Annotated in this window: 86 protein-coding genes, 1 pseudogene and 1 other annotated feature (1 of these 88 cut by a window edge); of the genes and pseudogenes, 53 read left to right on the top strand and 34 right to left on the bottom strand. The window is 65.4% G+C overall.

The window, feature by feature from the left end; all coding sequences use genetic code 11:
• Nucleotides 1–148: 148 nt before the first annotated feature.
• The 3 genes from M3149_RS06720 to M3149_RS06710 all read left to right on the top strand — a co-directional run bounded on the left by M3149_RS06720 (nt 149) and on the right by M3149_RS06710 (nt 3103).
• Nucleotides 149–1147, top strand: coding sequence for an HD-GYP domain-containing protein (locus tag M3149_RS06720; protein ID WP_251708557.1), 999 nt, complete (start codon nt 149–151; stop codon nt 1145–1147).
• A 61-nt stretch (nt 1148–1208) separates the two neighbouring features.
• Nucleotides 1209–2216: a tRNA dihydrouridine(20/20a) synthase DusA gene (gene dusA, locus M3149_RS06715; protein ID WP_251708556.1), complete on the top strand. Its 1008-nt coding sequence runs from the start codon at nt 1209–1211 to the stop codon at nt 2214–2216.
• A complete protein-coding gene (locus M3149_RS06710; protein ID WP_251708555.1) occupies nt 2213–3103 on the top strand; it encodes an alpha/beta fold hydrolase in 891 nt (296 codons plus the stop codon). Before dusA ends, M3149_RS06710 begins: the two co-directional genes overlap by 4 nt.
• A gap of 33 nt (nt 3104–3136) precedes the next feature.
• On the opposite strand, the gene M3149_RS06705 is transcribed toward M3149_RS06710, so the two are convergent.
• Entirely contained in the window at nt 3137–3793 is a 657-nt protein-coding gene (locus tag M3149_RS06705; protein WP_251708554.1) for a GntR family transcriptional regulator, read from the bottom strand.
• A 177-nt stretch (nt 3794–3970) separates the two neighbouring features.
• On the opposite strand from M3149_RS06705, the gene scpA reads away from it, so the two are divergent.
• The 6 genes from scpA to M3149_RS06675 all read left to right on the top strand — a co-directional run bounded on the left by scpA (nt 3971) and on the right by M3149_RS06675 (nt 11972).
• Nucleotides 3971–6127, top strand: a complete 2157-nt coding sequence (scpA, locus tag M3149_RS06700) for a methylmalonyl-CoA mutase (protein WP_251708553.1) — start codon at nt 3971–3973, stop codon at nt 6125–6127.
• 8 nt (nt 6128–6135) lie between these two features.
• Nucleotides 6136–7140, top strand: coding sequence for a methylmalonyl Co-A mutase-associated GTPase MeaB (gene meaB, locus M3149_RS06695; RefSeq protein WP_251708566.1), 1005 nt, complete (start codon nt 6136–6138; stop codon nt 7138–7140).
• A gap of 29 nt (nt 7141–7169) precedes the next feature.
• Nucleotides 7170–8702 (top strand): acyl-CoA carboxylase subunit beta, encoded by a 1533-nt coding sequence (locus M3149_RS06690; RefSeq protein ID WP_251708552.1) that lies wholly within the window; start codon nt 7170–7172, stop codon nt 8700–8702.
• Between the two features lie 20 nt (nt 8703–8722).
• On the top strand, nt 8723–10771 hold the full coding sequence (locus tag M3149_RS06685) for an acetyl-CoA carboxylase biotin carboxylase subunit (RefSeq protein WP_251708551.1): 2049 nt from the start codon (nt 8723–8725) through the stop codon (nt 10769–10771).
• 98 nt (nt 10772–10869) lie between these two features.
• Entirely contained in the window at nt 10870–11478 is a 609-nt protein-coding gene (locus M3149_RS06680; protein WP_251708550.1) for a class I SAM-dependent methyltransferase, read from the top strand.
• A 2-nt stretch (nt 11479–11480) separates the two neighbouring features.
• Nucleotides 11481–11972, top strand: coding sequence for a VOC family protein (locus M3149_RS06675; RefSeq protein ID WP_251708549.1), 492 nt, complete (start codon nt 11481–11483; stop codon nt 11970–11972).
• Nucleotides 11973–11990: 18 nt separating this feature from the next.
• Here M3149_RS06675 and M3149_RS06670 read toward each other — a convergent pair whose 3' ends face one another.
• Nucleotides 11991–12359: a cupin domain-containing protein gene (locus M3149_RS06670; RefSeq protein WP_251708548.1), complete on the bottom strand. Its 369-nt coding sequence runs from the start codon at nt 12357–12359 to the stop codon at nt 11991–11993.
• Nucleotides 12360–12479: 120 nt separating this feature from the next.
• On the opposite strand from M3149_RS06670, the gene M3149_RS06665 reads away from it, so the two are divergent.
• A complete protein-coding gene (locus M3149_RS06665) occupies nt 12480–13994 on the top strand; it encodes a methyl-accepting chemotaxis protein (RefSeq protein WP_251708547.1) in 1515 nt (504 codons plus the stop codon).
• Nucleotides 13995–14022: 28 nt separating this feature from the next.
• Here M3149_RS06665 and M3149_RS06660 read toward each other — a convergent pair whose 3' ends face one another.
• Together M3149_RS06660 and pobA are read right to left on the bottom strand one after the other, a co-directional pair.
• Nucleotides 14023–14907 (bottom strand): CoA transferase, encoded by an 885-nt coding sequence (locus M3149_RS06660; protein WP_251708546.1) that lies wholly within the window; start codon nt 14905–14907, stop codon nt 14023–14025.
• Nucleotides 14908–15018: 111 nt separating this feature from the next.
• Nucleotides 15019–16218, bottom strand: a complete 1200-nt coding sequence (gene pobA / locus M3149_RS06655; protein ID WP_251708545.1) for a 4-hydroxybenzoate 3-monooxygenase — start codon at nt 16216–16218, stop codon at nt 15019–15021.
• Between the two features lie 134 nt (nt 16219–16352).
• Between pobA and M3149_RS06650 the strand changes: the two genes are divergently transcribed.
• From M3149_RS06650 to M3149_RS06640, 3 genes are all read left to right on the top strand, one after another.
• Nucleotides 16353–17129, top strand: a complete 777-nt coding sequence (locus M3149_RS06650; RefSeq protein WP_251708544.1) for an IclR family transcriptional regulator domain-containing protein — start codon at nt 16353–16355, stop codon at nt 17127–17129.
• Nucleotides 17130–17227: 98 nt separating this feature from the next.
• A complete protein-coding gene (locus M3149_RS06645) occupies nt 17228–18550 on the top strand; it encodes a UDP-glucose dehydrogenase family protein (RefSeq protein WP_251708543.1) in 1323 nt (440 codons plus the stop codon).
• 207 nt (nt 18551–18757) lie between these two features.
• Nucleotides 18758–19531, top strand: coding sequence for a DUF1194 domain-containing protein (locus M3149_RS06640; RefSeq protein ID WP_251708542.1), 774 nt, complete (start codon nt 18758–18760; stop codon nt 19529–19531).
• A gap of 72 nt (nt 19532–19603) precedes the next feature.
• Here M3149_RS06640 and M3149_RS06635 read toward each other — a convergent pair whose 3' ends face one another.
• The 7 genes from M3149_RS06635 to M3149_RS06605 all read right to left on the bottom strand — a co-directional run bounded on the left by M3149_RS06635 (nt 19604) and on the right by M3149_RS06605 (nt 27088).
• Nucleotides 19604–20203, bottom strand: a complete 600-nt coding sequence (locus M3149_RS06635; protein ID WP_251708541.1) for a chromate transporter — start codon at nt 20201–20203, stop codon at nt 19604–19606.
• A gap of 3 nt (nt 20204–20206) precedes the next feature.
• On the bottom strand, nt 20207–20785 hold the full coding sequence (locus M3149_RS06630) for a chromate transporter (protein WP_251708540.1): 579 nt from the start codon (nt 20783–20785) through the stop codon (nt 20207–20209).
• 17 nt (nt 20786–20802) lie between these two features.
• The gene (locus M3149_RS06625) at nt 20803–21189 is read right to left on the bottom strand and encodes a response regulator (protein ID WP_251708539.1); all 387 of its coding nucleotides are present in this window, start codon (nt 21187–21189) and stop codon (nt 20803–20805) included.
• Nucleotides 21190–21211: 22 nt separating this feature from the next.
• Nucleotides 21212–22828: a sensor histidine kinase gene (locus tag M3149_RS06620; RefSeq protein WP_251708538.1), complete on the bottom strand. Its 1617-nt coding sequence runs from the start codon at nt 22826–22828 to the stop codon at nt 21212–21214.
• A 134-nt stretch (nt 22829–22962) separates the two neighbouring features.
• Complete coding sequence (gene fabG / locus M3149_RS06615; RefSeq protein ID WP_251708537.1) at nt 22963–23706, bottom strand: 3-oxoacyl-ACP reductase FabG; 744 nt, start codon at nt 23704–23706, stop codon at nt 22963–22965.
• Nucleotides 23707–23733: 27 nt separating this feature from the next.
• Nucleotides 23734–25875, bottom strand: coding sequence for a 3-hydroxyacyl-CoA dehydrogenase NAD-binding domain-containing protein (locus M3149_RS06610; RefSeq protein WP_251708536.1), 2142 nt, complete (start codon nt 25873–25875; stop codon nt 23734–23736).
• Between the two features lie 4 nt (nt 25876–25879).
• The gene (locus tag M3149_RS06605; RefSeq protein WP_251708535.1) at nt 25880–27088 is read right to left on the bottom strand and encodes an acetyl-CoA C-acetyltransferase; all 1209 of its coding nucleotides are present in this window, start codon (nt 27086–27088) and stop codon (nt 25880–25882) included.
• Nucleotides 27089–27189: 101 nt separating this feature from the next.
• Here M3149_RS06605 and M3149_RS06600 point away from each other — a divergent pair, with 101 nt between their 5' ends.
• From M3149_RS06600 to M3149_RS06590, 3 genes are all read left to right on the top strand, one after another.
• A complete protein-coding gene (locus tag M3149_RS06600; protein ID WP_251708534.1) occupies nt 27190–28353 on the top strand; it encodes an acyl-CoA dehydrogenase family protein in 1164 nt (387 codons plus the stop codon).
• A gap of 96 nt (nt 28354–28449) precedes the next feature.
• The gene (locus M3149_RS06595; RefSeq protein WP_251708533.1) at nt 28450–29388 is read left to right on the top strand and encodes a LysR family transcriptional regulator; all 939 of its coding nucleotides are present in this window, start codon (nt 28450–28452) and stop codon (nt 29386–29388) included.
• A gap of 2 nt (nt 29389–29390) precedes the next feature.
• Nucleotides 29391–30386, top strand: coding sequence for a LysR family transcriptional regulator (locus tag M3149_RS06590; protein WP_251708532.1), 996 nt, complete (start codon nt 29391–29393; stop codon nt 30384–30386).
• Nucleotides 30387–30388: 2 nt separating this feature from the next.
• Here M3149_RS06590 and M3149_RS06585 read toward each other — a convergent pair whose 3' ends face one another.
• Complete coding sequence (locus M3149_RS06585) at nt 30389–30784, bottom strand: hypothetical protein (protein ID WP_251708531.1); 396 nt, start codon at nt 30782–30784, stop codon at nt 30389–30391.
• Between the two features lie 173 nt (nt 30785–30957).
• On the opposite strand from M3149_RS06585, the gene M3149_RS06580 reads away from it, so the two are divergent.
• Nucleotides 30958–31899 (top strand): LysR family transcriptional regulator, encoded by a 942-nt coding sequence (locus tag M3149_RS06580; RefSeq protein ID WP_251708530.1) that lies wholly within the window; start codon nt 30958–30960, stop codon nt 31897–31899.
• 3 nt (nt 31900–31902) lie between these two features.
• Here M3149_RS06580 and M3149_RS06575 read toward each other — a convergent pair whose 3' ends face one another.
• The 6 genes from M3149_RS06575 to M3149_RS06550 all read right to left on the bottom strand — a co-directional run bounded on the left by M3149_RS06575 (nt 31903) and on the right by M3149_RS06550 (nt 37208).
• Entirely contained in the window at nt 31903–32310 is a 408-nt protein-coding gene (locus M3149_RS06575) for a hypothetical protein (protein WP_251708529.1), read from the bottom strand.
• A gap of 115 nt (nt 32311–32425) precedes the next feature.
• Nucleotides 32426–33052, bottom strand: a complete 627-nt coding sequence (locus M3149_RS06570) for an ABC transporter ATP-binding protein (RefSeq protein WP_251708528.1) — start codon at nt 33050–33052, stop codon at nt 32426–32428.
• Between the two features lie 20 nt (nt 33053–33072).
• Entirely contained in the window at nt 33073–33807 is a 735-nt protein-coding gene (locus M3149_RS06565; RefSeq protein ID WP_251708527.1) for a general secretion pathway protein GspB, read from the bottom strand.
• 9 nt (nt 33808–33816) lie between these two features.
• Nucleotides 33817–35589, bottom strand: a complete 1773-nt coding sequence (locus tag M3149_RS06560; RefSeq protein WP_251708526.1) for an ExeA family protein — start codon at nt 35587–35589, stop codon at nt 33817–33819.
• Between the two features lie 56 nt (nt 35590–35645).
• Nucleotides 35646–36194, bottom strand: coding sequence for a bactofilin family protein (locus M3149_RS06555; RefSeq protein ID WP_251708525.1), 549 nt, complete (start codon nt 36192–36194; stop codon nt 35646–35648).
• A gap of 105 nt (nt 36195–36299) precedes the next feature.
• Entirely contained in the window at nt 36300–37208 is a 909-nt protein-coding gene (locus M3149_RS06550; RefSeq protein WP_251708524.1) for a crotonase/enoyl-CoA hydratase family protein, read from the bottom strand.
• Between the two features lie 104 nt (nt 37209–37312).
• Between M3149_RS06550 and M3149_RS06545 the strand changes: the two genes are divergently transcribed.
• The 5 genes from M3149_RS06545 to M3149_RS06525 all read left to right on the top strand — a co-directional run bounded on the left by M3149_RS06545 (nt 37313) and on the right by M3149_RS06525 (nt 42600).
• Nucleotides 37313–38869, top strand: a complete 1557-nt coding sequence (locus M3149_RS06545; protein ID WP_251708523.1) for an FAD-dependent monooxygenase — start codon at nt 37313–37315, stop codon at nt 38867–38869.
• Nucleotides 38866–39084: a hypothetical protein gene (locus tag M3149_RS06540; protein WP_251708522.1), complete on the top strand. Its 219-nt coding sequence runs from the start codon at nt 38866–38868 to the stop codon at nt 39082–39084. The genes M3149_RS06545 and M3149_RS06540 overlap by 4 nt, the downstream gene beginning before the upstream one ends.
• Nucleotides 39053–39514: a MarR family winged helix-turn-helix transcriptional regulator gene (locus M3149_RS06535; protein ID WP_251708521.1), complete on the top strand. Its 462-nt coding sequence runs from the start codon at nt 39053–39055 to the stop codon at nt 39512–39514. The genes M3149_RS06540 and M3149_RS06535 overlap by 32 nt, the downstream gene beginning before the upstream one ends.
• Before the next feature lie 40 nt (nt 39515–39554).
• Entirely contained in the window at nt 39555–40145 is a 591-nt protein-coding gene (locus M3149_RS06530; RefSeq protein WP_251708520.1) for a GAF domain-containing protein, read from the top strand.
• Between the two features lie 82 nt (nt 40146–40227).
• The gene (locus M3149_RS06525) at nt 40228–42600 is read left to right on the top strand and encodes a YgiQ family radical SAM protein (protein WP_251708519.1); all 2373 of its coding nucleotides are present in this window, start codon (nt 40228–40230) and stop codon (nt 42598–42600) included.
• Between the two features lie 21 nt (nt 42601–42621).
• Here M3149_RS06525 and M3149_RS06520 read toward each other — a convergent pair whose 3' ends face one another.
• From M3149_RS06520 to M3149_RS06510, 3 genes are all read right to left on the bottom strand, one after another.
• Nucleotides 42622–43299: a DUF1294 domain-containing protein gene (locus M3149_RS06520; protein ID WP_251708518.1), complete on the bottom strand. Its 678-nt coding sequence runs from the start codon at nt 43297–43299 to the stop codon at nt 42622–42624.
• 68 nt (nt 43300–43367) lie between these two features.
• Nucleotides 43368–44027 (bottom strand): electron transport complex subunit RsxB, encoded by a 660-nt coding sequence (rsxB, locus tag M3149_RS06515; protein ID WP_251708517.1) that lies wholly within the window; start codon nt 44025–44027, stop codon nt 43368–43370.
• A gap of 32 nt (nt 44028–44059) precedes the next feature.
• On the bottom strand, nt 44060–45388 hold the full coding sequence (locus M3149_RS06510) for a polyhydroxyalkanoate depolymerase (protein ID WP_251708516.1): 1329 nt from the start codon (nt 45386–45388) through the stop codon (nt 44060–44062).
• Between the two features lie 126 nt (nt 45389–45514).
• Between M3149_RS06510 and ygiD the strand changes: the two genes are divergently transcribed.
• On the top strand, nt 45515–46324 hold the full coding sequence (gene ygiD / locus M3149_RS06505; protein ID WP_251708515.1) for a 4,5-DOPA dioxygenase extradiol: 810 nt from the start codon (nt 45515–45517) through the stop codon (nt 46322–46324).
• Between the two features lie 24 nt (nt 46325–46348).
• Here the strand turns inward: ygiD and M3149_RS06500 are convergent, their stop codons facing one another.
• Together M3149_RS06500 and M3149_RS06495 are read right to left on the bottom strand one after the other, a co-directional pair.
• Nucleotides 46349–46870 (bottom strand): isochorismatase family protein, encoded by a 522-nt coding sequence (locus M3149_RS06500; protein ID WP_251708514.1) that lies wholly within the window; start codon nt 46868–46870, stop codon nt 46349–46351.
• Between the two features lie 63 nt (nt 46871–46933).
• Complete coding sequence (locus tag M3149_RS06495; protein WP_251708513.1) at nt 46934–48130, bottom strand: amino acid aminotransferase; 1197 nt, start codon at nt 48128–48130, stop codon at nt 46934–46936.
• 233 nt (nt 48131–48363) lie between these two features.
• Between M3149_RS06495 and M3149_RS06490 the strand changes: the two genes are divergently transcribed.
• The 19 genes from M3149_RS06490 to M3149_RS06400 all read left to right on the top strand — a co-directional run bounded on the left by M3149_RS06490 (nt 48364) and on the right by M3149_RS06400 (nt 71792).
• Nucleotides 48364–48999, top strand: coding sequence for an XrtA/PEP-CTERM system exopolysaccharide export protein (locus tag M3149_RS06490; RefSeq protein ID WP_251708512.1), 636 nt, complete (start codon nt 48364–48366; stop codon nt 48997–48999).
• Nucleotides 49000–49097: 98 nt separating this feature from the next.
• Nucleotides 49098–50657, top strand: coding sequence for an XrtA system polysaccharide chain length determinant (locus M3149_RS06485; RefSeq protein ID WP_251708511.1), 1560 nt, complete (start codon nt 49098–49100; stop codon nt 50655–50657).
• A gap of 24 nt (nt 50658–50681) precedes the next feature.
• Complete coding sequence (locus M3149_RS06480; RefSeq protein ID WP_251708510.1) at nt 50682–51620, top strand: XrtA-associated tyrosine autokinase; 939 nt, start codon at nt 50682–50684, stop codon at nt 51618–51620.
• 24 nt (nt 51621–51644) lie between these two features.
• Nucleotides 51645–53213, top strand: coding sequence for a TIGR03016 family PEP-CTERM system-associated outer membrane protein (locus M3149_RS06475; RefSeq protein ID WP_251708509.1), 1569 nt, complete (start codon nt 51645–51647; stop codon nt 53211–53213).
• Nucleotides 53214–53216: 3 nt separating this feature from the next.
• Nucleotides 53217–54359, top strand: coding sequence for an XrtA/PEP-CTERM system-associated ATPase (locus M3149_RS06470; protein WP_251708508.1), 1143 nt, complete (start codon nt 53217–53219; stop codon nt 54357–54359).
• Nucleotides 54360–54362: 3 nt separating this feature from the next.
• Nucleotides 54363–55229, top strand: a complete 867-nt coding sequence (locus M3149_RS06465; RefSeq protein WP_251708507.1) for an XrtA system polysaccharide deacetylase — start codon at nt 54363–54365, stop codon at nt 55227–55229.
• Between the two features lie 9 nt (nt 55230–55238).
• On the top strand, nt 55239–56273 hold the full coding sequence (locus tag M3149_RS06460) for a FemAB family XrtA/PEP-CTERM system-associated protein (protein WP_251708506.1): 1035 nt from the start codon (nt 55239–55241) through the stop codon (nt 56271–56273).
• A gap of 11 nt (nt 56274–56284) precedes the next feature.
• Nucleotides 56285–57532 (top strand): TIGR03087 family PEP-CTERM/XrtA system glycosyltransferase, encoded by a 1248-nt coding sequence (locus M3149_RS06455; protein WP_251708505.1) that lies wholly within the window; start codon nt 56285–56287, stop codon nt 57530–57532.
• Nucleotides 57525–59144, top strand: a complete 1620-nt coding sequence (gene xrtA / locus M3149_RS06450; RefSeq protein ID WP_251708504.1) for an exosortase A — start codon at nt 57525–57527, stop codon at nt 59142–59144. Before M3149_RS06455 ends, xrtA begins: the two co-directional genes overlap by 8 nt.
• A gap of 2 nt (nt 59145–59146) precedes the next feature.
• On the top strand, nt 59147–61057 hold the full coding sequence (locus tag M3149_RS06445; RefSeq protein ID WP_251708503.1) for an XrtA/PEP-CTERM system amidotransferase: 1911 nt from the start codon (nt 59147–59149) through the stop codon (nt 61055–61057).
• Nucleotides 61050–62207: a TIGR03088 family PEP-CTERM/XrtA system glycosyltransferase gene (locus M3149_RS06440; RefSeq protein WP_251708502.1), complete on the top strand. Its 1158-nt coding sequence runs from the start codon at nt 61050–61052 to the stop codon at nt 62205–62207. Before M3149_RS06445 ends, M3149_RS06440 begins: the two co-directional genes overlap by 8 nt.
• 12 nt (nt 62208–62219) lie before the next feature.
• A complete protein-coding gene (locus M3149_RS06435) occupies nt 62220–63437 on the top strand; it encodes a TIGR04063 family PEP-CTERM/XrtA system glycosyltransferase (RefSeq protein WP_251708501.1) in 1218 nt (405 codons plus the stop codon).
• A 5-nt stretch (nt 63438–63442) separates the two neighbouring features.
• Nucleotides 63443–64594 carry a non-hydrolyzing UDP-N-acetylglucosamine 2-epimerase gene (gene wecB / locus M3149_RS06430; RefSeq protein WP_251708565.1) on the top strand — a complete coding sequence of 384 codons (1152 nt, stop codon included), beginning with the start codon at nt 63443–63445 and terminating at the stop codon, nt 64592–64594.
• The gene (wecC, locus tag M3149_RS06425; protein WP_251708500.1) at nt 64584–65804 is read left to right on the top strand and encodes a UDP-N-acetyl-D-mannosamine dehydrogenase; all 1221 of its coding nucleotides are present in this window, start codon (nt 64584–64586) and stop codon (nt 65802–65804) included. The genes wecB and wecC overlap by 11 nt, the downstream gene beginning before the upstream one ends.
• A gap of 34 nt (nt 65805–65838) precedes the next feature.
• Nucleotides 65839–67029 (top strand): glycosyltransferase family 4 protein, encoded by a 1191-nt coding sequence (locus tag M3149_RS06420; protein ID WP_251708499.1) that lies wholly within the window; start codon nt 65839–65841, stop codon nt 67027–67029.
• A 172-nt stretch (nt 67030–67201) separates the two neighbouring features.
• Complete coding sequence (locus M3149_RS06415) at nt 67202–68512, top strand: putative O-glycosylation ligase, exosortase A system-associated (protein WP_251708498.1); 1311 nt, start codon at nt 67202–67204, stop codon at nt 68510–68512.
• Nucleotides 68509–69471 carry a polysaccharide deacetylase family protein gene (locus M3149_RS06410; RefSeq protein WP_251708497.1) on the top strand — a complete coding sequence of 321 codons (963 nt, stop codon included), beginning with the start codon at nt 68509–68511 and terminating at the stop codon, nt 69469–69471. Before M3149_RS06415 ends, M3149_RS06410 begins: the two co-directional genes overlap by 4 nt.
• 270 nt (nt 69472–69741) lie before the next feature.
• Nucleotides 69742–70632 carry a glycosyltransferase family 2 protein gene (locus tag M3149_RS06405; RefSeq protein WP_251708496.1) on the top strand — a complete coding sequence of 297 codons (891 nt, stop codon included), beginning with the start codon at nt 69742–69744 and terminating at the stop codon, nt 70630–70632.
• Between the two features lie 230 nt (nt 70633–70862).
• A complete protein-coding gene (locus M3149_RS06400) occupies nt 70863–71792 on the top strand; it encodes a glycosyltransferase family 2 protein (RefSeq protein WP_251708495.1) in 930 nt (309 codons plus the stop codon).
• A 17-nt stretch (nt 71793–71809) separates the two neighbouring features.
• Here the strand turns inward: M3149_RS06400 and M3149_RS23010 are convergent, their stop codons facing one another.
• A complete protein-coding gene (locus M3149_RS23010) occupies nt 71810–71938 on the bottom strand; it encodes a hypothetical protein (RefSeq protein WP_285886604.1) in 129 nt (42 codons plus the stop codon).
• A 73-nt stretch (nt 71939–72011) separates the two neighbouring features.
• Between M3149_RS23010 and M3149_RS06395 the strand changes: the two genes are divergently transcribed.
• Entirely contained in the window at nt 72012–72869 is an 858-nt protein-coding gene (locus M3149_RS06395; protein WP_251708494.1) for an FkbM family methyltransferase, read from the top strand.
• A 171-nt stretch (nt 72870–73040) separates the two neighbouring features.
• On the opposite strand, the pseudogene M3149_RS06390 reads toward M3149_RS06395, so the two are convergent.
• The 4 genes and pseudogenes from M3149_RS06390 to M3149_RS06375 all read right to left on the bottom strand — a co-directional run bounded on the left by M3149_RS06390 (nt 73041) and on the right by M3149_RS06375 (nt 79374).
• A pseudogene (locus tag M3149_RS06390) lies at nt 73041–74301 on the bottom strand (IS3 family transposase).
• Nucleotides 73878–73995, bottom strand: a sequence feature (AL1L pseudoknot). (Overlaps the previous pseudogene by 118 nt.)
• 80 nt (nt 74302–74381) lie before the next feature.
• On the bottom strand, nt 74382–76211 hold the full coding sequence (locus M3149_RS06385) for a hypothetical protein (RefSeq protein WP_251708493.1): 1830 nt from the start codon (nt 76209–76211) through the stop codon (nt 74382–74384).
• A gap of 228 nt (nt 76212–76439) precedes the next feature.
• Complete coding sequence (locus M3149_RS06380; RefSeq protein ID WP_251708492.1) at nt 76440–77429, bottom strand: glycosyltransferase family 2 protein; 990 nt, start codon at nt 77427–77429, stop codon at nt 76440–76442.
• Nucleotides 77430–77907: 478 nt separating this feature from the next.
• Nucleotides 77908–79374 (bottom strand): oligosaccharide flippase family protein, encoded by a 1467-nt coding sequence (locus M3149_RS06375; RefSeq protein ID WP_251708491.1) that lies wholly within the window; start codon nt 79372–79374, stop codon nt 77908–77910.
• Nucleotides 79375–79664: 290 nt separating this feature from the next.
• Here M3149_RS06375 and M3149_RS06370 point away from each other — a divergent pair, with 290 nt between their 5' ends.
• Complete coding sequence (locus tag M3149_RS06370; RefSeq protein ID WP_251708490.1) at nt 79665–80552, top strand: hypothetical protein; 888 nt, start codon at nt 79665–79667, stop codon at nt 80550–80552.
• A gap of 154 nt (nt 80553–80706) precedes the next feature.
• On the opposite strand, the gene M3149_RS06365 is transcribed toward M3149_RS06370, so the two are convergent.
• Nucleotides 80707–83004 carry a hypothetical protein gene (locus M3149_RS06365; RefSeq protein WP_251708489.1) on the bottom strand — a complete coding sequence of 766 codons (2298 nt, stop codon included), beginning with the start codon at nt 83002–83004 and terminating at the stop codon, nt 80707–80709.
• A 531-nt stretch (nt 83005–83535) separates the two neighbouring features.
• Complete coding sequence (locus tag M3149_RS06360; protein WP_251708488.1) at nt 83536–84945, bottom strand: hypothetical protein; 1410 nt, start codon at nt 84943–84945, stop codon at nt 83536–83538.
• 111 nt (nt 84946–85056) lie between these two features.
• Here M3149_RS06360 and M3149_RS06355 point away from each other — a divergent pair, with 111 nt between their 5' ends.
• Entirely contained in the window at nt 85057–86061 is a 1005-nt protein-coding gene (locus M3149_RS06355) for a GNAT family N-acetyltransferase (protein WP_251708487.1), read from the top strand.
• A 109-nt stretch (nt 86062–86170) separates the two neighbouring features.
• On the opposite strand, the gene M3149_RS06350 is transcribed toward M3149_RS06355, so the two are convergent.
• The 4 genes from M3149_RS06350 to M3149_RS06335 form a co-directional block, all read right to left on the bottom strand.
• Complete coding sequence (locus tag M3149_RS06350; protein WP_251708486.1) at nt 86171–86938, bottom strand: PEP-CTERM sorting domain-containing protein; 768 nt, start codon at nt 86936–86938, stop codon at nt 86171–86173.
• 87 nt (nt 86939–87025) lie between these two features.
• A complete protein-coding gene (locus M3149_RS06345) occupies nt 87026–88087 on the bottom strand; it encodes a hydrolase 1, exosortase A system-associated (RefSeq protein ID WP_251708485.1) in 1062 nt (353 codons plus the stop codon).
• Complete coding sequence (locus M3149_RS06340) at nt 88084–88923, bottom strand: hydrolase 2, exosortase A system-associated (RefSeq protein ID WP_251708484.1); 840 nt, start codon at nt 88921–88923, stop codon at nt 88084–88086. The genes M3149_RS06345 and M3149_RS06340 overlap by 4 nt, the downstream gene beginning before the upstream one ends.
• Nucleotides 88920–89180, bottom strand: a complete 261-nt coding sequence (locus M3149_RS06335; RefSeq protein ID WP_251708483.1) for an acyl carrier protein — start codon at nt 89178–89180, stop codon at nt 88920–88922. Before M3149_RS06335 ends, M3149_RS06340 begins: the two co-directional genes overlap by 4 nt.
• Before the next feature lie 78 nt (nt 89181–89258).
• Between M3149_RS06335 and M3149_RS06330 the strand changes: the two genes are divergently transcribed.
• The 8 genes from M3149_RS06330 to M3149_RS06295 form a co-directional block, all read left to right on the top strand.
• The gene (locus tag M3149_RS06330) at nt 89259–90854 is read left to right on the top strand and encodes an acyl-CoA ligase (AMP-forming), exosortase A system-associated (RefSeq protein WP_251708482.1); all 1596 of its coding nucleotides are present in this window, start codon (nt 89259–89261) and stop codon (nt 90852–90854) included.
• Nucleotides 90851–92056, top strand: a complete 1206-nt coding sequence (locus tag M3149_RS06325) for a pyridoxal-dependent decarboxylase, exosortase A system-associated (protein WP_251708481.1) — start codon at nt 90851–90853, stop codon at nt 92054–92056. Before M3149_RS06330 ends, M3149_RS06325 begins: the two co-directional genes overlap by 4 nt.
• 56 nt (nt 92057–92112) lie before the next feature.
• Nucleotides 92113–93993, top strand: a complete 1881-nt coding sequence (locus M3149_RS06320) for a hypothetical protein (RefSeq protein WP_251708480.1) — start codon at nt 92113–92115, stop codon at nt 93991–93993.
• A gap of 124 nt (nt 93994–94117) precedes the next feature.
• The gene (locus M3149_RS06315) at nt 94118–95512 is read left to right on the top strand and encodes a TIGR03013 family XrtA/PEP-CTERM system glycosyltransferase (protein WP_251708479.1); all 1395 of its coding nucleotides are present in this window, start codon (nt 94118–94120) and stop codon (nt 95510–95512) included.
• 28 nt (nt 95513–95540) lie between these two features.
• The gene (gene prsK / locus M3149_RS06310; RefSeq protein WP_251708478.1) at nt 95541–97625 is read left to right on the top strand and encodes an XrtA/PEP-CTERM system histidine kinase PrsK; all 2085 of its coding nucleotides are present in this window, start codon (nt 95541–95543) and stop codon (nt 97623–97625) included.
• Entirely contained in the window at nt 97622–98980 is a 1359-nt protein-coding gene (gene prsR, locus M3149_RS06305; RefSeq protein WP_251708477.1) for a PEP-CTERM-box response regulator transcription factor, read from the top strand. Before prsK ends, prsR begins: the two co-directional genes overlap by 4 nt.
• Nucleotides 98981–99008: 28 nt before the next feature.
• Nucleotides 99009–101786 (top strand): XrtA/PEP-CTERM system TPR-repeat protein PrsT, encoded by a 2778-nt coding sequence (prsT, locus tag M3149_RS06300; protein ID WP_251708476.1) that lies wholly within the window; start codon nt 99009–99011, stop codon nt 101784–101786.
• 148 nt (nt 101787–101934) lie between these two features.
• Nucleotides 101935–102527, top strand: the 5' portion of a protein-coding gene (locus M3149_RS06295) for a hypothetical protein (RefSeq protein ID WP_251708475.1). It continues 25 nt past the right edge of the window; the window shows 593 of its 618 coding nt (coding positions 1–593); the start codon lies at nt 101935–101937; its stop codon lies off the right edge, out of view.

The following is a 102527-nucleotide window of genomic DNA, read 5'->3' as shown; positions in this document are numbered from 1 at the left end:
CATCAGCAAACATCAAAATCTCCCAGAAACTGATCGCTATTGAAATTCAAACTGGGAGTTCTGGGTATCCGTGATCACCCCGAAACATAAGCATTCATGCGGGCGTCAGGGGTTTTGCAGGAGCGACTACACAGCAACGCTGGACCGCATGGTCCGCGGCAACGAATCCCTGCAACGCATTGCCGATGTGAGCGCGCTGGCGACTGCACGTTCGGACGCGGGCGAAACCGAAGCGCTGCCAGCCCCCGAGGCCTGGGGCGATCTGCATGCGGCGCTGGCCACGCTGTTGCATCAAGGGCCGCAGGCGCAGCAGTTCGTGCAGCGGCTGTTGCGCATCCAGGCTGGGGCCGACGCCTTGTGGCAGGAGCAGCCCGACAACAGCCTGCTGGTGCTGATCCAGTTGCTGTTCGATCCGCTTGTCTCCTACAGTGCCACCCACGCCTTGTTGACGGCCGGGCTCTGCGCGCTGGTGGCGCCATCGGCCGGGCTGGACGAAGCGCAGCGCCGATCGGTGGGCCTGGCCGCGCTGACCATGAACATCGGCATGACGCGCGAGCACGACGAGATGGCGCGCCAGCCCGGCCCGCTGACCACACTGCAACGCAAGACGGTGCGAGAGCACCCGCAGCACAGCGTGGCAATGCTGCGCCAACTGGGTGCCAGCGACACCGAATGGCTGCGCCTGGTGGCACAACACCACGAACGCCCCGACGGCACCGGTTACCCCAACGGCGTGCCGGTGGACCGCATCACCCACCGCCTGCTCCAGATGGCCGATGTCTACACCGCCTGCATCAGCCCGCGCAAGAGCCGCGGTGCCCTGCTGTCGCAGCAAGTGGCCCGCGAGCTCTACCTGGGCGCGCGCCGCGGGCCCGACCCGCTGGGCGCGCAGTTCGTCAAATGCATCGGTTTTTTTCCGCCGGGCAGCTACGTGCGCCTGGTGAATGAGGAACTGGGCGTCGTGGTGCGCCGCGGCGCCAAGGCCAACACGCCCAAGGTGTTCGCGCTGGTCGGCAAGCAGGGCCTGCCGCTGGGCGAGCCCGCGCTGCGCGACACCGCCGACCCGGCCTTTGCGGTCAAGGACAGCCTGCCGCCCGGCGTGGTGAAGGTGCTGGTCAACCCGGGCAAATTGATCGCGCGCTGCTGAGCCGGCGGGGCATTGCTGCCCTCAAGCCGGGTGCACGCACCCGGCTGGGATAATTCGCACCATGCCCGAGATCGCACCACCGTCCCCCTGGCGCCTGTCTGTCGCGCCGATGATGGATTGGACGGACCGCCACTGCCGCTACCTGCACCGGCTGCTCACCAAACACACGCTGCTCTACACCGAGATGGTGACGACCGGCGCGCTCATGCACGGCAGCGTGCAGCGCCACCTGCGCTTCAACGCCGAGGAACACCCGGTGGCCCTTCAACTTGGTGGCAGCGAGGCCGACGAACTGGCCCGCGCTGCGAAGCTGGGCGAGCAGTGGGGCTACGACGAGATCAACCTCAACTGCGGTTGCCCGAGCGAGCGCGTGCAGCGCGGTGCGTTCGGCGCCTGCCTGATGGCCGAGCCGCAGACGGTGGCCGATGGCGTGAGGGCGATGAAGGACGCGGTGTCTATCCCGGTGACGGTGAAACACCGCATCGGCATCGACAAGACCGAGAGCTACGGCTTCGTGCGTGACTTCGTGGGCACGGTGGCCGATGCGGGCTGTGAGGTGTTCATCGTGCATGCGCGCAACGCCTGGCTGCAGGGCCTGTCGCCGAAGGAGAACCGCGAAATCCCGCCGCTGCGCTATGAACTCGCGCACCGCCTCAAGCAGGACTTCCCGCACCTGACCATCGCGGTGAACGGCGGCATCACCACCAACGAACAGATCGCCGAGCAACTGCAGCATGTGGACGGTGTGATGCTCGGCCGCGAGGCCTACCACCACCCCTGGCTGCTCACCACCTGGGACGAGGCGTTCTTCGGCGCCGCGCCGAGCGCCGTCACCCGCGAGTGGGTGGAAGAGCAGATGGTGGACTACATGGAGCGCGCCCACGCCGAGGATGGCTGCCCCTGGTATGCAATCGCGCGCCACATGCTCGGTCTGCGCCATGGCCTGCGCGGTGCACGCAAGTGGCGCCAGGTGTGGAGCGACCACCGCTTGAAGCCCTTGCCCCCGCGCGAGGTGTGGCAGATGGCCAGGATGCATGTGAGCGATGAACCCGAGGCACTGACCGCATGACCCTTGCGACACTGCCGTCGGCACTGTCTGTCGATCCGCGCATGATCGAGACATCGGCAGGGCCACTGGCGGTGTTCGCAGCCGGACAGGGGCGTGACCTGCCGCCCCTGGTGCTGCTGCACAGCGTGAATGCCGCCGCATCGGTGGCCGAGGTGGCGCCCCTGTTCGAACATTGGCGCAGCGATCGCGTCGTGGTGGCGTTCGATCTGCCGGGTTACGGGCACAGCGATCGCAGCGATCGCCCGTACACCCCTCGCCTGATGACCGATGCCGTGCACGCGGTGATCGACCAGGTGTGCCGGGACACGGGTGCGGCCGCGGTGGACGTGCTGGCGGTGTCCTTGTCTGCCGAGTTCGCAGCGCGCGCGGCATTGGAGCGGCCCGAGCGCATTCGCCGCCTGGCGCTGGTGAGTCCCACGGGCTTCTCGCGCCGCAAGCGCCGCCATGGCCCGCCGGGCACCACACTGCTGGTGCCGTGGCTGTACGGGCTGCTGCGCCGCCCGGGGTGGGGCGAGGCCGTCTTTCGACAGCTCACGCGGCCCGGCGTCATTCGCTACTTCCTCAAGCGCACCTTCGGCCGGCCGCAGATCGACGAAGCGCTGTGGCGGCAGGCCGTGATCACCACGCGGCAGCCCGGTGCCCACCACGCGCCGTTGTGCTTCGTGTCGGCGGGCCTGTTCAGTGCCGATGTGAACACGCTGTACGAGTCCCTGGCCCAGCCCGTGTGGGTGAGCATGGCCACGCGCGGCGACTTCACCGACTACCCGGGCCGGATCACGGTGGACCAGCGGCCGAACTGGCGTTTCGAGGCGGTGCAGGGTGGTGCGCTGCCGTACTTCGAGGACCTGCCGGCGTTCGTGCAGCGGCTCGACGCCTTCTGGCGCTGAGCGCTCGCGGGTTGCGGTCCCCGCGCCGGGCGATCAGGTCGCGGCTTCCAGGCCGCTGGCGAAGTGTTCCTTCATGCGCTGCACGGTGAGCGCGGGATCGCGCGCGCGCAGCGCGGCCAGGATGGCCCGGTGTTCGGCCAGGGATTCCTCGATGCGCCCCGCCTTGAACAGCGAGTGGTGGCGGTTGAGCTTCATGACCTTGCGCAGGTCGCTCACCATCTGCAGCCGCCAGCGGTTGTCGGCCAGCTCCAGCAGGCGCAGGTGGAAGCGCTCGTTGACCGCGAAGAAGCGGTCGCGCTCGTGGTGCGCGGCCTCCAGCTCGTCGTGCAGGGCGGCGAGCTCGGCGATGGCGGCGTCGCTGCCGTGGGCCGCCACCTCGCCTCCGGCGTCGGATTCGAGCAGCGACAGCAGGTGGTAGACGTCGCGCAGGTCCTTCTCGGACACTTCGGTCACGTAGGCGCCGCGGCGCACCTTCATCGTGACCAGGCCTTCGGCCGCCAGCACCTTCAGTGCCTCGCGCAGGGGAGTGCGGCTGATGCCGTACTCCTCGGCGATCTTGAGCTCGTCGACCCAGCTGCCGGGCTCCAGTTCGCGCCTGAAGATGCGCTGGCGCAGCAACTCGGCCACCTCCTCGTAGAGGGCGCGGGGTGCCAACGAAGGGGCGGCGTGGGCGGGTGTCTGGGTGTCCATGCAGGCGCCGATTCTACCGGGGCATCGAAATTCTGCATCAATAATTATGAATGATGTAAACTCGGCGTGGTTCTGCAGCCGCGTCTGTCGCCGGTGTCGTGGCCTCATCCCTGGCCGAGTCCTTGGCACAGGCCACGGCCGCCTCCGCCCTCCGTGCCCGACCACACACCCCCTGCCATGAGCTCATCTCCCGACGCCTTCGCGCGCGCCACGCTGGCCGACTGGACCCGGGCTGCGGCCAAGTCCGCCCCCGGCGGCCATCTGGACGCGCTGACCTGGACCACGCCCGACGGCATTGCCGTCAAGCCCCTCTACACCGCGGCCGACCTGCAGGGTCTGCACTACACCGACACGCTGCCCGGTTTCGAACCTTTCATCCGCGGCCCGCAAGCCACCATGTACGCGGTGCGGCCCTGGACGATCCGGCAGTACGCGGGTTTCTCCACCGCCGAGGAGTCGAACGCGTTCTATCGCAAGGCGCTGGCCGCAGGCGGGCAGGGCGTGAGCGTGGCCTTCGACCTGGCCACCCACCGCGGTTACGACAGCGACCACCCGCGCGTCACGGGCGATGTCGGCAAGGCCGGTGTCGCCATCGACAGCGTGGAGGACATGAAGATCCTGTTCGACGGCATTCCGCTCGACAAGGTGAGCGTGAGCATGACCATGAACGGCGCGGTGCTGCCGGTGCTGGCGGGCTACGTGGTGGCGGCGGAAGAACAGGGTGTGGCGCAGGACCAGCTCAGCGGAACCATCCAGAACGACATCCTCAAGGAGTTCATGGTCCGCAACACCTACATCTACCCGCCCGAGCCGAGCATGCGGATCATCGGCGACATCATCGAGTACACGGCGCAGCACATGCCCAAGTTCAACTCGATCAGCATCTCGGGCTACCACATGCAGGAGGCCGGGGCCAACCAGGCGCTGGAGCTGGCCTTCACCCTGGCCGACGGCAAGGAATACGTGAAGACCGCGCTGGCCAAGGGGCTGGACGTGGACGCCTTCGCGGGTCGTCTCTCGTTCTTCTGGGCGATCGGCATGAACTTCTACCTGGAGATCGCCAAGATGCGCGCGGCCCGCCTGCTGTGGTGCCGCATCATGAAGGACTTCGGCGCGAAAAACCCCAAGAGCCTGATGCTGCGCACGCACTGCCAGACCTCGGGCTGGAGCCTGACCGAGCAGGACCCGTACAACAACGTGGTGCGCACCACCATCGAGGCCATGGCCGCGGTGTTCGGCGGCACGCAGAGCCTGCACACCAACGCGCTGGACGAAGCCATCGCGCTGCCCACCGAGTTCAGCGCCCGCATCGCGCGCAACACGCAGCTCATCATCCAGGAAGAGACCCACATCACGAACGTGATCGACCCCTGGGCCGGCTCCTACATGATGGAGAAGCTCACCCAGGACATGGCCGACGCCGCCTGGGCCATCATCGAAGAGGTCGATGCCATGGGCGGCATGACCAAGGCGGTGGACAGCGGCTGGGCCAAGCTCAGGATCGAGGCCGCCGCGGCCGAGAAGCAGGCCCGCATCGACTCGGGCAAGGACGTCATCGTCGGCGTCAACAAGTACAAGCTCAAGAACGAAGACGCGGTCGAGATCCTCGACATCGACAACGTGAAGGTGCGCGAGCAACAGATCGTGCGCCTGCAACAGGTGCGCGCCGCGCGCGACGGCGCCGCGGTGCAGGCCGCGCTCGACGCACTCAGCGCGGCGGCCGAAAGCGGGCAGGGCAACCTGCTGGACCTTGCCATCCGCGCCGTGCGACTGCGCGCCACCGTGGGAGAAGTCAGCGATGCCCTCGAAAAAGCCTTCGGCCGCCACCGCGCCGACACCCAGAAAGTGACCGGCGTGTACGCCGCCGCCTACGACAGCGCCGAGGGTTGGGCGCAACTGCAGAAAGAGATCGCCGAGTTCGGCGAGCAGCACGGCCGCCGCCCGCGCGTGATGATCTCCAAGCTCGGCCAGGACGGCCACGACCGCGGCGCCAAGGTGGTGGCCACCGCCTTCGCCGACCTCGGCTTCGACGTCGACATGGGCCCGCTGTTCCAGACGCCCGAGGAATGCGCGCGCCAGGCGATCGAGAACGACGTGCACGCCGTGGGCGTGAGCACGCTGGCTGCGGGCCACAAGACGCTGGTGCCCGCGATCATTGCCGAGCTCAAGAAGCAGGGCGCCGACGACATCATCGTCTTCGTGGGCGGCGTGATCCCGCGCCAGGACTACGACTTCCTGTACGAAGCTGGCGTCAAGGGCATCTACGGCCCGGGCACGCCGATCCCCGCCAGCGCCAAGGACGTGCTGGAGCAGATCAAGAAGGCGCTGGCTTGAGCCTTGGCTTGACACCGCAAGGCCTGTTCGAGGGCATCGTGCAAGGCCAGGGCATGGCGCAGCGCCGCGCCATGGCCAAGGCGATCACGCTGCTCGAATCCACGCGCGCCGACCACCGCGCGCAAGGCGATGCATTGCTCACCGCGCTGCTGCCGCACACGGGCAAGGCGTTTCGTCTGGGCTTGAGCGGCGTGCCCGGCGTGGGCAAGAGCACCTTCATCGAGGCGCTTGGCCTGCATCTCATCGCGCAGGGCCTGCGCGTCGCGGTGCTCACCATCGACCCGTCGAGCACGGTGTCGGGCGGCTCCATCCTGGGCGACAAGACTCGCATGGAGCGGCTGTCCATGGACGAGCGCGCTTTCATCCGCCCCAGCCCGAGCAGCGGCACGCTGGGGGGCGTGGCCGAGAAGACGCGCGAGGCCATGCTGGTGTGCGAGGCCGGGGGCTACGACGTGGTGATCGTCGAGACCGTGGGCGTCGGGCAGAGCGAGACGGCGGTGGCCGGCATGACGGATTGTTTCGCGCTGCTGCAGCTGCCCAACGCCGGTGACGACCTGCAGGCCATCAAGAAGGGCGTGATGGAGATTGCCGACCTCGTGGTGATCAACAAGGCCGACATCGACCCGGACGCCGCGACACGCGCGCGCGCCACCATCACGTCGTCGCTGCGCCTGCTGGGCCAGCACGGCCGGCCCGAGCACGCTGCGCACGACACCGCGCATTGGCATCCCACGGTGCTGCAACTCTCCGCACTCAAGGCCCAGGGCATCGACGGCTTCTGGGCAGAGATCCAACGCTTCCGTGCGCTGCAGACCGCCAATGGCGAGCTCGCCGCGCGCCGCCAACGCCAGGCCAAGGCGTGGATGTGGGAGCGCATCGACGCCGGCCTCAAGCAGCGCTTTCGCGGGCACCCGGCGGTGCGTGCGGCACTCGATGACACCACCCGACAAGTGCTGGCCGGGCAACTGCCCGCCAGCACCGCGGCGCGGCAACTGCTCGCGCTGTTTGATTGAACGGCGACCGATTCCTCCGGAGAAGAACCATGCAAGACATCCTGCAACAGCTCGAAGACAAACGTGCCCGCGCGCGCCTGGGCGGCGGCGAAAAGCGCATCGAGGCGCAGCACGCCAAGGGCAAGCTCAGCGCGCGCGAGCGCCTGGAGGTGCTGCTCGACGAAGGCACCTTTGAAGAATGGGACATGTTCGTCGAACACCGCTGCACCGATTTCGGCATGCAGGACAACAAGATCCCCGGCGACGGCGTGGTCACCGGCTACGGCATGATCAACGGCCGCCTGGTGTTCGTCTTCAGCCAGGACTTCACGGTCTTCGGCGGCGCGCTCTCGGAGGCGCACGCCGAGAAGATCTGCAAGGTGATGGACCAGGCGATGAAGGTCGGCGCGCCGGTGATCGGCCTCAACGATTCGGGCGGCGCGCGCATCCAAGAGGGAGTGGCCTCGCTCGGCGGCTACGCCGACGTGTTCCAGCGCAACGTGCTGGCCAGCGGCGTGGTGCCGCAGATCAGCATGATCATGGGGCCCAGCGCAGGCGGTGCGGTGTACTCCCCGGCCATGACGGACTTCATCTTCATGGTGAAGGACAGCTCGTACATGTTCGTCACCGGCCCCGAGGTGGTGAAGACCGTGACGCACGAGGAAGTGACGGCCGAGGAGTTGGGCGGCGCCATCACGCACACCACGCGCAGCGGCGTGGCCGACTTGGCGTTCGAGAACGACGTCGAAGCGCTGCTCATGCTGCGCCGCCTGTTCAACTACCTGCCGCTCAACAACCGCGAGAAGGCGCCGGTGCGCCCCAGTGGCGACCCGATCGACCGCATGGAGCTGAGCCTGGACACGCTCGTGCCCGACAACCCGAACAAGCCGTACGACATGAAGGAGCTGATCCTCAAGATCGTGGACGACGGCGACTTCTTCGAGCTGCAGCCCGAGTACGCGAAGAACATCGTGATCGGCTTTGCGCGCATGGACGGCCAGACGGTGGGTATCGTGGCCAACCAGCCGCTGGTGCTGGCGGGCTGTCTGGACATCAAGAGCTCCATCAAGGCCGCGCGCTTCGTGCGCTTCTGCGACTGCTTCAACATCCCGGTCGTCACCTTTGTGGACGTGCCCGGCTTCATGCCCGGCACCAGCCAGGAGTACGGCGGCATCATCAAGCACGGCGCCAAGCTGCTGTATGCCTACGCCGAGTGCACCGTGCCCAAGATCACCGTGATCACGCGCAAGGCCTACGGCGGCGCCTACGACGTGATGGCCTCCAAGCACCTGCGCGGCGACGTGAACTTCGCCTGGCCGAACGCCGAGATCGCGGTGATGGGCGCCAAGGGCGCGGTGGAGATCATCTTTCGCGAGGAAAAGAAGGACCCGGCCAAACTGGCGCAGCGCGAGGCCGAGTACAAGGCCCGCTTCGCCAACCCCTTCGTGGCCGGTGCACGCGGCTTCATCGACGACGTGATCCTGCCGCACGAGACGCGCAAGCGCATCTGCCGCAGCCTGGTGATGCTCAAGGACAAGAAGCTCGAGAACCCGTGGCGCAAGCACGGGAACATTCCCCTGTGATCGGGCCGGAGACCAAGACCATGTTCAAGAAGATCCTGATTGCCAACCGTGGCGAGATCGCCTGCCGCGTGATCGCCACCGCGAAGAAGCTGGGCATCGCCACCGTGGCGGTGTATTCCGATGCCGACAAGGAGGCGCGCCACGTGCAGCTGGCCGACGAGGCCGTGCGCCTGGGCCCGCCGCCCTCGCGCGAGAGCTACCTGTTGGGCGACGCGATCATCGCGGCGGCCAAAGAGAAAGGCGCCGAGGCCATTCACCCCGGCTACGGCTTCCTGTCCGAAAACGAGGACTTTGCGCGCAAGGTGGAAGAGGCCGGGCTGGTGTTCATCGGCCCCAAGCACTACTCCATCGCGGCCATGGGCGACAAGATTGCGTCCAAAAAGCTCGCGAACGAGGCCAAGGTCAGCACCATCCCCGGCCACAACGAGCCGATCCAGACGCCCGAGGAGGCGGTGGCCATCGCCCAGAAGATCGGCTACCCGGTGATGATCAAAGCCAGCGCCGGCGGCGGTGGCAAGGGTCTGCGTGTGGCCTTCAACGACAAGGAATGCCACGAGGGCTTCACGAGCTGCCGCAACGAGGCGCGCAACAGCTTTGGCGACGACCGCGTGTTCATGGAGAAATTTGTCCAGGAGCCGCGCCACATCGAGATCCAGGTGCTGGGCGACGCCCACGGCAACGTGATCTACCTGAACGAGCGCGAGTGCTCGATCCAGCGCCGCCACCAGAAGGTGATCGAGGAGGCGCCGTCGCCCTTCATCAGCGAGGCCACGCGCAAGGCCATGGGCGAGCAGGCTGTGGCGCTGGCCAAGGCGGTGAAGTACCAGAGCGCGGGCACGGTGGAGTTCGTGGTCGGCAAGGACCAGGACTTCTACTTCCTCGAGATGAACACCCGCCTGCAGGTGGAACACCCGGTGACCGAATGCATCACCGGGCTCGACCTGGTGGAACTGATGATCCGCGTGGCGGCGGGTGAGAAGCTGCCGCTGACCCAGGCCGACGTGAAGCGCGAAGGCTGGGCCATCGAGTGCCGCATCAACGCGGAGGACCCGTTCCGAAACTTCCTGCCCAGCACGGGGCGGCTGGTGCGCTTCACGCCGCCGCCGCAGAGCATGTGGCAGGCCGACACGCAACACCGCCATGGCGTGCGCGTGGACACCGGCGTGCAGGACGGGGGCGAGATCCCGATGTACTACGACTCGATGATCGCCAAGCTCATCGTGCACGGCAAAGACCGCCATGACGCGATCGCGAAGATGCGCGAGGCGCTCAATGGCTTCGTGATCCGGGGTGTGCAGAGCAACATTCCCTTCCAGGCCGCGCTGCTGGCGCACCCGAAGTTCGTCACCGGCGACTTCAACACCGGCTTCATCGCCGAGCACTATGGCCAGGGCTTCCGCGCCGAGGACGTGCCGCACGACGACCCCGATTTCCTGGTGGCACTCGCTGCCTTCGTGCGCCGCAAGAGCCGCGAGCGCGCGGCCGGGCTCTCCGGCCAGTTGCCCGGCTATGGCGTGAAAGTTGGCCACGATTACACGGTGATCGTGCTCGACAAGGCCGGTGCGCACCGCCAGGTGCCGGTGCATGTGGATGAGATCCTGGGCCAGATCGGCGCCGCGGTGGTCATGGTGGGCGGCAAGCGCTACGCGATCCAGAGCCCCTCGCGGCTCAACGACGTGGTGATCAGCGGCCAGTGCAATGAGCAACCGTTCACCGCGCAGCTGGAGCGCGGCACGCCGCGCAATCCGCTGGCGCTGGTGGTGCAGCACAACGGCACGCGCATCGAGGCCATGGTGGTCTCGCCGCGCATGGCCGAGTTGCACGCCCTCATGCCCTTCAAGGCGCCGCCGGACATGAGCAAGTACGTTCTGTCGCCCATGCCGGGCCTGCTGGTGCAGGTGGCTGTGCAGCCGGGGCAGAAGGTGCAGGCGGGCGAGCGCGTGGCCGTCATCGAGGCGATGAAGATGGAAAACGTGCTCTTTGCCTCCGCCGATGGCGTGGTGGCCAAGGTGCTGGCCGGGCAGGGCGAGTCCCTGGCGGTGGATCAGCCCATCGTCGAATTCGAGTGATTGCCGCAGCGGCCGTGTTGCCCGTTGCAACCGCTCACGCGACAAGCGGCCCGCACTCGGTTACGCTGCGGCCTCCACAGCTTCACGGAGCGGCGCACATGGCGGATGGACGTGGTCAGGGTCTCGGGGGTCTGGCGTTTGCACTGGCCTGGGTGCGAAACCCCCGCCGTGTCGGGGCCATCGCCCCGGCGTCGAAGGCGCTTGCCCAAGCCATCGCGGGCGAGGTGGCCCGCGTGGGCCCCGAATTGCTGCTGGAAGTGGGCGCCGGGACCGGGGCCGTCACCCAGGCGCTGGCAGCGCTGGGCCCACCGCCTGACCGCTTTTTTGTGATCGAACGCGACCCGGGCCTGGTACGCCACCTGCGCGAACGTTTCCCCAGTGCCGAGGTGCAGCACGCCTGCGCCACGCGACTCGATCTGTTGCCATTGCCGCCCGCTGCCTCGCTGATGCTGGTGTCGTCGCTGCCGCTGATGTCCATGCCGCGCGACGAAGGGCGGCGCTGTGTCAAGGCCATGCTGGCGCTGCTGGAGCGCGTGCCGAACGCGCGGCTGCTGCAGTACACCTACGCCGCGCGCCACGTGCGGCCGTTCGATCAATTGCCGCCGGGCTGGCGCTGGCGGCGCGTCAAGACCGTGTGGGCCAACCTGCCGCCAGCGACCGTCTGGTCGCTGGAGCCAGCGGCCCATTTCACCCAGGGCATTCACTGACCATGACCGCTTCTTCCCGTCCTTTTCGTGTGCTTGGCGTGCAGCAGATCGCCATCGGTGGCCCCGACAAGCAGCGCCTGCAGAAGCTGTGGGTCGACATGCTGGGCCTGGAGGTGACCGGCACCTTCCGCAGCGAACGGGAGAATGTGGACGAGGACATCTGCGCCATCGGCAGCGGCCCCTTCAAGGTCGAGGTCGACCTGATGCAGCCACTCGACCCGGAGAAGAAGCCCGCCGTGCACACCACGCCGCTCAACCACATCGGCCTGTGGATCGACGACCTGCCCGCCGCCGTCGATTGGCTCACTGCGCAAGGCGTTCGCTTTGCACCCGGTGGCATCCGCAAGGGTGCCGCGGGCCACGACATCACCTTCCTGCACCCCAAGGCGAGCGATGAATTCCCGATCGCGGGCGAGGGCGTGCTGGTCGAGCTGGTGCAGGCGCCACCCGAGGTTGTGCGAGCCTTTGGCGCAATGCAGGCCCAGGTGGCCTGAGCCCGTGGCCGGCGGGGCTCACTCCGCGATCATGTAAGTCTTGGTGAGTGGCTCCAGCACCTCGAATTCGCCGGCAAAGCCCGGTGGAAGGTAGAGTGCTTCACCGGGTCCGGCCTCTTCGAAGCCGCCGCTGGCATCGTGCACGCGGCAGCGGCCTTTCAGCACGGTGAAGAGTTCGCGCTCGCTCGGGCCCATGGCAATCCGCCAGCGCCCGGGTTCGCAGCGCCACACGCCGCAATACACACGCCCGGCCGCCAGCGTGTCGTCGACCCGGTTCCAGGTCTCGCGCAGGGGGTTTCCGCGCACCAGGCGTTCCGGGCGGGGGCGGTCGGTGTCCGGTTCTCCCGCCGGGTCAGCCGTGAGTTTGATGAGTCGTGTCGTGTCCATGCGCACATTTTCGAGCTTCGCCGCGGAACTGGGGGGGATTGGGGGCGTTGTTCCGCCCACCGCCCGCGTGATCCCTACCTAAGCTTGCTGGAACGTCCCGAACCCGGCCGCTCCACGCCCATGACCATCTCGAACTCCCTGATCCGACCCGCCGAACGCCTGCTTCGCCGCCTGCGGCTCGGCGGCAAACTGACGGTGCTGGCGCTGGCCGCCCTGTGGCCAATGCCGACCATGATGGCCCTTGCCGCGCTCGCGCCCGTCTGGCCGCTGTGGCCGGTGGCGGTGGTGGGTGGCGCGTTGCTGGTTTACCTGATGGCGGCTTTTCATGCCGCTTTCGTCGGCGAGTTCCAGCGCGTCTTCGACGTCATGTCACAAACAGCGAGCGGCAACCTGCGCGCTCACATCCACGCCGAGGGCAGTGACGAGATGGCCGAACTGGCCCGATTGCTGGACCGCATGATCGGCAGCGTCTCGGCCATGGTGGCCGAGGTGCGGAGCAACTCCGCCTTGGTGGCGCATGCCGGCCAGAGCCTGGCCAGCGGCAACCGCGAACTGGCCGACCGCACCGAGCAACAGGCAGCCAACCTGGAGCAGACCGCCGCCAGCGTGCAGCAACTCACCGGCACGGTGGCGCAGAACGCACAGACCGCGAGCGAGTCGGACCGGCGCGCGGCGCAGGTACGCGACGTGGCCGAACACGGTGCCGGCTCCATGGGCCAGGCGGTCGAGACGGTGGAAGGCATCCAGAAGCGGGCCGCGCAGATGAACGAGATCATCGGCGTGATCGACAGCCTGGCGTTTCAGACCAACATCCTCGCGCTCAACGCCGCGGTGGAAGCCGCACGTGCGGGCGAGCAGGGCCGCGGCTTTGCGGTTGTGGCCAGCGAGGTGCGCAACCTCGCGCAGCGCTCGGCCGATTCGGCGCGCCAGATCCGCGCGCTGATCGAAGCCTCGCGCGAGCAGGTGGAGACCGGGGCCGCGCAGATCCGCGCCGCCGGCCAGAGCATCGCCCAGATCGTCGATGGCGTGCGTGGCGTGGCCAGCAACATGTCGCTGATTTCCGCATCAAGTGCCGAGCAGAGCACCGGTCTGAGCGAAATCAGCACCGCCGTGAGCCAGCTCGATCAGATCACCCAGCACAACGCGCAGATGGTGGAGCGCGCGGTGCAACAGGCCAACCTGCTGGAGCAGCGCGCCGCGCACCTGGCCCGCGCGGTGTCCAGCTTCATGCTGCAGCAGGGCACGGCCGAGGAGGCCATGGCGCTCGTCGACAAGGCGCTCGCGCACCGCCGCCAGGCGTCGCGCGATGCCTTCGTGCGTGACCTGACCGATCCAGCTCGCGGCTTCCACGATCGCGACATGTACGTCTTCGCGCTTGATGCGGCGGGCGTGTACCGCGCCTTCGGCGGCAAGCCCGAGAAGGTGGGCAGTCGGGTGCAGGACATCGCCGGTGTCGATGGCAACGCACTGCTCGCATCCATCGTGGCCCAGGCCGAGGCCGGTCCCGGTTGGGTCGAGTACGACATCGTCAACCCCGCCTCGGGCGCGGTGCAGGCCAAGATGTCCTACGTCGTGAAGGTCGACGACCTCTACGTGGGTTGCGGCGTGTACAAGACCGCCGCGGCGCGCGCCTGATCGGGTATCGGCCGCAGCGCGCGGCTGCTCAGGCCAGCGTGTGAAGGGGAATGTCGCGTTCCACGGCAAGCCGGTCGAGCTGTGCACGGGTGCGCCCGCCCATGAAGTCGGCGATGGCCTGGTGCGTGCCGGCGGAAAACATCGTCGCCATGCCCTTCATCGGCACGCCCGCGGCCTCGCACAGCGCAGCCGCAAAGTGCGGCTCCAGCGCGGCCACGGCCACCCGCCCGTCCTGGCACGGGTAGATGCGGTAGCCCGCGTGGGCGCCACCGACGGCGCCTTTCGGTTGCGTCAGGCCCCAGGTGCGCGGCAGCGCCAGCCAGGCGGCGGCATCCGACAAGGCCACCTCGTGGAAGCTCCCGCGGCCGGTGGAGCGGTTGAGCAGCACCGCCTGCAGCACGGCGTTGGCCGCCATGAGCGCGCCGCCCATGTCGGCAAACAGCGTGGCCGGCAATTCCAGGCCGGGGACCAGCCCGGCATCGGCCAGGTAAGTGAGGTCGTGCCCCGGCTCCTCGGCGCGTGCGCCCGGTGCGCCAACGATGGCCACCATCGACAACGCGGGATGCGCCTTGCGCAGCGCTGGCCATGACAGCCCGAGCTTGTGCAGCGCCGACGGGCGAAAGGACGTGAGCAGCACGTCGGTACGGGTCAGTTCGCGTTGCAAGGCCGATTGACCGCGATCGGACTTCAGGTCGATCGTGATGACCTTGATGCCGTCGTGCAGTTGCGCGTAGGCACCGGGGTTGTACTGCCCCATCGGATCGCCGCTGCCGCCGTCGCGCCCGGGCGGCTCGGCCTTGGTGCAGGTGGCCCCGAGCGCACGAAGGCGCATCAGGGCGGCGGGGCCGGGCAGGTTGAGCGCCAGGCTGAGCACGCGAACGCCGCGCAGCGGCTTGGGGGAGCGGTTGGGCATGGGGCGACGGTGTGGCAATGGACGCGACGACTGTAGCCCGCGCCGATGGCCCCGGCCCGCAAATGCGCGACAGCCGCGCCAGACGCTCGATCGCGGCGGCCGCGCGACGGGTCAGCTGGCGGCGCGCTCGCCAAAGTTCAGCGGCAGGCCCACGTAGTTCTCGGCCAGCGAACGCGACATCGACTCGGAGTTCACCAGGTACTCAAGCTCGGCCTCCTGCACCTTCTGGCCGAAACCGCCGGTGTCGGGGAAACGGTGCATCAGCGAGGTGAGCCACCAGCTGAAGCGCTCGGCGCGCCAGACCCGCGCCAGCGCCCGCTGCGAGTAGTGGTCGATGCCGGCGTCGCTCTTGTCGCGGTAGTGCTCGATGAAGGCGCTGGAGAGGTACTTCACGTCGCTCGCCGCGAGGTTCAGGCCCTTGGCACCGGTGGGCGGCACGATGTGCGCGGCGTCACCCGCGAGGAAGAGGCGTCCGAAACGCATCGGTTCGGCCACGAAGCTGCGCAGCGGCGCGATGCTCTTTTCGATGCTCGGGCCGGTGACGATGGCCTCGGCCATGGCCGGGTCGAGCCGGCGGCGCAACTCATCCCAGAAGCGGTCGTCGCTCCACTGCTCGACCTTGTCGTCGATCGGGCATTGCACGTAGTAGCGGCTGCGCGTGAGGCTGCGCATGGAGCACAGCCCGAACCCACGCTCGCTGTTGGCATACACCACCGCGTGCGGCGACACCGGCGGCACGTCGGCCAGCACGCCGATCCAGCCGAAGGGATAGACCTTCTCGTACTCGGTGACGGCGCCCTGCGGCACGCTGGCGCGGCACACGCCGTGAAAGCCGTCGCAGCCGGCGATGAAGTCGCATTGCAGCTCGTGGGTCTGGCCGTCCTTTTCGTAGCGCACGATGGGCGTCGTGCCGTCGAAGTCATGCACGCTCACGTTGGCCGCGCTGTAGACCGTGGGCAGGTTGGCGGCGGCGCGCGCTTCCATCAGGTCTCGCGTCATTTCCGTCTGGCCATAGGCGGTGACCACCTTGCCGCCGGTGAGGCCTGTCACGTCGATCGGGTGGCGCGTGTTCTTGTAGACCAGCTCGATGCTGTGATGGACCGTGCCTTCGCGCTTGACGCGCTCGCCCACACCCGCTTCCACCAGCAGATCCACGGTGATCTGCTCCAGAATGCCGGCGCGGATGCGACCGAGCACATAGTCGCCGCTCTGGCGCTCGATGATCACGTTGTCGATGCCGGCCTTGTGCAGCAGTTGGCCAAGCAGCAGGCCTGAAGGGCCGGCGCCGATGATGGCGACCTGGGTTCGCATGGGTTCTGTCTCCGGGGTTCTGGCGATCTCCTGAGGCTAGGGTGCGCAAGGCGGTTGCACAACGGTTTGCCGCGCCTTGCGCGCGATCATCGCCCACCTTGTGCGATGATCGCGCAAACTTTGCAGCGCCGCGCATGACTGACAAGCCGATCGCCCGGGTGGATTTCATCGAGGGCCTGGCCAAGGGCCTGGCGGTGCTGGAGAGCTTCGACACCGAGCGCCAGCGTCTCAACGCCACTCAGGCGGCCGAGCGTGCGGGCCTCACCCGGGCGGCGGCCCGGCGCCACCTGCTCACGCTGGCGCACCTGGGCTATCTCGAGACCGACGGAAGCCACTACTGGCTGGCGCCGAAAGTGCTTCGCCTCTCGGGCAGCTACCTCGCGTCGTCGCGTCTGCCCCGCCTTGTGCAGCCTACCCTGAACCGGCTGGCGTTAATGGTTCGTGAGTCGTTTTCGGTGGCGGTTCTCGACGGCCTGGAGGTGGTGATCGTGGCTCGAAGCGCGTCGCCCCAGGCCCAGCGACTGCTCCCGTACGGCCTTCACCTGGGCACCCGGCTGCCCGCACACGCCACCTCGACGGGGCGCATGTTGCTGGGCGCGATGCGACCCCAGGCGCTCAATGCCTGGTTGCGTGGCCATGAACTGCAGCGCCTCACGCCACACACCATCGTCGACCCCAAGGCCCTGCGCACGCGCATCGAGCAGGCACGCCGAGACGATTTTGCGGTGGCCCGCGAAGAGCACGAGCTGGGGGTCCTGGCGCTGGCGGTACCGCTCAGGGACATGAAGGGCAGCACGCTGGCGGCCCTGAATGTGGTGGTCTCACCCCAGCGCATGGATGAAGCTCGCCTGGTGGCCGACTGTCTGCCGACGCTGGCGGACGCGGCGCGAGAACTGCGCCCCCTGCTGTAGCGCGCTGCGGGAGGCCGGTGCGGGGCAGTTTCGTCATCCGCTGCCGCTATCATGCGCCGTCCCCGAAGCTGAGGGATGACCCAGAGGAAGCAGGAAGCATGAAAGTCACGGTGGTAGGGACGGGCTACGTCGGCCTCGTCAGCGGGGCCTGTCTGGCCGAAGTCGGCAACGACGTGCTCTGCCTCGACGTCAATCCCGAGAAGATCCGCATCCTCGAGTCGGGTGGCATTCCGATCTACGAGCCCGGACTGCAGGAGATGGTGGCTCGCAACGTGGCCGCCGGGCGCTTGCACTTCACCACCGACGTGGCGCGCGCTGTCAACCACGGCACCATCCAGTTCATCGCGGTGGGCACCCCGCCCGACGAGGACGGCTCGGCCGACATGCAGTACGTGCTGGCCGCGGCGCGCAACATCGGTCGCCTGATGACCGACTACAAGGTGGTGGTCGACAAGAGCACGGTGCCGGTGGGCACCGCCGACAAGGTGCACGCCGCCATCGCCGACGAACTGGCCACGCGCGGCGTGAGCACGCCCTATGCGGTGGTGTCCAACCCCGAGTTCCTCAAGGAGGGTGCCGCGGTCGAGGACTTCATGAGGCCCGATCGCATCGTCGTGGGCGCCAGCGACGAGCAAGCCATCTTCCTCATGCGTGCGCTCTACGCGCCGTTCCAGCGCAACCGCGAGCGCCTGGTGGTCACCGACGTGCGCAGCGCCGAACTCATCAAATACGCGGCCAACGCCATGCTGGCCACGCGCATCAGCTTCATGAACGAACTGGCCAATCTGGCCGAGAAGCTGGGCGCCGACATCGAAATGGTCCGCCAGGGTATCGGTGCCGATCCGCGCATCGGCTACCACTTCCTGTATCCGGGGGCCGGCTACGGCGGCTCCTGCTTCCCCAAGGACGTGAAGGCGCTCATCAAGACCGCCGCGAGCGATGCGGACATGGAGCTCAAGGTGCTCAAGGCGGTGGAGGCCGCCAACGACGCGCAGAAACAGGTGCTGGCGCGCAAGCTCAAGCAGCGCCTGGGGGCAGACCTCAAAGGCCGCCACATCGCGCTGTGGGGCCTGGCCTTCAAGCCCAACACCGACGACATGCGCGAGGCGCCCAGCCTGAGCTTCATCGAAGAGGTGCTGGCCGCAGGCGCCACCGTCACCGCCTACGACCCTGCGGCCATGGAAGAAGCCCAGCGTGTGTTGCAGGGCACGCAGGGCGTGAGCTATGCGAAATCGCCCAACGCAGCGCTGGAAGGCGCCGACGCGCTGGTCATCGTGACCGAGTGGAAAGAATTCCGAAGCCCCGACTTCGACCTCATCAAGGAACGGCTGAAGCAGCCTTTGATCGTGGACGGGCGCAACCTCTACGACCCGGCGTTCGTGCGCCGCATGGGGTTCGACTACCTGCCGATCGGGCGTTGAGCGATACCCATACTCCGTCGGGGTATTTGACAGGCGGTGAGAGGCGCGCCGCCTGGCACAAAAAAATTCCCTTCAGAATCAAAAACATGCGCAAGGTGTGACTTCTGGCACACCTGATGCTATCTACCTCGCCGAGCACTGCACAAGTGGTGTCTTGGGGCCTCGCCACACCGCGGGGTGTTCCTTCAACCGGACGAGGAGGTCAACATGAAACTGAAGAAAGTCCTGGCGTGTCTGGCCATTGCGGCGGGCGCGCTGGGGGCGCATCAATCGGCGAGTGCTGTGGCGGTGGCGTTGGAGTTAGCGCTGGTCGTCGACGTTTCGGGCAGTGTGGACGCCGGCGAGTACGCTCTGCAGAAGGGCGGCTATGTCAGCGCGTTCCAGGATGCCGTGATTCAAGCGAACATCGCCAGCCTGACCGGTGGTATAGCAGTCACCTACATCGAGTGGTCGTCGAGCAATGAGCAGGCCCAACTCGTGGGTTGGTCGCACATCACCGATGCCGCGAGCGCGAACGCCTTTGCAACCGCAATCAGCCTTGCGCCACGCGCATACTCCGGACTCACCGCCCCTGGCAGCGCCATCAACTTCACCGCACCGCTCTTCACCGGCAATGGCTTTGAGGGAACGCGTTGGGTGATCGACGTTTCGGGTGACGGCGCGGAAAACGACGGCGCTGTAACCTCGACCGCGCGCAACAGCTTTCTTTCAATTGCCTCGGTAGGCGAGGGCAACACCAAGACCATCAACGGTCTGGCGATCGGCGGTGGTGCGACTCTGTTCAATTGGTACAGCAACAACATTGCCGGTGGCAGCAACTCGTTTGTTGTGCAGGCGTCCGACTTCGCTGATTTCGCCAATGCGGCCAAGAGCAAGATCGGCCGTGAGATTCGCGACGTTCCGGAGCCTGCCACCCTCGCGCTTCTGGGTCTGGCGCTGGCAGGCATGGCAGCGGCCTCGCGCCGTCAGCGCAAGGCCTGATCGCAGAGCGCATCGGCTCTTGTCAGACCAAGGCGGCCCTCGGGCCGCCTTTTTCGTGGGTCACCCGCAAACTCAAACCCAGCCCAGCGCTCCCAGTACCCCACCCACGCCCAACAGCCACAACAAATGCAGCCGGGTACGCCACACAATGACGGTTGCCGTTGCCGTGAGCAGCCACAAGCGCCAGTCGCGTGCCGGCTCGTCGTGTGCGGCGGTGAGCAGCCAGCCGGTCGCAATCAACAGCGCGATGACGATGGGGGCCATGCCGGCCTTGAAGGCTCGCACTGCTCGCCGCTCGCGGTTGCGGTGTGCCCAGCGCGTGGCGGTGTAGGTCAGCACCGATGACGGCAGCAGGATGGCCACCATGGTGGTGAGCACGCCAAACAGTCCCAGCGCCCAGGCCATGGCGCCGGCTTGCGGGCCGCCGGCCGCGTTGAGGCCGACGTTGAAGCCCAGCAGGGCGATGAACAGCACGTTCGGCCCGGGTGCGGCCTGCGACAGCGCGATCGACGCGGTGAACTGCGCGTCGCTGAGCCAGCCGTGTTGCGTGACGAGGTAGCGGTGCATGTCGGGCGCAACCGTGATGGCGCCGCCCACCGCCAGCAGTGACAGGGTGAGGAAGTGCAGGAACAGGCCGAGCCAGTCGACGGCGATGGGGGTGAGCTCGCCCATGTGTCAGCCCCGTGCCGGCGCGAGCCGGTGCCATGCCCAGGCGCAGGCCGCTGTGCCCAGCCCGAGCAGTACCCAGGCCAATGGCCAGCGCAGCACGGCCACGGCAGCAAAGCTGGCCAGAGCAAAGGCCACGCAGGCCGCCATGCCCATGACGTTCTTGCGCAAGGCACCCACGAGCTTCAGGCCGGTGGCGGCAATCAGGCCGGCCGCCACCGCGCCCATGCCGCGCAGCGCACCCTGCGCCTGCGGCAAGTCGGCGAGCTGGCTGTAGAGCGTGGCGATGAGCAGCAGCAGCGCCAGCGGCGCGAGCAGCATGCCCGCGAGCGCGGCCAGCGCGCCCGAGAGGCCAAAATGCCGCCCGCCGATCATCATCGACAGATTCACCACGTTGGGGCCCGGCATGATCTGCGCCACCGCCCAGTCTTCGATGAACTGTTCGCGCGTGAGCCACTGGCGTTTCTCGACCAACTCGCGCTGGACCACGGCCAGCACGCCGCCAAAGCCTTGCAGCGCGAGCCAGGTGAAGGCGGTGAAGAGTTCGGTGCGCGAGCGCGGGTGGGCGGGGGCTTCGTCGGGCGGCACGGTGGCGGGTGGGAAGGTCAGGCCGCCTGCAGGATGCCACGCACGGTGTCGGCCGTCAGCGGCTTGATCACGTAGCCCTGAATCACCGGAATCTCGCTGGCGCGGCGGCGGTCGCTCTCGGCGCCGGAGGAGGTGAGCATCATCAGCACGGTCGTGTCGCTGCCCGACAGCAGGGGCGTGGCGCGCAGGGCGACCTCGAAACCGTCCAGCAACGGCATGTTGATGTCCAGGAAGATGCAGGTGGGCCGCTGCAGCGGATCGTTGCGCAGGAAGTTCAGCGCGGCCTCGCCGTGATCGAAGATGAGCACCTCGCCGGTGAAGCCGGCGCGGCGGATCATGATCTCGTGAAAGACGTTGTCGGCGTCGCTGTCGTCAATCAGGATGATGCGTTCGGGTGCAGCCATGTCGTGCGCTCCTTCTTCCAGTTCAATCGCCCACGACGGGCAGGTGCAAGGTGAACCGGCTGCCTTCGCCGGGTTGAGACTCCACACTGAGCCGGCCCTGGTGCAGGTCGGCGATGCGCTGGCAGATGGCCAGCCCCAGCCCGGTGCCGTCATGGTGGCGCCGGTTGTTCAGGCGGCTGAACACGTCGAAGATCGCGCTCTGGTGTTCCTGGGCAATGCCGATGCCGTTGTCGCAGATATGGATCTGGTCGACCGTGGCGTCCTGCGAGGCCACCACCTTCACCACCGGTGGCACGTCGCGGCGCGCAAAGGCCAGCCCGTTGGCCACCAGGTTGTGCAGCGCCTGGTGCAGCAGTCGGGCATCGCCCGTCACCACCGGCAACGGGCCGCTTTCGATGCGCCCGCGCGTTTCGCGCAGCATCGGCTCCAGGGCTTCCTTCACCTGGCGCATCACCTGCGCGATGTCCACGGCCTCGTGCGACGGTTCGTAGGTGTCGAGCTGGGCGAACGCCACCAGGTTGTCGATCAGGCGACCCGCGCGCTGGCCACCCTCGCGCACAAAGCCGAGGTAGCGTTGGGCGTCGGCCGGCAGCGTGTGCAGGTGATCCTCCACCAGCAGCGAGCAGAAGTTGTTGATGCCGTTGACGGGTTCGCGCAGGTCGTGCGAGAGCATGCGGATGAAGCGCTGCTGCTCGCGTGTCTTGCGCTCCAGCAGGTCCACCGTGCGGTTGAGCCGCGCCTCGTTCTGCTTGAGCACCTCGATGTCGTGGGCCCGCATCACGACACCCTGCATGGCACCATCGGCATCGCGCACAGGCAGCAGGGCGACCTCCATGTGTCGCGCACCGCGCCCCTGGTACTGCACACGGCGTTGATAGAACACCGGTTCACCGCGCAGTGCCCGCGTGAGCTGGAAGCCGACCACGTCTCGGTACAACGCCTCGCCCACATGCTCGGACACGTGGCGGCCGATCACCTCGTCCGCGCTGCAGGCGTTGTAATCGAGGTAGGTCTGGTTGACGTGGCGGTAGATGCTGTCGTTGTCGATGTAGGCCTGCAGGTCCAGGCCGGCGGTGGCCATGGCGGTGAGGCGCTCGATGCGTCGCTCGGTGTCCTGCGCGTGTTGGGCTTGCGCCTGGCGCCGGTCCGTCTCGTGATGCAGCAGGGTGGCCACGAGGTTGGACAGGCGGCGCAGGGCGTCGATCTGCAGCGGCTCGATGCTGCGCGACTCCCCGTCGATGACGCACACCGTGCCCAGGGCGAGGCCATCGTCGGTGACGATGGGTGCACCGGCATAGAAGCGCACCGGGCCCTCGGGCATGACCAGCGGGTTGCCCTGAAATCGCGCGTCGTTGCGCGCGTCTTCCACCACCAGCACTTCCTGCGGTTTCAGGATGGCATGGGCGCAGAAAGCCACCTCGCGCGGCGTTTGCGTGACTGCCAGGCCGATGCGCGACTTGAACCACTGGCGATGTTCGTCGACCAGCGTGATGAGCGCGATATCGGTACCACAGATGGCCTGGGCCAACGCGGTGATGTCGTCGTAGACCTTCTCGGGCAGGGTGTCCAGGACATCCAGTTCCCTCAATCGGGCCAGGCGCTCGGATTCGTTGGCGGGTAGGGCGGCGGCGGGCGGCATTCGGCGGCAGGGCGGGAGGAAGGCCCAAAGCCGCGATTTGTAACACGCGCGAGCGTGTTAGCGCTACCGCCCGGCCGTGCCAGGGGTCTTCGTCGACTCCTTCACACCGGGCTTTCGGCCCGGTGCGGCAAGGGTCACACCGACATGCCGCCGCTGACCTCGATCACCGCGCCATTGACGTAGCTCGCGTCGTCGCTGGCGAGGAAGGCGTAGACGCTGGCGATCTCCTCGGGGCGGCCGAGGCGGCGCAGCGGCACGCGCTGCTGCAATTCGCTGATCACCTTGTCGGGAATGGTGCCGAGGATGGACGTTTCGATGAAACCGGGCGCCACGGCATTGACGCGCACGCCCTTGGGGCCCAGCTCGCGCGCCCATGTCTTGGTGAAGCCGATGACGCCGAACTTGCTGGCCGCGTAGTTGGTCTGGCCATAGTTGCCGTAGATGCCAACCACCGACGAGGCATTGAGGATCACGCCCGAACCTTGCTGCACCATGGCGTCGGCCACCAGCTGCGCGCAATGGAAGACGGCGCGCAGGTTGACGTCGATCACGCGGTCGAACTGCTCCAGGGTCATCTTCTGCAGTCGCGCGTCCTGCGTGATGCCGGCGTTGTTCACGAGCACGTCGATGCGGCCGTGTCGCGCCAGCACGTCGGCCACCACGGCTGCCACGCGCGCGCGGTCGGTCACGTCCAGCGCATGCCCCTCGGCCTGCGCACCCAGTGACTGGCAGCGTTTGACGGCAGCGGCCACCGGTTCCGGTTTGAGGTCGGCCAGCACGACGATGGCGCCTTCGCGGGCAAAGGTTTCGGCGGTGGCCAGGCCGATGCCCTGGGCGGCACCGGTGATGAGACAGACCTTGTTGTTCAGGCGGGGCATGGGATATTGCAAGCAGGCGGTGAGGTGTCAGTACCGGGGTTGAAAACGGCGGATCGCGTCGCGCGCCGCGCCATCGAGCAGGAAACCAGGGCCGAAGCGGCGTGCGAGCACGTCGCAACGCTGCTCGAAGGCGTCGATGCCCTGGCCGTAGATGAACTGCAGCGCACCACCCGTCCACGCCGGAAAGCCGATGCCGAAGATCGAACCGATGTTGGCATCGTGCGCGCTGGTGAGCACCCCCTCGGCCAGGCAACGCGCGGTCTCCACCGACTGGCGGTAGAGCAGGCGGTCCTTGACGTCGCGCAGCTCCCAGGCGAGCTTCGGGTCTTCGAACAGGCCCTTGAGCTCCGGCCACAGGTGCTTGCGCTGGCCCGGCGGGTAGTCGTAGAACCCGGCGCCGGCGGCGCGCCCGCCGCGCTTGAGGGTCTTGACCATGCGCTCGACCAGCAGTTCGCCACGCGAGGGCTCGTACACGCGTCCCTCGGCCTTGAAGTCGGCGCGGGTCTGGTCGAGCACGTGCACCGACAGTGACAGCGCGGTCTCATCAAGCACCGCCAGCGGGCCCACTGGCATGCCGGCCTGCACCGCGGCGTTCTCGATCACCGGCGCCGGGATGCCTTCGCCGAGCATGGCAGCACCCTCCATCACGTAGGTGCCGAAGGTTCGGCTGGTGTAGAAGCCGCGCGAATCGTTGACCACGATGGGAAGCTTGCCCAGCGCCTGCACGTAGTCATAGGCGCGCGCCACGGTCTCGTCGTCGGTCTTCTGGCCGCGGATGATCTCGACCAGCTGCATCTTGTCCACGGGGCTGAAGAAGTGGATGCCGATGAACTTTTCGGGCCGCTTGCAGGCCTGCGCCAGGCTGGTGATGGGCAGCGTGGAGGTGTTGCTGGCCATGAAGCCGCCGCGCGCGAGCTGCTCCTCCGCTTCGCGTGTCACCTGCGCCTTCACGTCGCGCGCCTCGTACACCGCCTCGATGATGAGCTGGCAGCCCGCCAGATCCTTGGCGTGGTCGGTGGGCAGGATGCGCGCGAGCAGCGCCTGCTGCTCGACCACGCTCATGCGGCCCTTGTCCACGCGTGGTTGCGTCACGCGCTGGCTGTAGGCCTTGCCGAGCTCGGCGTTCTCAAGGCTCACGTCCTCCAGCACGGTGTCGATGCCGCGGCTGGCCTGCGCGTAGGCAATGCCCGCGCCCATCATGCCGGCGCCCAGGATGCCGACCTTGGTCGGCTTGAACTTCGGAAAGTCCTTCGGGCGCGAGCCACCGCCCTTGACGGCGTTCATGTGGAAGAAGAACGTGTTGATCATGTTCTTCGCCACCGGGCTCACGATCAGGTGGGCGAGGTAGCGGCTCTCGATGCGCAGCGCGGTCTCGTAGTCCACCATCGCGCCCTCGACCATCGCGGCCAGCGCGGCCTCGGGTGCGGGGTACAGGCCGCGTGTTCTTTGCTTGAGCATGGCCGGCGCCACGCTCAGCATGCCGGCCACCTTGGGGTTGGCGGGTGTGCCGCCGGGCATCTTGTAGTCCTTCGCGTCCCAGGGGTGGTGGGCCTGCGGGTGTGTGGCGATGAACGCCTCGGCGGCGGCGCGCATCGTCGTCGCATCAGGAGCGAGCTCGTGCACCAGGCCGAGCTCGAGCGCCTGGCGCGGGTTGAACAGCCGGCTCTCCAGGATGTAGGGCTGCGCGCCCTGCAGGCCCAGCAGGCGCGTCATCTTGGTGATGCCGCTGGCCCCGGGAATCAGGCCCAGCGTGATCTCAGGCAGGCCGAGCTGGATCTTCGGGTCGTCCAGCGCAATGCGGTGGTGGCCCACCAGCGCCACCTCCCACCCGCCGCCCAGGGCAGCGCCGTTGATGCAGCTCACCACCGGCACACCGAGCGTCTCCAGCGTGCGAAAGTTCTTCTTCAGCTGCTCGATCTCGGCGAACACCCGCGGCGCGTCCGCCGGTTGCAGGCGCATCGTGCCCTTGAGGTCGGCGCCGGCGAAGAAGGTGCTCTTGGCCGACGCCAGGATGATGCCCTTGATGAGCGCCTTGTCGCGCACCACCAGCCCGGTCACGGTGCTCATGTCGCGCTGCCAGTCCGCGCACATGGTGTTCACCGGCGAGCCGGGCTCGTCGAAGGTGATGGTGGCGACGCCCTGGTGCAGTTCGTACTGGATCGTCTTCATGCGTTCAAACCCGTTCGATGATGGTCGCGATGCCCATGCCCCCGCCCACGCACAGCGTGGCCAGGCCGCGCTTGAGGTTGCGCTGTTCCAGTTCGTCCAGCAAGGTGCCCAGAATCATCGCGCCGGTGGCGCCCAGCGGGTGCCCCATTGCAATGGCGCCCCCGTTGACGTTGACCTTTTCGTGCGGTACGCCCATCTCGCGCATGAACTTCATGGGCACCGCCGCAAAGGCCTCGTTCACTTCGAACAGATCGATGTCGTCCACCGTCAGCCCGGCCTTGGCCAGTGCCTTGCGTGCCGCCGGCATGGGGCCGGTGAGCATGATGGTCGGGTCCGCACCCGACAGCGCCACCGCGACGATGCGCGCGCGCGGCGTGAGGTTGTGATCCTTACCCGCCTGGGCGCTGCCGATCAGCACTGCCGCCGCACCGTCGACGATGCCCGAGGAGTTGCCCGCGTGGTGCACGTGCTCGATGCGTTCGACCTGCGGGTAGCGCTGCATCGCGACGGCATCGAAACCCATGGCGCCCAGTTGCTCGAACGCGGGCTTGAGCGAGGCCAGGCCTTCCATCGTGGTGTGGGGTTTGATGAACTCGTCTTCATCCAGAATGATCTGGCCCAGCATGTCCTGTACCGGCACGACGGACTTGCGAAAGCGCCCCTCGCTGCGCGCGCGCGCAGCGCGTTGCTGGGATTCGAGCGCGTAGGCGTCCACGTGCTCGCGCGTGAAGCCTTCCAGCGTGGCGATCAGGTCGGCGCCGATGCCCTGTGGCACGAACAGCGTGGCGCTGTTGGTGGCCGGATCCTGCGCCCACGCGCCGCCGTCGGATCCGATCGGTACGCGGCTCATGCTTTCCACGCCACCCGCCACCACCAGGTCTTCCCAGCCGCTGGCCACCTTCATCGCGGCCATGTTAACCGCCTCCAGCCCGGAAGCGCAGAAGCGGTTGAGCTGCACCCCGGCGCAACGCCAGTCCCAGCCGGCCTTGAGCGCGGCCACCTTGGCAATCACCGAACCCTGCTCGCCGATCGGTGAGACCACGCCCATCACGACGTCGTCCACGGCACCCGTGTCAAAACCCTGGCGGCGTTGCAGTTCACCCAGCGTACCGGCCAGCAGGTCAACAGGCTTGACCTCGTGCAGGCTGCCGTCCTTCTTGCCCTTGCCGCGGGGCGTGCGGATCGCGTCGAAGATGAAGGCGGTTTCGGGCATGGCTGTCTCCTCGGTGAACACCGGAATCCCGGGGCAGTATAGACTTTTGCCAAGCAACTGCTTGCTATAAATCCCCCCCCAACCGTCCTCTCGGTGACAGCATGATCGAACGCACCCTCTACAGCAGCGACCACCAGGCCTTTGCCGACAGCTTCCAGCGCTTCATCGACAAGGAGATCGCGCCCTTTCACGAGGCCTGGGAAGAGCAGGGCTACGTGGACCGTGATGTGTGGCGTCGGGCCGGTGAGAACGGTTTTCTGTGTGCCACGCTGCCCGAGGAATACGGCGGTTCGGGGGTGGACAAGCTCTACTCGGTGGCGCAGATGGAGGCGCTGTCGCGCGGCGGCTTCAGCGGCATCGGTTTCGGGCTGCACAGCGAGATCGTGGCGCCGTACATCCTGCACTACGGCACCGAGGCCCAAAAGCAAAAGTACCTGCCTTCGATGGCCACTGGCGAGATGGTGGGCGCGATCGCCATGAGCGAGCCCGCCGCGGGCAGCGACCTGCAGGGCATCAAGACCACCGCGCTGCTGCAGCCCGATGGCAGCTACCGCTTGAACGGCAGCAAGACCTTCATCACCAATGGATGGCATGCCGATCTCGTCATCGTGGTCGCCAAGACCGACCCCGCTGCGGGCGCCAAGGGCACCACGTTATTGCTCGTGGAACGCGGCATGCCGGGCTTTGAAAAGGGCAAACGCTTGAAGAAACTCGGCCTGAAGGCGCAGGACACCTCCGAGCTGTTCTTCAACGACGTGCACGTGCCGGCGGACAATGTGCTGGGCGGACCCGATTTCGTCGGCCGCGGCTTCGTCTGCCTCATGGAGCAGTTGCCCTGGGAGCGGCTGCAGATCGCCATCGGTGCGGTGGCCGCGGCCCAGGCCGCCATCGACTGGACCGTGCAATACGTGAAGGACCGCAAGGCCTTCGGCAGCACCGTGGGCGCCTTCCAGAACACCCGCTACACGCTGGCCGAGCTGCAGACCGAGGTGCAGGTGGCGCGCGTGTTCGTGGACAAGTGCTGCGAGCTCGTGAACGAGGACAAGCTCGATTCGGCCACCGCGAGCATGGCCAAGTACTGGTGCAGCGACCTGCAGTGCAAGGTGATGGACGAGTGCGTGCAGTTGCACGGCGGTTACGGCTACATGTGGGAATACCCCATCACCCGAGCCTATGCCGACGCCCGTGTGCAGCGCATCTATGGCGGCACCAACGAAATCATGAAAGAGCTCATTTCGCGCCAGATGGGTCTTGGCGCGCGCTGACCGACCGTCCCGGTTTGCAGTAATCTCGCGCACTCTGGCGGGTTCGAGCTGGCTTCGTCCCGGTCCCGCCTCCACGTGCGTGCGGCGGGGTCTTCCATGAAGAACGTCGATATCCACCAGCTGGATCTGCTGTGCCAGCTGATCGATCACCAGAGCCTTGGTGCGGCCGCCGAGCGCCTGCAGATGACTTCTTCCGCCGCCAGTCAGTCGCTCACGCGGCTTCGATCGGCCTTTCCTGAGGAGCTCTACGTGCGCCAGTGTGGCGGTTATGCGCTGACGCCCTACGGGGAGCGTGTCATCGACGGACTGCGCACGATCGTGCGGCGGTGGAGCGAGTTGGAGCAATCGGCCCGGCGCTTCGAGCCAGAGGGGTGCGAAGCCCGATTTGCCGTGGCCTGCGTGTCGCACAGCGCCATCCCCGATCTGGTCCGATTCCACGAGGATTTCCGCGCACTGGCGCCGCGGGCCAGGCTTGACCTGCAGGTTCCGCTGCACAACGCGTTCGATGTCCAGGCCTTGCGCGCTGGCAAGCTCGACGTCCTGTGCGCGAGCGCACCACCTGCGCCGGACGCGAGAGACCTTCACCACGAGTTGCTGTGCACACACGCCCTGGTCCAGGTCGTGCTGCGAAGCGATCACCCCCGCATCGGCGAGACCCTGTCGTTGGAGCAGTACCTGGCCGAGGAACACCTGGTGGCGAACTACCGCAATCTCGACCCCGCCTCACGCAGCCCGCTCGACGCCGCGTTGCTGGCGATGGGCCTGCCGATGCGGCGCTTCATTTGCGTTCAGTCGCTGTGGACCTGTCTGAACATGTTGTCGCGCGGCGACTACCTGATGACGATGTCGGCGCAAGGGTCGAAGGTCTTGCTGCAGGCCTACCCGCGCCTGCGCAGCCTGGCACTGCCGGCCGGGTTACCCCCTATCCACACCTCGCTGTACATGATCTGGCACGAGCGCACCCATCGCAGCGGCGCTCACCAGTGGTTGCGCGAGCGATTGCGCCACGTTGCCCGACCCCCGGAGGGCACGTGAGCGTGCTCGGACCCCCCCACGAGGCCAGCCCGGTGAGTGGCGTCGATCTTCGTCAACTGGCCTTGCTCGTGGCGCTGCACGACACGCAAAGCCTCAACGAGGCTGCGCGGCGCCTTCACATGACGCCGTCGGCTGCCAGCCAGTCGCTGCAGCGTTTGCGCGCCCGCTTGGGCGATGACATCGTGGCAAGGCAGGGAAACGCCTACGTCGTCACGCCGTTCGGCGAGGGCGCACTGGAGGCTTTTCGGGACATGCTGCGTCTGTGGGGAGAGATATCGGCGGGGAGCACGGTGTTCGATCCGCCCAGCAGTCGCGCGCACTGGTCCGTGGCGTGCGCCGAAGAGTTCACCGAGATCGACCTGGATGCCAGCTACACCGCCATCGTGGCGGCTGCCCCGGGCGTGCGCCTGGACGTGGTCACCCCGCCGGGCGCCCAGGCGGATTGGGACGCGTTGCGTTCAGCCCGTCTGGACGTGTTGCTAACGACCCGTGCCCCGCCCGCCGATGCGAGCGATCTGCACGCCGAGCGCTTTCCCGATGTCTTGCTCACGCATGCGTGCCTCAGCGTGGCGCATCCCCGCATCGCAGGGGGTATCACGCTGGAGCACCTGTCGCGGGAGCCGCATGTGCGCTTGTTCAACCCCGATGCCGCGGATCTGCCCCCCGATCCGATCGACGAAGCACTGGTGGCCGCAGGCCTGGGAGCGCGACGCTGCTCGTGTGTGCCCACCCTGGCGCGCTGGGCGTCGGTGGTTGCCACCACCGATCGATTGGCCCTGGTCACAGCCCACCAGGGATCGGTGCTGATGCGGCTCGCCGACGGGCTGCGCATGCTGCCCCTGCCAGAGGGGTTGCCTCGCGTTCCCATGCCAAGGTACATGGTCTGGCACCACCGAACGAACGCGTCGGCCGCCTCACGCTGGTTGCGCGAGCGATTGCGATCCTTTGTGTTCACGGGGTCTGTCGGTCAACCATCGGCCACGCCGTCGGGTCGATGACCTCACGCGTGCGCGAGGCTGGGCTCGGGCATCGCAGCCGGTGCTGGTGCCGTATCGGTGGGGCGCAGGAGACAGTACAGATCGCGCAGGTGCAGCACGGCGATGACCGCTCCCCGCGTGCGGACCATCAGGTCAAAGCAATCGAAGAGGCGTTCGTTCCAGGCCTGTGGCTCGTGCGAGGCCATGAACCGGGCGTACAGCGCCCGATCGTCGGGTCCCATGTGCGGCAGGTGACCCTCCACCGTCTTCTTGAGGATGGCACGTGCCTGGTTCATGCGGGCGGCAGGTGACGCATCCACGCCTTTTGCATCGTGGTACGGGAGGTTCTGCCAACGCTCGAGCAGGGAGTCGAGCATCGGCGGCGTGAACAGGGGCTGGTTGACGGCGGCGTGTTTCATGGGGATCCCCGGGCAGGTGACGAGAGTGTCCGCGGCCAGCCCGCCGAAGTCGATTTCGAAGTCCTCAAGCGCGATTCAATTCTGCTTATTGCCGGTTGGATGCGAGGGCGAATTTCCTTGAAAAAGAGTACTAAAGTAAGATATTTCATGCCAAAACCACCCAAGGGAAGCGCATGAAGAACGTGGACATCCGCCAGCTCGCCCTGCTGTGCGAACTGGTGGATACCCAGAGCCTGACCGAGGCCGCCGGCCGCATGCACATCACGCCGTCGGCGGCCAGCCAGTCGCTCGCGCGCCTGCGGCAGGTGCTGGGCGACGAGCTGTGCGTGCGCGAGCAGCACCAGTACCAGCTCACGCCGTTCGGCTTGTCGGCGATGGCGTCCTTCCGCCAGATCGTCGCCCTGTGGGAGGGCGCCAGCAGCACGAGCTGGGCTTTCGATCCGGCCGATTGCGAGGCCCACGTCGTGCTGTCCTGCTACGACGGCTTCGGCGCCCGCGCCCTGGCCGACTTCTACCGGCGCATCACCGCCATGGCGCCGCGCCTGAGTCTGGACATCCGTGCGCCGTCCAACGGCCCGCAGGACATCGCCGAACTGCGATCGGGCAGCATCGACGTGGTCTGCAGCCATCAGGAGGCGCCTGCCGACGCGGCCGATCTGCACACCGAGACGGTCAAGTCGTTCCAGATCTCGCACTGTTGTCTGAACGTCGATCACCCCCGCATCGGGCCATCACTCTCGCTGGCCGACTACGCCCGGGAGGAGCACCTGCTGATCACCTTTCTCAAGCGCTCTGGCGCCCACCGCAGCCCGATCGATCTCGCGCTGGAGCAGCAGGGCTTGCCCGCACGGCGCAGCAGCGTGGTGAACTCCTGGCATCTGTGCGCCGAGATGCTGGCCTGCACCGACCGGCTGGTGTCCACCAGCCGCGAGCAAGCCGCCATGCTCACCCGCCTGTCCTCGCGCATCCGCAGCCTGCCGCTGCCGGCCGGCCTGGCATGGCCCAGCATGCCGGTTCACATGTCCTGGCATCAACGCACGCACCACAGCAGACCGCACCGCTGGCTGCGTCTGCAGCTTCGCGACTACCTGCACGAAACCGAGGGGGCCTGTTGATGCTCACGTGCGGTGCGACAGCCAGGTATCGATCTCGTGCAGGCGCACGGTGGCAGCCCCTTCACCGATCTGGCGGCACAGCAGGTCGAACAGGTCGAATCGCAGGCGCTGAACGGTGGCCAGCGACGGTGCACTGATGAGGCAGAGGTAGAGGCGAAGGTCGCGCTGGGTGAATGCGTTGCTGTGATGCTGAAGATCGATGATGACCAGCCGCCGGATGGCCTGCAGGCGGCGCTGCTCGCTCAGCGTGCGGCGGCCTTCGCGCTCGGCACCGCTCCAGCGGCGCATCAGGCGCTGGAGCATGGAAGGGGAGGCGTCCTCCTCGTGCAGCACGGATTCCTGGGCCATGCGTTCATGCAGTCGCACCGCGGGCGCATGGTGCGGGCGGTGTACGTGGCGCTGTGGATTCATCGCGTGTTCCTCCTCGGTGGGCCGATGAGTGCACTCTAGGCAGTCGTTTGCTGCCTGTCGATGTCGCAAACGGCGAACGCGGTTTAGTCCCGCTGAAGCGCCGCAGTGCGGTGTTTCACGCCAGGTGAATGACCCGGGGTTCGGCAAAACTGGCAGCCACTGTGTGGTCTGCCACCCACCAGGCGCGCTTGGGGTGGTGCTGCACGTCCTGCAGCACTTCCGTCAGAAAGCCGATGGCGGGCTTGTCCAGCGCCGCGAATGGCTGATCGATGAGCGTCACGGGCGCGCCAGCCGCGAAGGCCGCGATGAGCCATAGCTTGCGGCGTGTGCCGGTGGAGAGCATGTAGACCGGTTTGTGCAGGTGGGCACGCAGATCAAAGCCCTCGGTGAGATCGTCCAGCGCCGCGGCGCTCAACTGCGGCCAGTGGGCCGCCAGGCCTTCAAGGTAGTTGGCCGCGGGCAGCGCATCGTGGGCCTCGCTCGTCGGGTCGATGCGAAACACCTGTTGCCGGTAGCGCTGCGGCGCCTCGTCGAGCCAGACGCCGGCCGCGCAAAAGCGACCCCGCTGCGGGGCCAGCGCGCCCGCGGCCAGCGCGAGCAGGGTGCTCTTGCCGCTGCCGTCTTCCCCGGTGAGCCATGTCAGGCCGGTGCCCAGTTGCACCTGCAACCCGCTGAACAGTTCTGGTCCGCCGGGCCAGGCGAAGTGCAGGTCTTCGATGCGCAACAGCGTGTCCCCGGCCATTGCCAGTACCTTGACGGGCCTCAGTAGGTCAGCCGCAGCCGGCGGCCCTGGTGGTTCAGCACGGCCGAGCGCGGGCCGATGGCTTCGAGCCTGAGGCCGGGTGCGATGTCCTGCCCCTCCTGCAGCACCTTGCCGTCGATGATGAGCATGCGCAGCGCGGGGCTTTCGGCGTAGGTGGTACCGCTGATCTGCAGTGGGGGAAGGCCGGCTCGCGCTGTCGGCGCCAGATCGGCCACGCGGGGCAGTGCCTCGTCGTCCTGGGTTTGCGGCTGGCGGGCTTGGGCAGCAGGCCGCGCGGCGGCAGCGGGTGGTGGCGCCGGCGCCAGGATGGGCGGTGCCACAGTGGCGGTTGCATCGCGCGGGAAGGCGGCGAGCGGCGCAGGCATCGCGGGGGTGGCGGGGGTAGCGGGGGTAGCGGGGGCTTCGTTCCTTGCTGGCGCGTTCGCCGGTGTGTTCGCGGGCGGGGCCACGTCCGGTGCGGGATTCGGCGCCGATGACTGCACGGGCGGCGACGCGTCGGCACCGGGCGCGCCTGTGCCCCCCAGGCCCCACCAGGCGAACGCGCTGAGCAGGGCCAGCAGAACCAGCAGCGCGGTCATCACCAATGGGCGAGAGCCGCGAGGCTGGCGGGAGGCGGGTGGCGCCGGGTCCGTGTCAGCGGTGCGCAGCGGCAGGGCCTGGGCGTGCAGGCCCGGTACGCGGCCACGCTCCCGCTCTGCATCGGCACGTCGCAAGGCGTCGAGGATGTAGGACATCGGGCGTGCTCAGGAACGGGGCAGCAGGCGAGGTTCGTCCACGCCGCTGACCAGGTTGGCCTGCATGAAGGTGATGGGCCCGGCCGGGCCGCCGGACTCGATGCCTTGCCATTGCTGGAAGCTGGCCAGGCGCGCCGCCGGTGTGGCCGCCGAGGCGGGCAACTGGCCCAGCGCTTGCAGGGCGCTGAGGCGCTCGTCGAGCCATGCGGCCGCAGGCCCGTTGCGGCCATCGACCAGCCGTGCGGTCTGCCCCGGCGGCAGGCGCCACAGCGTGGCGTAGTCACCTTCCCAGCGCTCGCCCAGTTCGTTCAAGGTGACGCGCCAGCGCTGCCCACCATGGCCCAGGGTGGCGCTGTCGGGGCCCAGTGCCGTGAGCAGCAGGCGGCCGGCGCTGCCGTCCGGCAGGCGAACCTGCAGCATGCCCGGGCGATTGAGCTGGCGCAGGCCGTTGATCGTCATGCGCTCGGTCCGGTAGCACTGCAGGCCCCGGGCCAGGGCTTGTGCACAGGGGTCACCGTCGGCAAGTTCGGCCTGCCACAGCGGGGCCAGCGCGCGCCAGGCCTGCGCCTCGCTGGCGATGAGGTCGTTCGCATCCGGCCAACCCAGTGGCAACTCGGCCTCGGCGCGTGCGCTGCCCTGTGCGGACGCGGCAGAGCCCGTGTTCTCGACCGGAACAACACCCGGTGCCTCGGTACGGCGTGCTGGCGCCGCCGCGACGGCGACGGCCTGGGGCGCTGGCGCTGCGTTGGTGGGCGCGCCGTCGGCCACCGGCGCCGCTGCCGGGGCTGTGGCGCCTGGCGGCAAACCCGGTGCCGGGCGCTGAAGCCAGAACCACATCGTGGCCGCCGCAACCAGGGCGCCCACCACCGCGCCCGCCACGGCGCCCAGGCCCAGCGCGCCCCAGGCTGCGGGGCGCACGGCTGCAGTGGCTGGCTTGCGAAGGGCGGGGCGCACCGGCGGCGCGTCATCGAACACCTCGCCGGCGGCCTTGTCGACCACCGCAGGTTCCACACGCAACTGCCCCGCGGCGTACGCGCCGAGCAAGGCGCGGTCGCACAACAGGTTGATGCGCCGTGGCACACCGCGAGAGATGTCGCGAATGCGCTCCAGCGCGGCCGGGGTGAAGGGCAGGGGGCCCTTGAGGCCAGCCACCTGCATGCGGTGCTGGATGTACTGCCGCGTCTCGTCGGCATCGAGCGCATCGAGGTGGTAGCGCGCGATCACGCGCTGGGCCAGTTGCTCGAGTTCAGGGCGGGCCACCACGTTGCGCAACTCGGGCTGGCCGATCAGGATGATCTGCAGCAGCTTGCGCTCGCTGGTCTCCAGGTTGGTGAGCAGGCGCAGCTGCTCCAGTACGTGCGGCGTGAGGTTCTGCGCCTCGTCGATGATCAGCAGGTTGCGCTCGCCGCGCGCGTGGCTGTCCAGGAGGTAGGCGTTGAGCGGGTCGAGGTGGTCCTTCACGGTGGCCGGCCCGATGCCCTCGTGCTTCACCTCGACGTGGAACTCGGCGCAGATGGTGCGCAGCAGGTCGCCCACCGTGAGCTTGGGGTTGAAGATGTAGGCGACCTTGCAGTTCTCGGGCACTTGCTCGAGGAAGCAGCGGCAGATGGTGGTCTTGCCCGCGCCGATCTCGCCGCTGAGCAGCACGAAGCCGCCACCGCCGCGGATGCCATAGAGCAAATGAGCGAGTGCCTCGCGATGGCGCTCGCTCATGAACAGGTAGCGTGGGTCGGGCGCGATCGAGAACGGGTCTCGCTGCAGCCCGAAGAACTCGGCATACATGGCCCCGAGCATACCGGGGCCGGTGGGCCCTGCGCCAGTGCGCCGGACCCGTTTGCTCAGGCGGCCAGTGCCATCGAGGGTTTGGCGCTGCTGCCGGCGGAGGCCTTGGCGGTCGAGCCCGCAGCGCATTCGATGTCGCCCGAGAGTTGACCGCCTTCTTCGATCACTACCTTGCCGTAGCGGATGCGCCCCGCCACCTTGCCGGTGGCGTGGATCACCAGTTTTTGGCGCACGGTGAGGTTGCCGTCGAAGGCGCCATGGATCTCGGCCACGTCGACCTCGGCGGAGCCCTTGAACATGCCTTGCTGCGCGATCTGGATCACGCGCGAATCCATGGTCGCCTCTACCGTGCCCTCGACGAACAGCGTGTCGCAGTCCTGGATTTCGACGCCCTTGAGCTTGATGTTGGGGCCGACGATGAGCTTGCTGCCGCCCTCGGGTGCGGCGCTGGCGGCGGCCGGCGTTGCGGGCTGGGCCTGCGGTTCGGGGGTGCTGTTGATCGGGGCGCCATTGCCGTAGGTGCCCGGGGCGCTTCGCGGGCTGGCCATGCCGGAACCCAGCGGACGGGCTTGCTCGTTGTCGCGTTTGCCGAACTGCAGTGCCATGGAACTCTCCTGTGTGGTGTGGTGAACGGGAGTGCCCATGCTAGGTTGGTGCCCGCTTACATTCGCGCGGGTTCCGTAAGACCTGTGACGAGATGAACGGTACGTTCAGTCACCCCGGCGGCGTCGCGCCTGCATCTCGCCAATCAGCCCGCGCGCCTCGTCGCCCTCGGGAATGGGCCGGCCGCTGTCGCGCCACTGCACCGCGGCTTTGAAGCCCTGGTCTTGCGCATACCGGCGGAACCACAGGCCTTCGGGGTTGTGGCGTGTGATGCCGTCGAACACGGTCGCCAGTTGTTGCGATTGCTCCAGGCCCATGGCGAGCTGCACCTGGTTGACCACGAGCTTGTGCATGGCCAGATGCGACCGCGGCACGCCCGCGATGCGTTCGGCCAGTGCCATCGTGCGCGCCTCGAGCTGATCGATGGGCACGGCCTCGTTGGCCAGCCCCCAGGCCGCCGCCGTGCGCCCATCGATCACGTCGCCGGTGAACATGAGTTGCTTGGCGCGCATGGGCCCCAGCCGATAGGTCCACATCGCGGTGGTGGGGCAGCCCCAGACCCGCGTGGGCATGTAGCCGATGCGGGCATCCTCGGCCATCACCAGCAGGTCGCAGCACAACGCGATGTCGCTGCCGCCGGCAACGGCCGCGCCGTGAACCTTGGCGATGGTGGGCTTGGCGCTGCGCCACAGGCTCATGAAGTCTTCGGTGTTGCGCTTCATGAAGGCGTAGTCCTCCATCGGGTCCCAGGGGTGGCGCTCCTGCTGGCAAGGGTGGTCGATGTCACCTTCGCCGAAGTGGGACAGGTCGTAGCCGCCGCAGAAGCCCTTGCCGGCGCCTTCCACCACGATGACGTGGATGTCTTCGTTGGCGTTCGCCCACTCAACCGCAGCACGGATGTCGCGCGGCGTCTGGTCGGTGATGGCGTTGTAGTGCTCGGGGCGGTTGAGCAGCAGCCGAGCGATGCGAGGGTTCTGGGCGTCAGCGTCAATGCGCAAGGTGTCGAAGGCAGGCATGGTTGTGTCTCCTCGTGGCAGGTGGATCCATGGTATCGACAGGCGGTGGATTTGCGGACATGGGAATCCCTATATAGTTGCGGCCGCAACCAAATCGGAGATTCATGAAGCCAGCGCTCGCAGAACACATTCCCGTGGCCATCGCCGGCGGCGGGCCCGTTGGCCTCACGCTGTCGGCGCTGCTTTCGCGCCAGGGCATCGCCAACGTGGTCATCGAGGCCGACGAGGGCTATTGCACCGGCAGCCGCGCCATCTGCATCTCGCGGCGTTCGCAGGAAATCCTGGGCTGGGTGGGGGCCGACGCACCGCTGACGGCCAAGGGCCTGGGCTGGGTCGGCGGGCGCAGCCACTTCCGCCAGACCGAGGTGCTGCACTTCCAGATGCCCAGCGAGCCCACGCAGCGCTTTGCACCCATGGTCAACATCCAGCAGTTCTACATCGAGGCGTTCGCCCACCAGGCCGCTGGCGATGGCGCTTCGGTGTTCTGGAACCACCGGGTGCGCACCGTGGACGCCGAGGCCGGCGGCGTGGCCCTGACGCTGGACACGCCCGAGGGCGAACGGCGCCTGCGTGCCGACTGGCTGGTGGCGTGCGACGGCGGTCGCAGCACGGTGCGTGATCAACTCGGCCTGCAACTCGAGGGTACGCAGTACGAGGGACGCTACGTCATCGTCGACATTCGCCAGAAGACCCGGCGCGCCGTGGAGCGCCTGGCCTGGTTTGACCCGCCGTCCAACCCCGGCTCCACCATCCTGATGCACCGCCAGCCCGACGACGTGTGGCGCATCGACTACCAGATCCGCGACGACGAAGACCCGGCAGAAGCCGTCAAGCCCGAAAACGTGCTGCCGCGCGTGCAAAGCCACCTTCAGATGATCGGCGAGACCGAGCCCTGGGAGCCGCTGTGGATTTCGATCTACAACGCCAAGTGCCTGACGCTGCCGGGCTACCGCCATGGGCGTGTGATGTTCGCCGGCGACGCAGCGCACCTCGTCCCCATCTTCGGGGTTCGGGGGCTCAACTCGGGTCTGGACGATGCGGGCAATCTCGCGTGGAAGCTGGCGCGCGTGGTCCGCGGCGCATCGCCCGAGCGTCTGCTGGACAGCTACAGCATCGAGCGCGTGCACGCCACCCGCGAAAACATCGCCTACGGCGCCAAGAGCACCGAGTTCATGGCGCCGCCCGACTTCGCATTCCGCCTGATGCGTGAGGCCGCGCTGCGCCTCGCGGTGGACGATCCGCACGTGCGTGCCCTCATCAACCCGCGTCAGTCGGCTCCCATTGCCTATGTCGATTCACCGCTCAATGCCGGCGAGGACGCGGACTGGGCGAGTGCGCTGGCAGCGCCGGGCGCGCCGGCGCCCGAGGCGTTGTTGCTCGGGGAGCAGGGTGATTTCCACCTCAGCCAGCGCTACGGTGCGGGTTTCGTTTGCCTCGTGTTCGGCGGTCCAGCGCCAGCCATGCCACCTGACGTGCAGGCGCTGACCATCACGCCCGTGATGGACATGCACGGCCAGGCCTGGCAGCGCCACGGCCTGCGCGACGCCAACGAAGCCGCGCTGGTGCTGGTGCGGCCCGACGGCTACGTGATGGGCCGCTGGCATGGGCTCGACCCGGCGCCTGTCGCGCGTGCATTGCAGTCCACCGGAGTGATCGCATGACCGACACCGATCTCGATACCAGCTACACCGCCCTGTGCCGCGCCCTGGGTGAGGTCGGCGAGGCGCAGGCGCCGCTGCTGCTGTCCATGCTGAGCCTGGCCTTGCTGGCGCGGCTGCCCGACGCAGCCACCGCGCTGCCCCTGATCGAACAGGCACGCGATCGCTGCCTCAAGGAGCCCCTGCATGAGCCGACGCAGCCCCGTCAAACCGCTTGATGAACAGCTCACCTGGCGGCTGCACCGACTGGGCAAGCTGAGCGACCGCGCCACCGCCGCGGCCTATGCCGACGAATTGGGCCTGGGCGTGGCAGAAGGCCGTGCGCTGGCGGCGGTGGGCGCGTTCGGCCCCTTGTCGGTCAACGACCTGGCCGCGCACGCCCACCTGGACAAGGCGCAGGCGAGTCGCGCCGCGCAGATGCTGGTGGAGCGTGAACTGGTGCTCAAGAGCGCCAGCGACAGCGACGCGCGCGCCGTGGTGCTGAGCCTCTCGCGCCGGGGCGCAGCGCTGCACCAGCGCGTGATGGCACTGATCGATCGCCGCAATCGCGAGATCATGGCCTGCCTGAGTGCGGCAGAACGCAAGGCGCTGCTGGCCACGATCGATCGCCTGATCGCCCACGCCGAAGCGGGCGGTGATACACCCTGAAACGACGTCTCGAGCCGCGGTACCGCTATAAAGTGCGGCCATGAACAGGAACAGGAACCCCTTCGCCCCCACGGGCTTCGGCCCTGACGACATCGAGGTCCAGGTGTCCGAGTTGCTGGTGGCCACGGCCGACCAGTCCGACGCCGAGCTGGACCAGTCCATCGGCGAGGTGCTCAAGCTGCTGCGCGAGCGCATGGGCATGGACGTGGTGTTCGTCTCCGAGTTCGTGGATGGCCAGCGCGTTTTCCGCAAGGTCTCGCAGGCGCCCGGTGTCGATCTGCTTGCCGAGGGCCAGGGCGAGCCGCTGGAACAAAGCTGGTGCAAGCGGGTGGTGGACGGCCGCTTGCCGCAGTACATCGCCGACGCGCGCCAGGACCCTGCCACCGCGCCGCTGCTCAGGGACCTCACGTTTCCCATTGGCACCCACATCAGCACGCCCGTGGTGCTGGCCAATGGCGAGGTCTTTGGCACGCTGTGCTGCTTCAGTTTCGAGCCCAGCGGCCGGGCCAGCCCCGACGATCTCTCGCGCCTGAAGCTCACGGCGCGCCTGGCCGCGCAGCGGCTGGAGAACCGCCGCACGGTGCGCCCTGCGCCGGCGCAGGTGCCGGATTGGTCGCTCAAACCCCGCTGAGCGCCCGGCGAGCACGAAAAGGGGGGCGCCGGTAAAATCGCGGGTTTTGCTTTGCCCGTCGCGCGCAGGGCGGAGCTCCCCCATGAACGCCCCCATCGACGTCTCCTTCTTCCACCGGCCCGCCAAGCCGCTGACGAGCTACCGCCCCTACTGGGCCAAGCGCTTCGGCACCGCGCCCTTCCTGCCGATGAGCCGGGCCGAGATGGAAGCGCTCGGCTGGGACAGCTGCGACGTCATCCTCGTCACCGGCGACGCCTACGTCGACCACCCCAGCTTCGGCATGGCCGTGATCGGTCGCGTGCTGGAGGCCCAGGGCTTTCGCGTCGGCATCATCGCCCAGCCCGACTGGACCAGCGCCGAGGCCTTCAAGGTCCTGGGCAAACCCAACCTGTTCTGGGGCGTGACGGCCGGCAACATGGATTCCATGATCAACCGGTACACCGCCGACCGGAAGATCCGCAGCGACGACGCCTACACCCCCGGTGACGTGGGCGGCAAACGCCCCGACCGCGCCGCCATCGTCTACAGCCAGCGCTGCCGCGAAGCCTTCAAGGACGTTCCCCTCATCCTCGGCGGCATCGAAGGCAGCCTGCGCCGCATCGCCCACTACGACTACTGGAGCGACAAGGTGCGCCGCTCCATCGTGGTCGACAGCAAGTGCGACCTGCTGCTCTACGGCAATGCCGAGCGCGCGCTGGTGGAAATCGCCCATCGGCTGGCGGCACGTGAACCGGTGGAGCAGATCACCGACGTGCGCGGCACCGCCTTCGTGCGCCGCCCGGGCGATCCGTCGGCTGCCGGCTGGGTCGAGATCGATTCGACCGAGGTCGACCAGCCCGGCCCGGTGGACGCGCACCTCAACCCCTACCTCACGACCAGCGAGCAGGCGCAGGCGCAAGGCCAGTCGTGCGCCAAGGATGAGGGCAACGGCGAACCCGCCGCTGCGGCGCAGGGCGGCGCGATACAGCCGCTGAATTTCGTGCCCAACCCGGCGCTGCAAGGCAAGGGCAGGCGCCCGCCGCGCGAGCGCACCGTGATCCGCCTGCCGAGCTACGAGCAGGTCAGGAGCGACGCCGTGCTCTACGCCCACGCCAACCGCGTGCTGCACGTGGAAGCCAACCCGGGCAATGCGCGTGCGCTGGTGCAGGCGCATGGCGAAGGCGCGCTGGCGCGCGACGTCTGGATCAACCCGCCCCCGATTCCCCTGACCACGGCCGAGATGGACTGGGTGTTCGACCTGCCGTACGCGCGCAGCCCGCACCCGGCCTACGCCGACGAGCATGGCCGCCACGACGGCGCGACCAAGATCCCCGCGTGGGAGATGATCCGCTTCAGCGTGAACATCATGCGTGGCTGCTTCGGCGGTTGCACCTTCTGCTCCATCACCGAGCACGAGGGGCGCATCATCCAGAGCCGTTCGGAGGACTCCATCGTTCGCGAAGTCGAGGACATGCGCGACAAGGTCGAGGGCTTCACCGGCGTGGTGAGTGACCTGGGTGGCCCCACCGCCAACATGTACCGCCTGGGCTGCCGCACGCCCGAGATCGAGGCCGCTTGCCGCAAACCCAGCTGCGTGTACCCGGGCATCTGCCAGAACCTCACCACCGACCACGGCCCGCTCATCAAGATCTACCGTCGTGTGCGGGCCTTGAAAGGCATCAAGAAGGTGTTGATCGGCTCGGGTCTGCGCTACGACCTGGCGATCAAGAGCCCCGAGTACGTGAAGGAGCTGGTGCAGCACCACGTGGGCGGCTACCTCAAGATCGCACCCGAGCACACCGAGAACGGGCCGCTCTCCAAGATGATGAAGCCGGGCATTGGCAGCTACGACCGTTTCAAGCAGCTGTTCGAGAAGTACAGCGAAGAGGCGGGCAAGAAGCAGTACCTCATCCCGTACTTCATCGCCGCGCACCCGGGCACCAGCGACGAGGACATGATGAACTTGGCGCTCTGGCTCAAGCGCAACGGTTTCCGTGCCGACCAGGTGCAGACCTTCTACCCCAGCCCCATGGCCACCGCGACGGCCATGTACCACACCAATCTGAACCCCTTGAAGGGCATCCACCGCGACGAGCGCGCCGAACGCGTTGACATCGTGCGCGGCGAGAAACGCCGCCGCCTGCACAAGGCCTTTCTGCGTTATCACGATCCGAACAACTGGCCGCTGCTGCGCGAGGCGCTCAAGGCCATGGGCCGGGCCGATCTCATCGGCAACGGCAAGCAGCACCTGATTCCCACCTTCCAGCCGCTCACCGACGGCGGCTACCAGAGCGCGCGGCGCAAGAACAGCACGCCGGTAGCGCCCGCGCGCGACGCGGCGCGCAAGACCACGGCAGCGCCAACGCGTGCCGGGGCCACGCCGCCCAAGGGCCGCCTGCTCACGCAGCACACCGGCCTGCCGCCCAGGGCCGGCACGGGTGCGGCGGCCGCCCCACGGCGACCCAAGCCGCGCTGAGCGGCGGGGTCGCCCGCTGGCTCAGGCGCTGGTGGCAAACACCGGCCAGGCCACCCAGACCAGCAACACGGCCACGTTGAGCGCTGCACAGGCCACGAAGGTCTGCTGGAAGCGGCGATCGTCCAGCCGATGCCCCAGTGCCCGCTGTGCCAGCCAGGCCGTTGGCCAGCCGCCCAGCACGGCGGCCACGTGCAGGTGCTCCACGGGCCAGGGCGCGCCGCCTTCCTGGCTCACGTGTTGATCGCGCCAGTAGAGGAAGAGGGTGGCGATGTTCACCAGCACCACACCGGTGAGCACCACCCACGGGAAGCGCCCCGCGCCGATGCCGACCAGCCAGAGCAGCAGCCAGCCGCCCAGCAGCCCCAGCGCCACCTGGGTCTGGCGGCGCTGGGCGCGTTCTTCACGCCAGCGCTGCGCCTTGGAGACCGCAGCCGGCGCCAGCACGGGTTCGGGCGCAGGGCCGTCGGTCGATCCCGCTGATTGCAGCGGCGGCGGGGGTGGCAGCTTGATCGAGAGGGCGCGTGGCCCCTTGCCGCCGATCACGATCTCTTCGAACACCACGGCCGTGCCCGGGGTGACGGGATGCGGGCCTTCGTAGTCCCGCAGATGAAAGTACACCTGCGCGGCCGTGTCGGGGCTGCGGATGAAACCGGACGCGCGCTCTTTGTCCCAGTGGACGATGGTGCCGTGCTTTTTCATGGGCCTGGGAGGGGCAGAAGGTGCGGGCAGCAGGATGGCATGGAAGAACGCTTGCCGCCCAGGGTTGTTCATCCCGGCGGGGCGCGCCGCGCACGGGCGCGTGCCAGGGCAGCCTCGATCACCGCGCGTTTGCGGTCCAGCGCCGCGGGTTCGGTGAGCTTCGAAGCGGCCGTCAGGTCGGCCAGCTTGGCTTCGGCTTTGGCTTCGAGCCGGGCATCGTGTTCCACCTTTTCGCGCGCCACGCGGATCTGGCGGGCCTCATAGCGGGCCTTGCCCTGGGCAGCCAGCTGTGGCGACCATCCCGCCCAGCCGGTGCGCTCACCGCTCACGTTGTCCAGCGAGATGCAGTCCACCGGGCAGACGGGGATGCACAGTTCGCAGCCGGTGCAATATGGCTCGATCACCGTGTGCATGCGCTTGTTGGCGCCCACGATGGCGTCTGTGGGGCAGGCCTTGATGCACAACGTGCAGCCGATGCACCAGTCCTCGTCGATCACCGCGACCGTGACCGGCCCTTCGATGCCGTGTGTGGGGTTCAGGGGCAGGGCGGGGCGCCCGGTGAGCCTGGCCAGGCGCTGCACGCCTTCGACACCGCCGGGCGGGCACTGGTTGATCTCGGCCGCGCCGTCGGCGATGGCCTGGGCGTACTGCGCGCAGTCGGGGTAACCGCAGCGCTGGCACTGCGTCTGCGGCAATGCCGCATCGATACGGCGGGCGAGTTCGTTCATGCGGTACGGGGCGCCCGCGCCCCTGTCGGGCGTCAGGCCTTGGCGGTGGTTCGACGGCGCGTGGCGGTGGCCTTCTTGGCGGGCTTGGCGGCGGCGCGCTGCTCGTGCGCGGCGATGAAGGATTTGACCACGGGATAGACCATCTCGCGCCAGCGGCGGCCGCTGAAGATGCCATAGTGGCCGGCGCCCTTGGCCTCGTAGTGGATGCGGTGCGATTTCGGCACACCGGTGCACAGGTCGTGCGCAGCGGCCGTCTGGCCCGATCCGGAGATGTCGTCGAGCTCGCCTTCGACGGTGAGCAGGCCGACATCGCGGATGTCCTGCGGGCGCACGCGCTCGACCTTGCCGAGCTCGCTCTTCACGTCCCAGGTGCCCTGAACGAGCTGAAACTCCTGGAAAACGGTGCGAATGGTCTCGAGGTAGTAGTCCGCGTCCATGTCGAGCACGGCGTTGTACTCGTCGTAGAACTTGCGGTGCGCCTCCGCGCTCTCGTTGTCGCCCTTGATGAGATCCTGGAAGTAGTCGTAGTGGCTGCTCGCATGGCGGTCGGGGTTCATGGCCACGAAGCCGGTGTGCTGCAGGAAGCCGGGGTAGACACGCCGTCCGGCGCCGGGGAACTTGTCGGGCACGCGGTAGATGACGTTGTTCTCGAACCACTCGAAGCTGCGCTGCATGGCCAGGTTGTTCACCGCCGTGGGTGACTTGCGGGCGTCGATCGGGCCGCCCATCATGGTCATGGACAGGGGTTGCAGCTCGCCCCGGCTGGCCATGAGCGAGACGGCGGCCAGCGCTGGCACCGTGGGCTGGCACACGCTCATGACGTGGCAGTTGCCGTAGATGCCTTGCAGGTGGCGAATGAAGCCCTGCAGGTAGTTGACGTAGTCGTCGAGGTGGAACTCGCCTTCGGACAGCGGCACCAGGCGCGCGTTCTTCCAGTCGGTGATGTAGACCTTGTGGTCCTTGAGCAGGGTGCGCACGGTGTCGCGCAACAGTGTGGCGTAGTGCCCGGAGAGCGGTGCCACCACCAGCACCACCGGCTGGACCTTGAGCTTGGTCAGGGTGGCCGGGTCGTCGGAGAAGCGCTTGAAGCGGCGCAGTTCGCAGAACGGCTTGTCGATCTCCACGCGCTCGTGGATGGCGATGTTCACGCCGTCGATGTCGACCGTGCGAATGCCGAATTCGGGCTTTTCGTAGTCCTTGCCCAGCCGGTGCATCAGGTCGTAGGTGGCCGAGATGCGCTGGGCCATCGGCAACTGCGCAAAGGGCAGCGCCGGGTTGCTGAACATGCGCGAAGCCACTTCGGCAAGGTCGGCGAAGGGCTCCATCATGGAGCGCTGGGTTTCGTAGAGCTGGTAGAGCATGGGTCAGGCTTCCATCATGTTGCAGTGCAATGTAGCAGGAAGGGCCGGTTCGCGAGTGGGGAAGAACACGCAGGAATCGCCCGCATCTGTCGCCTTTGTGAACCTCGGCGGAGGAAAATCCCGTCCATGAACACCACCGATCGCCTGCCTGTGCTCTTTGTCGGCCACGGCAGCCCCATGAACGCCATCGAGGACAACCGCTGGCGCCGCAGCTGGCAGCAACTGGGCGCCGAACTGCGCACCAGGGGCCAGCCCATCCGCGCCATCCTGTGCGTGTCGGCCCACTGGCTCACGCGGGGCTGGTGGCTCACCGCCATGGCGCAGCCGCGCACCATCCACGATTTCGGTGGCTTTCCCCAGGCCTTGTTCGACCAGCAATACCCGGCGTCCGGGGCACCCGACCTGGCACGCGAGATGGCGGCTGCGGTGCGCCAGCCCGACGGCAGTGCGCTCGGGCTCGACGAGGGCGAATGGGGTCTGGACCATGGCAGCTGGTCGGTGCTCAAGCCGATGTTTCCCGAGGCCGACATCCCGGTGCTGCAACTCGGCATGGACTATGGGCGCCCGCTCAGTGAGCACCTGGCCATCGGGCGCCAGCTGCGCGCCTGGCGTTCGCAAGGCGTGTTGATCGTGGCCAGCGGCAACATCGTGCACAACCTGCGGACCATGCAGCGCCAGGCGGCCGATGACCAGGCCTACGACTGGGCTGTGGCATTCGACACCCACATCGCGCAGGCCATCGGCCGCGGGGACACCGATGCGCTGGTCGACTACCGCTCGGTGGGTGACGCGGCCACGCTGTCTCACCCGAGCTGGGAGCACTATCTGCCGCTGCTCTACGCCGCCGGGGCAGCAGATACGGCGGAGCCAGTGCGCTTCTTCAACGAGGGGTTCCAGGCCGCATCGATCTCGATGCGGTCGGTGGTGTGGGGGTAAGGCTGCGCGCGGCGACGTCGCGGCTCAGGCCAGGGCTTCGTCCACCGTGGCCATGCCCACCCGGCGCCCCAGGCCACCCAGTGCCAGCTTGTTGACGGTTTCGCTCAGCGTGGTGACTGCGTCGCGCAGCACCGTGAGCTTGCGGTAGCTGCCGGCGCGGGGCGACAGCGAGGTGTAGGTGACGCAATGCTGGGTCATCATGCCGCAGACCAGCAGTTCGTCGACGCTGCGGGCCTGCAGCAGTTCGTGCAGCGTGGTGTCCTCGAAGGCGTCGGGGTAGTGTTTGACGACGATGGGTGCCTGCGGCGCAGCGGCCAGCACCCGGGGGTGGATCTTCACGCCCTCGGTGTCGGCATTGAAGAAGGGCGCGGCGCCGGGAGGCGCCTTGGCCACGTGCTGCACCAGAACCACCGCCATCCCCTTGGCCGAGGCCGCGCGGATGGCTTTCTCGGTGGCGTCCAGCGCGGCATCCGCATTCCACAGGGGAAAAGCGCCACCTGCGAAGTAGTCGTTCTGCACGTCGATGACGATGAGGGCCTGGCTCAAGCGTGTCTCCTGATGTGGGGGAATGGGAGCGGCGCGGGCCGCCCCGTGCGCGCGGTTCGCGGCTTACAGCACGGCGGCAATGGCCTTGCAGACGTGGCCGATGTTCTTGCCGTTGAGCGCGGCCACGCACATGCGGCCGGTGTCGGTGCCGTAGACGCCAAACTCGCTGCGCAGGCGCACCATCTGTTCCTTGGTGAGGCCGGAGTAGCTGAACATGCCGATCTGCTCGGTGATGAAGCCCATGTCCTGCTTGACGCCGGCGGCCTTGAGGCCGTCAACGAGTTGCTGGCGCATGGCCTTGATGCGCACGCGCATCTCACCAAGTTCTTTCTCCCACAGCGCGCGCAACTCGGGGTTGTTGAGCACCGCCGCAACCACCGCGCCGCCGTGCGTGGGCGGGTTGGAGTAGTTGGTGCGGATGACGATCTTGAGCTGCGAGAGCACCCGCTCGGCTTCGGCCTTGTCGGCGCACAGCACCGACAGCGCGCCCACGCGCTCGCCATACAGGCTGAAACTCTTGGAGAACGAGGTGGAAACCAGGAACAGCAGGCCGGCGGCCACGAACTTGGCGATGACAGCGCCGTCCTCGGCGATGCCATGGCCGAAGCCCTGGTAGGCCATGTCGAGGAAGGCGGTCAGGCCGCGTTCCTTCACCACGGCGATCACCTGGTCCCATTGGGCGGGGGTGATGTCGTAGCCGGTGGGGTTGTGGCAGCAGGCGTGCAGCACGACGACGGTGCCCGGCGCCGCCGCCCGCAGGCTGGCCAGCATGCCGTCGAAGTTCACGCCGCGTTTTGCCGCGTCGTAGTAGGCGTAGGTGTCGACCTGGAAGCCCGCATTGGTGAACAGGGCGCGGTGGTTCTCCCAGCTCGGGTCGCTGATCAGCACCTTGGCGCCGGGGTTCAGGCGTTTGAGGAAATCGGCACCAATCTTCAAGCCGCCGGTGCCGCCCAGGGCCTGCACGGTGGCCACGCGGCCGCTCTTCACCGGCTCGCTGTCGGCGCCGAACACCAGGCCCTTGACGGCGCTGTCATAGGCCGCGATGCCGTCGATGGGCAGGTAGCCGCGCGCTGCGGGCTTGTCCATCATCGCCTTCTCGGCCGCCTGCACGCACTGCAGGAGCGGCAGCTTGCCGTTCTCGTCGAAATACACACCCACGCCCAGGTTGACCTTGCTGGGGTTGGTGTCGGCAGCAAACTGCTCGTTCAGACCCAGGATCGGGTCGCGCGGGGCCATTTCGACGGTGGAGAAAAGAGACATGGGATGGAGGTGTTGGTGGGAGGGCAATCCGGAATTCTATGCGGCTGCTGCCAGTCGTCTGGCCCGGCTGGTGGCGCCATGGCGCTGGCCCGGGTGTGAACTACTGCATGACCCTCCCACCGATGAGCGACGTCATTGCCCCATCCGCGGTGGTGGAGGTCTACGCCTTGGGGTATAGTCATTTTGACTGTTAACTTTTATTAACATTTGGCCTCTGGTTGGGGGTGACGAGCATGCAAACACATACGTCCGCATTCATCCGTCCGTTGGCAGCGGTCCTGGGCCTGGGTGCTCTGGTGCTGGGGTTGGCGGGTTGCGCCAGCACCGCTTCGCTGCCGCCAGCACCCGCCAGTGCGGCGAAATCGGATTACGAGTACCGCGTGGGCCCTGGCGATACGCTGCAGATCACCGTCTGGCGCAACCCCGAGTTGTCTTCCGTGGTGCCGGTGCGACCCGACGGCAAGCTGTCCGCACCGCTGGTGGACGAGCTGGTCGCGCAGGGCAAGACCTCGCAGCAGATCGCCCGCGACGTCGAAAAGCTGCTGGGCAAGTACGTGCGTGATCCGGTGGTCACGGTGGTCGTCACGAGCTTCGTCGGCCCCTACAGCGAGCAGATCCGCGTGGTCGGCGCTGCGGCCCGGCCGCAGTTCCTGCCCTACAAGCAGAACATGACCGTGCTGGACGTGATGATTGCCGTGGGCGGCCTGACCGACTTTGCCGACGGCAACAAGGCCACCCTGGTGCGCGCTGCCGAGGGCAACAAGCACTACGGCGTTCGCCTGGACGACCTCGTCAACCGCGGCGACATCTCGGCCAACGTCGACATGCTGCCGGGCGACATCCTGATCATTCCCCAGGGTTGGTTCTGATGCCCATCGCGGCCTTGCCGCGCTGGCTTGCCGTGCAGCCCGAGCCGGCCCGCACGGTCTACAGCCGCCGCTGGCCGCAGCCTTTCACCCGCGCCTGAATGCAAGAACTCATCAACCAGATCACCACGACCCTGCGGGGCATGTGGAAGTACCGCCGCCTCGGCGTGTTCGTGGCGTGGCTGGTGGCCATTGCAGGCGCCGTCGGGGTGATGCTGATGCCCAACCACTACGAGGCATCCGCGCGCGTTTACGTCGACACGCAAAGCATCCTGCGACCGCTCATGTCGGGCCTTGCCGTGCAGCCCAACGTGGACCAGCAGGTGGCCATGCTCAGCCGCACCCTCATCAGCCGGCCGACCGTGGAGCGGCTGGTGCGCATGGCCGATCTCGACCTGGGCACCCGCGACAAGGCAGAGCGCGAGCGCCTGATCGTCAACGTCACCCAGGCACTGGCCATCCGCTCTACCGGTCGCGACAACCTGTACACGCTCTCTTACCGCGGCGACAGCCCCGATCAGGCGCTGCGGGTGGTGCAGGCGCTCATGACCATCTTTGTCGAGAGCAGCCTCGGTGACAGTCGCACGGACTCCGAATCCGCCCGCCGCTTCATCGAAGAGCAGATCAAGAACTACGAGGCCAAGCTCACCGAGGCCGAAACGCGGCTGAAGGATTTCCGCCTGCGCAACCTTGAGCTGCAGTCCCAGGGCGGGGGCGACATGGCCACGCGCCTGGGCGAGCTCAACAACACGCTCAGCCAGGCCCGCCTGGAATTGCGCGAGGCCGAAAGCGCTCGCGAAGCGGCCCGGCGTCAGCTTGAGGCGGCGCGTTCTTCCATGCAGGCGGGCTCGTCCGGCCCGGTGGGTTTTGCCACACCCGAACTCGACGCGCGCCTGGACGCCCTCAAGCGCAACCTCGACGCCTTGCTGCAACGCTACACCGAGCAACACCCGGACGTCATCAACACGCGCAAGCTCATCGGTGAGCTGGAGGCTCAGAAGAAGCGCGAGATCGCCGAGTTGCAGCGCGCTGCGGCGGCCAATCCCGGCCGACCAGTGATCGAAGGCAATCCCGCGCTGGTCGAACTCTCGCGCATTCAGTCCGCCGCCGAGGTGCAGGCCGCTTCGCTGCGTTCGCGCGTGGCGGAGTACGAGGCCCGGGTCGCCCGCGCCCGCCAACTCATGACGGCCGCGCCTCAGATCGAGGCCGAGCAGGCCCAGCTCAACCGCGACTACGAGGTCCACCGCAAGAACTACGAAGACCTGGTGGCACGTCGCGAGTCCATCACGATCAGTGGCGAGCTGGGCTCCACCTCGCGTCTGGCCGATTTTCGTGTCATCGACCCGCCGCGCGCCAACGACAAGCCGGTCGCGCCCAACCGCGTGCTCTTGCTGCCGGTGGCCTTGCTGCTCGCGCTCGGTGCCGGGGGTGGCGTGGCCTTTCTCATGAGCCAGGTGCGCCCGGTGTTCTTCGACGGCTCGTCGCTACGCCATGCGGTTGATCTGCCCTTGCTGGGGGTCGTGGGCCTGGTGCGCAGCGAGACCGTGCGTCAGCGTGAACGGCGCAGCCTGCGTCGCTTCCTGCTCGCGCTGGTGGCGCTGCTGGTGCTGTTCGCGGCGGGCATGGTGCTGCTCACCTACCAGCCAACGCTCGGACTGTGAAGCCGACGAGACCATGAGGCCGACATGTCCAGTCTGATTGAAAAAGCCGCACAGCGCCTGGAGCAGCTCCGCAAGGCCGGTGTCGAACTGAATTCCCCCCCGGTGCAACCAACGCCGACGCCGCCGTCCCGGGGGCCTGCGGCGGCCAGCAGCGGGGCCCCCGTGCGCCCTGAGGCGCCGGCTGCCCAGCAACCGGTGTCGCGTGCCGTGCATCTCGATCTTGACCGCCTGATGGCGGCCGGATACGTGACGCCCAACGCCCCGCGCTCGACGGTGGCCGACCAGTTCCGCGTCATCAAGCGGCCCCTGCTCGCGAATGCAGCAGGCAAAGGCGCCGTGGCCGTGCGCAACGGCAACCTCATCATGGTGACCAGCGCCTTGCCCGGCGAGGGCAAAAGCTTCACGGCGCTCAACCTGGCCATGAGCCTGGCCACCGAGCTCGATTTCCACGTCTTGCTGGTCGACGCCGACGTCGCGCGGCCGAGCCTGCGGCGGGTGCTTGATCTGCCGGCCGGCCCCGGCCTGATGGACCTGCTCGTCAAGCCCGATCTGCCGATGGCGGACGTCCTGCTGCGCACGAACATCGACAAGCTGAGCCTGCTGCTCAGTGGTACGCCCCACGCGCGCGCCACCGAACTGCTGGCCAGCGACGGCATGACCGCTCTGGTGGAGGAAATGGGGCGCCGCTACCCCGACCGCATCATCATTTTCGATTCGCCGCCCTTGCTGGCCACCACCGAAGCGCGCGTGCTTGCCACCCACATGGGGCAGATCGTCATGGTGGTGCAGGCCGAACGCACGCTCCAGGCGGATCTGCGTCATGCGCTGGCAACGATCGAGCAATGCCCGGTGAAGCTGCTGGTGCTCAACCAGGTGCGCGGGGGCGGGCAAGACTCTTACGGCTACGGATATGGCTATGGCTACGGTTACGGCACCGATGCTGCCCAGCCCGCGGCGGCCTGACCCCCGGTGCGCAAGGACAACCCCGTGAAGATCCGCGTGCCCCTGGTGTCCATTCCCCGGGTGCGGCCCGTGGCGCTGTTGGTGGGCTGTGCGCTGACGGCCAGCGTCGCGCTGCAGGCTGCGCGTGCGCAGGCCCCCGCGGCCGAAGAAGGCGCCGCCCGGTCCCCCAGCGTCTGGGTCGAACCCAGCATCAGCGCGGGTGCCACGGTGTCGTCCAACGGCGGGCTGAGTTCGGGCAACACGCGCGACGAGCAGACGCTCGAAATCAGCCCGGGCGTGCGCGTGGTGGCCAACACGCCCCGTGTGCGCGGCTACCTCGACTACAACCTGCGCGCGTTGACCTACCTGCAAGGCACGTCCGACGACGACCTGCGCCACCGGCTCAATGCGCAGGCGACCGTCAACGCCTGGGACCAGCGCCTGTTCGTGGACCTGGCCGGCAGCATCGACGATGAACTGCGCTCGGCACTGGGCGCCCCGTCCAGCGGCAGCCTCAGCGACGCCAACCGTTCGAGCAACACCAGTCTGCGTTTTTCGCCCTACTGGCGCAGCCGGCTGGGGGGCTCGGTCGACAGCGAGTTCCGCTACGCGCTGCAAAGCTCGAACTCGGAAGCGGCCGACCGTGCCGATCTCACGGCGCAAACGCTCTCCGCCAGCTTGTCCAGCATCGGCAGCCGCGATTTGCTCGGCTGGACAGCTTCCGCCCTGTCGCAGGACGTGGACTACGACCTCGGGCGCGACACGCGCAGCGATTCCGTGCAGGCCGGCCTGATCATCGTGCCCGATCCCCGCTGGCGCATCACGCTCAGCGCCGGGCGCGAGCGCAACGACATCATCACCCTCGAACCCGAGTCTTACGGCAATAACGCCATTGCGGTGGATTGGCAACCTTCGACCCGCAGCCGCGCGCTCGTGGAGGTGCAGGACCGCTACTTCGGCACCGGCCACAACGTACTGCTGGAACACCGCGGCGCACGCACCGTCTGGCGTTACACCGACTCGCGGGGGCAGAGCAACAGCGGTATCGCCGAGGGAGCGGTGTCGCTCGGCTCGGTCTACGACCTGCTGGATTCCCTCTACAGCAGCCTGGAGCCCGACCCGATCCGCCGCGCTCAACTGGTGCAGGCCGAACTGCAGCGCCTGGGCTTGCCCGCCGACAGCCAGTTGCTCCGCAACTACCAGGTGTCTTCGGCGACGCTGGATCGGCGCCAACAGGCCTCCGTGGCGCTCGTCGGCCGCCGCAGCGTCATCACGCTGGCGTTTTCGCGCAGCAACAGCGAACGTCTGAGTGCGGTGCAGGGCCTGGGCGATGATTTCGACCAGTTCAGCAACATCGCCCGGCAAGGCTGGAGCCTGAGCGCTGGCCACCGCCTCACGCCACTGACCGCGCTGAACGCCAGCCTCTCTCGCGAACGCACCACCACGAACCTGGTGGGCTTTGACACCCGCGTCACGGCCTTCACGGTGGGCCTGGCCACGCGCCTGGCCGAACGCACGGCGGCCTCCCTGCAATTTCGCCGTTCCGTTTCTGACGGTGGTCAGTCCCGCTACCGCGACACCTCCATCGCCGCTGCCATCACGCACCGGTTCTGACCCATGTATGAAGCCTTCTACGGCCTGAGCAGCAAGCCGTTCCAGCTCAACCCCGATCCGCGGTTCTACTTCAGCGGCAAGCCGCACCGCCGCGCGCGCTCTTATCTGGTCTACGGGGTCATGCGCGGTGAGGGTTTCATCGTCATCACGGGCGAGGTGGGCGCCGGCAAGACGACCATCGTGCGCGATCTGCTCGACAGCCTCGAAAACGGTACCGTGGTGGCCGCCCAGCTCGTCAGCACGCAGCTGGGAGCCGAAGACGCGCTCAAGCTGGTGTGTGCCGCGTTTGGCGTCACGGTCAAGAGCCATGGCAAGGCCGATCTGCTCATGGCGCTTGAGGCCTTCTTCATCACACAGGTCTCGCAAGGCAAACGCTGCCTGCTCATCGTCGACGAGGCGCAGAACCTGCAGCCGCAGGCCGTGGAAGAACTGCGCATGCTCTCGAACTTTCAGTTCGGCGATCAGGCCCTGCTGCAGACCTTCCTGATCGGCCAACCCGAATTCCGCGACATCCTTCAAGGCCCGCGCATGCTGCAACTGCGCCAGCGCGTCACCGCCCGCTGCCACCTGGGGCCGCTCGACGAGGAGGACACGCGGGGCTATGTCGAGCATCGTCTCAAGTGCGCCGGCGCCACCGACAAGCCCGTCATCGATCCCGCGATCTACCCCTTGCTGCACCACGAATCCGGGGGTATTCCGCGTCGCATCAACCTCCTGATGGACCGGTTGTTGCTGCAAGGCTTTCTTTCTGAAACCACCCGGCTCGACGCAGCGGCCCTGCAAGAGGTGGTGGCCGAGTTCAGCGCCGAAAGCGGCTCCGGCAACGCGGTGATCGAGAACACCGAAGAACGGCGCTGGAACGGTCTCAGCAAGCCGGCTGCGCGCACGCAACTGCCCACGCTGACGGATGAAGTCCTTCCTCTCGAACTCGACATCGACCCGGGCGTCATCGACAGCATGAGCGAGCACCTCAACGAGGTGACGGCGGAGCATCTCAGCGCGCGCCTGCTGCGCATCGAGCGCAGTGTGTTGCGCCAGGAACGGGTGAGCCTTGCCATCCTCGGCACCTTGCGCAAGATTGTGGCGGCCAACCGCAAGGCCCGTGGCAGCGGCTCCCAGGACGCCAACGAATCCCAGGAGGGCTGAGCCATGCTGATGCCGACCCGCCGCGCCAACGCCCTCACCATCGACGTCGAGGATTACTTCCAGGTCTCGGCCTTCGCCCCTTACATCGAACGCAAGAGCTGGGACCGCTGCGAATGCCGGGTCGAGCGCAACGTCGACCGCATCCTCGCGCTGCTGGCCGAGCGCGACATCAAGGCCACCTTCTTCACGCTGGGCTGGATCGCCGAGCGCTACCCCGCGCTGGTGCGGCGCATCGTCGCCCAGGGGCATGAGCTCGCCAGCCACGGCTATGGCCACCAGCGCGTCACCGAGCTCGACGCGCGCGCCTTCCGGCACGACGTGACCCACGCCAAAGCCCTGCTCGAAGACATCGGCGGCCAACCGGTGCTCGGCTACCGTGCACCCAGCTTCTCGATCGGCGCAGCCAACCTGTGGGCGCTGGATGTGCTTGAAGACGTGGGCTATCGGTACAGCTCCAGCATCTACCCGGTGCGACACGATCACTACGGCATGCCCGATGCGCCGCGTTTCGCGCACCGCATCCGCAACCGGCTGATCGAGATCCCCCCGACCACCGTTCGCCTCTTCAGCCGCAACCTACCTTCCAGCGGCGGGGGCTACTTCCGCTTGTTTCCTTATGCCGTCTCGCGCTGGCTGCTGCAATCGGTGAACCAACGCGATGGCGAACCCGCCATCTTCTACTTCCATCCCTGGGAGATCGACCCCGAGCAACCCCGCGTGCCCGGCATCGACATCAAGACGCGCTTTCGCCACTACGTGAACCTCTCGCGCAACGAGGCCAAGCTTTGCCGCCTGCTCGACGACCTGCGTTGGGATCGCATGGATCGCATCTTCCTCGCCCCGTCGCCTGCCACGGTGGCCAACACCTGAGGATCACGCATGCAGGTGCTTCGGCTCGATGGCGCTGATGCGGCGCAGGTGGCGCGCTGGGAGGCCTTTGTGGCCTCTTGCCCCGACGCGACCTTCTTCCATCGCGCCGGCTGGGAGCGCCTCATCCGCGAGGTGTTCCGCCACGACACCCACTTTCTCCAGGCGGTCGAGGGCGATCAATTGCGCGGCATCCTGCCGCTGGCGCATGTGCAAAGTCGGCTGTTCGGCCGCTCGCTGAGCAGCTTGCCCTTCGCCGCCTATGGCGGCATTGCCGCACTCGACGATGCCGCCACCGGCGCCTTGCTCGACCACGCTCGTGGTCTGGCGCAACGGCTGGGCGTCGAGCACCTCGAGTTGCGTCACCTGCAGCGCCGTCGCCCCGAATGGCCGGAGCAAGCGCTCTACGTGACCTTTCGCAAGCCCATCGAGGCCACCGAGGAAGCCAACATGCTGGCCATTCCGCGCAAGCAGCGCGCCATGGTGCGCAAGGGCATCAAGAACGGCCTGGTGTCCACCATCGACGACGACGTCGATGCCTTCTTCGCGCTCTACGCCGACAACGTGCATCGGCACGGCACGCCGGCCCTGTCCCGGCGCTACTTCGAGGCCTTGCGAGAGGTTTTCGGGGCCGACTGCGAAGTGCTGACCGTGCGCAGCGCCGAGGGCAGGGCGCTGTCCAGCGTGTTGAGCTTCTACTTCCGCGACGAGGTGTTGCCGTACTACGCGGGCGATGACCTGGCCGCGCGCGATCTGGCGGCCAACGATTTCAAGTACTGGGAACTGATGCGCCGCGCCTGTGGGCGCGGTCTCAAGGTGTTCGACTACGGCCGCAGCAAGGTGGGCACCGGTCCTTACGCGTTCAAGAAGAACTGGGGCTTCGAGCCCACGCAACTCCACTACGAGTACCAGCTCTTCAAGCGCGATGCCATTCCCCAGAACAACCCGGCCAACCCGAAGTACCGGCTGATGATCGAGGCCTGGCGACGGCTGCCGTTGCCGGTGGCCAACTGGCTTGGTCCGCACATCGTGCGCAACCTGGGCTGAGGGCAGGGGCGATGGCAAACCTGCTGTACCTGGTGCACCGCATGCCGTACCCGCCCGACAAGGGCGACAAGGTGCGCTCCTACCACCTGCTGCGCCACCTGCAGCAACGCCACCGCGTGTTCCTGGGCACCTTCATCGACGACCCGGCGGACGAGCAGCACCTTGATGCCCTGCGCGCGTTGTGCCCCGACCTGCACGTGGCCCGTTTGAACCCTCGGCTGGCCCGGCTGCGCAGCGCCAATGGCCTGTTGCGCGGCGAGCCCCTCACGCTGGCCTACTACCGCGACGCCGGTCTTCAAGCCTGGGTGCGCCAGACGGTGGCCAGTCATGACATCGCGGCCAGCGTGGTGTTCTCATCGGCCATGGGGCCCTATGCCGTGCCCTTGTTGCCCCGCGTACCCATGTTGCTGGATTTCGTTGACGCCGATTCGGCCAAATGGACGCAGTACGCCGCACAGCACGGTTGGCCGATGTCATGGGTCTACCGGCGTGAGGGGCGCACCTTGCTCGCCCACGAGCGTGACCTGGCGCAACTTGCCCGCCGCAGTTTCTTTGTCACGGCGCAAGAGTGCGCGCTGTTCGAAGGTCTTGCCCCGGAGTCGCGAGGCCGCGTGCAGGCACTGGGCAACGGTGTCGACGCGGGCTACTTCCGCCCGGCCGCCGATCGCCCCAGCCCGTTTGCCGATGGCGGGCCGACCGTCGTCTTCACCGGCGCCATGGACTACTGGCCCAACGTCGACGGTGTGACCTGGTTCGTGCAGGACGTACTGCCCAGCCTTCGCCAGCGCCACCCCGGGCTGCGTTTATGCATCGTCGGGCGAAACCCCACGGCTGCCGTGCGCGCACTGGCGGGTGACCACGTGCTGGTCACGGGCACGGTGCCCGACGTGCGCCCCTACCTGCAGCACGCCAGCGCTGTGGTGGCCCCGCTGCGTGTGGCCCGCGGCATCCAGAACAAGATCCTCGAGGCCATGGCCATGCAGCAGCCAGTGGTCACGGTGTCGTCTTGTGCAGAGGCCATCGGCGCCACCGACACCCAGGGTCTGCTGCGTGCTGACGACCCCACTGCAATGGTGCAACAGCTCGACGGTTTGTTGCGTGATGCCGCACGGCGCACGGCGTTGGGCGAAAGCGCCCGCCGCTTCGTCGAGCAACGCTACAGCTGGCAGGCCCATCTGCGATCCATCGACGACCACCTGCCCATTGATGACCACCCGCCGCGCGAGGCGGCCAACCCAGCGGGAGCGTGCCATGCCTGAGTTGCGTGTCCTGCGCGAGATGCGCGCGATGCAACTGCCTGCCCACTGGCGCCCCTGGCTCGCTACCTGGGCTGTGCTGCTCGTAGCCCTGTTGCTGCTCTATGGCAACACCGCCATCGGCATGGCCGGCATCTGGTCTCGCTCCGACACCTACGCCCATGGCTTTGTGGTGCCGCTGATCAGCGCGTGGTTGGTGTGGCGCCAGCGCGCCGTGCTCGCGCCCATGCAACCGTGCCCAGCACCGCTGGCCTGGTTGCTCATGCTGGGCATGGCCGGGCTCTGGCTGGCCGGCGATCTGGTGGCCGTCAACGCTGCCACGCAGTTTGCGTTGGTGGCGCTCATCGTGCTCAGCGTGCCAGCCGTGCTGGGTTGGGCTGTGGCAAGACAGCTGGCCTTTCCCCTGGGCTTTCTGTTCTTCGCGGTGCCCATTGGCGACTTCATGCTGCCCATGTTGATGGAGCACACCGCCGATTTCACGGTGGCTGCCTTGCGCGCGACTGGCGTGCCCGTCTATCGCGAGGGCCTGCAATTCGTCATCCCCAGCGGCAGCTGGTCGGTGGTGGAGGCCTGCAGCGGCATTCGCTACCTGATTGCTTCCGTCACGGTGGGCAGCCTCTTTGCGCACCTGAGCTATCGCAGCCGCACGCGCCAACTGGTGTTCGTGGGGGTGTCCATTGCCGTGCCGCTGGTGGCCAATTGGCTGCGCGCCTACATGATCGTCATGATCGGGCACCTCTCAGGCAACGAGCTGGCCACCGGGGTCGACCACCTCGTCTACGGCTGGGTGTTCTTCGGCGTGGTCATCGTCATCATGTTGTGGATCGGCGCGCGCTGGGCCGACCAGACCGGCCCTGTGGCCGTCGGTGCGGGCGCCAATGGCACGGTGGCCATGTCCCCGCCGCCCGGGGCGGGCACGGCCCGCCCGGCCTGGCTGGGCGCGGCCGCTGCGGTGTTGCTGGTGCTTGTGCTCCCCCACGCAGCCAACGCCGTCATCGCCATGGGTACGCGCAGCGATGCGGTAGCGCCTGTTGTCGTCGCGGCGCAGGGTGCATGGCGCGAGACGCCTGTCCCGAGCGACTGGGTACCCGATTTCGACCATGCATCTGCGGCATCCCATCAAGGGTACGCACAGCCTTCGGGCCCCCCCGTGGGTCTGCACCTGCACTACTACCGCCAGCAGGACTACCAGCGCAAGCTCGTGAGCTCCGAGAACGTGCTCGTGCGCAGCGACGACGAACTGTGGGCCCGCGTGAGCGGCGGCAGCGCGCAGGCCGAAGCAGGGCAGGGCACCATCAGCGTCAGCGCCGCGGTGTTGCGCGATGCACGCAGCGGCCTCACCACGGCTGGCGCCGCCCGCTTGCGCGTGTGGCGCTGGTACTGGGTGAACGACACCTACACCGCCAGCGACGCCGTGGCCAAAGTGCAGGGCGCACTCGGGCGCTTGCGCTTCTGGGGCGATGACGGCGCCATCATCGCTGTCTACACCCCTCTGGACGCGTCATTGCCCGAGCCGCAGGCGCGCGAGCAGGCCGATGCACGCCTGGGCCAGTTCGTGCGTGAACACGGTCCGGCCTTGCAGGCCGCCCTGCGGGCGCGCCACGCCGGACGCTGATCATGTGCGGCATCTCCGGCCTCTTCGATCCCCAGGGTCTGCGCCCCTTCGATCCGGCGCTGATGCGGCGCATCAACGACGTGCAATCGCACCGCGGCCCGGACGCCGACGGCCTGCACCTGGAGCCCGGGCTGGCCCTGGGGCACCGGCGGCTGTCGGTCATCGACCTGTCCACCGGTGACCAGCCGCTGTTCAACGAAGACCGCAGCGTCGCCATCGTCTTCAATGGCGAGATCTACAACTTCCGCCAACTGGTGCCCGAATTACAGGCGCTGGGTTACCGCTTTCGCACCCGCAGCGACACCGAGGTGATCGTGCACGCCTGGCGTGCCTGGGGGGCTGCCTGCGTGCAGCACCTGCGCGGCATGTTTGCCTTTGCGCTGTGGGACAGGCATCAACAGACCCTGTTCCTTGCGCGCGACCGGCTCGGCGTCAAGCCCTTGCACTACGCCTGGCTCAGCGACGGCAGCTTCATCTTCGGCTCGGAGCTCAAGGTCATCACCGCGCACCCGGCCTTCGAGCGCCGCATCGACCCCCTGGCCGTGGAGGAATACTTTTCGCTCGGCTACGTGGCCGATCCGCGCTGCATCTACCAGGGCGTGCACAAGCTGCCCTCGGCGCACACGCTCACGCTGCGCCGGGGCGGCGGCGGCCGGCCCCAACCTGTGCCGTACTGGGACGTGCGCTTCACCCAGGACAACCCGGTGTCGCACGCCGACGCACAGGTGGAACTGCGCGAGCGCCTTCGCGAGTCCGTCGAGCTGCGCATGATCGCCGACGTGCCGCTGGGCGCGTTCCTGTCGGGCGGCGTGGATTCAAGCGCGGTGGTGGCCACCATGGCCGGCCTGTCCGCACAACCCGTGCAGACCTGCGCCATCGGCTTCGACGATCCGGCGTTCAACGAATCCGCTTTTGCGCAACAGGTGGCCGAGCGCTACCGCACCGACCACCATCTCGAAGTCGTGGGCAGCGACCAGTTCGGCCTTATCGACCGCTTGGCCTGGCTGTACGACGAGCCCTTTGCCGACAGTTCGGCGTTGCCCACCTACCGCGTGTGCGAAATGGCGCGCCGGCACGTGACGGTGGCGCTCTCGGGTGATGGCGGTGACGAAAGTTTTGGTGGCTACCGCCGCTACCGCATGCACCTGGGCGAGCAGGCCCTGCGCGGCCGCCTGCCGATGGCGCTGCGCCGCCCGCTCTTTGGCGCGCTGGGCCAGCTCTACCCCAAGGCCGACTGGGCGCCACGCCCGCTGCGCGCCAAAACCACGCTTCAGGCCCTGGCCATGGACACGGTGCAGGCCTACCACCACAGCATGACCCACCTGCGCAGCGCGCAGCGCGACGCGCTCTACTCCGACCACTTCAAACGTGAACTGGGCGGCTACAGCTCCATCGAGGTGTTCCGCAACGCCGCCGGACATGCGGGCACCGACGACCCCCTCGCGCTGATCCAGTACATCGACTACAAGACGTGGCTGGTGGGCGACATCAACACCAAGGTCGACCGCGCCAGCATGGCGCACTCGCTGGAGGTGCGCGAGCCGCTGATGGACCACGAGCTGGTGGAATGGCTGGCCACACTGCCCAGCCACCACAAGATCGACGGTGGGGAAGGAAAAGCCTTGCTCAAACGCGCGATGGAGCCCCTGCTGCCGAACGACGTGCTGTACCGGCCGAAGATGGGCTTCTCGGTGCCTTTGGCCAGCTGGCTGCGCGGGCCGCTGGCTGCGCGCGCCCGCGATGTGGTGACCAGCCCCCGCCTGCTCGACACCGGCCTGTTCCAGCCCGACGAATTGCGCAAGCTGCTCGACCAGCACCAGGCAGGTACCAGCGACCACGCAACGCCGTTATGGATGCTGGTCATGTTCGAGGCGTTCTTGCGCGTGGGCGTGGGAGGCGCGACTCATGGCTGACACACAGGGGCATGGCCGTCGCCTGAAGATCGTGCACTTGGTCTATAGCTTCGGCGTGGGCGGGCTTGAGAACGTGATCGTTCAGCTCATCAACCGCCTGCCTGCCGATCGCTTCGAGCACACCGTGGTGGCCCTCACCACCGTGAGCGAGTTTCAGCAGCGCGTGTGCCGCCCAGATGTGCGCTTCATCGAACTGAACAAACCACCGGGCCACGCCGTTTCGCTCTATCCGCGTATCTATCGACTGCTGCGAGAGTTGCGCCCCGACGTGCTCCACACCTGCAATCTGGCCGCGCTGGAAGTCGTGCCCCTCGCATGGCTGGCGCGCGTTCCCCTGCGCGTGCACGCCGAGCATGGCTGGGATGCGCACGATCCCAATGGCCGAAACCTGCGGTACCAACGCCTGCGCCGTCTGTACAAGCCCTTCGTCAGTCAGTACGTGGCTGTCTCGCGCGACCTGGACAACTACCTGGCCCGCGCCATTGGCGTACCCGTCACCCGGCGTCGACTGATTGCCAACGGCGTGGACACAGAAACTTTCGCCCCCGCCCGCGGCGAACGTCACCCTGTGTCTGGCTGCCCTTTCCAGCCCGGTCGCCATTGGCTGGTAGGTACCGTGGGCCGCCTGCAGACCGTCAAGAACCAACCCTTGCTGGCCCGCGCTTTTGTGCGCGCCTTGCGCGAGAAGCCCGCCATGCGCGGCACCGCTCGCTTGGTCATCGTGGGCGAGGGCCCGCTGCGCGCCGAGGTGGAACAGGTGCTGGCCGAGGCCGGCATGGCCGATCTTGCGTGGCTGCCTGGCGCCCGGCACGACGTGGCTGACGTTTTGCGGGCGCTCGATCTATTCGTGCTGCCGTCGCAGGCCGAAGGAACGTCTTGCACGTTGCAGGAGGCCATGGCTTGCGGCCTGCCGGTGGTGGCCACCGCTGTGGGAGGAACACCAGATCTGGTGAACGAAGGCGTCACCGGCCACTTGGTACCGCCCGACGACGAGCTCGCTCTCGCGCAGGCCTTGACACAGGCCTTTGATCAACCCGACGTGCTGACACGCCAAGGGATCGCTGCCCGCGATCAGGCCACGCGGCGTTTCGGCATGAGCGGCATGGTGCGGCAATACCAGCATCTGTTCGGTGGCGACGCGCTTGCATGACGCACCTCTCGTATGCGAATCCTTCACGTCCTTGACCATTCCATACCGTTGCACAGCGGGTACACCTTTCGCACAGTCTCCCTGTTGCGCGAGCAGCGCGCACTGGGATGGGAGACCTTTCACCTGACCTCACCCAAGCAGGGCAGGACGGAGGCCGACCTTCAATCGGTGGACGGTCTGGACTTCTTTCGCACGCCGATGGTGCCCGGCGCCACGGATGCCTGGCCCCTGTTGGGGCAGCTGCGGCTCATCGCCCAGATGACGCGGCGGCTTCGCGAGGTGGCTGATGGGGTGAGACCCGATGTCATCCATGCCCATTCCCCTGTTCTCAATGCGGTCCCTGCCATTCGGGTGGGGCGTGAACTGGGCATTCCTGTGGTGTACGAAATCCGCGCCTTCTGGGAGGACGCCGCAGTTGACCATGGCACCACGCGCGAGGGAAGCCTGCGCTACCGCCTGACCCGGGCACTCGAGACGTGGGCCATCCGCAAAGCCGATCATGTGTTCACGATCTGCGAAGGTTTGCGTGCCGATATTGCGCGTCGGGGCATTGATCCCGCCAAGGTGACCGTTGTCCCCAACGCGGTGGACACCGAGACTTTTCAGGCCTCCCAGCCGCCGGATGCGGCATTGAAGCGGACGCACGGTTTGGAGGGTAAGGTCGTTCTTGGGTTCATTGGGTCTTTCTATGCCTACGAGGGGCTGGACCTGTTGATCGAGTCTCTGCCCACCATTCTGGAATCCAACCCCGCTGTGGCCTTGCTGCTCGTCGGCGGGGGGCCCGAAGAAGGCCGTCTGCGTGAACAAGTTGCCCGCTTGAAGCTTGACGCCCATGTGAGGTTTGCAGGGCGTGTGCCGCACAAAGATGTCAACCGGTACTACGACCTCATCGATGTTCTGGCCTACCCGCGGCATTCCATGCGACTCACCGAACTGGTAACGCCACTGAAACCGCTGGAGGCCATGGCCCAGCAAAAGCTCTTTGTCGCCTCATCCGTGGGCGGGCATCGCGAACTGGTGGAGCACATGAAGACAGGCGTTCTTTTTGAGGCCGACAACAAGGATGCGCTTGCGCGCGCGGTGCTGGATCTATTGGCCCGCCCCGACATCTGGCCAAACCTGAAGGCGAACGGGCGGACGTTCGTGGAAACGGTACGCAACTGGAAGAACAGCGTGGCCAACTACAAACCTGTGTTCGAGCGGATCACCCGATCGGAGGCCCGCGCATGACCCCCATGAAAGTGATGGTGGTGTTCGGCACGAGGCCGGAAGCCATCAAGATGGCGCCGCTGGTGAAGGCCCTGCAGCAGGCAGCGCCCGAGATTCAGACGGTTGTTTGCGTCACAGCGCAGCACCGCGAGATGCTCGATCAGGTGCTTCGCCTCTTCGACATTCAGCCAGACCATGACTTGAATGTGATGAAGCCAGGCCAGGATCTGTTTGACATCACGGCCAACATCCTGACAGGTATGAAGCCGGTGCTGGCGGCAGAGCGGCCCGACTTGGTGCTGGTGCATGGCGACACGTCAACCACGCTGGCCGCCAGCCTGGCTGCCTATTACACACAGGCGCGCGTGGGCCATGTGGAAGCAGGTCTGCGAACCGGCAACAAATGGGCCCCGTTCCCTGAAGAAATGAATCGCCGCGTCGCGGGTGCGGTGGCCGACATTCATTTCGCGCCCACCGCGGCAGCGAAGGCCAATCTTTTGCGCGAGGGTGTCCCAGACAGCCACATCCACGTCACCGGCAACACAGTCATCGATGCGTTGCTGGCCGTGGTGGCCAAGTTGCGTGCTGACGAGTCGTTGCGGCAGCGTCTGGATACCGAGTTTGCATTCCTCAAGGCCGATCGACGGCTGATCCTTGTAACGGGTCACCGTCGCGAAAACTTTGGTGAGGGTTTCCAGAACATTTGCCTGGCACTGGCCGACATCGCTGCAGCGCATCCGGAAGTCGATGTGCTTTACCCGGTGCATTTGAACCCCAACGTCCGCAAACCGGTGCAAGACATCCTGGCTGCCCGGCGTCTCAGCAACGTCCACCTGATCGACCCGGTGGACTATCTGCCGTTTGTCTACCTGATGGACAGGGCGCACCTGATCATCACGGACTCGGGTGGTGTGCAAGAAGAGGCCCCGTCGTTGGGCAAGCCAGTGCTGGTGATGCGCGAAACCACCGAGCGGCCAGAGGCTGTGGATGCCGGCACGGTGCGCCTGGTGGGTACCGACCGTCACAAGATTGTGGCGGAAGCCGTGCGCCTGCTTGCCGACCCGTCCGCCTACGACACCATGGCCCGCGCTCACAACCCCTATGGCGACGGTCATGCTGTTCAGCGAATTGTTCAGTCCGTATCGAACATAAAAAAGGAGCGCTTCCATGGCGCGTGAACTTCAGAAAATCGTTGTGATGGGTCTCGGTTACATCGGGCTCCCCACCGCCTCCATGTTGGCCACAAAAGGCCATCAGGTGTTGGGTGTCGATGTGAACGAGCAAGCAGTGAACACCATCAATTCCGGCCGTATTCACATCGTTGAGCCCGACCTCGACATCCTGGTGAAGTCTGCCGTCAACAGTGGCAATCTCAAGGCGTCGATGACGCCGGAGGAGGGTGACACCTTCATCCTGGCGGTGCCTACACCATTCAAAGAATTGAACGGCAACCCCAAGGCTCCCGATCTGGCATACGTGGAGGCCGCCACCCGGGCCATAGCGCCTTTTCTGCGTGAAGACAACCTGGTGATTCTGGAGTCCACATCGCCAGTGGGAACGACCGAGCGCATCGAGGAAATCATCGTTTCCCTGCGTCCCGAACTCGCAGGAAAGATCCATACAGCCCATTGCCCTGAGCGGGTTTTGCCTGGCCAGATCCTTCGCGAGCTGGTGGACAACGACCGCATCATCGGAGGCACCACCAAGGCCGCCGTAACCAAGGCCAAAGCTCTCTACAAGACCTTCTGCAACGGCGCGATTCTTGAGACAGACAGCCGCACAGCGGAAATGTCAAAGTTGGTGGAGAACTCGTTTCGGGATGTCAACATCGCCTTCGCCAACGAGCTGTCGTTGGTATGTGATCAACTGGGCATCAACCTCTGGGAAACCATCTCCCTGGCCAACCGCCACCCCCGAGTGAACATCCTCCAACCAGGTCCGGGCGTAGGTGGTCATTGCATCGCCGTCGATCCCTGGTTCATCGTGGCCAGCGCGCCGGAGCAGGCGCGCCTGATCCGCACGGCCCGCGAAGTGAACGACGCGAAACCCCACTGGGTCATCGACAAAGTACGAACCAAAGCGCGTCGGTTTCGTGAGCCTGTCATTGGCTGCCTGGGCTTGACATTCAAGGCCAACATCGATGACATGCGTGAGTCACCTTCCATGGACATTGTGCAGGAGTTGGTGAACAGCGGCATTGGGCGAATCCTTGCATGCGATCCCAATGTATCGGCCGCCAAAGTGCCCTTTGAACTGTATGAACTCAAACACGTGTTGAAGGAATCGGACATCCTTCTGCTGCTGGTCGATCACGAGGAGTTCAAGGAGATCGACCCCGAGGTCATCAAGGACAAGGTGGTCATTGACACCAAGGGCGTATTTCGCTGAGTGATCTTCAGCGTCCTGTCGCCAAGCCATTCCCATGAAGACCTTGCTGTTTTCCACGTTGTACCCCAGCAGCGTGCGCCCCATTCACGGCATCTTTGTGGAAACTCGTCTTCGTGAATTGCTGAAGACGGGGGAGGTGCAGGCGAAGGTGGTGGCGCCCGTTCCGTGGTTTCCGTCCACCAACAAGCGCTTTGGCGAATACGCGCAGTTTGCCGCCACGCCGAAGCATGAGGTGCGCAACGGCATCGACGTGCACCACCCGCGCTATCTGTTGCTGCCCAAAGTCGGCATGACGCTCGCCCCGCTGGCCATGGCCCTGGGCGCCTTGCCCACGGTTCGCCGCCTGCAGCGCGAGGGGTTTGATTTCGACCTTATCGACGCCCATTACTACTACCCCGATGGCGTAGCCGCGGGTTTGCTGGCGCGCTGGCTGGGCAAGCCCTTTGTGGTGACCGCACGCGGCACAGACCTGAACCTCATTCCGCAATATGCCCTGCCGCGCCGCTGGATCCTGCAAACCGCCGAGCGCGCCAGCGCGTCCATCGGCGTTTGCCAGGCCCTCATGGACAGCCTGCGTGAACTCGGCGCGCAGCCCGACAAACTCCACACCTTGCGCAACGGCGTGGATCTGGAGCGCTTCGTACCTGAAGACCGCAGCGTTGCACGTGAGCGGCTGGGCCTGCCCGTGCAAGGCCGATACCTGCTGTCGGTGGGCCACCTCATCGAGCGCAAGGGTCACCACATCGCCATCGAAGCATTGGCCAGCCTGCCCGGCGTCACATTGCTCATCGCGGGTGCGGGGCCGGAGGAGGGCGCACTCAAGACCCTGGCCGCCCGCCTGGGCGTGGCCGATCGCGTGCGCTGGGCTGGCGTGGTGCCGCAGACGGAACTGAAATGGTGGTACAGCGCGGCCGATGTGCTGGCGCTGTGCAGCAGCCGCGAAGGCTGGGCCAACGTGCTGCTGGAAGCCATGGCCTGCGGTACACCGGTCATCGCCACCAACATTTGGGGCACACCTGAGGTGGTGAGCACCCCCGCCGCTGGGGCACTGCTGGCCCGCCGCGACCCCGCGGCGCTGGCCGCTGCATGGATGGACCTACATACCCATTTGCATAGACGGGAATACACGCGTGCCCACGCCGAGACCTTCTCTTGGGACGCGACCACGCAAGGGCAATTGCGTTTGTTCACCCGGGTGATTAATCCTGCAAAAGGTACCGCCTAATGGAAGCCATAATTTTGGCGGCCGACATGTTCGTTATGGCCTATCTCTGCTGGCGTGTCTTCAAGTTTGAAACTGATGACACCAAGCGCGACGATCTTGGCCTGCTCTCCTATCGGGACGACAAAGATGGTCGTTCATAAGGGGCAGTCGCCGTCAGGCTTCGGAGCACAGCATGCGTGATGCTGTTTTTGCGTTGATGGTGCTTTGCGTTTTGCCATTAGCTATCATGCGACCCTTCAATGCCTACCTGCTCTGGGGTTGGACAGGGCTACTTGTGCCTACAGCCTACTTTTACGGGTTCATGACCAATGCCCGGATTAATCTGACGTTCGCCGTACTTACTTTGGGGCTTATCTTGCTGGGAAAGGTGAGGTGGCACGACTACCAGCCCAACCGGGTTACTTGGCTCTATCTGCTTTGGGCCTTGCTCGCCACGCTGAGCTTCTTGTTTGGATACGGCAACAACCCCAACAACGCTCAGTACTATGAGATCCTCATCAAAGGGCTGTTGTTTGCGCTGGTAATGCCTTTCTTCGTTAGGGAGCGCGTGCATCTTCATGCCATGTTCCTCGTCATTGCGCTGGGCCTTGGTATTCACGGTGTATTGAACGGCTTGAAATCAGTGGCGTCGGCTGGCGCGCACAATATGCTCGGGCCTGCCGGGACCATGCTTGCAGACCGCAACCATCTCTCCACAACATTGGCGCTGGCTTTGCCGATACTTTTCTATCTGCAGACTTACGCAGCCAATCGATTCCTGCGATTGGCCTACTTGGGAAGCTTTTGCCTCGTGGTGTTGGCCATCTTGAGCGGTGGTTCACGGGCCGGGTTCATCGCCGTGTCGGTGGTGGGCCTATGGCTGGTCCTGACCACCCGGCGCAAAGGCCTCGCGCTGACGCTTGTGGTGGCCGCCGTGGTGGGTTTTATGGCGTTTGCGCCGGAAGACGTCACCAGCCGCCTGTCTACCATCAAAGAGGCGGACGAAGACAGTTCATTCATGGGCCGGGTAATGGCCTGGAAAATCAGCTCTGCCATCGCCTTAGCCAATCCCGTGTTTGGCGGCGGCTTCCACGCAGTGCAGGTGCAGTCCATTTGGGACACCTTCAAGACTGCACCCAGCTTGCTGGGCTTCTTGAATCTTCCTGTGCCTGACTATGCTGCTAAGGCAGCGCACAGTATCTACTTTGAGGTATTGGGTGACTTGGGATTTGTGGGTTTAGGCTTGTTTTTATTCATGATGTTGCGCGCCCTTTGGAGCCGCTTCACCATAAAACGTATGGTCGCCCAGTTGGGGCCGGCGTTTCAGTGGGCGCGCGATATGGGGGACATGCTCATGCTGTCGGTGTTGGCGTACTTGGTGGGTGGGGCATCGGTAAGTCTTGCCTACTTAGAAGTGATCTACATGATCGTGATGCTCATGGAATTGCTCCGTCTGCATGTGTCGCGCGCGCATGCTGCAGCCAGACTTGGGAGGAAACCTTGATCTCCCAACTGCTTCTGCAATCCCTATCCAAAGACAAACTCTCGGTCTTTCTGTTTCACAAGGTGCCACTGCATTGCGATCCGCTGGTGCCCCATGACCTGACCTTGGACCGCTTCGAATATCTGCTGGATCACACCTTGTCCCGGTTCAATGTGCTGCCACTGGAAGAGGCTGTGAAGCGCTTGCAGCGTGGCCGACTGCCGCGACGCGCCGCCTGCATTACCTTTGACGACGGCTATGCCGACTGGATGACCGGTGCGCTGCCTGCTTTACAAAAGCGCAACCTCCACGCTACCTTTTTTATCACCACCGGCCAGCTTGGCGGGCTGCCGCTATGGCATGAACGCATTCAGGCAGCGGTGCGCTCGCTGCCCAGCACTTTGCTCGATCTCGGTATTCCCTCGATGGCAAATCTGAGCACAGCGACTCTGACTGATCGGCAAGCGCTGGTGGTGCGGCTAGAGCAAGAACTGAAATACCTCACGCTGGCCGCTAGAGAGCAGGCCCTACTGCGGCTGGAGGCTGCCGCTGGCGTGCAACCTGAGGCGCTGCCGCGTATGTCCGAGGCTCTGTTGCGACACCTGCATAGCCTTGGTTTTGGAGTCGGTGGCCACACCATAAATCATCCAATTCTTAATCTCTGCGACGAGAAGGAGATTGTGAAAGAAGTTGCGGGTGTGCGAGAGCAATTACAGTCTATTGTGGGAGGGGTTATTGCTGGATTTGCGTACCCCAATGGTCGGCCCAATGCCGATTTCTCCAGTCGCCACGTGGATGCGGTGCGACGTGCCGGTTACGCCTATGCGGTCACCACTCATTGGGGCGTCGCCAACCCAACGACATCGCCGTTCCAGATCCCACGCTTCACCCCATGGGCCAAGCGCGATTGGCACGCAACTTTCCAAACTGGACGTAATTTGTTGGAGAGGCCGGTACAGATACCTGAAGGCCTGGATTAGTAGATATCGATTACAAATCTTGGATGTAGATTGAACCTGCAGAGCATAGAGATAACTGCGGTGCCTTCCGCGAGGTGGTCAATTAGTCTCGTGGTTCGGGCGTATCTATGCAAGTGCGTTTGTATTTCGTGCTCTTGCGAGGCTATTTAGCTGGATTTAAGCTTCAAAACCTGATGGCGCGAAGTATATAGGTCGCTCGACTTCGAATAGTCAAATGTGTCAATTATTCCAATTGAGGATGGTGTGCCTTCGACATCAAAAAGGATCGAGATGAAAAGTACTGAAATTCTGTCAATTTCAACTGTGTCGCCAAAGGTGTCGTTGATATTGCCGGTGCATAACGGAGCGACTTATCTCGCTGATGCGATTGCTTCTGTGACTGAGCAGAGCTTTACTGATTATGAACTTATTTGTGTAGACGATGCATCCTCAGACCAGTCGTTCGCCATTTTGACCGAAGCCGCAGCCGCTGATCCACGGATCCGCGTGATTCATCTGGAGCAAAATGTCGGTCTTCCTGCGGCGCTTAACCATGGTTTCTCAATGGCGCGGGGCTCCTATTTTTCTTGGACAAGCGACGATAATTTGCTTCGTCCGACCATGTTGGAAAAGCTTGTAAATACTCTTGATGCAAACCCTCAGTTCTCAATAGTTCATTCGGACTATAGCGTGATAGACCCCGAGGGAAATGTGATCGAGTTCGTAAGTACCAGTGGGCGCCGCGGGCTATTGATGGGCAATCATGTCGGGGCAAGTTTTCTCTATCGCCGAGAGGTGGACCATGAGCTCGGAGGCTATGACGCCGAGTTATTCGGCGTTGAGGATTTCGATTTCTGGCTGCGTGCATCGGCACGCTTTAAATTCTTGCATCTAGCAGAAGACCTATATCTGTATCGCAAGCATCCCCGAAGTCTGACCAATAGCCGGGCGGCGATAATCCAAACGCTCACTACAAATGTAATACTTCGCGCTATTCCCTCGACAATGGGCCGTCGTGATCGTGCCGAAGTAATGCTATCGCTATATCTCCGCAATTTTATTAACCTTCGGCTGGATTTGCTAATACGTGCATTCTTTTTCGCCCCCGTCAAGTCAATAATGAAATTCCCATCGGTCGGCATTCATGCGTTGCGAGTGCTGAGCGCCCGGATCCGAGGTTGATCAGATGAGTCTACTGGATTTCTATTTGCGTCAAATGCATTGGCGCAGTCTGTGTATCGTGTGCGGGAAGGAGCGGAGACTCCAAAATAGTTTCTCGATTGCAGTAGTCTAGGCGTTGAAGGTTGGGGCGGCATTAGCCTTGCCCGCGTTATATTTCGATTGCTAGTGCCATCCATCGCTGTGGCGATCTTTAGTGTCTTATGTCTAACGATATGAATACAAATCCGCTTGTGTCGATTATCGTGCCCGTCTTTAATTTGGGTGATTACATTGATAGGACATTGAAATCAATCGTTGGGCAGACGTTTCTTGACTGGGAGGTATTGGTAGTTGACGACGGTTCTACTGACAACACCCCAGCACTGGTTCAGAAATGGGCAAATCGCGATGAGCGGATAAAGTTTGTCCGTAACCAGCGATCGAAGGGGGTCTCCGGTGCTAGAAATACTGGAATCGACATCGCGCGTGGTGATTGGATCGCTTTCTTGGATGGCGATGATCTTTTCGATGAAAGTGCGTTAGAAACTCGTGTCAGTGCATCCAGTGCATACCCTGGTTGCTGGTTTATCGGCGGAGATTTTATCAAGTTCAACTCCGATGAAGATTTGAGTGGTCATCCATTCTCCGAAACCAACGCGCACTGGAGAGCCTGCGTTCACGGAGACTTAGGTTTTCGACTTGAACCTACGCTAATATTTGATCCAATCAAACACTTTCTCGTGGCATCCCTAACTTGGACGGGTTGCGTGATGATTCGAGCCCAGTTGCTCAGAGCGTTATCCGGGTTCAGTGAAAAGCTTATGTCTGCGGAAGATAGCCATCTATGGTTGCGTGTCGCAGCTTCTGTTGATCAAATGCTATTCGTGCCCAAAAGCATTTCTTATTACAGGCAGCGATTGAGCAGTTTAACGAATTCCGGGAGTCCAATCTATCGTGATGCTGTTGCGGCGTATCAGGATCTTTTGGATGACCCATTGTTTATTGGGCATCAAGAGCAATTGATCGCCAATATTAGAGCGTTTGCGCATTCCAATACATTTTTCTACCGACGTCACGGGCAAAAGTTGCAAGCTATTCACAGCGCGCTTCATGCGATTCGTTGGGATCTTTTTTCTTGTTTGAGTTGGAAAAATTTTATCGCTACGCTTCTGTTCCGTTGAACTTTGCTGCGCCCGACTCAGCGGCGCATTGCCATGACGAGGATGCTGTCGGTTTTGTTGGCATTGACCTTAACTTCTTGAGCTTGTTTGAGCTGCGCCGTATTGCTTCTTTTAAGTTCGCTGAAGGGGTCGAATTGAATATACAATTCGCGGTTAACTGAAGGGGTATCATTCGTGATGAAATTTGCAGCGTTTATTGCTCGTGCATAATTCTCCCATGTGCCAGACCATCCGGGAAAATGGAAGCTCTGGACTATAGCCAGCCCTCGTCTACGGGCAGGGTATTTTGAGCCCGGAATTTATACAACATTAATGGGCCTTAAGATGGTGCTTAGGCCAGAGCAGTACATTGACCGCTTTATTTATCTTTGGGGTGAATGGGAGCCTGATGAGACTCATATTATTCGGCGAATTCTCCGTCCCGGGGATAGGTTTGTTGATATAGGAGCCAACGCCGGGTACTTCACGCTGCTTGCTGCGAATATTGTGGGCAAGGATGGACAAGTTGATGCATTTGAACCAGTTCCTACAACAGCGCAGTTGTTGCGAGAGAATATCGCGAGAAATAGCCTGACAAATGTTCGAGTCCATGAGTGCGCTGCATCTCAGGCTGAAGGGAGTGTGTTTATCTATCAGCATGGCGCAGGGGGAATTTCCGGGCAAAATTCCATGCGTGCTGTGCAGGAGACGAATAAAGGGTGGACCGTGGAAACGCGACGTGTCGATCAGGTTCTCGCTTCAAAACCATCGATTCGGCTTATTAAGTTAGACGTCGAAGGTGCGGAGTTGCTTGCGCTGAGTGGTGCGTCGGCACTCCTTTCTGGTGATGATGCACCTATCGTGTTGTGCGAGGTTACTGATTCTTTCATGCGAGAAATATACGGCAATGAGGATGAGTTGTTTAAATTCATAGAGCAATACGGATGCTCGTACATCTACGATATCCACAATCGAAAAATGAAAATGCTTGGGCAAATGAGCGAAAAACTGAGACGTTGCAGCGCAACTTGGTGTTTGCAAAACATCTCTTGTAAATTCGCTGTAGCTGACCCAGTCCCAAGTTTTCGAGCTATTTAGTTACAGACAACTCCAGCATGATCAACGCTACGTTGGGGCAGGAGCAGGTTGTGAGGTAGTGCAATTTTCACCGAGGAGCAAATTGTCTTTGCCCTCAAGCAGGTTGAGTTCGGTACACGCTTTGAGGAGGTCTGATCCGCCCCGGCTTTCGTGGAGGCCGGTTGGTTTAAGTCAGGCCTCCGCCATGGAGTCCTGATTGGCGAGATGCCGCCAGTAGTTTGCCTCAGCCTCTGCTGGCGGGATGTAGCCGATGGGTTCGAGCAATCGTTAATGGTTGAACCAAGACACCCATTGCAGGGTGGCCAGTTCCACCGATTCCCTGGTCTTCCAGGGTGCCCGGCGGTGAATCAGCTCGGCCTTGTACAGCCGGTTGATGGTCTCGGCCAGGGCGTTGTCGTAGCTGTCGCCCTTGCTGCCTACTGAGGGCTCGATACCCGCCTCGCCCAGTCGCTCCGTGTAGCGGATGCTGACGTATCGTGACCCCCTGTCGGAGTGACAAACCAAGCTGCCGTCGCGCTCGGGCTGGCGGTCGTAGAGCGCTTGATCCAAGGCATCCAGAACAAAGTCCGTGCGCATCGTGTTGCTCACGCGTCAGCCCACGATGCGCCGCGCGTACACGTCGATCACGAAGGCCACGTACAGCCAGCCCTGCCAGGTGCTGACGTAGGTGAAGTGCGAGACCCAGAGCTGGTTGGGCCGATCGGCCTTGAAGACTCGATTGACCCGGTCCAGCGGGCATGGCGCCTTGCCATCGCTGATGGTGGTGCGCACCACCTTGCCACGGCGCACGCCCTGCAGGCCCAGGCGGCGCATGAGCCGTTCGACCGTGCAGCGCGCCACCACGATACCTTCGCGGTTCATCTGCTTCCAGACCTTGTCGGCGCCGTAGACCTGCATATTGGCGTGCCACACGCGCTCGATGTGTGGCGTCAAGGTGCTGTCGCGCTGGGCGCGCTGACATCGCAGGGCCGGGTTGCGTTGCGCAGCGGCGTGGCGCCAGTAGCCAGACGGGGCGATCTGCAGCACCTTGCAGATCGACTCGACCCCGTATGCCCGTCGATGCTGATCGATGAAGCCCTTCAGGACTTCAGACGGCGGTCGAGCTCCGCCTGGGCGAAGACAAGCGAAAGCGTAGTTTCGACAAGAACGCGCTGGTCAGCTTCAGGATCTCGTTGGCCTTGCGCAGCTCCTTGTTCTCGCGCTCGAGTTCCTTCAGGCGCTGCAACTCGCTGGTGGTGATGCCCTCGCGCGCACCCGAATCGATCTCGGCGCGCTTGACCCATTCGTTGAGCGTCTGGGGCACGCAGCCGATTTTGGCCGCGATCGATTCAATGGCCGCCCACAGCGACGGGTACTCGCCCCGATGCTCCTGCACCATGCGCACGGCGCGCTCGCGCACTTCGGGTGAGAACTTGTTCGACTTCTTGTTCATGGCTCAATCGTCTCAGAGAAAAGAGCCTCCTCAAATCCCGGGCGGTTCAGCTATCGGGTTCGCTCGTGTAAAGCGCGGGTTCACCTGCCCCGTAGCAAGCGCTTCAAGCTGGTAACCGCTGGCGCTTCCTCGATGTACTTGCCTTCGTGCCCCGGTGGCAGACACAAGCCCACGCCAGAGTGATGTAGGGTTACCCACTGTGCACATGGTTCCTCATCTGCCGCAGGCCGCCAGTGCACGCCGGCTTGGCTTAGGCGCCGGGCCAGCGCAGGTTCGGTTAGGCGTACAGGTAGAGGGCGCGTAGGTGAGGACAGGCTCGCTGCGCTGCCCAACTGAGTCCGCATGTCCAGTTCGCGCACCGCCGCACCCACTGAGAAGGCGCTCCCGACGGCCAGCGAGTTGACTGTCAGCACGGCGAGCGAAACCCAGGCCAGGCCCCGGGCAAGGCGCCCGCACAAAGGCGCGGCGAGTACGGCAGCCAAAAGGGCTATTGGCAACAGGAACATCTGGGGTATGTACCGTGCCCACCAGGGCTCGGGAAAAGCCAGTGTCAGGACCAGCAACCCGGCTGGCAATGTCGCTCCCGCTGCTACGCCACGCCTGAACTCGGTACTTCGCCAGCCTGCGCGGCGGGTCATTTCGAACAGCGCGACGACTGCGCCAGCCAGTGCGAGGACCAGCCCCAAGCTGAACCATGGACCAAATCCACCGATTCGCATGTCGGTCTTTGAGACAAAGCCAGCCAGCTCCCCTGCGCTGACAACCCCCGGCCACTTCGGGCGCAGCGCTGGCTTCTCGCTTGTGCCGAGTTCGGAGTGAGACTGCGAAAAAATCGAACCCAGCCACTGCATCACGCGGTTTTCACCATGAAGCTCATTGGGGGAATTGTTGGTAATGATGTCCACCTTGCCCTCGCCACCGAGCGGATAGAACGGGTGCCCGTGTCGCACTGTGTTCGTAACGTAGGGATTCCACGAGAGCACCAGTACCGAGGTTACAAGGCTGGTGGCGGCTACTTTCAAAAGATGCTGCGACAAGTCAACTCGCCTCCACAGAAGCGCGGCCACCCAGCCCGTCATGCTAGCCAGCGCTGCGTATGCGAGTCCGCTGGCCTTTACGGTCGGTAGCAGGGCCAAGCCCAGCCCGGCAGTCAGCCATGCCATTGCCTTGTCGTCTGCGTCCGGAATCATGAGAGACAGCCTGCCAGCCTGGCTGGCCAGTACCAGCAGCAGGCTGCCGATCAGGCTGTCATTCATGTGTGTGGGCCACTGACATAGCAGCACCGGATTGGCTGCTGCCAGAAGGGCGATCGATCCCGCTGCTGCAGGGCTCAGGGCCGGGAGCCGCCGAAGCGTTCCGTACACCAGAAAAGCAGCGCTGATGGCGAGCCACAGGTGCAGCGATTTACCAAGCTCGATGCTGCCCGTGGCATGAAGCCATACCGCTGACCAGATCCACGGGCCTTTGGCGTAACCATTGATCCATAGCGACTGGTTTCCTTGAAGCGGAGCGTCGCGCAGTGGGTTCCATCCGGCTGCGAGTGCCTGCACCGCTTCTTGGTGATAGCGTTGGCCGTCGTAAGAGAAGTCCCTTACGGCCTCTGCCAACACAAGCGATACCGCCGCAGCGCCTGCAACTACCAACGCTGCAAACAGGTGATGACGTAACGTTCTTCCGCGCAGGGCAAATGCCATGCAGGCCACGGCACAAACAGCCCCTGCAAACAGCCCTTCAGTTCCAGAGAGTTGACCTCCGGCAGCCCAGCTTAGGTTGGTCCAACCAACGCACGCCAGCAATCCCGCCAGCAGTGCTGTTCCGCAGGCTTCGAGCAAACGCCACGCGGTCGTATCGCCCTGACTAGCGTTCAGGCGGCTAGGTTTGTCCACGCTCGCACCATCCAGATTCACCAAGTTTCACTCCAGTCTTCAAGAGTGGACTCTTAAACTCCAACTCGTGGTCGATGGGCAGTAGCGCATGATTGCCAAACCGCTCTTGCGCTGCCCCTGCGGGGCGTTCATCACGCTAGGCTTCTCTGTAACAAGACGGTTAGAAAACCTGGGACAGGGTCAGCCAGCCTGTAGTTCGAACCTGTTCGGTTTCCGGGAGAGCTTCACTCCACTGCTCCATAGCTGGGTGTCTCACACGAGCCGTGCGAAGAGCGCGCGCGCAAGGCTGCGCGGATCGGCCAGCAAATGCCGCCAACGTCCCCCAGTGGCTTGCGCCTCGGGGCGCGTGAGTCCTTGCCAGTAGATTCTGATTCCTTCCCGCGAGAGGTGATAGCGCCAGTGACTGGCCTTTTCTGTAATAGCGTCGGCAACCCTCTGTTGTTCCGATGCAGTAAGTGCTACACCAAGCGTCCCGTCCGCCAGTGCGAGCAGCGCGCGGAGATGCTCCCTTGCAGTGAAGGCACTACCGCTGAAGTGGGTCAGATTGGCGTCATGCCGCAGTACATGGGCCACGGGTTCAAGCCGGCATAGAAACCGCCCTTGTTTGGCCAGGCGCAACCAGAACAGCCAGTCTTCACCGGTCCGAAAATTGGGCATGAAGCTCACTGCGCGGGCCGCATCGAGCCTGAAGACAGCCGAGCACGTGGGAATGATACTGGTCAGCAATAGCAATCGAGCAGGATCTATCAACTCATATATATCTGGCAGGTCAGAAGGAACAATATCTATGGCAAGGTTGAGTTTGGAGGCGAACAGTGTGACTGGTGGGCTTTCGCCTATCTGGTCATTGCTCAGTACGACAGCATCCGCGGAGCAGACCAAGGCGTCCGTATCCTGCTCTAGTGGAATGGTCAATTTTTCAAGCGCATCTGGTTGCCACACATCATCCGAGTCTAGAAAAGCCGCATAACGAGTCGAAGCCTGCCGCAGCCCGGAATTGCGCGTCTCTGCAACGCCTATGTTCTGCGGATTGACCAATAACCTCACCGGTAGATCGTGCTGCGCAATCCATTGCCGTGCAACTTCGACTGTATTGTCGGCAGACGCATCGTCGATGATGATGATCGAACGTGGTGGCCTTGTCTGCGCTGCGATACTGTCCAAAGTGCGCGTGATTAATTTTGCGCGATTCCAGGCTGCAACGATTACTGTCACGTCTAGCGGTGATTTCTCGGCATGCATATCGGATGGGCTTACATTGTGGCTCTAGCGGATAGATATTGCTCAAACACACTTACACCATGTCTTCCTGAGACATCTTGAGAAGCTAAGCTACGACCTTGCTTTTTAACGCGATTACTATCGTCGCTGACTGCCTTTTTGATGAACTCCCGGTTTTGCTGAGAATTGGTGCTCTGGCATTGGATACAATGGAGTTTTTGATGGTGGCTTGATCGACCCTAATAATGAGGTACTTAATCGCCCTTCAGATCGCTGTCCCGTCAATAGTTTAGAGGTGAGTTTACGTAAATAGTATTGAGGCTGTAAGTATCTGCTGGCCGATGTCCCGAATGTCCCGAATGTCCCGAATGTTCTGAAATTCCGAGTTGCTCCGACAATAATCAAGCGAAGAGAATAAACAAAATGCGAAGCTGAGCCAAGGAATTTGGGTGGCTGGAGCGTGCGGATTTTAGTTCTGTTCCCCAGTCCACATGCGCAGTCAGTTCATGCCTTTCGCGCGGCGCAACAGCGCACCATGCAACCGTCTTAATTCTTGTGCCATCGGCAATGCCAACAAGAAGCATCCGACCACAAAGGCGATCATTGCCCCCAAGCCAACGGAAAAGATCGCTGCCCAAGCAGGTGTTTGCTCAGGCAACGTCTCACGCAGCCCCAGACACATGGCACCCACCAGCGCTGTGTGCAGCAGTAGCGGAATGGTACTTTTTGCCCAAGCGGTCCAATGCAGGTTCAAGTGGCGCTGATGAGTCCATAATTGATAAGGGATGCTCAGGATTTGGCCTAGCGCTATGGCCATAGCAAATGTGCTCAAAGTCCCGTCCATCAGCCACAGGACACACGCCAATTTGGCCGTTACCAGTACTGCGGTGGGCCCGATTGCGGCATACGGTTTGCCGACACCGGTCAGCGCCGGTGCACTTAGCGTGAATAGGCTGCTAAGTGCGTAAGCCAGGCACAACCAAGGAATGGCGGGAACGGCCTTTAGCCAAGCGCTCCCATACAGAAAACTCACGATGTCGTGCGCCAGCACACCGATGGCGGCCAGTGCGGGGAGCATAAGGGCGTTGATCAGCGATGTGGCTCGCAAATATTCGTGGGACACGGGTCCATTCGCGTGATACACCCGTGCAAGATAGGGAAGTGCGAAGTAGCTCACGGTTGGCAGCAAGGCGGTACTCACCATGTTCACGGTGGAATTGGCCCGACTGAACAGGCCCACATCAGTCGGGGTCATCTTGCGTCCCAAAATGATGTCAGGTATGGCGTCATCTGCAGCTTTGAGCAAGGCGGTGAGCAGGTTCCCGAGACCAAAGTGCACGATGCCTTTGGTATGACCAAAAGCTGGCAACCAAGGCAACGGCCTGCCGAGGGCCCAGCGGGCCATGGCGCCGGTGACGATGATGTTTATCAAGTTTGCCCACGCCATGGTCATGGGCCCGAAGTCTGCCAGTGCAAAGCCGACTGATGACGCAAAAAACACGACAGTGGTCACTGCGGTTATGCGTGCCGACTTCTCCACCGCCATCTCGCGCTGAATGATCGCCATAGGGATCGCTCCGAATGGAATACACACAAAGCCCAGCGCCAATACCATGACCACCGGCATTACCCGTGCCTCCCTGAAGAACTCGGCCCAGTAGGGAGCGCTCAGAAACATGACCCCGGCTACGCTCCACGAGGTCAGTAGCAGCACACCCAGTGCATTCCGAAGACTCTCCGGGGTTAGTTCTTTCTCGCGCTTGATGAACGCCGTGACGCCGAAGTCCCGAAACACGTGGGCCACGGCCATAAGCACTGCGCTCATCGAGAAGATGCCAATGTCTTGCGGGCTGAGCAGGCGGGCCAACACGATGGTCAGCACGAAGTTGGACACCAAGGCCAGGTTGCTGACGACGAACTGCAGGGCTACTTTTTGGCGGACAGAGGACACCTGGGTGACTTCCACTTTGGACGCGAGGGCAGTGCGCCGCTAGCGGCTCTCTCCGCAACGCGGCTGGCACTTAGCCCATGAGGCGCATATGCGCTGGAGCCGCGAATGCTACAGGCGCGAGCCTTGCTGCGGAGTGTTGGCGTGAGCCGTTCGTTACGGTTCCACCAATGTCCACTATTTTCTTGCTTACTGAGTAAAGTGGCGGCTGTCCGTAGCCCTGCACGGACTGAGCCCTGTTCGTTCGCGGCAGCTTGTGCTCGAGTATGCAGGCGTGACCACCTTGGACCACTCGTGGCCCATCCTTCATGGAAAAAATCGAAGATAAATCACAGACGATGGACAAGAGCTCTACCGAATACCGCAAGGGAATGGGCAACTGGGAGGCATGGGGAGACGACGTTGAACCCATTTTTCGCGCTGCCGAAAAATGGGCCGAGGCGCTGAAGGGCGTTGCTCTGCCATGGCTATGCTGGAACGTAGATTCCGATTGGTGCTTGCTGCAGCAGCGTTTGGTGCAAAACGCGGGCTGGACACCCGTGGTGGGCTTCGATCCCAGGGTTGGGGTACCGGAAAACGTGGTTTCCGGAGCGGTAGTGGTGAACTTCAACGCCGGCCTGAACTTGCCGGTCCTTTACCCGCACTTCCCTCTGGAGTTTGCCTTTTTGTTCGTGGACCGTATCGCCTTCTGGCACTCAGACCTGCTGCTGCCTGAAGCCAAGATGCGAGAGATGGCTCAGGTGTTTGCCGGTCTACCCGAAGGAACTACTGCTGCCGTTAGCACCACTGGCTGGCGAGACCTTTTCTCGGTGCGACATAGACGCTTCTGGGAACTGATCGGGTGCACCACACGGGCAGCTAGCCGGGATCAGTACGAAAAGGGCTGTGGCTGGTGGCTGCACTTCCAGTCTCACAGAAATCGTTCGATCAACTCGGGCGATTCACGGCTTTCCAATTATTACTGGGATCATGGCACTGGAATTTTCTATTGGAAGCACCGTCATGGTGGGCGCGTGTTGTCCCTGAAAGAGAAGGATTTCAGCGCTGGACACTTTTCTCAGATCAAGTTCGAAGGATATAGGCGAGTTTCACCCAATAATGAGTTTCGCGATTTATCCCGTGATCTCACTGGTAACTTTGAGCTTCGGCGTTGTGCGGAACAAATGGGGTTGAAAAACTTGCTAGATGGGCATTAAGTGGCGAATTCGGAATTCAGTCCTATTCCATTTGCATGCTGACTTGGAATACTGGCCGCTAGCTCTTGCTTGCGGCGAGCTTAATTGCATGCTCTTGAATGAATGATGACGCCCATATGCGCCATTATTCATCTTGAGCCACCAACGCGTTTACTTATCTTGGAACAATGGCCCAAGTGGGGTTATTGGCGAAATCGTTATCCATCAGCGGCGTCTTTGACTTCCAAAGGGCGTATGCACTTGCTGCATTGGGAGTCCCGATGTTCGCCGTCGCTGCGAGCATTGCTCGTGCGTTTGCCGCATATCCACCAGACCAAGTTGGATACCCGTCATATGCAATAGGATCGGCGCAATTTACCCCAGGAAAGTTAACCTGTGCAAGTTCGCTCCAAGTTGTGATCCAGTTGTTGCTTGAATTTTTTAGTTGCAGGTAGTAGGCAGCCGCCTTCGCAAGACAGAAACCTTGAGCCTCATTTAAAAAGCGACCAACGCCCACTTTGCTGACCCAATTGACCAGCTCTTTCGCTCGTGGCTCATCTGCCTCTGCATGTTGTGCCATCACGATTGCCCAAAAATCATTCTGCCACGGGCCCATTTGATGGATTGCGTACGGATTGACCGGGGATCCCAATGGTGAAACATAGCCAGCTGGTGAGGCAATCCAGTTTTGATAAAACCATTCTAGATTATTGGCGAGGCGTTTTTGAAAGTATGGTTTCATGGCGTGAGAGTCTGGGATAATCCTAGACGCATCCCCAAGTGCTCTCATCGTCCAAGCTTGTCCTCTAACTTGATCTTCCCACAAGAGACCTTGGCCATAGCTCCGATAGCCAGGACTCATTGCTGTCAGATTCCATGCTGCCCAGAACATCAGTTCATCTTGAAAAAAGGCATCTCCTGTAATCATGTATGGCACATAGGCATAAGAACCTTGGTGTGCGGTGTCTGGATGCCAGATTGTAGTTGAATTGACAAGCGATGGGAGCGCTGGTTGTGAGGTGCCCAAATGCGTGGATACACTTGGGTGTCGATCCAGATCTAACGGTTGGCCAGTAGCCTCATCTCGGTAGTGAACCGGTACCGAACCAGCTACATCTGCGTGTGCGAGCATCACCTCTTTGATCCGCTCATCTTGCGAGATTAGATACATCGCCGTCCATTGAGGCACCGGGCCAATTTCTAGACGACCACCAGTGGTTGGGAAGTAGGTTGTCATTAACAAATTGGCCATCGGACCAAGGTTGGCTTGATTGGCCTTGGCTTGCAGGTATTGCGAATAGAAGGAAGAAAGAACCGTCTCTGGAATGGTCAGATTGAGGTTGTAATTCCAGATTGCCTTGCTCGCCATGAAATACGGCATGTGATGCCGCACCCGCGCTTGAGGCTCTGCGCTCGCGCCCGTCCACACAACCTTGTGCCAGCGTGCGTGGTGGTAGTGCGTGAATTTGGGTTGGGTATGGATGGTGGCGCCGTTGCGCTTGACCACCATCGAATAGGTGATGTTGCCGGGGTTGGCGGTCCAGGTGCGGGTGTTTTCCATCACCACGTCGGTACGGATGCGCGCTCCGTTGTCCACAAGGCGGGTGTGCAGGCGGGCGGTCAGGTGGGGGTGCTGGGTGCCGCTGGTCTTGTCCTTGAAGGGCAGGGTCACGGTGTATTCATTGGCCACCGCTCCACTCAGGCGTTTGCCGGCGCCACTGGCGATCTGGTCTTTCAACAACTGGTTCGGTTGCGCAATCAGCGTACCGGTCACATTGCCGTTGGCGTCGTACAGAGTGGTTTCGATCTCCAGGTTCCAGCCAGGGTCGGCAGGCACGTTGGGCGTGCTGGCCGCTTTGGGTCCGGCGAACAGGTTGACGATCTTCGTCTGGCCAGGTTGCAGGTTGTTCAGTTGGGCGCTGATCACCGCGAAGCGAGCCGAGCCGTCGCGGTGCGACGAGATCTCATCCGTCTGCACGGGCACGGCCACGTCGTCCACCTTGGCCACGAGGCCGTGGGTGGCATGCTGCCAGTCGCCAGCACGGAAGGGTTGGCCAAAGGTCACGGGCACGCTGCCTTGTGTGCTGGCGCTGGTGGAGGCAATTTCCACGCAGGTGATGGCACCGACGGCGCAATTGAAGGGGCCGCTGGCCACCGGGGCAGGCGCTGGGGCGGGAGCCGGTGCCGGTGCCGGTGCCGGTGCCGGTGCTGGCGCTGGCGCTGGCGCTGGCGCTGGCGCGGGAGCCGGTTCCGTGGGGGCAGGCGCCGCGGTTTCTGTTTTGTTGCCGTTGCCCTTGCTGCCTGCCGTGGTCGGCTTCTTGGCGGCGTCTTCCAGTTCGGCGGCGTTGGCCACGCCCGAGCCACCACCGCCGCAACCGCTCAGGGTGGCCAATGCGGCCAGTGCCATGGCGGCCAGCACCCAGCGAGGGGCGTTGTCTTTGTTGAACCGTTCCGTATTCATATCGAACTGCAATTTCCGTTTAATTCAATCTGCAGGTTTCGTGGCAATTGCCGATCGAGCCTTAAAGTACTCAGAAACCCGGTGTATTTGCGGTGGCGGGTGTGATTGAATTCACAGTCCGCGGGGCGCATGCCCCTCTCTCGGTACATTGGGCCCGGACTTTAGGCGTGACAAAGTGCCGAAAAAGGGCAAAGCGGACAGGCAGTTCAAAGCGAAGGATGTGCGGAAAGTCACTGTATCGAGCGGTGCCCAGGGGGCGACAAGAGGCTGCATTTAGTGCAAACGCATGCGCTGGCCCGCCGAACGGAGCCAAAAGTGCGCATAAATGGGGGTAAACGGCGGGGCCTACTGCCGATGCAGGGCGACCCCTGGCTGACTGTCGGCGCTGTACAACGCCGCGTCAGTTGTCTGGATTATTCCTGCGAGGAAAACCCGATTTCAGATACGCGGTGTAATCAATTGCAACTCCGGCGGGTTGCCTTTACAACTGCGGGGATTAATCAATAGCCCGCAATTGAGCCATTGTTAGCACCTTGGTATGAATCAGCGCAAGGCCCCGGGGGCATTCACCGGCATGCGCGGGCGTGCCAGAAAATCGGTGTCTACGCCCGGTAGGGCGGGTGCGTCGGCGGGGCGGTCCAGCCACTCAAGCACCAGTGCATCTGCCAGGTGGGGTTCCAGGTGCTCGCCCAGGGCGTGGTTGCCTTCGCTGTGGAGTTGTGCCCCATCGCGTGCGGCGGCGCGTCCCTCCAGCAGGTTGTGCACGACACGCGCTTGCGACAAGCCGCCCCGCAACGACACCCCCGCGGTGTTGATGAGCGTGTTGTGCGCCAGCAAGATGCCGACACTGCGATTCACATCCAGGCCCACGTCGTTGCAATGGGCCACGATGTTGTTGATCGCTCCCCCGTCGCGGTGTTCGTACTGGCGGCAGCCGTCGGCGCGGCAGGCCAGCGTGTCGGTGCCACCGCCACCGAACGAGATGCCCACCCGCACCCCGGGTTGAGAGATACCGCCGGGCGTGCACACCACCAGGTTGCGCTCGATGCGCCCGCCACTGCCGGCACCTTTCATGAACAGGCCGAAGGCCACGCGGTTGCCCCAGGCTTTCACGAAGTGGGTCACGTGGTTATCCGTTACCCGCCAGTCGCTGGCCCCCACCAGGTCCAGTGGCGTCACGGGTTTGGTCGTCTGGCGGGGCGTCTGGTTGGTCAGGGTGTTGTGCACCAGCCGTCCGCGGTCGGGCCATTGGCCGTCAACGCCGTTCACTTTCACGTGCGCGTTGAAGTCGCTCAGGTGGTTGTTGCGGATGAGCACATCGCTGCCGCGGCCCACCACGTGGAAGGCGTGCTCGCAGTCGTCGTGCCGCTCGCAGGTGCCACGGATATGCAGGTTCTCGAACACCCAGTGCGGCCGATCCACCAAAATGCCCTCGACCTGCGCGAACTCGAACCACACCGTGCCGGGTTGCGCGGCCCGCAGGGCGATGGGGGCGTCCGGGCGCCCGTCGTGCCCCAGGCGCAGCTTCTGGCGGAACAGGTACAGGCCGGGTGCCACCAGAATCTGCGTGCCCGCGTCGGCCTTGAGCAGCGCCTCGCGGATGGCCTGGGGTGTGTTCACCGCCATCGTGTGCAACAGGCCGCGCACGGCGGGCGCCACGGATTGCTCGCGCTGGCCCTTGCCCAGGTCTGGCAGCGGGCCGGCGGGTGGCTCGCGTTCGATGTGCGCCTGCGCTGCGCGCAGCACCGGTACGAAAACGGTTTCCAGCTTTGTATGGCCCTCCAGGCGACGCAGCAGGTAGCGTATCCAGGCCTGTGGTGAGCGTTCGGTGACAGCAGCCACGGCAGCATCCCCACTGGCGGGCCCCAGCATCACCTTGGCAGCCCACCACGCACCAGCGGCCATGGCCAGCAGCACACCGGCAATCAACGCGATGCGGATGAAGCGGCGCATACGGGTTCCGATGGGCGTTTGTGGGACGAACAGGCTGCCGGACCGGTGTGGCGGTGTGGGGTGGTCGCTATCATGCGGCGCATCTTCACCATATCAGCGAATCTCGAACCCATGAGCGGCGAGGCGGGCGAGCTGTTTCAGCAGGCAGACTGGTTCTCGCTGCTTCAAGCCAAGGGCTTCGAGCATGCGCCGCAGCGTTTGGATTGGGCCATTGCGCCCGGCACCGCGCTGCCGCTGATGCCGGCGGCCGCGGGAGGTGCAGGTCTGGTGTCGCTCTCCAACTACTACAGCGGGCTGTATGGCCCGCAAGGCGTTGCCCTGGCCCCCGGGTGGGATGCGACCGCGGCTGCGCAGACGCTGCGGCGTTTGCCCGGACGCGGGATCCTGCGCCTGCAGCCGCTGGATGCAGATGCCCCGTGGCTGGCTCCACTCGAGACGGCGTTGCGCGCGCAAGGTTGGTGGACGGACCGTTTCTTTGCTTTCGGCAACTGGCACCAGCCTGTGCCCGACGGCGGTTTCGCAACCTATTGGGCAGCCAGGCCGTCGCCCCTGCGGCACAGCGTGGAGCGAGGCCAGCGGCGCCTGGCGCGCGCGGGGCGCTGGCGGATCGATATCGCCCAGGCGCCGGGGCCCGAGCTGACGCGGGCTGCCGCAGCGTACCAGCAGGTGTACGCACAAAGCTGGAAGACGCCCGAAGTACCGGCCGGCTTTGTGCCCGCGCTGATCGACTGGGCGGCCGAGCGCGGCATGTTGCGCCTGGGCGTGCTGTGGCTGGACGACACACCGCTGGCCGCGCAGCTGTGGCTCACGCAGGGTGGCGTGGCGCGCATCTTCAAGCTGGCCTATGTGCAGGGACAGGAGAAGCTCTCGCCAGGTTCGGTGTTGACGGCCGCCATGATGGCGCACGCCATGGACGTGGACCGGGTGGCGGAGGTGGACTACCTGAGCGGGGACGATGCCTACAAGGCCGACTGGATGGCCGCGCGCCGCGAGCGGATAGGGCTGGTGGCGTTCGATTTGCGCACGCTGGCGGGGCTGATAGCCGCGGCCCGTCACTGGGTGGGCGCAGGATTGCGAAGGCTGCGCCGCCAGCGTGGGGCGGCTTCGCGCGGGTGACGGTGTTTCGGTGTTCATGAAACGAAAAAGGGGTGGTCGCTGACCACCCCTTTTTGCTGCGTCCGTCCAGGCAGGCGGAACAGGCCTGTGTTGCTCAGGCCTGCGTCCCTCAGGCCTGTTTTTGCTTGCGGCGTGCCGCGGCGGCCAAGCCGGCGAGGCCCAGGCCCAGCAGAGCGAGGGAGCCAGGCTCGGGTACCTTGATGGACTCGACTTTCACCACCATGTCTTGGTAGTCGAAATCGCTGCCGTCTTCAAAGGCGAAGAGCCAGTTGGTGCTGGCACCGTCTTGATAGGCGAGGAAGCGCGCGGGGCCTCCGGTGATGCTGTCGATCGAGTAAGCCCAGGTGTTGCCGCTGCGGAAGTAGAAACCGAAGTTGGTGGGGTCGATACGGGTATCCACGATGAAGTCGCAGAGAACCTCTTCGCCGCAGGTGCTGGGACTGCCCGATATCGCACTGCCGGTAATCTCCATCACGCCGTAGTTCATGTTGATCGTCGCGGCGCTGTCGAGAAAGCCGTTGGCGTAGGCGGCTCCCGCCAGCAGATCGATCTTCAGCAGGTTGTTGGTGTCGGTGCCGAACCAGATGCCGAAGACCTGATTGCCTGCGTTGCTGGTTTGCTCGATCACCATCGTGGGCACCGTGGTGGCGGGCAGACCAGTGGCCGAGCCCCAACGACCGGCCGTGCTCTGGTCGTTCTGGGCGCTCACGGCGCCCGCGCCGAAACGGTCGTCCAACACCGATTGCAGGCTGGATTCACCGGGGTAGGCGGGGTTGATGGTGACCGGGCGTACGTTGTTGTTCACCACGGGGGCTGCAAAGGCACTGGCAGAAACCGCGAAAGCGGCGGCGGCAACGAGCGTCTTGATAGCTTTCATGAAATCGGGTCTTTCCTTTTGCAACCAGAAAGTCGGCTGTCGCACGCCAGGAAAGCACGGGTCGTGCCAGGCTTTTGAATCAATAACTTAGGTGCGATTGGACGATTGTTTGTCAAAAAAACCGACATCACTTTGTAAAGCCGGCTGACATGCCAGCCAGGCCAGCAGCGCGTCACGCGCGGCAATGCGCCATTGGTTGCGGGAGAGGGTGTGGTCCGCTCCGGGGAGCAGTACGCGTTGCCAGCGCGCTGCCGGGCGGCGGCTGCGCCAAGCAGGGTGGTGTTGCACCTGGTGATCGAAGGTCTGGCCAGAGAGATCAGCGCCGCCGACGATGAGCAGCAGCTGGCCTGGCCATGCGACCCAGGCTTGCGCCAGGGCCGCATTGACGTCAGCCGGTTGCAGCACCGGAGGTCCGTTCGTGGGGCTGTTCATCGGAGCTTTTACCGAGGCATTCGCCGGGCCGCCCGGTGGAGAAGCCCGCGACCCCATGGCGCTGCGCAGGGCAGCGCGCACCGAGGCCATGCCCAGGCCGCCGCTGAATAGTTGGCGCCACAGGGCGCGGCTGAACAGGCGCTGGCGGTAGTAGTGGCGCTCGCGGGCCTGTTGCACCTGCGCGTCGGGCTCCAGCCAGGGGTTGAGCATGGCGATGCCGGCCCAGGTCGGTTCGCTGGTGGCGTTGGCCTGTGGATGGGCCTGACCATCGGCCTGCGCATGGCTCTGTGCCTGGGCCTTCATGCAGGCATGTGCGTGCAGCAGCGCCGCGCTGGCGCCGTCGCACAGGCCGAACACAGCGATGCGGCGGCACGCCGCCGGGCTGGCCTGCAGCAGGGCGTTGCCTGCCGCTTGCAGGCAGGGGCCGATGGCGGTGTAGGGCAGGGGCTCGCCCGGGCTGTCGCCCTGGCCGGGCAGGTCGAACCGCAGCGTGGGGTAGCCGGCGGCGGCGAGTTCATGGGCCAGTTCGCGAAACTGCCGGTGCGCTCCCACGCGGTATTGGGCCCCCCCGGGCACGATGAGCATGCCGATATCGCGTGCGGGCGCATCCGCCGCCGGCTGGCTCAGCAGGCCGAGCAACGGGCCGGCCGGGCTACCGATCGCCAGCGGCTGGTCGGCTGCTGCAGGGGCTGCGGCTGCGGGGCTGGCCGGGCTCACGGTGCCGCTCCGGTGGTCATGAGCGCCGCCGTGGCGTCCACGATGTTGCGGGTGTCGTGGTGCTCCACGGTTTGCCAGAACGGTGGACAGGCCACGCCGCGCCAGCGCACAGCCCAGCCCGCCTCGCGCCACGCGTCAATGCCGCGCTGGGCGCCCGGCCCCGGGGTGTCCGTGTTTTCGGTGCCGGTGTCGATCCAGACCAGTTGTGCGGGCTGCGCCGTCGCAGGTGGCCGCCAGCGGGCCTGTGTCACGCCTTCGGCCAGCGCGGGCGTCAGGCGGTAGCCAGCAATGTCGACCGGTTCGCCGCGCGCCAGCCGCTCGGCCGGTGCGTCATGACCGGGATCGCTGCGGCCCACCCAACGGCCGGCCGCTGCCAGGCGCAGAAACTGCTGCAGCAAGGCTTGCCCTGACGGGGGCGGTTGCCATGCGAGAAGGTTGGCGGGCGGTGCGAGGCCTTGCAACGCGTCGGCGGCCAGCAGCGCGCCGCTGCGCAAGCCCCACAGCCAGCGCGGCGCGCCCGGCCAGCGCGCGTCGAGCCACGCCAGGCCAACCTGCGCGTCGCGCAACCAGTGGTTCCAGGTGGCTTGCTCGAATTCGCCATCACTGTCGCCGCAACCGAAGGGGTCGATCTGCAACACGGCGTAGCCGGCCGCGGCCAGCGTGCGGGCGCCCCGTGCCAGGGTGCTGCGCCCGGCATTGAGTTCTTCGGCCCAGGCGGGCAGGCACAGCACGGTACCCCGCATGGGGCCGGGCGCTGGCGCGTGATACAGGCAGAAGCGGTGGCTGCCGTCCACCGGCAGGTGGAAGGCATGGGGAAGGGCTTCCCCTGTCGTCATGTGCCTTGTTCGTCGATGGCGCTTTGCACCAGCGCACAGACGCTGTCGACGGTGGCGAAGCTGTCGCTGGTGATGCTGTCGTCGCTGAAAGTCACGCCGAAGTGCGATTCCAGCCCTTCGATGAAGGCCAGCACGGCCATGGAGTCCAGCTCGGGCAGGTCGCCCAGCAAGCGGGTGTTGCCCTGGAACGCGAGCGCGCGGCCTTTGAGGCTGAGGGAGTGATCGAGCACGCGCAGGACATCGGGCAGCAAGTTCATGCGCGGCATTCTAAGGAGCACCAGTGCACTGAGTTCTTGCCGCCCGGCCCCGCCAGGCGCTTGGCTACACTGCGCCGCATGTCCATGCCTCCGGTGTTCACGGCCGCACTGCCGCCCGCCTTGTTGCACGAGCTCTGCGAGCGTGCGGCGCAGGTGTGGCCCACACGCCCGGCGTTGGTGGACGGTGAGCGAACGCTCGACCATGCTGCGCTTCACGCACAGGTGCAACGCGTTGCCATCGGGTTTCGTGCGCTCGGTGTGCAGCCGGGGGATCGGGTGGCCGTGTGGCTGGACAAGCGCCTGGAAACCGTCATCGCCAGTTTTGCGGCCACCGCCTGCGGTGGTGTGCTGGTGCCCGTCAACCCCGTGCTCAAGCCGGCGCAGGTGCACCACGTGCTCGCCGATGCCGGGGCGCGGCTGCTGGTCACCAGCACGGGCCGCCACGCGGCGCTGCTGGACGCAGGTGCCTTGCCTTGTGAGCACGTGGTGTTGACCGACGCCGACACGCCGCAGCAGGCGGGTGTGCAGGCCTGGAACAGGCTCGATGGCGACGCCGACGCGCCCCTGCCACGGCGCCTCGATACCGATCTCGCCGCCATCTTCTACACCTCGGGCAGCACCGGGCGGCCCAAGGGCGTGATGCTGTCGCACCGCAACCTGCTGGCCGGCGCGGCGAGCGTGGCGCGCTACCTGGGCAACCGCGAGGACGACCGCCTGCTGGCGGTGTTGCCCTTGAGCTTTGATGCCGGCTTCAGCCAACTGACCACCGCGTTCCTTGTGGGCGCTTGCGTGGTGTTGCTCAACCACCTGGTTCCGCGCGACGTGCTGGGCGCAATGGCGCGCGAACGCATCACGGGGTTGACGGCGGTGCCACCGCTGTACCAGCAACTGGTCGCACTGGAATGGCCCGCCGGCGCCACATCCGCGCTGCGCTACTGGGCCAACACCGGCGGGCGCATGCCCTTGCCCACCTTGCAGCAACTGCGTGCCCTGGCGCCGGCGGCCAGTCCGTTCCTCATGTACGGCTTGACGGAAGCGTTTCGCTCCACCTACCTCCCGCCCGACGAAGCCGATCGGCGGCCCGATTCCATCGGCCGCGCGATTCCCAATGCCGACATCCGCGTGCTGCGCGAAGACGGCAGCGAGTGCGCGGTGGACGAGCCCGGTGAGCTGGTGCACCGAGGGCCGCTGGTGGCCATGGGCTACTGGCAGCGCCCCGAGGAAACGGCCATGCGCTTTCGTGAGCTGCCGGCGTGGTTGGGCGAGCCCGGCGAGCGGGCCGTGTTCTCGGGCGACACCGTGCGCCGCGATGCCGAGGGCTACCTGTACTTCGTCTCGCGGCGCGACGAGATGATCAAGACCTCGGGCTATCGCGTGAGCCCCACCGAGGTGGAAGAGGTGGTGCATGCCAGCGGCCTGGTGGCCGAAGCCATCGCGGTGGGCATGGACCACAGCCAATGGGGCCAGGCCATTCACGTGGCGGCGGTGCCCCGCGTGCGGGACCCGTTCGTGGAAGCCGAGGCCAGTGCCGGGCTGCTGGCGTTCTGTCGCGAGCGGCTGCCCGCGTACATGGTGCCCTTGTGTGTGCATTGGAGCCTTGCACCCCTGCCGCGCAACCCCAACGGCAAGCTCGACCGGCTGGCCTGGCGGGCGCAACACGGGGGTGGCTCATGAACGGCTTTGACGTGCGCGATGGCGAGCTGGTGATCGGCGGGATGACGCTCTCGGCGCTGGCTGAGCGCGTTGGCCGGACACCTTTCTACGCCCACGACGCACGGCGCATCGCGGCGCGGGTGGCCGAGGTCCGCGCCGCGCTGCCGCCCGCTGCACGGCTGCATTACGCCGTCAAGGCCAACCCCTTGCCTGCGCTGGTCACGCACCTGTGCGGTCTGGTCGACGGGCTTGACGTTGCCTCGGGCGGTGAGCTGGCCCTGGCCCTGCGCAGCGGCGGGCAAGGCGCGCACATGAGCTTTGCCGGCCCGGCCAAGCAGGCCGCCGAGCTCGAGCAGTCGGTGGCCGCAGGGGTGCTGGTCAACATCGAGTCGTTCCGTGAGGTGCCGTTGCTGGCCGCGGCCAGCGAGCGGCTGGGCCGCGCGGCGCGCGTGGCCGTGCGCGTGAACCCGGATTTCGAGCTGCGGGGGGCGGGCATGGCCATGGGCGGCGGGCCAAAGCCCTTTGGCGTGGACGCAGAACAGGTGCCCGCGCTGTTGCGCGCGATCGGCAGCGCCGGGCTTGCGTTCGAAGGCTTCCATGTGTTCCCAGGCTCCCAGATGTTGCACGGCGAGCGCCTGGCCGTGTTGATCGAACAATCGTGGCGGCTGGTACAGCAACTTGCGCAGGACGCACCCGGGCCGCTGCAACACGTGAACCTGGGCGGTGGCTGGGGTATTCCGTACACCGAGGCGGACCGGCCGCTGAACCTGTTGCCCGTGTCGCAGGCGCTTGCAGCGGTGCAGACCGCACTGCAGCGCGAGGCGCCCGGTGCGCGGCTCGTGATCGAGCTGGGCCGCTACCTGGTGGGCGAAGCGGGCGTTTATGTGGCGCGCGTGATCGACCGCAAGGTCTCGCGCGGCGAGGTGTTTCTCGTCACCGACGGGGGCCTGCACCACAACCTGGCGGCCACGGGCAATTTCGGGCAGGTCATTCGCCGCCATTACCCGCTGGTGGTCGGCAACCGCATGGACACCGCCGAGCGTGAGCACGTGAGCGTGGTGGGGCCGCTGTGCACGCCGCTCGACCGGTTTGCCGAGCGCGTTGCGCTGGCGCCCGCACAGCCGGGGGACCTGGTGGTCGTGTTCCAGTCGGGGGCTTACGGAGCCAGCGCCAGCCCGTCGGCGTTCCTGGGGCACCCCGCCTGCGCCGACGTGCTGGTGTGAGCGCAACCGGGCCGCACCGCACATTCGCGGACGGCGGTTCCGTCGCGGCGCTTTTGTTGTCGCGCTTGGTCGCATTGGCCTGCCTGTCGGGCGCGCTCGCTCTCGCCGTGGGTCACAACGTCGCGCCCGGGGTCGCGGTGTTTGCGGTGCCGGTGGTTGCCGCTGTGGTGGCGCGCTGGCCCGTATGGTGGCCCGGCCTGCTGGCTGCGTTGCTGCCGCTGGCCAGTGCGGCGCCCTGGACGGGCGATTGGCTGACCGACGAATCCGATCTGCTGTGGCTGGCCGTGGCGGCCGGTGCCTGGTGGCGCCTGGGGCCAGGCGTGAGGGTGAAGCGGGCGGGGAGCGTGTGGTGGCTGTTGCTGGCGCTGTCGGGCGCGATCGGGCTGTTGCGCGGTTGGGGCGATGCAGCGGTCTTCCAGGGACTGCAAAGCGGGGACGCCGCTGAGCCGTCATGGTCATGGAACGAGGCGCAGTACGCCGGCCACGACAGCGCCTGGAACGCGGTTCGCGTCAGCAAGGCGTGGCTGGCCCTGCTGTTGCTGCTGCCCGTCTGGCCCGCCGATCGGGGGGCAGCGGCCCGGCGCTTTGCGTGGGGCCTGCTGGCGGGCCTTGCGCTGGTGGGCGCGGTGGTGCTCGCCGAGCGTGCGGCCACCGTGGGCTGGCAGAACCTGGCGCTGCCTTACCGTGCCACGGCCTTGTTCTGGGAGATGCACGTTGGCGGCGGTGCCATCGACATGTACCTGGCGTTGACGCTGCCCCTGACGCTGTGGGCTGTCTGGCGGGCACGCACGCCGGTGGGCCTGGCGATGTCGCTGCTGTTGCTGGGCCTGGCGGTGCATGCGGTGCTGGCCACGTTCTCGCGTGGCATCGTGGCCGTGGCCTTGCTGGTCTTGTTGTTCATGCCGCTGGCCGCGCTGCGCTGGCGCCTTCCGGTGCCCGTCGCCCGCCGGCCGCTGCAGCTGCTGGCCAGCGCGGGGCTGTGCATGGTGTTGCTGGTGTGGGCCTTGGCGCGCAGCGACTCCTGGGACGATCGGCTGGGGCGCGCCCAGGCCGACATGCTGGGCCGCTGGCAGCACTGGATGGCGGCGTTGCAGGTCTGGCGCACACCGGGTGAGGTGTTGCTGGGGGTGGGTGCAGGGCGACTGCCGGCGCGCCTGGTCGCCAGCGGTGAAGGCTACGAATGGCCGGGCACCGCACGGCTTGTCGGTGGGAGCGCGGGCGTCCTGCTCGGTGGGCCGGCCAGCCGGGAGGACCTCACCGGTCGCTGGACGCTGTCGCAACGCGTCGGCGGTTTGCCGCAAGGCAGCTTGCGATGGGCGGTGCGCGTGGCACCGGGCACCGACCCCGCCGCGGTGCTGTGGATCTCTGTCTGCGAACGCTGGTTGCTGGGCGCGCTTCGTTGCGCCGACGGGCCGGTCGTCCCGGCGCGCGCCGATGAGGATGGCTGGATACAAGGCACGCTCGTTCTGCGGGAGCCCTTCGGGGCGGGTTGGCGCGCGCCGCTGGTGTCCGCGGGTTTCCAGAGCGACAAGGTGGGGCGCGAGGCGAGGGTGCTGGAGGTCAGGCTGTGGGATGCACAGGGCCGTCAACGCTTTCGAAACCCCGACTTTGCCAGCGGCCTGGCCCACTGGATGCCGGTCGCCGAGAGCTACTACCAGCCCTGGCACGCCGACAACCTGGCCGTGGAACTGCTGGTCGAGCGCGGCGTTCTGGGGCTGTTGTTGGTGGCGGTGGTCCTCTGGCTGGCAATGCGCACGGCGTTGCAGCAGGCCCGGCGCGGCGACCCGCTGGCCTGGGGGTATCTGGGCGTCCTGGGCGCGTGCTGCGTGCTGGGAACCCTCATCAGCGTGACGGAATTCCCGCGGATTGCACTTTTGCTCGCTTTCACGGCCCTCGCTGCATCGACAAACTGTGGAGAAGTTGGCAACAGATCTTGATGTAAGCGATTGTGTTGACATCCTCCAGCGGGTATCCTGCCCTGAGCACTTTTGAATGAACTGTTGGCAGCAGGCACCGTCGCCTTCATACGAAGGCCTCACATGGTGCACGTCGAAGCTCCCCGTGATCAAAATCTTCAACCACTACTTCCACCGCCGCACAGTGCTGCAGGTGATGTTCGACATGGGTCTCGTCGTGGTGGCGCTGATCCTGGCGCTCTACATCCAGTCGAACGCGTCGCTTTTTCACCTTGCCATCGTCGGTGAAGGCTTCACCCGCGGCGTGCTGATCGCGCTGGGCGTGCTCAGCGTGAACTCGGCGCTGGGGTTCTACGAGCGTGGGCGCAGCAAGAGCAGCGGCCAGATGCGTGCGCGTGCGGTGCTGTCGGTGCTGTTGTCGGGTGCCATCGCCAGCGGCGTGCTGGTCTTGCTGCCGCTGGAGCCCTCGTACGACGCCAAGTGGGTGGTGCTGGTGGTGCTGGGCACCACCGGTTTCATGCTCACCCACCGGGTGCTGGTGGGTGAAATGCTGCCCACGGCCCTCAAGCGCCGCCGGGTGCTGGTGTACGGCACGGGCGAGCGCGCCGCCACCGTGGGGCAGAGCCTTCAGCACGCCAGTGCGCACGTCGAGCTCGTCGGTTACTACGCCAGCCCCAACGAAACCGAGGCGCGTGTGCCCGCCGCGGCCATCGTCGCCCCGGGGGAGCGGCTGGATCTTCTGGCCCAGCGCGAGGGCGTCGACGAGATCGTCGTGGCCCTGACCGACCGCCGTGGCGGCGCCATGCCGATGCGCGAACTGCTCGACTGCAAGCTGCGCGGTGTGCGTGTGTCCGACGTCGCGACCTACTTCGAGCAAAACCTCGGCCAGATCCGCATCGAGTCGGCGTCGGCGGGCTGGCTGATCTTCGGTGAAGGCTTCAACCAGGGCTTCCTGCGCACCCTCGTCAAGCGGGTGTTCGACATCGTGAGTGCGCTCATCCTGCTCGTGCTCACCCTGCCGCTGATGCTGGTCACCGCCTTGCTGGTCAAGCTCGAGAGCCCGGGCCCGGTTTTCTACTCGCAGGAGCGGGTCGGCCTCAACGGCCGCATCTTCAAGGTGGTGAAGTTCCGCAGCATGCGCAACGATGCCGAGAAGGACGGCGTGCCCCGCTGGGCGACGGCAGGCGACAGCCGCGTGACCCGCATCGGCCGCATCCTGCGCAAGGTGCGCATCGACGAACTGCCGCAATTGTTCTGCGTGCTCAAGGGCGACATGAGCATGGTCGGGCCGCGGCCGGAGCGGCCCTATTTTGTCGATCAGCTGGTGCAGGACATTCCGTTCTACGCCGTGCGCCACAGCGTCAAGCCGGGTGTGACCGGTTGGGCGCAGGTCAGCTACCACTACGGCGCCTCCAAGGAGGACACGGTGGAGAAGCTCCAGTACGACCTGTACTACGTCAAGAACCATTCGCTCTTTCTCGACGTGGTGGTGCTGTTCGAGACGATCGGCGTCGTGCTGACCGGCTCTGGCGCGCATTGAAGCGAGTGCCGCCGCCTTCGCGCTGCCCATGGAGACCCAACCCGGCCTGTCGTCACTGGCGATCTGGAGCCTGCTGATCGCGGCTGCGTCCTACGCGTTGCTGGGCGCGATCATGCTCCGGCGCAGCCTGGGTCAGCAGGCATGGCCGAAGGGCACCGGGCTCGTTCAGGCGGCGATCTGGTTGACCGTTGCCTGGGCCCTGGCCTCCACGCGCGCCGCGCAGCCCGGTCCCTGGCTGGCGCTCTCCATGGTGGCCGACCTGGCCCGCTATGGCGCGTGGTTTGCGCTGCTGTTGTTGTTGCTGCGGGGCGATAGCCGTTCTGCGCCGCGGTGGATGCCGGTGCTGGCCGTGGCGCTGCCCCTGGTGACCTTCGCCGGGGTGTTCCTGCTGCCGCTTGGTGGCGCGCGCATTGCCTTTGTGGTCGGCTCCCTGTCGCTGGCGATCTTCGGCCTCATGCTGGTGGAGCAACTGCTGCGCAACCTGCCCGAGGCCGCGCTGTGGAGTGGCAAGCCGATCGGGCTCGCCCTGGCGGGCATCTTCGCTTTCGATCTTTACCTGTACTCGCAAGGCGTCCTGTTCCAGGCGCTGGATGCCGATGCATGGAACATCCGCGGCCTGGTGCATGCGGCCTTCACGCCGCTGCTGTGGCTGGCCTCGTCGCGTCACCGCAACTGGCTCGACAAGATCCGTGTCTCGCGCAAGGTGGTGTTCCACTCGGCCACGCTGCTGCTGGTGGGGGTGTACCTGCTGTTCATCGCCAGCGTAGGCTACATCGTGCGCTACCTGGGCAGCGACTGGGGGCGTGCCCTTCAACTCGCGTTGATCTTCGTCGCGCTGATCGGCCTCATCGCGCTGGCCTTGTCGCGCTCGCTGCGTGCGCGCTTGCGGGTGCAGCTGGGCAAGCACTTCTTCCGCTACCGGTACGACTACCGGGAGGAATGGCTGAAGTTCACCCAGTCGCTGGCGTCGCAGAACGGCCCCCAGGAGCTGGGGCTCAACGTCATTCGGGGGCTGGCCGACATGGTGGAGAGCCCCAGCGGCGCCCTGTGGGTCCACCGCCCGGACGAGCCGGCTTTGCGGCAGGTGGCCCGATGGAATCTGCCTGCCATCAGCGCGACCGAGATGCCCGACGGCTCGTTGAGCGCGTTCCTGCGCCGCACAGGCTGGGTGATCGACCTGCGCGAGATGCGCGAGCGCCCGGAACGCTACGAGGGCCTGGTGTTGCCCGAATGGCTGGCCTCGCACGATCAGGCCTGGCTGGTCGTGCCGCTGTGGCTGGGGCCCGACCTGCTGGGGTTTGTGGTGCTGGGCCGCCCACGCGCGCCCATGGAGTTGAACTGGGAGGTAACCGACCTGCTCAAGACGGCCGCGCGCCAGGCGGCCAGCTTTCTGGCACAGATGCAGGTGACCGAGGCCTTGCTCGAAGCGCGCAAGTTCGAGGCGTTCAGCCGCATGTCGGCCTTCGTGGTGCACGACCTCAAGAACATCGTGACCCAGCTGTCGCTGATGATGAAGAACGCCAAGCGCCTGGGCAACAACCCCGAGTTCCAGGCCGACATGCTCCTGACGGTGGAGAACTCCCTGGAGCGCATGCGCCAGCTCATGCTGCAGCTGCGCGAAGGCACCGCTCCCGGGGACGCCAGTGTGGGCGTCGATCTGTGTGCGCTGGCCCGCTCGCTGGGCGAAAGCGTGGCGCGGCGCGGCCGTCGCCTGGAGGTGCAGGATCAAGGGCGGGTGGCAGCGCGCGGGCATCCCGAGCGGCTCGAGCGCGTGCTGGGGCATCTGGTGAACAACGCGCTGGAAGCAACCGAGCCGCCGCAGCGCGTCTGGATCGAGGTGGACCGTTTTGGCAGCCACGCACGCGTGGTGGTGGGCGACGAGGGGGCGGGCATGCCCGAGGCCTTCGTTCGCGACCGGCTCTTCAAGCCCTTCCAGACCACCAAGTCGTCGGGCATGGGCATTGGCGCGTATGAAAGCTTCCAGTACGTTCAGGAACTGGGTGGCAAGATGAGCGTGGACAGTGCGCCGGGGCAGGGCACGCGGATCACGCTGTTGCTGCCCCTGATTGAATCGTTTGAGAACTCGGATCTGCATCCGATGGGAGAGACATGAGCGCAGAAAAGGGAGTTCAGCTGTTGATCGTGGAGGACGATCCGGCGCTGCAGAAGCAGATCAAGTGGTCGCTCGACCAGTTTGAATCGGTGACCGCAGACGACCGCGAGTCGGCGCTCGTGCAGTTGCGCCGCCACGCGCCGGCCGTTGTGACGATGGACCTGGGCTTGCCGCCGAACGCCGACGATTCGACGGAGGGCTTCTTGCTGCTGGAGCAGATCGTCTCGCTGGCCCCCGGGACCAAGGTGGTGGTGCTGACCGGGCAGAACGGCCAGGCCAATGCGCTGCGTGCGGTGGAGCTGGGGGCCTACGACTTCCTGGCCAAACCGTTCGAGCCCGAGGTGCTGGGCCTGATCGTCCAGCGTGCCCTGCGCCTGCACGAGTTGCAGGCCGAGAACGAGCGACTGGTGGCCATGCGCCAGCCTGACAGCCTGTCCGGCCTGCTCACGCGCGACCCCGAGATGCTGCGCGTGTGTCGCACCATGGAAAAGGTGGCAACGACCAATGCCACCGTGATGCTGCTGGGCGAAAGCGGCACCGGCAAGGAGGTGCTGGCGCGCGGCCTGCACGATTCGTCGCGCCGCAAGGGCCGCTTCGTCGCCATCAACTGCGCCGCCATCCCGGAAAACCTCCTGGAAAGCGAGCTGTTCGGCTACGAGAAGGGCGCCTTCACCGGCGCGGTGAAGACCACGCCCGGCAAGATCGAAAGCGCACATGGCGGCACGCTCATGCTCGACGAGATCGGTGACCTGCCCATGGCGCTGCAGGCCAAGTTGCTGAGATTCCTGCAGGAGCGGGTGATCGACCGCGTGGGCGGGCGCCAGGAGATCCCGGTCGACGTGCGCGTGGTTTGCGCCACGCACCAGGACGTGAAGCAACTCATCAGCGAAGGGCGGTTCCGCGAGGACCTGTTCTACCGGCTGGCCGAGATCGTGATCAACATTCCGCCGCTGCGCGACCGTGTTGGCGACGCTGCCTTCCTGGCACACGCTTTCACGCGGCGGTTCGCCCAGGAGCAAGGCCGGCGCAGCCTGACCCTGAGCAGCGACGCGGTGAACGCCATCAGCGCGCATCGCTGGCCGGGCAATATTCGCGAACTGGAGAACTGCATCAAGCGCGCCGTGATCATGACCGACGGCAACCAGGTGACGGCCGAGGATCTCGCATTGCCGCTGCCCGCCAACGGTGCCGCCGACGAGGTGATCGACCTGCGCACGGTGCGCGACGAGGCCGAGAAGCGCGCGGTGATCACCGCGCTTTCCCGGGCCAACAACAACGTGCTGCGCGCAGCGGAATTGCTGGGCGTGAGCCGCCCGACGCTCTACGATCTGATGCACCGCTTCGGCATGAAATGACTCTGCCCAGGCCCAACCGGAGAACGCCATGAACACCTCCAGAATCGCACGACGCACATGGTTACCCACGGCCCTTGCCGTGGCGTTGCTGGTGGGCGCCTGTGGCCGCGAGGATCCGAACGCGCTGCTGGCGTCGGCCCGCGATTACATGGGCAAGAACGACGTGCCGGCTGCCATCATCCAGATCAAGAACGCGCTGCAGGCCGACCCCGACCGTGCCGAGGCGCGGGCGATGCTGGGGCAGGCCTTGTTGCTCAGCGGTGATCCGGCGGGCGCGGAAACCGAACTCAAGCGGGCGCTGGACCTGGGGGTGCCACCGGAAGAGGTGTTGCCTTCCCTGGCGCGCAGCCAGTTGCTGCTCGGCCGCGCCGCCGACGTCACGCGCGACCTGGCGGACAAGAGCCTGTCCGACCCGCAGGCGCAGGCCGATCTGCAGACCATCGTGGCCCGCGCCTGGGCATCGCAGGGGCGCGAAAGCGAGCGTGATCGCGCCTTGTCGCGGGCCTTGCAGGCGGTGCCCGACTACGGCCCCGCCGTGATGGAGCAGGCGCGCTCGAAGTTGACCCGTGGCGATGTGGCGGGCGCCCTGGCGCAGATCGATGGCTTGCTTGCGAAACAGCCCACACTGGCCGACGCCCATGAATTCCGGGGCGATCTGCTGATGCGCCAGCGTGAGGCGAAGCCCGCCCTGGCCGCCTACCGTGAAGCGCTCAAGCTGGAGTCGGGTCATGCGCGCGCGCGCGCCGGCGCGGTGCGCGCGTTGATGGCAGACCAGCAAACCGATGCGGCGCTGGCAGAGCTTGCCGAGATGGTCAAGCTGCACCCCGGTACGCCGCAGACGCTGTACCTGCAGGCCCAGATGGCGTTGTCGCGCAACGAGCCCGCCAAGGCCCGCGAGCATATGCAGCAGCTGTTGCGCCTGACGCCGGACAGCCCCGCCGCGCTTGAGCTGGGCGGCGCGATCGAACTCGCCAACAATGCCAGCGTGCAGGCCGAGACCATGCTGGCCCGGGCGGTGCAACTCTCGCCGCAACTGCCGCTGGCGCGCCGATTGCTCGTCAGCACCTACCTGCGCACCGGACAGGTGGATCGCGCCATCGGTGCGCTGCCGCCCGATCTGCTCAAGAACAGCGATGACGCGGGCCTGCTGGCGGTGGCCGGTCAGGCCTACATGGTCAAGGGCGACCCTGAGGAAGCGCAGCGTTACCTTGCCAAGGCCAGCCAGCTCGATCCGAACGATGTCGCCAAACGCACCACGCTGGCCATCAGCCAGCTTGCCGGCGGTGAGACCGGTGAGGCCCTGGCTTCGCTGCAGCGACTGGCCGACAGCGACACCGGCATCACGGCCGATCTGGCGTTGATCAACGCCAGCCTGCGCCTGCGCAAGGTCGACGACGCGCTCAAGGCAATCGACGCGCTGGAGAAGAAGCGCGCCAACGATCCGCTGCCTGCGCACCTGCGCGGTCGAGCGCTCTTGCAGCGCCAGGACATGGCGGGTGCGCGGCGGGCCTTCGAGAAGGCACTGTCGATCGATCCCGCCTACTTCGCGTCCACGGCCGCGCTGGCCGCGCTCGACATGAACGAGCGCAAACCCGAGCAGGCCCTTCAGCGCGTGCGGGCCGTGGCCGAGAAGAACCCCGCCAACGTGCAGGCGCTGCTCGTCCAGGCCGAGTTGCAGAACGCCAATGGCGCGAGCCCGCAGGATGTTGCGGCCACGTTGCGCCGTGCCATCGAGGCCGCGCCGGCTGACCGGATGCCCCGCCTGGCCCTGGTCGATCACTTCCTGCGCCGCAACGATGCGAAGTCGGCCCTGACCGAAGCGCAGAACGCGGTGGCGGCCCTGCCCAACGAGCCCTCGCTGCTGGACGCCCTCGGGCGCGCGCAAGTTGCTTCCGGGGACCAGAACCAGGCGCTGGCCAGCTTCGGCAAGCTGGAGACCATGATGCCCGGCCAGCCCCTGCCGCATTTGCGGACGGCCTCGGTGCACGCCAGCAAGCAGGATTACAAGGCCGCGATTCAAAGCCTGAACAAGGCGCTGCAATTGCAGCCCGACCTGTTGATCGCGCAGCGCAGCCTGGTCGAGTTGGCCGTTCGGGACAACCAGCCTTCGCTGGCCCTGCAGACCGCCAGGAACGTACAGAAGCAGCGGCCGAAAGAAGCGGCCGGCTATCTGATGGAAGGTGACGTACACGCGAGCGCACGGCGCTGGGGCGAGGCCGCCACCGCCTTCACTGCCGGCCTGCGCGCGGCACCGGCGCCCGAGTTGGCCATCAAGTTGCACAGCGTGCTCTCGTTCGACGGCAAGACGGCCGAAGCCGAGCGCGTGTCCACCGCGTGGTTGCGCGACAACCCCAGAGACACGGCGATGCTGATGTACCTGGGCGACCGCGCCATGACCAACAACCGGCTGCAGGACGCCCAGAAGCACTACGACCGCGTGATCGCACTGCAGCCCAACAACGCGCTGGCCCTGAACAACCTCGCGTGGGTGGCGGGACGCCTGGGGCGCAGCGATGCGGTGGCACTGGCCGAACGCGCCAACGCGGCGGCGCCCCGGCAGGCGCCCTTCATCGACACGCTGGCCGTGTTGCTGTCGGAACGCAAGGAGCATGCGCGCGCGATCGAACTCCAGAAGGAAGCGGTGGCGCTTCAGCCGGGTACACCGCTGTTCAAGCTGAACCTGGCAAAGATCTACCTCAACGCCGAGGACAAGGCGGCCGCCAAGCCGCTGCTGGAGGAACTCAAGGGCATGGGCGACAAGTTCGGCGGCCAGGCCGAGGTGGAGCGGCTGCTCCAGGGGCTGTGAAAGTGTCGACAGATTTGACAATTACCGGCCAGACACCCGTGATCCGCCCAGACTTTCCCTGCACAATCAAGGCTTTGCGGCCAACGGCAGGTTTCTTGCTTGATTCGATGAAACCCCTGGTCGGACCGTCGATGAGGGGAGCTTAGCCATGACACCACGCCACGATTCACAAGACCCCGCGGTACCCGAAGCATCGGGTGAGGCGCACGGCGTCAGCCGTCGCCGTCTGCTGCGGGCCAGCGTGAGCGCTGCGCCCGTGCTGGCGGCGCTCAAGAGCAACTCGGTGCTCGCCGGTGGGGACTACGACTGTGTGCGCCCCTCTTCATTCGCTTCCCTCGCCGCTGCGAAGCTCCATGTGAGCAGGGGCCGCGAATACCGCAAGGACTACGCGTGCAAGTCGCACGGGTACTGGAAGAACAATGGCGATGCCGATTTCAAGAAGTCGACCCGCTTCACGGCCGTCGGCTTCGACGATGTGTCGAACGGCTTCTACTCGACGCTTTCGTTGCAGGACGTGCTCAATCTCAAGAGCCTTGGCAATCACCACTACGAGCAGTTGGCTCGCCACGTCACGGCAGCCTGGCTGTCGGCGCACAGCGTGGGCAACGACCCCGACCGCGTCTTGCTGTCCAAGCAGCAGTGCAACCAGTTGTGGAACTCCCTCTCGAAAGGGATGAACTGGAGCCCGTTCGCCGGTGCCTCCTGGAACCTGCATACCACCCTGGGCTACTTCGAAGCGGT

The organism is Hydrogenophaga intermedia, assembly GCF_023715105.1.
GTDB lineage: Bacteria > Pseudomonadota > Gammaproteobacteria > Burkholderiales > Burkholderiaceae_C > Hydrogenophaga > Hydrogenophaga intermedia_A.
This window is presented reverse-complemented; position numbering and strand designations above follow the sequence as displayed.

Coding starts and splice junctions, on each gene's coding strand:
- prsT (WP_251708476.1), top strand. CDS start 99,009: ATGAACACCTCCAGAATCGCACGACGCACATGGTTACCCACGGCCCTT.
- M3149_RS06595 (WP_251708533.1), top strand. CDS start 28,450: ATGAAGAACGTCGATATCCACCAGCTGGATCTGCTGTGCCAGCTGATC.
- M3149_RS06620 (WP_251708538.1), bottom strand. CDS start 22,828: ATGCCGCCCGCCGCCGCCCTACCCGCCAACGAATCCGAGCGCCTGGCC.
- M3149_RS06360 (WP_251708488.1), bottom strand. CDS start 84,945: ATGCGCCGCTTCATCCGCATCGCGTTGATTGCCGGTGTGCTGCTGGCC.
- prsR (WP_251708477.1), top strand. CDS start 97,622: ATGAGCGCAGAAAAGGGAGTTCAGCTGTTGATCGTGGAGGACGATCCG.
- M3149_RS06665 (WP_251708547.1), top strand. CDS start 12,480: ATGACCATCTCGAACTCCCTGATCCGACCCGCCGAACGCCTGCTTCGC.
- M3149_RS06600 (WP_251708534.1), top strand. CDS start 27,190: ATGATCGAACGCACCCTCTACAGCAGCGACCACCAGGCCTTTGCCGAC.
- M3149_RS06720 (WP_251708557.1), top strand. CDS start 149: ATGGTCCGCGGCAACGAATCCCTGCAACGCATTGCCGATGTGAGCGCG.
- M3149_RS06420 (WP_251708499.1), top strand. CDS start 65,839: ATGAAGACCTTGCTGTTTTCCACGTTGTACCCCAGCAGCGTGCGCCCC.
- M3149_RS06435 (WP_251708501.1), top strand. CDS start 62,220: ATGCGAATCCTTCACGTCCTTGACCATTCCATACCGTTGCACAGCGGG.
- M3149_RS06640 (WP_251708542.1), top strand. CDS start 18,758: ATGAAACTGAAGAAAGTCCTGGCGTGTCTGGCCATTGCGGCGGGCGCG.
- M3149_RS06580 (WP_251708530.1), top strand. CDS start 30,958: ATGAAGAACGTGGACATCCGCCAGCTCGCCCTGCTGTGCGAACTGGTG.
- M3149_RS06460 (WP_251708506.1), top strand. CDS start 55,239: ATGCAGGTGCTTCGGCTCGATGGCGCTGATGCGGCGCAGGTGGCGCGC.
- M3149_RS06650 (WP_251708544.1), top strand. CDS start 16,353: ATGACTGACAAGCCGATCGCCCGGGTGGATTTCATCGAGGGCCTGGCC.
- M3149_RS06560 (WP_251708526.1), bottom strand. CDS start 35,589: ATGTATGCCGAGTTCTTCGGGCTGCAGCGAGACCCGTTCTCGATCGCG.
- M3149_RS06625 (WP_251708539.1), bottom strand. CDS start 21,189: ATGGCTGCACCCGAACGCATCATCCTGATTGACGACAGCGACGCCGAC.
- M3149_RS06610 (WP_251708536.1), bottom strand. CDS start 25,875: ATGAAGACGATCCAGTACGAACTGCACCAGGGCGTCGCCACCATCACC.
- M3149_RS06535 (WP_251708521.1), top strand. CDS start 39,053: ATGAGCCGACGCAGCCCCGTCAAACCGCTTGATGAACAGCTCACCTGG.
- M3149_RS06555 (WP_251708525.1), bottom strand. CDS start 36,194: ATGGCACTGCAGTTCGGCAAACGCGACAACGAGCAAGCCCGTCCGCTG.
- M3149_RS06525 (WP_251708519.1), top strand. CDS start 40,228: ATGAACGCCCCCATCGACGTCTCCTTCTTCCACCGGCCCGCCAAGCCG.
- M3149_RS06550 (WP_251708524.1), bottom strand. CDS start 37,208: ATGCCTGCCTTCGACACCTTGCGCATTGACGCTGACGCCCAGAACCCT.
- M3149_RS06540 (WP_251708522.1), top strand. CDS start 38,866: ATGACCGACACCGATCTCGATACCAGCTACACCGCCCTGTGCCGCGCC.
- M3149_RS06470 (WP_251708508.1), top strand. CDS start 53,217: ATGTATGAAGCCTTCTACGGCCTGAGCAGCAAGCCGTTCCAGCTCAAC.
- M3149_RS06335 (WP_251708483.1), bottom strand. CDS start 89,180: ATGAACTTGCTGCCCGATGTCCTGCGCGTGCTCGATCACTCCCTCAGC.
- M3149_RS06415 (WP_251708498.1), top strand. CDS start 67,202: ATGCGTGATGCTGTTTTTGCGTTGATGGTGCTTTGCGTTTTGCCATTA.
- M3149_RS06680 (WP_251708550.1), top strand. CDS start 10,870: ATGGCGGATGGACGTGGTCAGGGTCTCGGGGGTCTGGCGTTTGCACTG.
- M3149_RS06445 (WP_251708503.1), top strand. CDS start 59,147: ATGTGCGGCATCTCCGGCCTCTTCGATCCCCAGGGTCTGCGCCCCTTC.
- wecC (WP_251708500.1), top strand. CDS start 64,584: ATGGCGCGTGAACTTCAGAAAATCGTTGTGATGGGTCTCGGTTACATC.
- M3149_RS06520 (WP_251708518.1), bottom strand. CDS start 43,299: ATGAAAAAGCACGGCACCATCGTCCACTGGGACAAAGAGCGCGCGTCC.
- M3149_RS06355 (WP_251708487.1), top strand. CDS start 85,057: ATGAGCGGCGAGGCGGGCGAGCTGTTTCAGCAGGCAGACTGGTTCTCG.
- M3149_RS06465 (WP_251708507.1), top strand. CDS start 54,363: ATGCTGATGCCGACCCGCCGCGCCAACGCCCTCACCATCGACGTCGAG.
- M3149_RS06480 (WP_251708510.1), top strand. CDS start 50,682: ATGTCCAGTCTGATTGAAAAAGCCGCACAGCGCCTGGAGCAGCTCCGC.
- M3149_RS06530 (WP_251708520.1), top strand. CDS start 39,555: ATGAACAGGAACAGGAACCCCTTCGCCCCCACGGGCTTCGGCCCTGAC.
- M3149_RS06490 (WP_251708512.1), top strand. CDS start 48,364: ATGCAAACACATACGTCCGCATTCATCCGTCCGTTGGCAGCGGTCCTG.
- M3149_RS06705 (WP_251708554.1), bottom strand. CDS start 3,793: ATGGACACCCAGACACCCGCCCACGCCGCCCCTTCGTTGGCACCCCGC.
- M3149_RS06350 (WP_251708486.1), bottom strand. CDS start 86,938: ATGAAAGCTATCAAGACGCTCGTTGCCGCCGCCGCTTTCGCGGTTTCT.
- M3149_RS06675 (WP_251708549.1), top strand. CDS start 11,481: ATGACCGCTTCTTCCCGTCCTTTTCGTGTGCTTGGCGTGCAGCAGATC.
- M3149_RS06565 (WP_251708527.1), bottom strand. CDS start 33,807: ATGTCCTACATCCTCGACGCCTTGCGACGTGCCGATGCAGAGCGGGAG.
- M3149_RS06325 (WP_251708481.1), top strand. CDS start 90,851: ATGAACGGCTTTGACGTGCGCGATGGCGAGCTGGTGATCGGCGGGATG.
- wecB (WP_251708565.1), top strand. CDS start 63,443: ATGAAAGTGATGGTGGTGTTCGGCACGAGGCCGGAAGCCATCAAGATG.
- M3149_RS06660 (WP_251708546.1), bottom strand. CDS start 14,907: ATGCCCAACCGCTCCCCCAAGCCGCTGCGCGGCGTTCGCGTGCTCAGC.
- M3149_RS06605 (WP_251708535.1), bottom strand. CDS start 27,088: ATGCCCGAAACCGCCTTCATCTTCGACGCGATCCGCACGCCCCGCGGC.
- rsxB (WP_251708517.1), bottom strand. CDS start 44,027: ATGAACGAACTCGCCCGCCGTATCGATGCGGCATTGCCGCAGACGCAG.
- M3149_RS06485 (WP_251708511.1), top strand. CDS start 49,098: ATGCAAGAACTCATCAACCAGATCACCACGACCCTGCGGGGCATGTGG.
- M3149_RS06405 (WP_251708496.1), top strand. CDS start 69,742: ATGAAAAGTACTGAAATTCTGTCAATTTCAACTGTGTCGCCAAAGGTG.
- M3149_RS06370 (WP_251708490.1), top strand. CDS start 79,665: ATGGAAAAAATCGAAGATAAATCACAGACGATGGACAAGAGCTCTACC.
- M3149_RS06575 (WP_251708529.1), bottom strand. CDS start 32,310: ATGAATCCACAGCGCCACGTACACCGCCCGCACCATGCGCCCGCGGTG.
- fabG (WP_251708537.1), bottom strand. CDS start 23,706: ATGCCCCGCCTGAACAACAAGGTCTGTCTCATCACCGGTGCCGCCCAG.
- M3149_RS06380 (WP_251708492.1), bottom strand. CDS start 77,429: ATGCATGCCGAGAAATCACCGCTAGACGTGACAGTAATCGTTGCAGCC.
- M3149_RS06455 (WP_251708505.1), top strand. CDS start 56,285: ATGGCAAACCTGCTGTACCTGGTGCACCGCATGCCGTACCCGCCCGAC.
- M3149_RS06635 (WP_251708541.1), bottom strand. CDS start 20,203: ATGGGCGAGCTCACCCCCATCGCCGTCGACTGGCTCGGCCTGTTCCTG.
- prsK (WP_251708478.1), top strand. CDS start 95,541: ATGGAGACCCAACCCGGCCTGTCGTCACTGGCGATCTGGAGCCTGCTG.
- M3149_RS06545 (WP_251708523.1), top strand. CDS start 37,313: ATGAAGCCAGCGCTCGCAGAACACATTCCCGTGGCCATCGCCGGCGGC.
- M3149_RS06585 (WP_251708531.1), bottom strand. CDS start 30,784: ATGAAACACGCCGCCGTCAACCAGCCCCTGTTCACGCCGCCGATGCTC.
- M3149_RS06645 (WP_251708543.1), top strand. CDS start 17,228: ATGAAAGTCACGGTGGTAGGGACGGGCTACGTCGGCCTCGTCAGCGGG.
- M3149_RS06710 (WP_251708555.1), top strand. CDS start 2,213: ATGACCCTTGCGACACTGCCGTCGGCACTGTCTGTCGATCCGCGCATG.
- ygiD (WP_251708515.1), top strand. CDS start 45,515: ATGAACACCACCGATCGCCTGCCTGTGCTCTTTGTCGGCCACGGCAGC.
- xrtA (WP_251708504.1), top strand. CDS start 57,525: ATGCCTGAGTTGCGTGTCCTGCGCGAGATGCGCGCGATGCAACTGCCT.
- pobA (WP_251708545.1), bottom strand. CDS start 16,218: ATGCGAACCCAGGTCGCCATCATCGGCGCCGGCCCTTCAGGCCTGCTG.
- M3149_RS06495 (WP_251708513.1), bottom strand. CDS start 48,130: ATGTCTCTTTTCTCCACCGTCGAAATGGCCCCGCGCGACCCGATCCTG.
- M3149_RS06685 (WP_251708551.1), top strand. CDS start 8,723: ATGTTCAAGAAGATCCTGATTGCCAACCGTGGCGAGATCGCCTGCCGC.
- M3149_RS06330 (WP_251708482.1), top strand. CDS start 89,259: ATGTCCATGCCTCCGGTGTTCACGGCCGCACTGCCGCCCGCCTTGTTG.
- M3149_RS06570 (WP_251708528.1), bottom strand. CDS start 33,052: ATGGCCGGGGACACGCTGTTGCGCATCGAAGACCTGCACTTCGCCTGG.
- dusA (WP_251708556.1), top strand. CDS start 1,209: ATGCCCGAGATCGCACCACCGTCCCCCTGGCGCCTGTCTGTCGCGCCG.
- M3149_RS06670 (WP_251708548.1), bottom strand. CDS start 12,359: ATGGACACGACACGACTCATCAAACTCACGGCTGACCCGGCGGGAGAA.
- M3149_RS06340 (WP_251708484.1), bottom strand. CDS start 88,923: ATGACGACAGGGGAAGCCCTTCCCCATGCCTTCCACCTGCCGGTGGAC.
- M3149_RS06440 (WP_251708502.1), top strand. CDS start 61,050: ATGGCTGACACACAGGGGCATGGCCGTCGCCTGAAGATCGTGCACTTG.
- scpA (WP_251708553.1), top strand. CDS start 3,971: ATGAGCTCATCTCCCGACGCCTTCGCGCGCGCCACGCTGGCCGACTGG.
- M3149_RS06510 (WP_251708516.1), bottom strand. CDS start 45,388: ATGCTCTACCAGCTCTACGAAACCCAGCGCTCCATGATGGAGCCCTTC.
- M3149_RS06690 (WP_251708552.1), top strand. CDS start 7,170: ATGCAAGACATCCTGCAACAGCTCGAAGACAAACGTGCCCGCGCGCGC.